Raw genomic sequence first — 90,688 nt, forward strand, 5'->3', positions numbered from 1 at the left:
GCGGATGGTTGGCGCGCGGCCACGCTGATGACGATGAGCGAGCCGGTGAGCGCCACCATGACCTTGCGAAACAAGCTCGGCATGGGGGCCTCCAACGAAGTCCTACACTTCGAGTCTGCGCCTGCGGCAGGAGCCTGTCAACTTTTCACCATGAAGCTAAAACCCTGCAGGCTAAGAAGTCGAGTCCTCCACCGCATCGGCATTCCTCGCGAAGATCAGCGACGACAGCATGAGCAGCGGCAGCGCGTATTTTTCCCACGGCATGTAACTGAACGGCATCACCACCAGAAACGATCCGACCCCGGCCCACAAAAACACCGTGGTCATCGGCCGTGCCCCGGTGCGCCAGTTACTGAGGGTTCGACGGCCGCAGTACAGCAGGGCGGCGGTGCCCAGCGTGGCCATGGCCGCGAAGAACACCATCGTTCCCCACGCCGGCAGGTAGGACGACAGCGCCCGGTGCAGGAAGCCCACGGTCATCGCCCCTTCGCGCGTCTGCGCGAGCGACGCCTGCACGGGAAACACCAGCACGAACAGGCCCGCCAGGGCGGCGGCGCCCCAGATCGACGCGTTGATCCTGATGGCGATCGGCAACGCCAGCAGAATGAGATAGGCGCCTGGCATCGCGAGGTAGAGCGCGAGCGCATGCAGGTCGAAGCGCAGGCCTTCGGTCAGGTAGGTGTCGCGTACCGCGCTGGCTGGCGCGATATGGCCCCCCCACAACGCGATGAGCGCAATCAGCGGAAGTGTTCCCACCAGAGCTGACATCGTGAACCTCCACGGCCGCACCGACCGCGGCCTCACCAGAAAGTCCGCAATCAACAGCGCCGGTATCAGGAACACCAGGTACTGCCGCGCGGTGGTGGCCACCATCAGGCCCACCGCCGAGAGCCAGGGTCTGCGCGAATCTACGCCGAGCACGACCAGCGCCATACCCAGCAGCGACAACATGTCGGTGAACACAAACACAGACAAGCCGACGAAATACGGGTTCAAGACAATTACGCCCAGCGCAAGAAGCGCCATGGGTGCCGAGCGCACGTGTCGACGAATGGCGAACCACCAGACTGTGGCCGCACCCCACGCAATGAACGGTGACAATAGGCGAAGGGCCGGCGTGGAAAAGCCCGCCACGTGGCCCCAGGCGGAGTAGGTCAGATACGTGAGCGGCGCACTCATCTCGGGGTAGGTTCGCAGCAGGTCCAGCGACACACCCTGCCCAAACAACCGCACGGTCTCGAGGAAATGCCACTCGTCGCCCCACGGGGGGCGCCCCTTGACGAAAACCCATAGCGCCACGAATCCCACAAGCAGGGAAGAGCCGACCAGGACGTTCAAGCGTTGCGGGTGCGATTCGGCCACGTCGAGCACACTTTATACACCGGCGCGCACATCGGAAACGCCGACCACTGCCGAAACTTGCGCATGGGTGTTGAGCATCCGACAGTTCCCGCGCCAGCCAAAGCGGGGTGCCTCAGCCATCCCCACGTGTCCGGGGTGCACACAACGGCATCGACCTTGCTGTACAGAATGGCGTGAAACGGTTCGCGCCCAGGGTTGATCCCGAAACGCGGCAGCGCTACATGGCGGTATACGCCCGTGGCGCGGCGGTGAAGGAGGACCCCCTCCTGAACAAGGGCACGTGTTTCACTCGCGACGAGCGGGAGCAGCTTGGCCTCCTCGGGCTGCTCCCGGCCTCCGTGCAGACCCCGGCCGAGCAATTGAAGCGCGCCTACGACAACTACCTCAAGGCGGGCGACGACGTCCGGAAGTACCTGTTTCTGGCTGCCCTGCAGGATCGCAACGAACACCTCTTTGGACGCCTGATTCTCGACCACATCGAAGAAATGGTGCCCATCATCTACACCCCGACCGTGGGCAAGGCCTGCGAGCAGTACAGCCACATCTATCGCCGCGCGCGCGGCTTGTACGTGACGCAGGCCGAGCGCGGCCGGCTGGTCAGTGTGCTGCAAAACGGCTTTTGTGATGACCCCGGTGTGATCGTCATCACCGACAACGAAGCCATCCTCGGCATCGGCGACCAGGGCGTCGGCGGGATGCCGATTGCCATCGGCAAGCTCGCGCTCTACACCGCCGGAGCCGGCATTCATCCGGCACGGTGCCTTCCGCTGGATCTCGATGTGGGCACCGACAATCCCGCACTCCTCGACGATCCGATCTATCTCGGCGCGCGCCATCGCCGCCTGCGGGGTGAACCGTACTTCGCGCTGCTTGACGAATTGGTAGACGCCATCGCCACGGTGTTCCCACGCGCTCTCGTCCAGTGGGAGGATTTTTCCAACAGGAATGCCTTCCAGGTACTCGACCGCTATCGGACGCGGCTGCTCTCGTTTAATGACGACATTCAGGGCACCGGAGCCGTCGTGGTGGCCGGCATTCGCACCGGGCTCCTCCGCGTGGGACGCCCCCTGACCGACGCCCGCGTGGTGTTTTATGGCGCCGGTGCATCGGGAGCCGGATCGGCACTGGCCGTGCGAGCCGCGATGCGTGCGGCCGGCGTGCCCGCCGCAGACCTGTCACGCCGCGTGTTGTGCCTCGACTCGCAGGGCCTGATCGTGGGTGACCGGCCGGGCCTTGAAGGCGCCAAGCGCGATCTGGCGGCAGACCCTGCGCTCGTGGCTACCTGGCGCAAAAGCACGGACGGCACGCTCCGGCTGGCCGATGTCGTGCGCGAATTTCACCCGCACGCGCTGGTTGGCGTGTCGGGCCAACCCGGAGCGTTCACCGAGGCGATCATCAACGACATGTGGGATTCCTGCCCGCGCCCCATCGTCCTGGCATTGTCGAATCCCACCAGCAAGGTGGAAGTGACGCCGGGTGAAGTGATTCGCTGGACGCGCGGTGCGGCGGTCGTCGGTACCGGCAGCCCGTTTGCCCCGGTGGAGTACGACGGGCAGACGTTCCGCATCGGTCAGGGCAACAACGTGTTCATCTTCCCCGGCGTCGGGCTCGGGGCCACGTCCGTGCAGGCGCGATGGCTGCCCGACGTGGCGTTCTCGGCAGCCGCCGACGCACTGTTTGGCTTCACCGGTGCATCGACCAGGCCCGGAGACGCCATCTACCCGCCGCTCGGGAAGTTGCGCGAGATCTCCCACGCGGTGGCGATCGCCGTCGGCCGGGCGCTGGTCAAAGAAGGCGCCGCGCCTGAAATGAGCGATGCCGACATCGAGCGCCGCGTCACCGCCAACATCTGGTCGCCCGACTATCTGCCGTATCGGCCGGCCTGAGTTCGGGCGATTCCCACTACCGCTTGGCGCGTCGCTCGAGAAATGCGCGCACTCGTGAGAGCACCTCGTCACCCTGCCAGGCGCGGGTGACGTCGGCATCAATGGCCGCCGCGTCACGCACTCGCGCCAGAATGGGCGCCAGCATCGCTCGCTTCGTGATCCCGAAGGTGACGGGTGCAATCGCTGCAAACCGAGTGGCCGCCTCCATCGCGCGTGGCAGCAGGCTGGCTGCGGGCACCACTTCGTTCACCAGACCCATCGCCATCGCCTCGGCCGGCAGCACGGTGCGCGCGCTGTAGACCAGGTCCCGGCCGTCGCGTTCAGTCACGCGGGCGCGCACAATTTCCAACGGCAGCATCGGAAACGGCACGCCCACCGCCAGTTCCGTGACACCCACCCGCCCCTGGCCGTCGGCCATCACCACGTAATCACAACACGCCGCGATGATGCAGCCGCCGGCCAGTGCATGCCCATTCAGCGCGGCCACCATCGGTTTCGGGAACGTGAGCAGCGTGTGAAACAACGTGTCCATCGCCGGCAGAAATTGCTTCACGTACTCTGGGCCCCCCTCCGAGAGCCGCACCAGATCCACACCGGCACAAAACGAATTGCCGGCGCCGGTCAGCACCACGGCCTGACACGAATCAGCTGCCAGTACGGCCAGTTGCTTCGTTAGCGCGTCGCACAGTGGCAGGTCCATCGCATTGACCTTGCCGTGTTCCAGCCGCAGGACGGCCACACCCTCTTCCCGCTCACACGAAAACATCATGCCCATGGCTGATAGCATAGGAGAGGAGTGTGTTGTGAGCGAGACTGAGGAAGATTTTGCCGCGTTGTTCGAGGCGTCCACCAAAACGAAGCGCTTCAGGAATGGCCAGACCATAGAGGGCACCATCGTGGCGATCGGCGCTGAGGTGGCGTTTGTCAACGTGGGGGGCAAGGGCGAAGCCACCATCGAACTCAACGAGCTGAAGGATGACGAGGGCGATATCGAGGTAGCGGTGGGCGACCGCATTCAGGCCACCGTGGTGTCGAACGTCGGCGAGCTCAAACTTTCGCGGAAGATGGCGCTTGGCGCCGCAAGCGCGGGTCAGCTTGAAGAGGCGTTCCGCGCGGGCCTGCCCGTTGAGGGCAAAGTGGGTGCGGCGGTGAAGGGCGGCGTCGAAGTGACGATTGCACGCCAGCGCGCCTTCTGTCCCATCTCGCAGCTCGACACCATTCGCACCGAGGACGCGTCCGTCCACGAAGGTCGCGTGTATGCATTCCGGATCATCGAGTACCGCGACGGCGGCCAGAAGTTTGTTGTCTCACGACGTGCGGTGCTCGAACAGGATCAGGCCGCGCGCGCGGTGGAACTCCGGAAGTCCATTGCGGTGGGCGACGTCAGGACCGGCCGTGTGGTGTCGGTGCGCGATTTTGGTGCGTTCGTCGATCTCGGCGCCGGCGTGCAGGGCCTGCTTCACGTCTCCGAGATGGCGTGGGCCCGGGTGTCGGACACGGCGTCGGTGGTGACGCCCGGCGAAGAGATCACCGTCAAGGTGCTGCGGATAGACGACGCGACGCAGCAGATTGCGTTGGGCCTGAAACAGCTCAGCGCGGATCCGTGGTCGATGGTCGCGTCGAACTATGAAGTGGGACAAGTGCTGACCGGCCGCGTGACTCGGGTGGCCGACTTCGGCGCGTTCGTGGAACTGGAGCCGGGCGTGGAAGGGTTGGCGCACATGTCCACGTTTGCGCCCATGCGCGGGTCCGGCGGGTGGGCGAAGTCAATCACGCCCGGTGCGACGGTGTCGATCGAGATTCTGGGGATCGACCTCGAGAAGAAGCGCATCGGCGTGGCGATGGTCGAGGAAGGGTCGGCGAAGATCGGCGCCGGCGGCGTGGCTCCGGCAAGCGGCACTGCCGCTGCGTCGCGTACCGGGATTGTGCAGGGCGCGCGCCTGACCGGCAAGGTCGAGCGTCACGAGTCATTCGGCGTTTTCGTGTTTCTCGCCCCTGGTCGGACCGGCCTCATGCCCTTCAGCGAGACGGGCCTGGACAAAGGCGCGGACGTGAAGAAGGCGCTTCCTGTGGGCGCTGATGTCGAAGTGATCGTCCTCGAGGCCGACGCGTCTGGCCGACGGATTCGCGTGAGCCACAAGGCGGTTGGTGCCGCTGAGGAAGCGGCGGAAATGCGCGAGTACACCGAACGTGTCGAGGTGGCGCAGACAGAGAGCTTTGGATCGCTCGCCGACAAACTGCGCGGCGCTCTGACAACGCGAAAGTAGCCAAAACGACCTCTGAGGTAAAAACGACCTCTGAGGTAATTACCGGTAGGTTGCCGACGGTAATTACCTCAGAGGTCGTTTTTACTCCCGAGGTCGTTTTGCCCTAATCTGCGCGAGGTAACACCCACGCCACCAGCGACGCGTTCGCGCCGCTGCCCGTGGCCATCACGATGAATTGCCGGCCTGAACGCGCGCGGTAGGTCATCGGCGTGCCGCTGGAGCGCCGCGGCAATGGGAATCGGGCGATCTCTTTGCCCGTGGTCTTGTCAAAGATGTTCAGCGCGTTGTCGCCGCCGCCGCCGATCACCAGACCCGACTTCGTCACAATGACGCCGGGCGCGCCTGCGGCGCCCAACCGCGCGGGCAGAGTGACGTTGCTCAACAACGGATGCGACCGCACTGATGCGTTGTCGCCAAACGGCACGCGCCACACAATGTCGCCGCGACCCATGTCGATAGCCACGAGTTCACCGTAGGGCGGCTTCACGAGCGGAAGGCCCCCTATCCGGCCCGTCCCCGTGTACCCGGGTGGTGGGGTGGGCGTGAACGTTCCGCCACCGAGGGCGCCGATGAAGTTGGCATCCACTTCGGCCGCGCGCGGATTCGCGGCAGTACGATCCGAGGGTCGAATTCGCGCCAGCGCCGGCTGATTGCTGGTCTTGATGTAGAGCCGTCCAGTCTCGCCGTCAAACGCCGACCCGCCCCAGTTCGCGCCGCCAATGACACCAGGGTTCATGAACGCGCCTTCAACCGACGGAGGTGTATACAGCGGGCCCATCCGGTATTTCTTCATCTCCGCCTGCGCTTGCGCCTTCAACTCCGGCGTCACATCAAAGGCATCGTCAAGCGTGAGGCCCTGCGGGGAGAAGGCCGCAGGTTTGGTCGGAAACGGCTGGGTGGGCCAGGCGGCTTCACCTGCGACGTCACTGGGCGGCACCGGCCGCTCCTCGATTGGCCAGATCGGCCGCCCCGTCACCCGATCGAACACGAACGCAAACCCCTGCTTCGTGAGTTGCACCACGGCGTCCACGCGACGCCCGTTGACCGTCATGGTCACGAGCGCCGGCGCAGAAGCCGGGTCGTAGTCCCACAAGCCGTGATGCACGATCTGGAAGTGCCACTTCCGCGCGCCAGTGGCGGCATCAAGGCACACGATCGACTCGCCGAAAAGATTGGCGCCGGGCCGGTCGCCGCCATAAAAGTCGTTGCTGGGTGTGCTGACGGGCAGATAAAGCAGTCCACGAGCCTCGTCGAGCGACATCGGCGCCCAGACATTGGTGTGGCCGGTTGCCTTCCACGACTCGTTGCCCCAGGTGTCGTTGCCAAACTCGCCGGCGCCGGGCACGGTGTTGAATCGCCACACCTGCTTGCCCGTGCGGGCGTCGAACGCTCGCACATCACCCGGCGGATCGCCCTTGTAGGTCAACCGGTCGCCTACACCGTTGCCGAGGATGACGAGGTTCTTGTAGACCACCGGCGGCGACGTATTGGTGTAGTGCTTGCGATTGACCTCGCGCCGCAGGCCCTGCGTGAGATCGACGATGCCGTTGGTGCCGAAGGAGGTGATGGGCTCGCCGGTCCTGGCGTCGAGCGCGATCAGGCGCCAGCGGCTGTTGAGGAAGATGCGCGTCTGCGCACCGTCGCGCCAGGCAGCCACACCGCGATGGACGAAGCCCGTGCCGTTTGGCGGCTGGCCATCTTCGTACGCCTTCGGATCGTACGACCAGACCTCCTTGCCTGTCTCGGCGTCGAGGGCCGCCACGCGGTTGTAGGGCGTGCTCACGTAGAGCACGTTGTCGATCATCAACGGGGTGTTCTGGAAATTGCCGGGCTGTGCGCCGAACTGTGGCATCGGTTGTTCGGCGGTCGCCCACTCCCACGCCACAGACAGGCTCGCGGCATTCGCCGCGTCGATGTCGGCCAGGGGCGAATAGTGCGTCGCGGCGTTATCGGCGGCATACGCAGGCCAGGGTTGTGCCGGCCTCGGATTCTGGGCGTGCATTGCCCCAACCCCCGCCGCAAGCAGTAGGACCAGGACCATTCGCTGGAGCATGCGGAGACTATAATTCAAGACCGCTGATGAGTTCGTCCCGCACCGCCCTCGCCGTTGCTGCTCTGACGGCGCTCACCGCCGCGTGCGGCAAGCCCACGCCAGCGCCCGTCGCGGTGACGTTCAACAAGGACATCGCGCCGATTGTGTTTGCGAACTGCGCCTCCTGCCATCGTCCGGGCGGGGTTGCGCCGTTTTCACTGTTGACGCATGCGGAGGTTGCGGAGCACGCCGATGCGATCGCGAAAGCCACCCGCGAAGGGCATATGCCACCGTGGCTGCCCGCGCCTGGGCAGTATCCGATCGTTGGTGACCGGCGGCTGCGGCCGGAGCAGATTGATGTCATTCAGCGCTGGGCCAAAGAGGGTGCGGTCGAAGGGAACGCCGCAGATCGGCCCGCCACTCCGTCTTTTCCTGACGGGTGGGAGCTGGGAACGCCAGACGTGATCCTGACCACGGACAAGCCGTACACCGTGCGCGCCGGAGCCGATGACGTGTATCGCAATCTGGTGTTTCGGACGCCGTTGACCGACGGCGTGTTCGTGCGTGCGGTGGAGTTCAAGACGAACGGCGCACCCGTGCATCACGCCGTGATTCGTGTCGATCGCACATCGGCATCGCGGCGTCGTGACGGCACCGATGGGCAGCCGGGGTTCGACGGCATGGCGCTCAGCGTGCTTGACCCAGACGGGCAATTCATCGGCTGGGCGCCGGGCCGCGGGCCTATCGTGTCGCCCACCACGATGCCCTGGCGGCTGGAGCGCGGCGCCGACGTGGTGGTGGAGTTGCACGTCATCAAGACCGACACGGGCTCCACGTTGCAGCCCACAGTCGGCCTGTTCCTGACCACGACGCCGCCGGTGCAGCGGCCGGTGACGGTGCGGTTGGGATCAAAAGCGATCGACATCCCCGCGGGCCAAAGCGACTACCTCGTCACCGACACGTATGAGCTGCCTGTGGCCGTGGACCTGCTAAGTGTCTACCCGCACGCACATTTCCTTGGCAAAGAGATGCGCGCCTTCGCGACGTTGCCGGACGGCTCCGTCAAGTCGCTGCTTCACATTGAGCACTGGGATTTTCACTGGCAGCAAGACTATCGGTACGCATCACCCATTTCGCTGCCGCGAGGCACGAAGGTGAGCATGCGGTACACCTTCGACAATTCGGCCGCGAATAAACACAACCCCAACACCCCCCCCAAACGGGTGCAAGCCGGACCGAAGGCCACCGACGAAATGGCGGAACTCGGGCTGCAGCTGCTGACGCAGTCTCCCGCTGATGCATTGAGGCTCGTCCAGGAATTTGATGCGAGGTACAAGCTGGCGAACGTCGCACTGGGTGAGATTCGCGTGCGCGCCGAACCCGACAATACCGAGTACGTCGGCTTTCTGGGAGGCGCCTACGTGGAGGTGCAACGGTTCGCCGAAGGCATCGAGCGGCTCGAGAAGGCGATTCGGCTGGGCGACCGCACCTCGGGCACGCGGAACTATCTGGGCGCGGCGATGATGGCGCAGGGCCAGGCTGCCGCTGCAGTTGAGCACTTCCGCCGGGCCGCCGCACTCGCGCCCAGCGACGAGGTGATGCACTACAACCTCGGAACGGCGCTCAGCGCCCTGAATCGCACCAGCGAGGCTGAAGCCGCGTTCCGCCGATCGATTGCGGTGAATCCCGACTACGGGGATGCGCACGTGAATCTCGCGGCGATGCTCCTGTCAAAGGGCCGGGCGAAGGAAGCCATTCCGCATTTCGAGCGAGCCGTGGCGCTCAACCCAGGCTCGGCGGGGATGCACAGCAATCTGGGTGGCGCGCTGGCCTCCATCGGGCGCTACCAGGAAGCCATGGTCGAGATCAGGCGCGCGCTCGATCTGGATCCCAATCACGCTCCAGCGCTCGATAACCTCAGGCGCCTGCAGCGGATGGGCATCCGCTGAAGCGGCGTGTTACGATCCGCCCGTTCACATCAATCAGGAGTTCTCATGCGCACTGTGCAGCGATTTGTCTTGTGTGGGGCCGTTTTCGCGTTTGTTGCCTTCGGCTTGCGTGCGGAAACGGGCGCCCGTGAGGCGGCTGACGCGGCCATGGGCTTTGGCGGCGCCGTGATTGTCGGCGACGGCGAAGTGTTCGTGGGCGAGGCGGCCAACCAGTTCCGGCCCGGACTGGTCTACGTGTACCGAAAGGCGGGCACAGGCTGGCAGGAGGCCGCGGTGCTGCGCAAGCCTGACGCCGCAGTGGGCGACCGCTTTGGATCTTCACTGGCACTGGACGGTTCCCGGCTCTTTGTCGGCGCCGGGCCTGCGGCCGTGCATCTGTTTGAAAAGCGATCGGGCGCATGGACGCACTCGGGCGTCATTGCGAACTCGGCTGTCACCGGCGCCGAAGGCGTGCAGTTTTCCGCGATCGGCGCTGCGGGCGACTGGTTGTTCGTGGGCCAGCAGGTGATGCTGGGCGGGCGCCGAGGCGGTGGTCCCGGTGCGGCCGCAACAGCGGCGCCGGCACTGCCTGCCGGGAAGGTCTTCGCCTTCAAACGCGGGGCCGACGGGCAGTACGCGTTTGTCTCCACCCTGACTGCGCCGGATCAGCCGGCCGGTGACGGCTTCGGCGCATCCATCGCCATGTCGGCGTCCTCGGCGCTGATTGGCGCAGTGGGGCAGAACAACCGCGCCGGCCTGGTGCATGAGTTTGAGCTTGATGCGGCAGGCGCGTGGACGCGCGCACGCAGCTTTACGCCTCAAGGCGCGGGACCGGCGGACATGTTCGGCACCAGCATCAACTTCAACGGCCAGCAGGCCGTGGTCACTGCGCCTGGCGATGCCGGCGGGTACGGCGCCGCCTACGTGTGGATGAAAGTGCAGCAGGCCGCTCGAGGCGGCGGTGCCGGTGCGGCCGGCCAGACGCCGCCGGCCGGCGGCAACTTCGTCTGGGCGGAACAGGCGCGCCTGACGCAGTCGGTGGGAAGCCGCGCCAATGGGTTTGCCAGCGCTGTAGCCGCTGACGATACACAGGTGTGGGTGACCGCCCCACGCGCGGGAGGCGCCGGCGCCGTGGCCGTGTTCACGCGCGACGCCGCGACAAACACCATCGCCGGGCCCAACATGCTGGTGCCCGCCAATATGGCGCCCAGTGCCAACGCCGGCCAATCGGTATCGCTTCGTGGCAGCGTGGCGGCCATCGGCGCCACTGGTGTGGGATACGGCGGCGGCGCCGTGATCATCTACGAGCGCGACGCGAGCGGGGCTTGGGCGGCGCAGCCGATGCTGTCGCCCGCGCTCGACGAATTGCCGGCGCTCCTCGGTGAGGAACGCAAGTGCAACACCCAGGGCAAGGTGGAAGTGTTTGATTGCGCCAGCACCGAACTGACGGCCTTCCTGCCGCCATCGAAGCTGACGCATGACGGCCACTACATCCAGATGAACGACATCTGGGGATGGACCGATTCCCGGACCGGCAAGGAGTGGGCTCTCGTGGGCCGTCGCGACGGTTCGACGTTCGTGGACATGAGCAACGGCACCCGGCCGATCGCGGTGGCCGATCTGCCCCTGACCGACGGTGCGCGACCCGCCGCATGGCGCGACATCAAGATCTACAAAGACCACGCCTACATCGTGTCTGACGGCGCGGGTCCCCACGGCATGCAGGTGTTCGACCTCACCCGGTTGCGCACGCTCAAGCCGCAGGCCAATGGTCAGCCGGTCAAAGTTGAGTACGACTACCTCTACAAGGAAATCGCCAGCGCCCACAACATCGTCATCAACGAAGACAGCGGTTACGCGTATTCCGTGGGCTCAAGCGCGGGCGGCACCACCTGTGGCGGTGGTCTCCACATGATCGATATCCGCGAGCCGAAGTTGCCGAAGTTCGCCGGTTGTTTCGCTGACAACCAGACCGGTCGCGCCGGTACGGGTTACTCCCACGACGCGCAGTGTGTCACCTACAAGGGCCCGGACAAGCGCTACAAGGGCCGCGAGATCTGTATCGGGTCGAACGAAAACACGATCTCGATCGCCGATGTGACCGACAAGGCGAATCCGAAGGCGCTGTCTCGCGCCGGGTATCCCAACGTGGCGTACGCCCATCAAGGCTGGTTGACCGACGACCACACGTACTACTACCTGAATGACGAGGGCGATGAGACCGGCGGGCTTGTCACAAAAACCCGGACTCTGGTCTGGAACCTGACCGACCTTGAGAATCCGAAGCTCGCAAAGGAACACATGGGCGTAGAGGCGGCGTCCGATCACAACCTCTACATCCAGGGCGACTACATGTACCAGGCCAACTACCGCTCGGGCCTGCGCATCCTCAACATCAAGGACCGCGAGAATCCCAGAGAAGTGGCGTACTTCGACACCGCACCCTACACCGATAACGGCGCGGGCTTTAACGGGGCCTGGAGCGTCTTTCCGTTCTTCAAGAGCGGCATCATCATCGTGAACAGCATCGAACAGGGGCTGTTCCTGGTGCGACCCACCGACCGTCCCGTCCGCCGTTAGGAGAGTCGTCATGCCCTCGCTTCGTGTTTTTGTGCGCATCACGTGCGCGCTTGTCCTGGCTATCACTGCCGGTGTGTCTTCACGCGCCTCGGTTCCCGATCAGACGACAGGCCCTCTCTACGTTTGTGTGCAGGACGACGCGAAAATCGCGATTGTGGATATGGCGGCAGGCAAGGTCATCCGGATGATCGACCTGCAGGCGCTCGGGTACCCGGCCACCGCCAAACCTCATTACATCGTGGTGGAGCCGGACGGCGCGCACTGGTACGTGTCGCTCATCGGCGCAAACCGAGTGGTGAAGTTCAATCGTGCGGGCACGCCGGTGGCGCACTTCGAGATGGAGACGCCGGGCATGTTGTCACTGGCCGGCACCAATCAGTTGGTGGTCAGCCGGTCGATGAGCGCGGTGAACCCTCCCAAGCGAGTAGCCGTGATCGATCGCGCCACGATGACAGGTTCGGAAATCGACATCCTCTTTCCGCGGCCGCATCCAGTGGCTGTGGCCGGAGGATATGCCTATACGGCGAGCCTGGGTGTGAATCAGCTGGCCGCAATCGCGCTGGCCGATGAGAAGGTGGGGATCGTGGACGTGACCGGTCCCACGCACGGCTTCGTGCAGTTTGCGGTGTCGCCCGATCGACGGACCCTGGTGGCATCGACGGAAGTCTCAGGCCAGTTGATGGTGTTCGACCTGGTGTCACCCGCAGCCCCTGTGCTCAAGGCGTCTGTGCCCCTCGGCAAGATGGTGTTTGATCCGGTGTTCACGCCGGACGGCAAGTTTGTGTGGGTGCCGGTCAAGATGGCCAACGAAATCGCCATCGTTGATGCCAGTACGTGGGCCGTGGTGGCGCGCGTGACCGATCCGGCGTTCATGCAGCCGCATCAGGTGGTGTTTTCCGCTGACGGGCGCACCGCGTTTGTGACCAATAACAACAAGATGGATCACATGGCCGACCCAGCCCATGCCGGCCACGTCATGCCCGGCGCCGATGGCACCGCCGCACTCGTGGTGATGGACGTGGCCACACGGAAGGTCACCAAGACCCTTCCGCTCGGCAAGAACCTGACGGGCATGGGGCGGTAGGGCCTGATGCTGGGACGCCGGCGTGTGGTGGCGACGGCGGTCGTCGTAACTGCGGTTCTGACTCCGCTCGCCGTGTGGTCGCAGTCGGCGGCGCCGGTGCCGTCCATCGCGGGCGTCCGGTTCGAGCGCGCCGTGGCGCCATTCCCGGTGGCGCGCGCCGATGGCGCAGCGCATGCGCTGCCGTTCCTGGGTGGCCTTGATGTGCCGCGGCCGCAGTTCACCGACATTGACGGCGACGGTGACGCGGACCTCTTCCTCCAGGAGTACTCGAACAGCTTGTGGTTTTTCGAGAACACCGGTTCTGCCGGCGCGCCCCGGTATGAGTGGCGGACGGATCGCTTTCAGGACATCGACACCGCCGAGTGGTTCCGTTTCATTGACCTCGATAACGATGGCGTGATCGATTTGCTGTCCGAATCGCCGGTCAGTCGCATTCGCCACTATCGCAACACAGGAACAAAGAAGGCGCCGGCGTTTACGCTTGTGGGAGAGTTGCGTGACGGCACCGGCGCGCCGATGTTCATGGATCGCCAGAACATTCCCGCACTGGCCGACATCGATTGTGACGGCCGCCTCGACATGCTGGTGGGACGCGTCGAAGGCGTGGTGGACCGGTACGAAGCCACCGGACCAGGCGTCGCACAATTTGCGCTCATCGCCGAGCGCTATGAGGGAATCGAGATCATCGGCGGCATCGGCATGCCGACGACACGCCACGGCGCCAATGCACTCGCGCTGGGCGACTTCGATGCTGACGGCGATCAGGATCTGTTCTGGGGCGACTTCTTCGAGCCGGCGATCCTGCTGATCGAAAACGTCGGCAGCACCTGCTCCAACCCGTCGTTCCAGTCGGAGCCGGTGACCCTGCCGTTTGCGGACGGCGCGCGCACCAGCGGCTACAACGCCCCCGCTCCGGTGGACATGGACGGTGACGGCGACCTCGACTTCTTTATCGGGGTCATCGGCGGGGCGTTTAATCCGATTCGTACCGGCGAAGACAACTTCTTCTTCTGGGAACGAACAGCGGCGAACGCATTCACCCTGCGCACTAAACGTTTCCTCGACGGCATCGACCATGGGTCCGACGCCGCGCCGGCATTTGCCGATATCGATGCCGACGGCGACCTCGACCTCATCGTCGGCAGCAAAATTGATGCGCAGACCGGGTCGTTCCCGTCGCTGCAGGTCTACCGGAACGACGGCACTCGCACCGCACCTCAATACCGGGCGATGGATGCCGTGCGGTTGGTCGACGCCTACAATTTCACGCCGGCGGCAGGTGATCTTGATGCCGACGGCGACATTGACCTGATCGTCGGCACCTGGAATCAGGACCTGTTGTTCGTGAGAAACGAGGGCACGCCGCAGGTGCCCAGATGGGTGCCCGATCCGGCCGGTGCCATCAAGCCACCGAGAGCCAGTCACCTCGCGCCTGCGCTCGGGGATCTCGACAACGACGGCGATCTCGATCTCATTGCCGGTCAGGCGAATGGCCTGTTGCTGTTCTACCGGAATACGGGATCCCGTCGGGCGCCCAAATTCACGCTGGTTACCGACAAATTGGACGACATCAAAGTTGGCCGGCGCAGCACGCCTGCGCTCATCGATGTGGATGGTGATGGGTTGCTCGATTTGGTGATCGGCCACGAGGATCGCGGGCCGTTGATGGTGGCGCGAAATGCCGGTTCGCGTACCTCGCCGAAGTTTGTGATGGCCGACCCGCTGCCGATGCCATTGCCGCCGATCTCGGCGCCGGCCTTCGCCGACGTTGACGGTGATGGCGTGCAGGACCTGCTCGTCGGCACCACAAGCGGCGGCATGCGCTTCTACCGCGGCACCCGCAACCGCTAAAAATGTGACCAACGGTCGCCAGTCCATGACCAGCCGCACTTCGACCGGCGGCTAGCGTGGCAGACTGAGGCCCATGTCGGCTGTTGCCCGGTGGATCTGTCCGATCGTCATCTCCGCGCTGGCGTGGCACTGCGGCGGAGATCCGCTGGCGCTGCCGCCGCTTGCGGAGGATCCCATCGCGCTGGAAGTGACGGCCATGCGATCCGCACTGGCCGCCAACGCCGCGAAATCCGAGCCGCTTTGGGAGCAGGTCAGGCCAGGCGCAACGGCCGCGCTCGATCTGGCGCAGCAAGCGCTGGCGGCGGGCCGCCGCTGGACGGCGCTCGAGAGACTCGCCGCCGCGCGCGCGAACCTGGTGGCGGCGCAGTATGTGGCTGATCGTCCTGCGGAAGCGCGCCGTGACGTGCCTGGGTTCGAGGCCGAGTGGGTGAGGATGGGTGCCGAGCTCGGGGCATCGACGGATGCGCCAACTGCCAAGGCGTTTGATCGCGTGTACCCGGCGGCTGCGCGTGCGCTGGCCGAGGCGTCAGCGTTTCAGGTGAAGGTGATGTACGACGCCGGCATCGAGTACGGCCGCGCGACCGACGCCGACAGCGGGCTCTTTTATGTGGGTTCCGCCCAGGCGCAGCAGCAGTTCGTCGCTTTCGCACGCACCGTGTTGCGAAGCGCCACACCGGCCGTGACCGTGAAAAATCTTTCTGCCGAGACCGACGCCCTGGAGACGACGCTGCTGGCGTTGTATCGGCCGCCGGTGTCGATCGACCGACACTCGGAGTTCATTGGCGCGAGTTCGGCGCTCAAAGAGGCAAGAGAGCTGGACGCCGCCGGCCTCCGCTATGGCGCGCTGCAGCGGTATTTGCTCGCCGTGTTACGCACTGCGCTGCTGCGTCCCGCACCGGCGGTGTCGGAAGGCCCGGCGATTCGCGCGCGGTTGCTCGCGGTCGCACCGCGCCTCAGCGACTTTTCGAGCGACCACACCATCGCGCTCATGTTTCTGGAGCGCGCGCTCACTGAACTCGATCGCGCCGAACCCACGCCGGCAGCGGTCGGCATCGCGCTGGCTGTGGTGGACGACGTGTTGCCGAAGTACTTCGCCGCCCTCGAAGCGGCGCCGGCCACGGCAGCGCCGCGCACGCCTCGCGTCACAGTGACATTGGTGCGCTGGCCGTTCACTTGAAACCTCTCTGACCCAGCAGGTCTGCTGGCACAAAGCGTGGTCAGGACATACGGCACCGATGCGCGGTTCGTCGTGGAGAACTACGGCGAATCGGCGCTGGCGGCCAAGTACGGCGTGAAACGCTACCCCGCGATCTTCGTCAACGACGTACTGGTGGCCACGCCGAAGGACTTCGGCTTCACCGCCAGTGGTGAAGGAGCCGAACCAGGCCGGTACGCACCGCTCCGCAAGGCCGAGAGCCACGAGCGCTTCCGGGCCGACCTGACGCGGGTCATCGACCTGCTGATGGCTGGAAAGAAGTCGGACGCATCAGCGCTCGCCGCGCCGGTGGACAGCGGCGAGCCTGCCGTGATGCCGGCGCTGAACTTCACCGATCTCAACGGACAGCTCGTCCGTCCGCGCGACCTGGCGGGCAAAGTGGTGGTCGTGGAGTTCTGGGCCACGTGGTGTCCGCCATGCCGTAGCACGCTCGCCTGGCTCGGCGAACTGCAGAAGAAACACGGTGACCGTGTGGTGGTGCTCGCGCTGGCCGTGGAGTCGGACGAACCGCTGGTCAGGCGCCTGGCATCGGAGCTGAACGTTCCCCTGCGATGGGTGATGCGATCACCGGCGATGCTCGCGGCATTTGGCGACGTCAGCGTGGTGCCCACGCTGCTGGTGTACGACCCGCGCGGGCGGCTGGCCGGCACCCACTACGGCGCCCCGCCGACGTTGCATCAGGACGCTGAAGCCACGATCGCGCGCGCACTCACAGCGCGCTGATCACGACGGACCACAGGAGACTCCGAGGCACCGAGGCCGGATCTTATGGTCTTGCAAAAACCAAGCTCCCACTCTCCGCGTCTCCTGTAATCCGTCGTGATCTAGAAGGCTCCTGAACTCCCCGCCTCCTGTGATCCGTCGTGATCACCGAAGTTTGCCGTCGAGCTCCAGGTACACCCGACGGATAGCGGTCGCAGCCTGGCTTGATCGAATCGTCCAGGCGTCCAGGTCGCCAAACTTCGCCTGCTTGACAGCGTCCTCGACAGGAACGCCTGCGGCGTGCAACCGCTTCGCTTCCGCGATGACCTGCACCAACGCCTTGCGCGCCATCTCCAGTTCCTCCTTGAGGATGGCCGGCGACTCTACGAACCCGTGACCAGGCACGTACGTGGTCACGTCCATCGCCTGAGCCTTCTCGATCGTCGCAACCCACTCCGACGGATAGGCCGACCGCATCGCGGGGAAGATGCGATTGAGATAGGCCTCGCTCATGAAGAGGATCTTCTCCTTCGGCAGATACACGCTCAGGTCCCCGCCCGTGTGCGCCCGCCCGAGAAACAGAATCTGAATCTCGATTCCGCCCAACTTCAACGTCGTTTTGTCAGGGACGGCCGTGATTGGCTGCGGCGCCACGCCCGAGGGGCCTTCAAGAATCGCCTTCGAAGAGGGATGCGCGAACGCTTTCGCCGTTGAAGGAAACGCCGCGTTGCCCGCCGTGTGGTCGCCATGATCAGAGCCGATGACGACATGGGTGATGGGTTGGCGGGTGACTTTGGCAATCTCGCGCACCATGCGCAGGGTTTCCTCCATGCTGCCCTGGCCGTCGGCCACGAGCACGCCTTCGGAGGTCACGACAAAGAGGCTGACCGTTGTGAACTTCTCACTGCCGGCCGAACGCAATTGTTCGTACGAATAGACGCCCTCGGCCAGTTTCTGCACCCGCGGGAAGTCCGCCTCGGTGTAGCCGCGCTTGACCGGGTCGCCGGTGCGGGGCACTTGTTGGGGAGCAAGCGCGGCAAAAAGTGCCACGGCCAGAACAAGTCGATGCATGTCGCGCATTGTAATCCCGGCTAGAATTCGCCGCATGCGCGCTCCCATGATTCTGGTATCTGTCGTCGTCTGCGCCCTGCTGGGTTCGGCCGGACCTGGCGCCCAAGAGACGGCTACGGCCCGAATCCAGTTGTTTCTAATCGAGCGGCCTGTCGGCGTTGAGCGCGCGACAACGGTGGTGACGCCAGAGGGTCGCACACTCACCTCCGAGATGGAGTTGGTGGACCGTGGCACCCGCCTCCAGCTGACCGCATCGCTGAGCGTGCTGCCCGACGGCACGCCGCGGCATTTCAAGGCCGCCGGCAAGAGCTATCGATTCGTGAACGTGGACGCCGAAGTCACAGTCACCGGCCAAACGGCGCGGGTGACGTCGATGGGGGAGTCCACGGATGTGGCGCTGCCGGCGACGTGGTTTCCGGCTCGCAGTTGGGCACCCGTCGCCGCGCGTGCGTCGCTGATCGACTACTGGGAGCGTCACAAGCGCCCGGCCAGCATCGTGCTGTTGCCCGGAGATGCCGACAGCCGCATCGAGGTGACGTTCCGCGGCGCCGAGGACGTGCAGGCGGGTGGCAAGACCGTGAAGCTCCGCCGCTACAGTCTGGATGGCGTCGTGTGGGGTCGCGAGACGGTCTGGGTGGACGCCCGGGGCGCGTTTGCCGCGTTAGTGTCGCGCATCCACATCCTGCCGTTTGAAGCGGTGCGCGAGGATCTGGTGGGGGCACTGCCGGCACTCCAGGCGAGTTCGGTGCGCGATCGCATGGCCGACCTCGCGGGTTTCGCGAGTGCGACCGCACCCACCGCTTCGGGTGTCTACGCCCTCTCGGGCGCTCGTGTCATCACTGGTGACGATGTGCCGGCGATCGAGGATGGCGTGGTGTGGGTGCGGAATGGACGCATCGCCGGCGTTGGGCCGCGCGATCGCATGACATTGCCGCAGGGCATTCGCGTCATTGATGTGAGCGGCGCCACGATCATCCCCGGCCTGATCGACATGCACGCGCACGCCTCACAGATCGAATGGGCGCCCGCGTATCTGGCAGCCGGCGTGACGACCATTCGTGACATGGGAGGCGAGGCGCTGTTTCTGAGTGCGTTCCGCAACGAACTTGCGTCCGGCCGAGGGCTTGGGCCGCGAGTGGAACTCGCGGGCCTTGTGGATGGTCCCGGCGATGGCGGGTTCGGCACCGTGGTGGCTTCCACTGCTGCCGAGGGCCGCGCCATCGTCGATCGCTACCACGCGCTGGGTTTCAGCCAGATGAAGCTGTATAGCCTCGTGCAGCCCGATGTGGCAGCGGCGATTGCTGTGCGTGCGCATGAGCTGAAGATGGCGGTGACCGGGCACGTGCCGACGGCACTCGGTCTTGAGGCTGCCGTCCTTGCTGGAATGGACCAGGTGGCGCATCAGCCTCTGCGAGGACAGCCTGGCTCAGCCGAAACCGACCGCATCATCGGTCTGCTGGCCGAGCGCCACACCGTGATCGATCCGACGCAGGCCTGGGGCGAATTGCTCGGCCGGCCGCGTGACGTGCGTGCCGAGACAATCGAGCCTGGCATTGCCAACGCGCCGTATGCTCTGGCGGCGAACTATCGCAGCGTCCTCAACAATCCGCGACCCGCGCAAGCGGCGCCAGCGGTACCGGCCAGAGATCCTGCACCGCGCGGTCCCTCCATGCTGAAAGCAATTCACGACAAGGGCGTGCCGGTCGTGGCCGGCACCGACGGCGCGTTGCCGGGATACAGCCTCTTGCGGGAAGTGGAACTCTACGTGCAGGCCGGGCTCACACCACTTCAGGCCATTCAGGCGGCGACCAGTGTCTCCGCACGCGCGCTCGGTCTGGGCGCGGAACTCGGAACGATTGCCCTGGGCAAGCGCGCGGATCTCGTCGTGCTCGATGCGGATCCGCTGACAGACATCTCGGCGATCAGGCGCACGCGCTTCGTCGTGACGAACGGCAGAATGTACGACCCAGCGCTGTTGTGGCGCCTGGCCGGTTTCCGGCTTTTGACTTCGGCGTCACCAGGGCGCATGCTCCACAACAGGTGATTGTCTGACGGCAACGTTCGGGCTCGTGGTACTGGTTGCCTTCACCCAGATTGCCCCAGCCTTGCTCATACGGCCTGCGTGGGTTGTGCCCGGCGTGCCCGACGTCGTCTGGATGGCCATCGAGGAGGCCATCGCCGAGACGGACAAAGAGCGCACCAAAGAACTTCTTAAAGGGGCTGAGGTCCACGCTCGAAGTGCTGTGGCCGGACACGAAGGCGACGTGGGCCGCCGGTTCGCGTTAGCGGTGGTTCTCGGGCTGCGCGCGGATCGCGAAGGCGGCAGGACCAAGGTCACCATTGCTTCGGAGCTCAAGAAGGAGCTGGATGCGACGCTGGCGCTCGATCCAGAGCACGGCCGCGCCCGCCACATGCGAGGCCGGCTCACCGCCGGCGTCCTGCGCATGAGCCGCCTCACACGATGGTTCGCGACCAGCCTTCTTGGTGGCGGAGAGCTCAAGAAGGCGAACTGGGTGGACGCCGAGCGCGACCTGGCGTTCGCTGAGCTTCAGGTACCAGAGGTCAGCGATCACCACTTGCAGCTCGCACGGCTCTATCGCGACACGAAGCGGCCCCAACTTGCGCTGGCCGAGGTCGAGCACGTCTTGACCATGCCGTTCCAGTCCGCGATGGAGCGGGTGGTTCACGCCGAAGCGCTAGCCCTCGGCAAAGCGCTCCGGTAACGCACCGCCCTGGCGTTATACCGCTGGCGGCGACTGGTGCAAGGCGAAGTACGCGCCCTGCGGATCGGACAGGACCGAAATGGTGCCGTTTTCTCCGATGTCCATCGGGCCCATGCAGACCGTGGCGCCGAGTGAACGGGCCTTCTCGGTCATCGCGGCCGCGTCGGCCACCTCGACGTAGATCATCCAGTGTGGCGGCGTGTTCGGGTCGCGCATGGTGGCGGGAGGAATGCCACCAATCATCGCTCCGCTGTTTTCAATGTGGCCGTAGTCGTTGGGCCCGGCCGCGGCACCCTTGCCGTTTGTGACTTTCCAGCCGAACACGTCGCCGTAAAACGATGCTGCGCCGGCTTCATTGGTCGTTGAGAGTTCAATCCAGCCGACGGCGTGCATCACGCCACCAACACGAACGCCGATGTTGGTCATGGCCTGCCAGATGCAGAACACCGCGCCGGCAGGATCCGCAAGAACGGCCATCCGGCCGAAGTCCATCACGTCGAACGGCGGCGCCATGACGGTTCCACCAGCGGCCGTGACTTTTTCCGCCGTGGCGTCAGCGTTGTCAACGGCAATGTAGACGGCCCAGTTCGGCGGCACGCCATGCGTGAGCTGCTCCGGCTGCAGCGTGCAGCACGCGCCCACATCAAGGCCGTCGATCTGGAACATCGTGTACACGGCATCGGGGCCCATTGGACTGTCGGCAATCGTCCAGCCGAACAAGTCGCTGTAGAATGTTTTCGCGGCGGTCTGATTGTTGGTCGAGAGTTCAAACCAGCAGGGTGAACCGGGAGCGTGTTTGTCGATGGTGGCCATAGGGCTCCACGGTATCATCCGGCCATGCGCTTGCTCACATCGGCTCTGATTGTTGTTGTCGCACTGCCCGTATTCGCACAGCAGCGAGGCGTCGAGCTGGCCAACCTGACCTGGGTCGAAGCCGAGAAAATTTTAGCCGGCGACCAGGTCGTTGTCATTCCTCTCGGAGCCGGGTCGAAGGAGCATGGTCCGCACCTGCGTCTCGACAACGACTACCAACTCGCGGAGTACTTCAAGCGCCGAGTGCTGGCCGAGAGCAACGTTGTGGTGGCGCCCACGATTACGTATCACTACTACCCGGCGTTCCTGAGTCCGGGATCCACACACCTGCGTCAGGAGACCGCTCGTGATGTGGTGGTGGACATCGTAAACAGCCTGACACCGCACGGACCGCGCCGCTTCTATGTGCTGAACACCGGCGTCTCTACGTTGGTTCCGCTGAAAGCCAGTGCGGAAGAACTGGCGAAGGCCGGTCTGCTGATGCGATACACCGATGTGCTGACGATTGCGACAGCCGAAGAGGAGAAAGTGAAACAGCAGCCCGAAGGTACGCACGCGGATGAAATCGAGACGTCGATGATGCTCTACATCGCACCCGAGCGCGTGGACATGAGCAAAGCCGCGAAAGACATCAGTCCGCGCGAGGGCGGCCGCGGCGGCCTTACGCGCGTGCCGGGCCGCGGCGTCGGGCGTTACTCACCGACGGGCATCTACGGCGACGCCACCCTGGCCACGCGCGAGAAGGGACGCGCGGTGGTGGAAGCAATGGTCGCCGGCATGTTGCGCGAGATCGAAGATCTGCGCAAAGCGCCGCTCCCGCCAAAACGTTAGCGCCTAGGCTTTCTCCATGAAGTTCCATGAAGTTCCATGACGACACACGCTATCAGGACGTGACCGGGGGTGGGCGCCGCCTTCGGCGGCGGCGGGAGTGGAGGAAGTCCGTAAACGAAGGCACCGGCTAAGTTCACGCGGAGCTTTCGTTTACGGACTTCCTTCACTCTCGCTGACCCGGCGGAAGCCGGGCACCCACCCCCGGTCACCCTTCATGGAGCTTCATGTCCTTCATGGTGAAATTCCTACGGCCTGAGCAGCCCGATTCCGGCCAGTGCCCATCGGGGATCCCGATGCCCCACTGGCTAATTGGCTCTTTTTCAGCAGAGAAATCTACTATCCTCCTGACACCATTTTCCTGAGGTGCCCATGTTTCGAACGGCTCGTTTCGTCGCGGTGTTGATCGCCCTCCTCTTCTCCTTGACCCCGCTGCCCGTAGCTCAGTCGCGCCAGGACAACGACAAGGCTGCGGCTGATGCCATCAGGACCAAGGGCCTGCCGCTCGTCACCACGCGCACCCTGTCGTTCACGACGTCCGAGGGCACCTGGATGTCGCTCGACCTCTCTCGCGACGGCCGCACCATCGTCTTTGAGTTGCTCGGCGATTTGTACACGCTGCCCGTGACCGGCGGTGAAGCCACGCGCATCACGAGTGGTCAGGCCTACGACATGCAGGCCGCCTTCTCCCCCGACGGCAAGCGCATCGTGTTTGTCAGTGACAGGAATGGGTCAGAGAACATCTGGATCGCCAACGCTGACGGAACAAAGGCGCGCGCGTTGACGACCACCGAGCGCGAGAACTACATGTCGCCAATCTGGACGCCGGATGGTGACTATGTGATCGCCGCCAAGGGCCCGCAGTTGTGGCTGTACCACGAGAGCGGCGGCTCGGGGCTGCAGATGACCGGCGCCCCGGCAACGCCCGCGGCAGCCGGTGCACCTGCGCCGGCCGCCCCGCCCCTGACCGGGCCTGTCTTCGCGAGTGACCCAAAATTCCTGTGGGTAAACGTCCGCGGCTCTGTCCCATCGGGGTTCGTCACCCGAACCCTGGGCGATGAGTCTGATTCCAACTACGACCCGCATCCGGTCGATCGCAGCTCCGCGCGTCAGATCGGCTCGTACCAAATTGCGCAACTCGACCGCGAGAGCGGCCGGCTGCAGATGCGCACACACGAGCACGAGGGCGCTTTCCGCCCAACCGCGAGTCCGGACGGCCGATGGCTCGTGTACGCCACGCGGTACGACGCGCGAGCGGCCCTCAAACTTATCGACCTGGCCACCGGCGAGGATCGTTGGTTGAAGATGGATGTGCAGCGCGACGACAGCGAGGGCGGCGGCGCGCGCGACCGCGACGTGGCGCCAGCGTCCGCCTTCACGCCCGATTCGTCCGCAGTCATCACAACCTATGGCGGCAAGTTCTGGCGGGTGGCCGTCCCCTCAGGCGAAGCGACCGAGATCCCTTTTACCGCGAAGGTCGATCAGCCGCTCGGACCGCTTGTGCGGTTCGACTATCCCATCGACGATCAAAAACTGACCGCGTCGCAGATTCGAGGCGCGCGGCCGTCTCCGAACGGCCAGCGCGTGGCGTTCACCGCACTCGATCGCCTGTATGTGGCGGACCTGCCGCAAGGCAAAGGCACAAGAAAAGAGAAGCCCGCCACGCCCGCACCAACGCCCGCAACTCCGGCCGCAGGCGGGGCTGCGGTAGCTACACCGGCGGCACCCCCTGCACCCGCCACACCTGCGGCTGCACCCACACCGGCCGAGCCTACGCAGACCGCGGCGGCGGTCATCCGCAACGCCCGGAGATTGACGACGGGCACCGATGTTGAACATGAGCCTGTCTGGTCGCCCGATGGCCAGTACATCGCGTACGTGACGTGGAATGACGAAACAGGTGGCGACATCTATCGCGTGCGCGCCGATGGGAGCGGGCAGCCTCAGAAGCTCACACCCGTGTCTGCCTTCTTCGACAAGATCACCTACTCACGCGACGGCTCGCGCATCATCGCGGTGCGCGGTTCCAAGATGCATCGGATGCGCACGCTGGAGGACTTCGGCAACCATAGCTCGGCTGCGGAACTCGAATACGTCTGGTTGCCTGCGGCCGGGGGCGCGCCGACGCGCATCACCTGGGTGGCCAGCGGCGCCACGCAGCAGGGGCGGAATGCGCCACACATTGGTCCCGACCCCGAGCGCATCTATGTGTGGGCCGGGTCCGAGGGTGTGCTCTCAGTGCGCTTCGACGGTACGGACTTCAAGCCGGTGGTGAAGGTCACCGCGCCAGCACCGCCCGGCGGCGGTGGCGGCGCGCCGGATGAGGTGGTGCTCTCTCCCGACGGCAAACGCGCGCTTGTCCGCGCGAATCGCAACGTCTTCATGGTGACCGTGCCCCCCATTGGCGGCGCGGTGCCCACGGTCTCCGCCGCGCCGCCCTCGTCTGTCCCGACGTGGCGACTGACCCGCATTGGTGGCGACTTCGTCGGCTGGACAAACGACAGCACGGCCGCTTTCTATTCGATTGGCCGCAGTTTCTTCCTGCACGATCTGGCGTTTTCAGCCGACGTGGATGCCGTCAACCGGGCCACGGCCGAGGCCGAAGCCGAACGCGCGGCCGCGCCTGCACCCACGCCGGCGCCGGCGCCAGCAACACCGCCCGCGGCGGGCCAGGCCACGACACAGAAGCCCGCAGCGCCCCCCAAGCCGCCCGTCTACGAGTACGAACCGCATCGCGTGGACGTCGAGATCATCGTGGACAAGGACAAGCCGAAGGGAACGATCGTGCTCCGCAATGCGCGGCTCATCACGATGAAGGGCGCAGAAGTCATCACGCGCGGTGACGTAGTCATTACCGACAATCGCATAACGGCCATTGGGCCGTCGGGGAAAGTGGCGATTCCCGCCGGCGCCGTGGTGCGCGACCTCAAGGGCAAGACCGTGATGCCCGGCCTGGTGGACGTGCACGCGCACACCTGGGTGGCCTGGGGCGTTCATCGCGCGCAGGTGTCGCAGTTCCTGGCGCAACTGGCGTACGGCGTCACCACCCAGCGCGATCCGCAGACGTCATCTGAAGATGCGCTCACGTACCAGGACCTGATGGAAACCGGCGAGCTGATTGGCCCCCGCCTCTATTCCACGGGCCCGGGCATCTTTGCGGTGGACAACATCCGGAGCCTTGAAGATGCGCGTGATGTGCTTCGCCGCTACTCGGACCACTACAACACCAAGACCATCAAGCAGTATCTGGCCGGCGACCGGAAGGTGCGCCAGTGGGTGATCATGGCCGCCAAGGAACTGGGCCTCACGCCCACCACCGAGGGCGGGTCCAACTTCACCATGAACCTCACGCTCATGCAGGACGGTTACGCCGGCCTCGAGCATTCACTGCCGATCAGTCCCTTCTACAGCGACGTCGTGAAACTCGGCGCCGCCAGTGGCCTGACGTATACGCCGACGATGATTGTGAGTTACGGAGGACCGACGGGGCTGCAGCACTACCTGACCAGTACAGACCTGGATGCCGACTCGCGCCTGCGCATGTTCACGCCACACGACGAACTCGACAAGTGGAAGCGCACTTCGTATAACCGGCCTGATCAGTATGTGTATCCGCTCCACGCGCAGCAGCTGCGCAAGTGGGTGGAAGGCGGCGGCAAAGCCGGCCTGGGCTCGCATGGTGAAGTGCAGGGCATCGGCACGCACTGGGAGCTGTGGATGATGGCGGCCGGTGGCATGAAGGCGCACGACGCGCTGCGGTCGGCAACCATCGACGGCGCAGAGTCCATCGGCCTGGGCCGCGATATCGGCTCGCTCGAGGTGGGCAAGATGGCAGACCTTCTTGTGCTCGACGCCAACCCGCTGGACGACCTCAAGAATACGGTGAAGATCTCAGAGGTGATGAAAAACGGCCGGCTCTACGACGCGGCCACGCTCAACGAGACGTATCCGCGCAAGAAGGCGCTGGGGCCGCAGTGGTGGTCGAAGGTGGAGCCTACAGTACGCTGACGGCAAAACTCTTCACGGCCGTCGCCTCGTCGTCGAACGATTCGAAGACGAGGAGGATCTTCATCACGCCGAAGAGCCTCGCGCTGCGGTTGGTCATGTTCAGGAGTTTGATGTCGCCGCCCTTTTCGCGCACCGTCTTGAGCTTGGCTACCAGCATGCCGACGCCGGCACTGTCGACTTTGGTGACGCCGGCGAGGTTCAGCAGCAGTTTTCGGCTGCCGGCGTCGAGGAGTGCGTGGACCTTCTTTCGGTACGCGAGGTCTCCGTCGTCGAGCGTGATTTCTCCGGTCAGGTCCAGGACGGTCACGTCGCCCGCTTGACGCTCGTCGATTCGTAGTTTTGAAGTAGTCAGATCCACGGCCGAGATTGTAGCCCGGTTGGCGCCCTTGACCTTCGACGGGCTCAGGTCACCCCGAGTGGGCCGAGGGGTGAAGTTCAGGGCGCCCTACGAGACGCCTGGACGGGCTCGAAGCGGGCGGTGAAGTGCCTGAGCACGGTGGGCGCGTGGGTCATGCGGTAACCGGGCAGCTCAGCGCGCCTTTCGCCGACAGCCGCCACTGTTTCAGCCACGAAGTCGATGTGTGATTGCGTGTAGACGCGGCGAGGGATCGCCAGCCGCACAAGGTCCATCGTGGCAGGCGTCTCTGTACCGTCGGGATGTCGGCCGAACATGACGGTACCAATCTCGACACCGCGCACGCCGCCTTCCAGATACAACGCATTGACGCACGCGATACCCGGATACTGCAACGGCGGAATGTGCGGCAGCATGGCGCGTGCATCGATGTAGATCGCGTGACCGCCCGGCGGCTGGATGATCGGCACCCCTGCGGCTGTCAGCTTCTCGCCGAGGTACGCCGTCGAACGAATGCGGTAGTGCAGGTACGGCTCCTCCACCACTTCTTCAAGCCCGCGGGCGATGGCTTCAAGATCGTAGCCAGCAAGACCGCCGTAGGTGGGGAAGCCCTCCGTGAGAATCAACAGGTTGCGTGCGGCCTCGGCCCACGCATCGTTGTTCATCGCGAGGAAGCCGCCGATGTTTGCCAGGCCGTCCTTTTTCGCCGACATGGTGCAGCCATCAGCGAGCGAAAACATCTCCTGCGCAATCGCCTTCGGCGTGCGGCTCTCCTGGCCCGCCTCGCGTGTCTTGATAAACCACGCATTTTCGGCAAATCGGCACGCGTCCAGGAACAGCGGCTTGTTGAACCGGTCGCACAGCGCGCGCACACCACGCAGGTTCTCGAGCGAGACGGGCTGGCCACCGCCGGAGTTGTTCGTCACCGTAATCATGACGAGCGGCACGCGGTCGCCCTTTTCAGTCAACAGGCGCTCGAGCGCCGCCAGATCCATGTTGCCCTTGAACGGATGCACCAATGACGGGATCCGGCCCTCGGCGATCACCAGGTCCTGCGCCTCCGCCTCTTCCACTTCGATGTTTGCGCGCGTGGTATCGAAGTGGTTGTTGTTGGGGACGATGTGGCCTGGCTTGAGGATGGTGTGAAAGAGGATGCGTTCGGCCGCCCGGCCCTGGTGGGTGGGAATGATGTGCGTGAAGCCGGTGAGGTCGGCCACCACATCCCGGAACCTGTAGAACGAACGGCTGCCGGCGTAACTTTCATCGCCCTGCATCAGCGCGCCCCACTGGGCCGACGACATGGCGCCGGTGCCCGAGTCGGTCAGCAGGTCAATCAGTACGTCCTGGGCGTGCAGCAGAAAGACGTTGTAGCCGGCCTCACGCAGGCGCGCTTCGCGCTCCTCGCGGGTGGTAAACGATATGGCTTCAACCGATTTGATCCGGAATGGTTCGATGATGGTGTGCGGCGGCATCAGTGCGCCGTGCCGGCGCCGCGCAATACGCGGACGTTGCGCACACGCGTGGTGTGCACCCCGTTGCTGAATTCAATGAACATGCCCGGCGCGGCCACCAGATCCGTGAGGATTGCGCGTCCACCCCAGGTGCATCCGGCCACGCGAACAGGGGTGGATTCAAGGCCCTCGGCGGCAAACCAGCCGCCGGCCACCTGGAACCGGCCGTCACCAAGTGCCGCAAGTGAGTAGACGGAGTTCCTGGTTCGCACCACCACCCAGTCGCCGGGCTTGATATCGGCCGCCCACACACCCTGGATGGTGCGGGAGTGGTCTGCGATGCGTTCGAGGGAGTGGGCTCCAGTCATTACCGGTCCGTGTCTTATTATGGTGCACCAACCTGGGAGGAGTTCCAATGCCGTTTTTTACCGTCCGCCGTGCAGCCTTCGCCGCAGTCCTGCTTTTTACGCCCGTTCTGACGTTCGCGGACGGGCAATCTCGCCTGGCGCCGAATGCCGCGCCTCAGGCGGAGCGGCCGTTCGGCACGCTGCGCGATCAGGCCGTGATGCAGCAGGCCTGGCTGAAGCAGCGCCTCGACACGTTTGTGCCGGCGCTGATGCGCAAACACGGCATCGACCTCTGGGTGGTGCCGATGCGCGAATACAACGAAGACCCGATCTTCTCGTCGATCGTCGCGCCCGAAACGTTCGCGGCCCGGCGCCGCACCATCTACGTGCTTTTCGACAAGTGCGCGGCGACAAAAGCGCCGGTCGCCACGGCCTGTGTGGAACGCATTGCCCTGGGTGGCACGTCACAAGGCGGGGTGTGGGAAGCGCGGACGTCCACCAAGCCCGTGGCGGCCGCTGTCGGGGGACGGCAAGCCGAACTCTGGGGTGATGAACAGTGGCAGTTGCTGAAGACCGTCATCGAAGAGCGCAAGCCGGCAGTCATCGGCATCAACCGCTCCACCGTGTTTGCGTTCACCGACGGTCTGACAAGCGGCGAACTGCAGGGCATGACCGCCGCGCTCGGCGCCACATGGGCGTCGAAGTTCAAGGACGCCGAAGGGCTGCCACTCGAGCTCATTGCATCTCGCTTGCCTGACGAGGAAGTGTTCTTCGAGAAGATGACGGCCCTCGTCTGGCAGATGACACAGACGATGTTCTCGGAAAAAGTGATTGTGCCTGGTGAGACACGCACCAGTGACCTGGTGTGGTGGTGGCGCCAGAGGGTGAACGACCAGGGTCTGGGCACGTGGTTCCAGCCAAGCGTCAGCATCCAGCGGCAGGGCGGTGTCACCGGCGACGACCCGGTCATCCAGCGAGGAGACGTGCTCCATTGCGACGTGGGCATCACCGTCGCTCGGCTCAACACCGACACACAACACAACGCCTATGTGTTGAAGGTGGGCGAGACCGACGCACCTGCCGGCCTGAAGAAGGCCCTCGCGAACGCGAACGTGATGCAGGACATCTCGATGTCCGAGATTCGACCCGGCCGCACGGGGAACGAAATTCTGAAGTCGGTGCTCGAGGGCATGACGGCGAAAGGCATCACCGGGACGATGTATTCACATCCGATTGGAGTGCATGGTCACGGCGCGGGTGCGCTGATCGGGCTGTGGGACTACCAGGACGGCGTGCCCGGTCGCGGTGACGCGAAGATCATTCCCTCGATGTGGTACTCGATCGAGTTGCAGGCCACAACGCCTGTGCCCGAGTGGGGCGGCCAGCCTGTGCGCATGGCGCAGGAAGAAGACATGATCATCGCCGCCGACGGCAAGGTGCGGTGGGCGCTCAAACGCCAGGACACCTTGTTCCTGGTGAAGTAAGCGGGTCGAGTGACTAGTCGCCGCGCAGGGCGCGAAGGGGATTGGTGCGCGAGGCACGCCGGGCTGGCAGGTAGCAGGCCAGCATGGCTGCGGCCGACAACACCGCAACGGCCGCACCCATCGTCAGCGGATCCCCTGGACTCACGTCCACAAGCAGACTGCGCATCAGGTGCGTGAGTGGAACCGCGGCGCCGAGGCCCAGTGCTGCGCCCGCGACTACAAGCGCGCCTCCCTCGCGCACAAGCGGTCGAATCACGTCCCAGCGGGTGGCGCCCAGTGCCAGGCGAATCGCGGTCTCTCGGGCGCGCTGCCGGGTGGAAAACGCCATGACGCCGTAGATGCCGAGCACCGCCAGCACGAGGGCGATTGCGCCAAACCCCGTCAGGACGCCCGCGATCAGCCGCTGAGGTGCCAGCCGCCGCAGGACCAGTGCATCCATTGAGTTGACGTCGTAAACCGGCAACGTCGGATCAAGTTCCGCGACCACGGTGCGCAACCTCGGCACAAGCGTGGCCGCATCAGCGCCCGTCCGGATGACGAGCGTCATCGAACCCCACACGCCTCCTGCCGCCGGCACGTAGTAGGTGGGTGATGGCCCCACCGCCGGGTCGTGATGACGCGTGTCGCGCACGAGTCCGACGACGGTTGCCGGGTCTCCACCGCCGCCGCCAAGGTCCAGTTGCCGGCCCACCGGATCGCGGTCGCCCCACACCATGCGCGCCAGCGTCTGATTCACGATGATCACCTTCGGCGCATCCTCATCGTCTCGCACGGAGAAATCACGTCCGGCGAGGACCGGGGTTTCCATGGCGCCGAAGTAGCCGTCGGTCACGATGCGCCAGTCGGCCTGAACTGATTCGGTGGGAGCGAGCCGCGCCGCGCCAACAGGAAACACGTGGAGGCTGAGGTTGCCACGCGTCATCGGCGCGTGGCTCGTGGCTCCAGCCATGGCCACGTCGGGTAGCGCGCGCACGCGCCGGAGCAGATCGATGAAGAACGCTTCCGGCCGTTCGCGCGGTGCGATGTGCGCGGTGACGATGCGCGTCGACGTGAAGCCGAGATCGACGCTCTGCAAATGACTCAGGGTTCGCATGGTCAAGCCCGCCGCGCTCAGCAGCACCACCGAGAGCGCCAACTGGCCGACGACCAGGGCGTTTCGTGACCAGTGGCTGCCCGCTGCCACAGACCGCCCTCCGTCGCGCAGACCGCGAGTGACGTCGAGCCTGGCCATCTGGCGTGCCGGCGCAATGCCGGCAAGGACGCCCGTGACAGCTGAAACGAGAAACGCAAACGTGAGCGCCCAGAGGTCCACGCCAATCTCACCAGCGCGTGGCAGATCTGTCGCCAGGGTGGTGCGCCATAGACGCATGCCGCTGAACGACAACGCCACGCCAAGAGCGCCGCCGACGCCTGCGAGCAGCAGACTCTCTGTGAGCAACTGACGAAGGATCCGGCCGCGCCCGCCGCCGACTGCAGCGCGAACGGCGATCTCTCGTGTCCGCGCCGAGGCGCGGACGAGCAACAGGCTCGAGAGGTTCGCGCAGGCCACCAGCAGCAGGACGCCTACGGCCGTCAGCAATAGATACAACATGCGTGGCGCACCCGGGCCAACCACCGATTCGGCGAGTGGCGTGACTGTGACGCCCCAGCCTCGGTGGTGATCAGGGTAGTCGCGGCCGAGCTGCTGGGCGATCGCCGCCATTTCGCTCGACGCCTGTGCAATGGACACACCTGGCTTCAGTCGCGCGTACACGTTCAGATCGGCGTAGCCGCGACGGTCCTCGGTGAAGGGCACCGCAGGCAGCAGGACGTGGTCTGTGGTGTTCAGGCGATCTGGCGGCGCCACGCCAATGATCGTGTGCGCGCGGCCATCAATGGTCAGCACGCGGTCTAGCACTTGCGGGTCCGCGCCAAATGCGCTCCGCCACAGGCCGTGCGACAGCATCACCACCTGCCCGCCGCCCTTCTCGTCGTCTGTTTTCTGAAACGCGCGGCCGAGCGCGGGCGACAGTCCCAATAGCGGGTACATGTCATGCGTGAGCCATGTCGCGTCGATGTGCCGCGGCTCGCCCAGTCCCAACACTGTCACGGCTCCAGTGCGTTCGGCAGCCATGGAGGCAAAACTCCGGCTGCGCACCTGCCAGTCGCGATAGAGCGGCAAAGAGACGGAGAACGCGTCCACCCCCCGCTCCTGATTCGACTGCGCGAGGCGCACCAATCGGTCCGATTCAGCGAATGGCATGGGTGCCAGGACAACGGCGTTGAGGGCGCCGAAGATGGTGGTGCTGGCGCTGATGCCGATGGCAAAGATCAGAATCGCGCCAAGGGTGAACGCCGGAGTTCGGCGCGCGACTCGAAAGGCGTATCGCAAATCCTGTCCGGCCTGCTGGAGCCAGAGCGGGAACCAGACGGTGCGTGCGTCTTCGCGGACGGCTGCGACGTTTCCAAACGCCATGGCGGCAGCGCGGCGCGCTTCGTCTGGGGAAAGTCCTTCGGATCGGCGTTCTTCGGCATCAAGTTCCAGGTGCTGGCGAATCTCGCGCTGCAGGTCGTCGTCGCCCTTGAAGCCGCGCGTTGCCATCAGGACCTCGCCTGGCCAGGCCGGAGCAGCCGTGTCATGGCCTCTGTCAGTTGCGCCCACTTTGATTCTTCGGCCCGCAGTTGCGCGCGGCCTTTGGTGGTCATCCGGTAGAGCTTCATTTCGCGGCCCGAGTCCGTGGCCTCCCAGCCGGAAGTAATGCACCCGACCTTCTCCAGGCGCTGCAGAGCCGGGTACAAGGAGCCGTGCTCGACGGTCAGCACCTCGTCCGTGACAGACTTGATGTGTTTGACGATCCCGTGTCCATGAAGCGGACCAAAGACGAGCGTTCGCAGGATCAGGAGATCCAGTGTGCCCTGGATGATGCCGGGTTTCTTCGCGGGTGTTGCCATGGTAGGTAATCTACTATACGTAGTAGATTCCCTTCCAGTTCTCACAAAGAGCCAATGAGCCAATGCCTCTGGAATTTCGTAGCGCGGCGTGGGTCTCAACGCCGCGGTACACTGGCGGCCTTCCGCCTTCGCTGAAGCTTCGGCGGACCGCCGTAGCCTTGGCGGAGGCTGGTGAGACCCAGGCCGCCCTACGAGGAGGGGAGTGCAAATGAAGAGCAAAACGATCCTGATCACCGGCGGCACAAGTGGAATCGGCTTGGAGTCCGCCGCCGTCCTGGCCGGCATGGGCGCCAGGGTGATTATTGTCGGCCGCGATGCAGGTCGCTTGGCGCAGGCGCAGGCCACCATCAAAGCCCGGTCGGGTGCGGATGCTGCGGCGTACCTTTGCGATTTTGCCTCGCTGGCGGCTGTGCGACAGCTGGCCGACCAAGTGTTGCGCGATGTCCCGAAGCTGGATGTCCTCATCAACAATGCGGGCGCTGTGTTCGCGCGTCGCACGCTCACTACCGATGGACTCGAAGCCACGTTTGCCGTCAACCACCTCGCGCCCTTCCTGTTGACGCAGCTTCTTCTGCCGCGCCTCAAGGAGAGCGCTCCGTCGCGCATTGTTACGGTGGCGTCGGGCCGGCACGCGCACGGCACCATGGACTTCGACGACCTGGGCTTCACCCGCGGCTATCAGATCCTGCGCGCCTATGCCCGGTCGAAACTGGCGAACGTGCTTTTCGCATCGGAACAGGCGCGCCGACTGGTGGGCACGAGGGTGACGTCGAACAGTGTGCACCCCGGTCGCGTGGCCACAAACATCTGGGCCGGCGCGCCGGCGTGGACGAAGCCGCTGATCCGCTTCTGGCTGAGCAGGACGTTCATTTCCGTGGAAGAGGGCGCGGCCCCCGTGATCGCGCTGGCCTCTCGGCCCGACCTTGACCAGGTGACAGGCCAATACTTCAACCGGCTCGAGGCCGCAGCTCCGTCAGGCGTGGCGCAGGATTGGGATGTGGCCTCGCGGCTCTGGCGCGAAAGCGAGCGCCTTGTGGCCGCAAACACTCGGGCTTGAGGAACAGCCCGAGGCTTGGCGATGAGCCTACATCATCAGGCGGCGGGCTTCAGGGATCTGCGTGAGCAATTGCTCGAGACGTCCGGCCCAAAGCGCGCCGGGCAAGCGCCAGGCGGCGTAGCCAGCATCCCGAACGAGGACACCGCCGTGTGGCCACGCTTCGAGCGCACGGATGCGATCGGGCGTCAACCACGCGTCTCTGACGCGCGGTTCGGCTTCGACAAGGATCCCGCCCGGCGTCGTCAATCGCAGCGTCGTCGCGTCAGGAACATCAACACCAAGGCGGCCGGCAACGCCCGCGTTCATCAGCGGAGTCACAGATGGCGCGCGCCACACAATCAGCGGCCCCGCTGATTCGCGGATCGGCCAGACCACAAGCGTGAACCATTCGCCGGTCTGACGTGAGCCCGTGCCGGTGCATTCATGTTCGGCAATCGTGCAGGGCAGCGCGTCAACAAAACCCTCGAGGCCGATGCCCCAGATGCGTGCGCCATGCACATGCAGGCGCTTCGAAAGCGTGACGGCCGCCGCGTGTGCAACCGGTGCAAACGGCACTGGGCGGGCAAATCCATGCGCCTGTGCCCAGCGTTCCACGCCAGACGCGCGCAGACGTTCACGGAAGAGTCCATAGCCAAGCGCAGCAACAATCGCGACGACGATGGGAAACCAGTTGGGCACGCGCGGTCCGTTCAGGTGACGGGCCGCTTGAACACGCCGGCGGTGACGGCCTTGCCGCGCACGTGCGTGGCCATGGCGGCCATGACCGCTGCGCGCGTTTGCGGCACCGTTGCGCCTGCTGGACCAAGAGCCGGAACATCGATCATCGAGTCGAGCGCGTAGAGTTCGAACAGGTACACATGCGCCGGGCCAGACGCGGGCGCACCGGGTCCGCGATAGTTCGGCCCGGTCACGCTGATCTGCCTTGAACCATCGGCCATCTGCGCACCCTGTGGCACTCCTTCAGGCAGCGATCGCGCGGCCGCCGGAATATTCCACACCATCCAATGCAACACATCGTCAGTCCCCTGGCCGGCGGCGGCGGAGACGTCGTGGACGATCAGGGCGAAGCTCACGGTGGTTTCGGGCACGTTGTCCCACGAGAGCGCCGGCGAAACGTCGCCGCCCGCTTGCGTGTACTTCAGCGGGATCTCCGCGCCCGGCGCCCACGGCGCGGTGAGCGTCATGATCTGCACGCCGCCGCGGCCGCGACCGCCCCCGCGCTGGCCGCCCGCGGGTGGCGTTTGGGGCGGAGGCCCGCCGGCGCGCTGCCCGGCCGCCTGGCCGACGGCGGCGGCACCAGCTGGTGGAGGCGTTTGCGCCGGCACGAGCGCCACGGCCACAAACACCAGCATCAACGCGAGAGTGATTCGTGTGGTGCGCATCGGCGTTTCCCTGCGTTGAGTCATTTGAAGGTGGCCGGTTGCGTCTTTCGCCACGCGTCGTACCGCGCGCGCAGGGTTTTGACGGGGTTGAGGTTTTCACCTTCGCGAATGGCGCCAGGCCCACGATTCTCCCCCGGCTGCGCCACGGTCAAGTACATCGAGTACTTACCGTTGTTGTGCGAGTCGCCGTTGGTGTCTTTCGGGTCCGACATCAGGATGTAGGCGACGTGCGACGTCTTGCCGTCGCAGGCGTTCACCGGGCGCGAGCCATCAGTGGGCCACGGCGGGCACGAGCACCGGCTGTCGCCGCCGGACCCGTCGGCCGCCTCCATCGCCGCCATCACGCGATCGGTCAGGGCGCCTTTAGTGGCAAGAAACGCGGCGACAGCGTTCGGCACCACCATGCCGGGCCGCAGGATGTTGCCCTGAATCGAGTAATAGATGTCGGTGCCGGGCACACGCCCCTGCACGTCCTGCGAGACGTAGCCGTTGCCCAGGCCGGAGTGTCCTGCGCTTCGACCCTCAAGGTCGAGGATACCGAACTGGCGCGACTGGAACGCCGGGTCGGCGCTCAACATCGCGATGATCTGTTTCGGGTCCGTGCCCTTCTGCAACTCGCGGAAGACCAGCATCTGATTCTGATGCGTGCCGTCCACTCCGGCCTGGCATGCGGCCACGCCCAGGCCAGGGACAATCACGGCCTGCACGCCCATCAGGAACTGGTCGTTCTGGTTCACGCACGTCGCCGAGGCAATGACGACGCGTTTGGTGGCCAGGTCGACGGCGATGACAGACCAGGTGGCCGAAGCCGTCGCAGGCAGGAGGCATGCGACTACCAGGGAGACAAGAACGAAGGCTCTGCGCATGCCGGGGATTATAGCGGCTAACCAATGAGCCATTGGCTCATTCCAGTGAAGGGGTATTCTTGCGGGTAGAGAAAAGAGGCAATCATGGCAGCACGAAAGAAAGAGACAAAGTTGAACGATGCGGCGGAAGCGGTTGGGCACGCGCTCGGTCGCGTGGCGAACGTCGCCACCCGCGCAGCCGCCGGTGCGAAGTCGGCGACCAAGGGAGCCAAGGCTTCCGTGAAGCGCGCGAAGAAGGCCGCGGGCAGAACGGTGAAGAACGTCCGCAAGTCGGCAGACCGAGCGACCAAGCGCGTCAAGAAGGCGGTCAAGGCCACCAAGAAGAGCGTGGGGCGGTTCAGGCGTCGCTGACTACTGCAGCCGCTTGGTTGCGAGCGCCCGCACGTCGGCGTCGGGGTCCGTGCGGGCGATGCGTTCCAGCACATCGCGGCTGAGGCAGCCGAGTCGGCCGGCGGCTTCCACGGCCATCCACCGTACTTCTGCGTTCGTGGCCGTGAGCTTCGGCGTGATGTCCGCGCATGTTGCCGGGTCACGGCTGGCGGCCAGGCCCGCAAGGGCTGCGACAACCTCGTCTGGATCATGCGAATCGAGCGTGCGGCGCAACACCTCGCGTGCCTCCGGGTCTGGCGATTGGCCCAGGCCGGCTGCGCCATACGTGCGCGTGCGCGGATCGGCAAACGCCCGCTGAAGCAGGGGCGTGGTTTCCGGTCGGCGCAGACGCCCCAACAGGTCTACCAGCACCACGTCCAGCGGCGCGGCCTCCGCCTGCGCGATCGCCACCGGCAGCACACGGTCAGTGTGCGCGACCAGCCAGGCCAGTGCACGATCGCGTTGCCGCAGATCCGGCGGCGATCCCGCCCGAATGTGGATCGCGGCGATCTGGCGCACCACCTCAGGATCGAGCGTCATGCCAGGATCGCCGCGGCATCGGCCGGAGGGAACACATTAACGACTGCGGTGGTGAAGGCGGCGAACGCGGCACCATTGATCGTCGGGTCTGCCTGGAACCGAAGATGTAAGCCGCGCACCAGCGCGCGCGCGACTCGGGCTTCAAACGCATCCTTGATGAGCTGCATCCGGTTCTGAATCTCCGGCGCGGGATCGTAGTTCATGGAATCGAGTGCCGAATCGGCCGGTGCGTTGGCGACGTAGTACGGCACTTCACGCATCAGCGAGTACATCTCCGTCTCGTGGTAGCCGTAATTGTCTTCCTCGCTGACCCGGGCGTCGCTGCCGGCTCGCGGACGAACATACCCTGGCATTCGTCGAGCCGACGCGTCGTACAAATCCAGTCCGTACGTGGTGCCCATCCCCTCGTACGTGTTGTGTCCCCAGACTTCATGCACGACCGTCGGCAATGCATAGGCCGGGTTGGCGGCCACCATCTGCATGAATGCGTCACCAACAGCCGCGCGCAGGTGCGGCGGGTCGGTCATGGCCACAATGCCCGCACCGCGTTCGAAGATGCCGCGCGCTTCGGCACGCAGGTGCCGGGCCGTGAGGCCGAGCTCGGGGTGGTTGGCCGCGACCCACGTCACAAACGCGGGGATCGAGACGGTATTGAGCGTGTTGTTGAGCGTTCTCTCTTCCGCGCGCGTCATGGTTGCCGTCTGTGGCGCGATTGACCCTGACGCCACTTGTGCGGCCTGCTGCGCGGCAATCTCGGCCGGCGTTGGCGGCGCCGATCCTGCCGGCAGGGCCGCCGCAGCAGCCGCCGTGTTGCGGGCGATCATTTCATCAGCTTGCGCCTGCGCCATCTCGGCCTCACTGGCCAGACCCTGCGACGCCGCGTCAGCACGTGCACCGACGCGCTGGATGCGCTCAAGGAGGTCACGCGCTTGCGTGACAAACGTGCCTCCCGCCTGCGTCGAATTCGCCGGCAGCGCCAACAGCATGTCGCCCAGATGGTTGAAGCCCGCGTAACGGGCCACCATTTCATCCCGCCTGGCCCTGGTGACGGTCATGAATGCGCGGAGGGTGGCCTCGGCCTGTGGCTGGGTCCACGTGCCGCCGTTGACCAGCAACGGCCGGATCTCAGGGTTGACCCAGGGGTCGGCCGCGTCTGGCTGATCGGGCAGCAGGAGCACCGCACCGGGCACAATGACGTGCTCGCCGGCGGCATTGACCGTGACGTCGCGCGGATTCGCACGGGCAATCGCGCCGACGTATCGTGCATCCCCGTACACCTGAACCGCGATCGCCGCCAACGTTTCGCCCGCCACCACCGTGTGGGTCATACGCGACGACCCGGCAGGAACAAAAAACAGGGGACCTGGCTCGGCTGACACCAGGCCGCGTCCGATCAGGTCTGACGCGCCAAAGCCGCGAATCACGCGCGCGGCCACCGACGCGGCATGGCGCTCGGCCCCGCCGCGATCGGTCCGCCGGCCGGTGCCACGCATCTGCAGCACGTGCGCGGCCTCGTGCGCGGCCACTTCCACGACGGGCTGCCGCGCGAAGCGCACGCCGCCATTTTCTGTCACCGCCTCGGCGCCGGTGCCACTTAACGACGGGTCGATCGTCGCAGGCGCGTCGAAATTCGGGATGCCAAACGCCGAGGCGATGGCGCCTCGATGAGGGAACGAGGCCAGCGGCTCGACCGGGTTCGCTGCACACCGCGGGCACGTGCCTCCGCACGCGCACCCCGATGGCGAGGGCCGCCGACCCGACGGGGTCGTCGCGGTCTCACGACCTCCCCCCGCACTCACACCGCGGTCATGTCCGCTGCTTGCTTTTGTCCCCGCGCTGCCGCGCGCGGCCGCCATCGAGGCACGTCTCATCGGGTCCGCCTCACTTTGGTTTTTTTGCCTTCTTCGCTCTGGCCCTGGCGACCGCCTTCTTGCGCGCCGGCTTCTTCTGGCGCCTCGGGTTCGGCGAATCAAGCAGCCGCTTCGCCGATTCAGCCAGCTTGGCGGCCGCCGCACGGTCGCCAACAATTTCCACGAGCTTCGCTGAACTGACTTCGAGGATGCCTTCCACATCCACGATCCCGGCCGCGATCAATCGCCTGCGGAGCGCGGCATCCATCTCGAGCTTGGTCAGCGGCGTCCGCGTCGTCGGAGCCGGTGCTGGTCCCGGCGTTGGATCGGGCCTCGGCTCCGGCGTGGGTGTGGGCGCTGGGCCGGGTGTAGGCGTTGGTGTCGGGTCTGGCCGTGGCGTGGGTGATGGCGCTGGCGTCGGTTTCGGCTGATCGAAGATGACCGTGCCGGTCACCGCCACCGATCGCGGGATGACGCGTACCGGCATCGTCAGCGTGATCTGGAGATCCGCGCCGGCGGCGACCACGATTGGATCTCTCTCGAGCAGTACCTCGGCACCGGCCGCATCCAGCACACGGGCCCGCAACTTGCCGAGCCGGGCCAGGCGCGTGGTTTCATCCGCATCGAAGCTGTCGCCGAACGCGCCGTACTTGTCGCTGCGTCCCAGCGCCGCAGCCTGAGCACCGGCCGCATTCACCAACTCAACAGCGAATCCTGCCTGACCCTGTCCTTTGCTGTTGACGAGCCGTCCGCTGATTGCCGCACCTGCATCGGGCACGACGGGCGCGACACTGCCAAACGCCTCGGCGCTTGTCGTCAGGAACTGTTGTGTGACGACGCCGGCCTCGGCCTGTGCCGCAAGCGACCGTGTCTTCGGATGATCGGCGCCGATCTTTTCCTCAAGGCGGAAGCTCTCCGTCTGATACGCACGCGTGACCGCCACCTGCGTGGTGTTCACCTGCAACAGCGAGGTTGAGGTGTAGCCCTTCGCAAGTGCGTTGACCTCGGCTTCCGTGAACGCATCTGCGTCGATCGTGCCGCCCAACTGCGAGGCCTGCGCAGACAGCGCAGGCGCTGCCATCGCGCCCACCTTCACCGGCGCTCCGGCGGAATCCTTGCAGAACGTGGAGTCGAAGACGTGGTTGGGCGTATCCACGGTCTTTGGCACATGAGCGCCTGTGGACACCGGCTGCGCGAGGATGCAATGGTCGGCCTGGTTTGATGCCGTCATGTTGGCGCGAAGAGCGATGGTCAGCATCGACAACGTGCGCGTCGCGTCTTCGCGCAGTCGTCCGCCGCCGGCACGAAGCGTGTCTCCGATGAGCACCGTATTGCAGAAGAACGGATCCCCCCTGTAGACCGCACTCGTGTTGCCGGAGTAACCCAGATCGTCCAGGCACACCACCGCCTGTGCCATCAGCGATCGGTTGACGGCGTCCAGACGCACATAGTTGTCGGCGAAGATCGTCTCGCCACCGGGCAATGACGCTTCGGCGAGTGTGGGGAACCGCTTGCTGTTGCCAAGTTTTCCGCCGGCCATCCGCGCGATCAGGCGATGCATGCCGCCGAGGTTGCACAGCAGCACGCCGCCAAACGCCGTGTCGATGAACCCGAACCGTCCGGTGAACTCACTGCTCAAGTGATTGTTCGCCACCGACACCGGCCCAAACGCAAACGCCGTCAGCGCGCGTCCGGCTGGCTGGTCCACGCGATTGTCATGCACACGCAGCGCCGGCTGGCGGCCACTGGACGTGGAGAGTTTGCTGACGGTCGCTCCGGCGAAGCGGACATAGATGCCGCCGCGCAGACCGGCGCGGCGCTTCTCTTCGTAGTCGGGCGTCATCGCCCCGTTGGCCGAGATCGTGTTGTCGGTGATCTCGACGTCATTCCCCCAGCCGACAAACACGCCGCACGACGGGTCGATGGCCGTGGCGCCGTTGTCGTTGATGTGATTGCCTCGCACAGCCGCCGACTCGACCATGCCGAGCGACACGCCGCCGCGGCCAATCTGCTCGGCCTCGGCCAGCATCTGCGGCGTGAACGGATTGCGCAGGTTGTGGTGCAGGCGGTTGTTCAGAATCACCAGGTCGCGCACCGGATGCGTGGCCTTCACGAGTGGCGTCAACGCGAGATTGAGCAGGGCCGCATCCACGAAGGCCAGCAGCGAACCCTTGGCGTTGTTGGTAGGGAGTGTCACCGCCTTGCCCGCCAGTTTGGTGCCGGCGCGCAGGGCGAAGCCGATGCCCGACAACCCCATCATCGAGACGTTGTTGGCCTCAATCGTGATTTCATGCAGGAACGCCTGCGCCTTGCCGATGCCCGGCCGAGGGCCGATGGTCACTGCGTTCACCAGCACGCCCTTGTCTCGTGTCTCGGTCACCTTGAGCACCTGGTACTTCGGCGCCACGTCCAGGGCGTAGGCCCCCGGCGCCGACTTCACACTCACCAGGCCGGCCGTGTCACTGCGATCGGCTGCGGTGCTGGCATCCGCCTTTGCGTCATCCAGATACACATCGATGCCCTCCTGCGCGATGCCGGCTTCGTTCTGCACCACGGCCAGGAACTGACCCGACGCATCCACGGTGACCGGCGCAGCCTTGGCCACGGCGCGATCGCGCAGGATGGGCCCAGGCGGTGGCGCGGGGTCGAGGTCACCGCCGAGGGTGATGCCGTTGCCGGCGCCGCCAACGATGTGGTTCTCGAGCAGGCGCACGCGCTCGGATCCGGCGCGCAGATGAATGCCGCCAATGGCGCGATAGGGCTGCTTGGGCACCAGCAGCGACAGGCCAAACGTCCACACCTTCGTGGCGTACGCCTTCACCAGGTCGGGGAAGCGATAGATGATCTCCGGCCGAGCGCACGGGTCCGCCGGGTCCCGCGTCGGATCGTCATCGGGCACATCGGGCTCGTCAGGAGTGGTGTCGACAAATGGCATCAGCACCAACGTGTTGCGCTCCACGAGGCTATCGTCGGCTTCGAGCGAGATGGTGGTCAGTCCTGCAACCGTGTCGAGCAGGTGCAACCGGTTGTTGGCGATGTGCAATTCGGCCGCATCGTTGGCCCGGATGCAATGCACGCGCGACACCATGCGCGTATCTTCAATCGTGACGTCGCGGCAGCTGCCTTCTTTCAGGCCCTCGATGAGCACGGACGTGCCGTCAAAGGTCAGCAGGTCAACGTCGCATACCCGAATGCCGACGCAATCGACGAAGTGCAGAATGGGATCAAAACGTGCCTCCGTACGCGGCAGCACCAGCGTGCGGTGCTCGCAGCCGTGAATGGTGATGTTCTGTTTGCCTTGCAGCGTGAGGTTCGCGCGGTGGAGCCCGGGCAACAGGCACAGCTCACCGCCGGCGGACGGCAGGTGCGACGCGGCTTCTTCAAGCGAGTTGAAGTCGCCGAAACTCGTGACGCCGTTGCCCACAAGGAACGTGCAGCACACTTTCTGGTTGATCAGCGGCCGGAAGCGCTTGCGGCAGTCTTCGATGCTTCCCGAGACGGTCGTGTCCTGCTGGGCGGTCCAGTTGATCTCCGCCAGCGGCACCCGGTGATAGACCACCCCGACTGGAGGCGCGTCATCCACCAGTACCTGCGGGTTGGCGATTTCCCCGGCCCGAACGGTAAACGTCCAGTAGTCGCCGCTGCGATAGTTACCGGCCGCGGGCGCGTCGAACGCCAGCCGGATGCCGTCGCGCAGTTCCACCGGATTCGCGGCATTGGTAAACGCCGAGATGTTGGCAATGCCGTTCCACAACCGGAAGAACACCGAGTCGGTGGTGGAGGGCAACGTTCCAAAAGTCGCCGGCGATGTCAGCGCCAGGTCGTGGTCGGTGTTGAGAGAGGCCATGGTGCCGTAGACCACGGTCCATGCGCCCAGCAGGGCGTCGTACTGCAGCGCCTCGAGATAAAACTCGGTGAGTCCGGAGTTGACGATGGCCGCGCGGCCGGCGTCGATGATCACGCGATCGGGATCGGTACCCGTGTCGAATCGCCCGCGTCCCACAAGGCCGCCGTTCCACTGGCTCCACTTGAACTTCGCCGGGGCCGCCGGCGGCGCATCCGCGATCTCAATCCGGTAGAGATGATGTTCAAAGCCCGTGTAGCCGCCGCCGCCCACGACGGGGCAATCACCGGCAACGCTCACCAACGGTGCGAGCGACGCAGTCAGCCGGCCTTTGGATGCCGGGTCATCGCGGAGCTTTCCCAGAATGGTGGTGCAGTCTTCTCCGTCGGCGAGTCGCAGCAACCGGACGCGGAAATTGACGAACGCACGTTCAGAGGTATCGGGACCACCAAGCGCCGCTTCGATCAGCCGCTGCGGATACTGGAAACCGTGGAGCGCCTCTTCCGACACCTCGAGGATCACGGCATCGCGAGTGGCATCGTTGATGCCGCCGACCACCGGGGTCGGCGCGGAGATCGGTGCGCCGAAATACGTGGCGATCCGTTCGACCGGCGCATCCGGGTTGGGTGTTTCGCCCGGCAGCCGCGTCAGGATGCCATCGGCCCACGCCCGCCCTGGCCGAAGCATCACGTGTACGCTGCCGCCGGTGACTTTCGCCGACTCGACGCGGAACCCCTCGGGCTCGGTGGCGGGCACCGCGCAGACGCCGGCGCCGATGATGTCGCGGCCGGCCTGCCCGTTCCAGCCCAACCCGATCAACTCGCCCTCAGTCATGTCGGCGTCGGTTGTCACACGCCCCTGCTGGTGCAGCACGCCGCTGATGTTCCGCAGCACGCCCTGTTCGGGCTCGTCCACGCCGCGCTTGTGCTCGTGTGGGTCGAAGTTGAGAACCGAAAAATCGCCTTTCATCGCGTCCCCTTTGTCATGTCACGGTGACCACGAGCGGTCTCACGCCGACAGGCATGAACTCACGCAGCCGCACTTGCAAGTTGGTCCATTTGTGCGCATTCAGCAAAAACCCAAACGCGCCCATCTCATCGTCATCCGGTCCCAACTCGCGTACGCGCCGGTCGGTCTCGCGCGCAAGTTGGGCATAACCCGGGTCGTTGAAACGCCCGGACGTGAAAGCAATGCGCGCGTCTGTCGCGCGCACGCAGAAGTGATTGGGCGGCAGCCGATCGGCGATGCCGCGGAAGGCGGTCCACTTGATGCAGCCGCGCTGGTTGTCGAGCACCTCGAACTGCTGCGTGAAGATGCCGCCAAGGCCGCCCACGTCGGCGACACGCACGGCGCCAAAACACGTGAGGCCGTCGAAGTTGAGCGCGGCCCCCCAGGTGGTGGCCGGGTTGGTGGCGGCGCCGATCGCCAACGGCCCCGCAGGCGCGTCGGTCACGCCCAGCCCGGCATCTACGATGCTGTCTGAGATGTCGAGGCGATAGCGCTCATCGATGGCGATGGAGCCGACGATGGAGCGCTGGATGACGATGTCGGGCGTGGGCACGAACGCGTCGACGTCGGCCGGGGCGGCGAATCCGTACCCGTCAACCAGTCGCAGCGCGGGCTGCATGGGTGCGCGGTCGCCGTTGCGCAGACTGTGGCCGCCGGGGGCCAACGTGCAGCCGATGAGTTCGAGTCGCGCCACTGCCGCGCGGTTGATGAGTGCCTGGCCTGCCGGGAACGGCGCGGCTGTGTCGGGCGCCAAGTAGAGTCCTTCAAGCCGCACCTGCGGCGTGAACGGAGTGGCCGCGCCTGCGGCGACGGGCCGCATCGAGAGCGGCTGGGCGAGCAGCACAATCGGCCGGTGATCGCCGGCGGCGCGAATCGTCAGCGACTGCGCAAGTCGGAGCGAGCGCGTGCCGTCAACGGCCGTGCCCGGCAGCGACGACAGGTCGATGCGATGCACCAGGCTGTCGTGAATCTCGATCACGACGGGAGCTGTGGCAGTGGCCAGTCCACCGAGCGCGGCCTGCAGGGTGACTCCACCGGTCACGTCGCCCACGCGCCGGAGATCCGTGCCGGTCACCGGCGCAGGAACGAACCGCGTCACAGGATGCGCACCCACCGGCCCTGCCGCACCGTAGGTGGTGCTCACGAACATTCGGGACGTGAATCCGCCGCCAGCGGAGACGATCAACTGGCCCGCTTGTGCGGCCGTGTTGAGGCCAATCACCACGCGACCGATGTCTGGGTCGATGACGATCTCGCCGCTACGCACCGGGCGACGCAGACCTGTTTCCCAGGCGCAGAGGTTGTCGCCGCGGAAGAGCCATTGCCATTCGGTTTGCGGCGCCGGTGGAACCAGCAGCGGCGCCAGCGTCTGCGGCATGAACAGGTGCAGCCCCACGTCGCCCAAATCGAATCCAGTCGGAGGTGTGGCGGCGGCGTTGTAGAAGTCCACGCGTGCGTACGCCTCTGGGTGGCCCGCCGGGGTGCCACTTGTCAGCCGCGCGTCGAGTATCGGCCCGGGCACGGCGTCGGGTTCGGTCAGCGGCGAGACCACGCCACCAGAGGTGCCGGGTCGCAGAAAGCCCGGCCGGCTCGTGTTGAACAGGCGCATCGGCATGTCGAGCGGATGCAGGTCGAAGCGCAGGACGAATCGCGCGAGTCCCGCTGGTTGTGGACCGAGGTTGGTGATGCCCTTCGCGAGCGGCAACACGCGCGGCAGACGATACGCGGCAAGCCTCCACAGGAAGATCGCCAGGTTGGGCAGGTTGATGCGACGGGCGCCGCCGGTGGCGGGCTTCACATCGGCGGTGTACGCAAAGTTGTCGAAGGGTGTGCCGAGCAGTGCCAGAGCTGCCGGATCCCTTAGTGGTGCGGTCCCTCCGCGGGGCACCGAATGTCGGGTCAGCGCGGGGTCGCCATACGGAGGCTCACCTCCGGCGTCAGGCCGCTGGTGGTTGAGGTGCTGTGACCAGCCGAGGTTCTCGCGCAGTTCCACGCCTCGGCATGCCCAGCCGGTGAGATTGACCGCGAGCCGTTCGATCGCACCGAGGGTGCCTTTACGGCGACGCAACGCGATCGTGTCGGCCACATCGGCTCGCAGCGTGCGGGGATCACCCTTCAGATGGCTGGTCCCGAGCAGATCCGCGAGGTACGCGATGACCCAGTCGTCGCAGGTATCGATAAACAGGTCGTCGTAGAGTTGCTCGATGTTCTCGTGGAGCGCTCCGAACGGCGCTTCGATGGCCGCCAGGTACGCGCGCAACTGATTGGGCGGCGTCTGCTCGGCGTCGCGCGTGCGATAAATCTCCGGCAGGCGCTCGAAGAGTGGAACGGTGGGCACACTCATGCGCATTCCCCTGAAGACGGTTCGGCCACGGCCGTGAGCGTGACGTGTGCCGCCGTGACCTGCAGCAACTCATGCGGGCTGCACGGCATCACGGCTGCGACCGGGCGCGGCGCCGGCGGCAGCGAGAGCGTGGCCGGGTCCGTCACGCCTGCTGCGAAGCGACCGAGGCCCGTGACCTTGCACCACAACACGCCCGCCACATTCTGCAGGTGACCCTCGATGCGACTCGCGTACTCGCGTTCGCCCAGGCGCCGCGAGTGAAGGTCGAACAGCCGGGCGAGGGCGGCGCGCAAATCGGCCTCGACCTGATCCTGACGGTAGCTCGCGTTGCGGGCGAAGCTGACGTCCACGAAGCCGTAACGCAACAGCGCCTGCTGCACGATCATCGGGAACCGGTCCGGGCCCTTGCAGCGCTGCGCGTGCGCGAGGGTAGCGCGCACGTCGCTGAATTCGGCTTCGCGACCAGCCTCGAGCAACACGCGCAGGATCACCGCCGGCACACCGGCATACAGATCCCACGCCGCGGCGGCGGTCACGACGCCAGGCACAGACAGTGTTTCTGTCTCGTAGTCGCGGATACTGACAAGTCGGCCCAGGCTCTGCACTTTGCCCGGCGCAGCCTCACGCGCCTTGCCGGCTTCTTCAGGCTCCGCACCGCCTGACACGATACCGGCGAGCGACACCTTGTCGAAGCCGCGCGGCCGCTCACTCGCGGTGGGCGTGGCGCCGGGTTTGATGGCGCCGTACGCACCCACGCCACTGCGGTAGCTGGCGACGACGTTCTTGAGGCCGGAGGGGAGTCGTGCGCCCGTCTCACCGTCGCCAAACTGCACGAAGCTCTGCCCGTCGGCATCTTCCCGCACGATGTAGATCTGTGCGGTGGAGCCGTGGCCGTAAAACGCATCCACGCGCGTCCAGAGGCGTCCGCCCACCCAGACTTCGAGTTCCGGCGCGTGCGGAGGCACACCGCCGCTCGACAGGAAATACGTCATCGGCTTCTTCGGCAGAGGGAAGGTCTGCCACATCTGTCGGCTGTCGCCGTTGCCGAGTACCGCGTCGCGTTCGGTCTTGCCCTGTGACGCGTCCACGAGATTGCCGAGCACTGTCACCGTGGGCGTGGCTTCGTCGAAGTCTGCGCGCACAAACGGCTTCGGCGGCCGATCGAAGCTGAGCGACCACATCTTCGGTACGTCCGGAGTTGATGTAGCGAAGTCGCCCGCCTCATTCGTGCACACAAGCTCCACCGAGCGGCCATCGGCGTGCGAGAGGTAGAGGCGCCGGCCGGCCAGCGCCTGGGCCTGAGAGACCGTGCCCCATAAGCGCAGGGCAGCCGTGCCATTCGCGAACCCGCTGCTCGCTGGGCTCGACACGGGTCGCAACGTCAGCGGGGGGCTCGTGACTTCATGGATCCGATAGTCGCGCACGTCACTGCCGGGCGAATCCGTCATCGCGTGTTTGATCAGCGGCTGGTTCAGCGTCAACAGCGTGCTTGGGCCATTGAGGTTGCCAAATCCGATCGTCCGCGCTTCGATGGCCGTGACCGTGCGGACCACGCTGACCGCGACGGTCGGCTGGCCGGTCTTGCTGACTCGCGTCTGCAGCACCAGGCGCATGCCCCGGTGCAGGTCCGGTACCTCCGTGTCGAGCGGCAGCAGTGTGGGAGTGAGCGTGATCGACGCGCTGGTGTTCGTGCAGTTGTGGTTGGCGTCCACGTGTCGCTCGAAGGAGGTATCCGACTCCTCGGCGCCAGTGATTTCGCCGCTGTTGTTCGTGGTGTTCGCCACGGTCTTTGGCGGCGCGTTGTGGCCCAGGTGCCGGAAGGTGCGATTGATGCGATACGCCTCCACCGGCTGGTTCCAGGCCGCCTGAAGCGGCGCGTCAATGTCCACAAGCACGCGACCCAGTAACGGCGTGACCTTGGTGACCTTCACCACCTGCGGCGCTTTCTGCGACGACAACGTTGATCCGCTCGACGTCCACGGGGGCTCGGGGGCCTGCAGCAGCAGTCGGTCGCCGGCCTTCAGTTCTAACGTCGTCAGGCTCGTGGCATCGCTCTCGCCGTCCACACTGGCGACTTCAAATGAAGTGGCGCCTGCGGCAATCTTCGACGCGTACGCCCGCGGGCGATACAGATGGAATCGACCCAGGTGCGGCCACGCGGTCAACTCAGCGTCGGTCTGGAACTCGGCAGGCGTGGGCGCCGTTTCGAGTTCGGCCTTCACCACGAACCCTTCGTGAATGGTCACCGGCGCGGTGCCGCGAGCCTCGAACGCGAGTGTGGCCCGGCCGCCGATGCCAGGCGCGAGCCGGTATCCGGTGAGCCGGACAAGTTCCGCCACGCTCTCACGCCACGCCGCCGTGCGCAAGTACGCTTCGTTCGCGTAGTGCTCCTGATAGAAGGTCAGGATGTCGCCAAGGATGGCCGCGCCTTCCAGAAGTGCGATGCCGGGGTCATCCGCCTCGCGATGCGTCCACGCCGAAAGCTCCGGCGCCGCATCGATCCCGCGCGTCATGACTTCGACGAAATCCGCGTAGCGCCCGATGCGGTACGCGATGCGCGGCAGCCCGGGGCGGTTGTTGGCCCGGCGCGGAAACACGAACGGGTCGGTGATGAGGGGATTGCAAGCCATGGTCAGCGCCGCCCTCCCTGCACGTCGAAACGGATGAGTCCACGTTCAAGATGGCTTGGATCATTGGCGAGCAACACGATCTCGTCGAACGCCATCTCCAGCACCTCGGTGCCGGGCACAGCCGGCAGCGGCGTGGCAAATCTCTTCATGGCAATGCGCACGATCCGATCAACGCCGGCAATCTGGTGGATGCGGCCTTCAATCGTGCTGCGATGCAACGCCTGGCCGAAACTCCACTCGTCGGGATGGAAGAACCCGCGTCGTCCATCGGACGTCCAGCCGTCGGAGAACTCCTGCTCCAGCACGAAGCGCAGGTCCTCGCGCCAATACGCCTCTCCCGCGCAGACCACCACACGGATGTCCAGCGGCACGTACCGTGGCGGCCGTAGCTCAAGGTCTTCGCCAATCAGCCGCACGGCTTCCAGATGGTTGGCGATGCGAGGACGGAGCTCATCCCACAGCGCATCCGAGCGCGGGTCGCCCAGTGCCGTGAAGCCCGCGGGGTCAATCGCGATTCGTACTGTGCGCCAACTGCCCGTCCACGCGTACCGGGCGACCGCGCGCGAAACCCCGCTCACCTCCTCAGCGCGTTTCACATAGTCGGCGATCGTCACCGCACGCAACTGGCGCGCGCGAAACGCCTCGGGCGCGTTGCGACGAATCCGTTCGGCAGGTTCCGGCTCCCGTCCGTCCGTCACGTCGAACGGGTTCGTGGCGGCCACCACCGCGCCATTCAACGCGCCCGTGAGCGCCTGCACGTTTACCAACTGGTCCGCACCGATGTTGCCGGCCGGGCCTCCGCCAAGTTGATACTCGGCGTGCACTGTGGCTCCGGGTGGCAACAGACGACCGTGCGTCCCGTTGCCGAATCGCAGCACGCTCCGCTGCCGCTCGTCGGTCTCCACCATGTAGTGGTCGCCGTTTTCGGCCGAGTCGTCGCTGTGCACCAGGCTTTCGACCTCGTCCCAGGTCTCGCGCGCACCACCCACCAGTTCCACTTCGAGCCACATCGTGGAACGCGCCGGGTCTTCGCCAGTGGGCGCCGCTCCGGTGGCCGGTGGCAGGTACGCGAGCGGTCCCTCGTCTGGCAACTCCGCGCGCACCCAATCGCGTCCGTCCGCGAACCGGTTCGCCCGCTCGTAGTAGCGATGCTTCACCGAGTCCGTCTCGGTGGGCAACACGCTGCCGGGCTCGTAGAAATGCACTTCGAGCGGCCGGCCCTCGTGCACCGGCACCAGGTTGCCGTAGAAGATCGAGACGTCCTCCACTGCGGTCGGCGGCGGCCCCGGGCAGAACGTCGTGAAGCTGTAGTCGAAACGCAGCGCATCCTCTTCGCGCCAGTGCACCCGCACGATCCACGCGCCGGTCACGGGATCAAAGATCGACTCGGCCGCACCACGGTCCGGATCAGTGCCGGCTAGCAGGCGCAGCAACTGGCGCTTCGACCGGCGACGGCCAGCCACGGCGCCCGTCAGCGGATTCAGCATTTCGGCGAGGAGCATCTCGCGCCACTGGCCACCCCGTACCAAGTCTCGAAGCGCATCGGCCTGGGCCTGCGACGCCAATCCCGACACCGGCGCGATATCCGCCGAGGTGCTGCCCGCACCAAGCGCCGGTCGTGCGTTCCGCCACGTATGCAGGCGAAGCCGGTTCAGGAGCGGATCGAGTCGCTGGCGTTGCGCCGGCTCAAGCCGTTTCTGGCGGCTCGCGAAGAACACCGTCTGGTCATCCGCTACAGCCGCGCCGGTCCACACCACCAGTTCCTGGTCCGCGAGTGTGAACGGCGCCTGACCGGCCACCACATCAACCGCGAGCCACGTGCTGGCCTGATTGCCCTCATGCAGGTGGTAGTCCACGAGCCGGGCGTGCCGCGCCAGCGACACTCGCTTTCGAGTAGTCCCGAGATAGGCCTCCGCCATCACCCGATCCTGGTAGTCGCTGAGTTCGTCAGCGGCCGCCGCGAACAGATCGATCAGCACCTGATCGTGGTCGGCTTCACTCGTGCTGGCCCAGCCTGGCACCCGCTCGGCCATCGCCACCATCAGCGTGTGGCGGAACGAGTCGTAGTCTTTCGCGAGGTAATCGATTGGCGGATTCGGCGCCGGCGGCCGACCACCCAGTACCGGCGCGCAATCGTTGGTGAAGCAGCCGGGCCTGAACTTGAAACCAATCGCACTGAAGAACGGGTCGATCAGGCTGGCGTTCCAGACAAGCTCGATGGTGTACGTGGAATAGTCGCCAACCGGCTCGATGCGCAGTCCGATGCGCGTAGCGTCGATTCCAGCGACGGCCGTCACCTGCACCTGCCCGCTCGCGCTGCCGGCGACGATGCGTGAGCCGCCGCGGATGCGGAAGATCTGCCGCGCTCGCACGGGATCGCCGGCGATGTCGGCGAGGATCGCCGGCACATGCAGGCCATTGAAGAAGCGCAGATCGATGTCTGCGTGCGCAGGGTTCGCGCCCGGCGGCAACGACACGAGCGCGAGCTTCAGCCCGTCGAGTCCGCGACTGCGCAGAACGTCTGCTCTGTCGTCGACGAGATCGGGGAAAGGAATGGCGCCCATGGTGATTCGCTATTTCGAACTGCGCTGGAACTTGACCACCCGGCTGTCCGGGCTTCCGGCCGGCCGGTACTTCACGCTGACTTCGAGAGTGGCGGCCGCGGTGTCCCACACCACATCGATGAGTTCAACCGTCAGCCGATGCCCCAACCATCGCGACAGGCCGTTGGTGATGCGCGCCTTCACGACGCCGCGCAACGCCTCGGACGCCGGCTCGAACACAAGCCGGCGCACGCCGCCGCCGAACTCCGGCAGGAACAGCCGCTCAGCCGGACTGGTCAGCAACAGCTGCAGCAGTTCGTCGCGCACATGCGCTCCATCGTCTTTTGGCGCCGCCGTGCGGCCATCGCTGCCGATGTGGAACGGAAACGCGAGATGACGTCCATTCGAGAGGGCCATGACTAGGTGCCCGTTGCTTTCTGCTGCACTTGCATCACGATGGCGGTGCCCTGAGGCACCTGAGCTGCGCTGAGGCACAGGCCCACGCTGTTTTGCAGCAGCACCGGCACGTTCTGCACCAGGGTCTGTGTGGCAGCGGTGACCCAGCGGATCGTCACACATGGGGAATAGGCCACCGGCGTGAACGGGCAGCCGACCACCGGGTGAACGTCGGTTTGCAGCAAGGCAGGCGCGCCGTCAATCAGCGCCACCGTGTTGCTGGTGAGCAACTGCGCCATCCCGCCATGCGGGCACGTCACGGTACTGGCGGACGTCAGGATCGGGATCATGGCGCCGCTCCCAGGCTCATGGCGCCGTTGACGAGGCTCACGCCCGCGGGACCCACTTTGATCATGCCGTTGTTCAGGGAGATCGATTGATTGCTGATCTTGATCTCACACGCGCCGCACTTCAGCACGATCTCTGTGCCGGTCATCGTGATCTCCGGTCCACCGGCGTGCACAAGCTTCAACTCGTCGGCCTCATCATCGAGGATCACCTTGTGGCCGTTCTCAGAGACGATCACGCGAACGCCGGCCCCTTGCGGGTCGGGCCGCTGCCCGGCGGCCCACCACGCGCCCGACCAAATCGGATGGTCCAGTTGCCCCGCCTCGAACTCGATCCACACACCCGAGCCCACTTTGGGCAACATGACCACACCGTGTTGGTCTCCCGCGAACGGCGCGGCCGGCAACGCCCATCCGCTCGTCGCTTCGCCGAGCACCGAGGCGACGGTTGCCTTGATGCGGCACTGGTTAATCGGGTCGTCCACGTCGGTGACGATGCCGCGGTATTTGCCGAAGTAGCTCGACCCGACGCGATCGACGAGGCGTTCGACGGTTTGGGCCAACAAGTCGCTCATCAGAACACTCCTCCACCAATGGCTGCGCCGGCTGCGGCCGAAACCTCGGAGACAGAGTTGGTTCTGGCTTCCAGTTCCTGCGTGTAGAGCGACGGCGTGATGCGGTGTGTGACCTTGGAAATCAGGTAGTCGCCGCTGTAGGGCGTGGCGCCGGCATCCACGCGCACTTTCTGGTACGGGGTCAGGACGCCGGCATAACAACCGGGAATCACGTGGCTGGTGAGCGCGTAGACGTAGCCGTTTCGGCGCGCGTCGGCGGTGGCCGCCGCGGCCGGATCCTCGCGCGTGTTGTCGGCGGGATTCAGCAGTCTCATCGGTGACAAGTCGGCAGGCACCGCCGGGAGCTGCCGCATCAGGCCCAACTCTTCGGCGCTGGTTGCAAAGGTGGTGACGCCGTGGTCATCCACGCGCAGCACCTGCGCCTGTGTGCGGCCGCCACCGTTGGGGTCCTGAGTCACGCTGGCGCTTGAGAGGTTCCGCCCACTGCCGAGTAACACGAGTGGTGGCAGATCCGCCACACCTTCAGGGTCGGGCAGGAAACATCCGATGCTTTTGCCCGGTTCGTCGCCAGGCAGCACATAGGCGTGCCGGTCATTCGCGCTCGCCAACTCGCGCAGGAACTGGAGCACGGTGCCTCTGCGCGTGGTGGTCTCGGGGTTGGCGTCCGTGGGTTCGACCCTGGTATCCCGGATCTGCGCGAAGCGGGCGAACAGTTCATCGACGATTTCGCTGTGGCGGCGATTCTCGAATGGCGGCTCCACTTCCTCGTCGCGATTGAGGAATGCGCTGTCGTCACGCACCACCATGGTGGCCGTGCTCTGGCCGGGCTGCGAATCAAGGTCGGCGTCGATGCTGACGAGCGGTCCGTCGATGAGCGGCGCGAAACGCCCGGTGCCGATATCGAACTCCACGCGCACACGCGAGAAGGGCGCGGTCGAGTCGCCGGGCCAGCCCGTCCACGCGCCCGCAGCATCGAGGCTCAACGCCATGCGGATGTGCGCTTCCCAGAAGGCGTCCATCTCCTGCGTGACTTCGATCTCCTCGATGCGACGCAGCTCGGCCTCGCTTGCAGCGCGGTCGCCGAACCAGACGCGGAAGCGTTGTTCGGGCATCTCAGGTCCTCGGCACGATCACGGTCTCGCCTGGTGTGTCCACCAGTTCGCGTCCGTCAAGCGCGGTGTTGGCATCGGCCACGTGCCAGAACTGCGTCGCATCGCCCGTGCGGGCCTGCGCCAGCAGGTCGAGCCGCTCTCCGGCCTGCACCATTTGCGGGTCGCCGGTCGCGGGCGTCAGGCGGCGCAACTTCAGCGCCGTCACGGTTTCTCCAGTGGACGAGGTGGTCTCGACCGTCGAGACCTTGTGGTAGCGGGAGTGTGGGAGAAACATGGCGGCTCCTACAGCGGGATCAGTTCGACAATTTGTTCAGCGGTATTGGCCAGGTTGGCGATGGCCTGGGCTTCTTTCGCGATCGTGGAGTATTCGAGCGCGCCCTTCGCCAGCACGTCGTCAGAGCAGTCGTCGAGCGCATTCACACTCAGGGTGATATCCACCTCCGCGCGAACGGGGTTGAGGATGGCGTCGTATTCGAGTTCCGAGAAACTCATGGAGTCGATGGTGACCGGCAGCACGCGCGCGAGGCCCCAGATAAAGAGAATGCGCGGGTACTTTTCGCGCGGGATGGGCTGAGCGGGAGCGTCATCAGCCCCGCCGCCGCCGACCGCATCGCCAATCGCATCGATGGCCGCACCCACCAGGCCGGCGATCTTCGAACTCGGCAGGACCATCTTCTCGAGGGCGGCGAGTTGTGGGCCGATGCCGAACATCTGCGCGAGCACCTTGCCTTCGTCGAGCATGTTGGCGGCGCTGAAGTGCGCCTTGAACGAGATCTTTTCGAACGTGCGCTCACCGGCCTGCGTGGTTTCGCGTTGGATGGCGCCGGTGGGTCGCGGCGGGATCTGGAGCGTGCGCGTGAGTGACTCCGGGTTGAACTGGAAGATCACCACGTTCGGGATGGGCCCGATGAGTGAGGTGCCGTATTCGATGAGGGCGCCGCGCAACAGACTCATGATGCGTCTCCGAGAATCCTGCCGGCGATTTGACGTGCGATGCCTGTAGCGAGATCGTGTGGCTTGCCCGCCTCGGTCGTGCCACCACGCTGCGCTGCCAGCTCACGCGCGAGGGCAGGGCCCAGCGCCCGCGCGGCCGCTTCAGCGGTGTCTGGAGCAAAGCCCCGCAGGTCCAGTTCCAGCCGGTCAATCCGCACCCGTCGGCGTCCCTGTAGAGGCGCGCTCATCGCGTGGTCCTTTGCGCGGCCACAAGCGCCGCATACGGTCCGAACTGTTCCAGGCTGGTGGCGCGCTCCAGTTTGTCGAGCTCGCGCTGTACCGCCCGCACCACCGCGGCCATCGTCAACCGCCGCTCCGCGCCAACCGAGGCGCTTTGCAGACAAGCCTGGAACACGATGCCGCGGATGTGGCCGCCGGCCAGCGCGAAGCGCTGTGCCAGGAAGTCGAAGTCCACGTCGCTGGCATCAACCCCTTCGGGGATGACGCCACGCCAGATACGCAGGCGCTCTTCGGCGCCCGGCATTGGAAACTCGACCGCAAAACGCAGCCGGCGCAAGAACGCGTCGTCCAGGTCCTTCTTGCGGTTGGTAGCGAGGATGGCGAGGCCCTTGAAGCGCTCCATGCGTTCAAGCAAGTAGCTGATTTCGAGGTTGGCGTACCGGTCGTGCGCGTCCTTGACCTCGGTGCGTTTGCCGAAGAGTGCGTCGGCTTCGTCGAAGAACAACACGACATCGGCGGAATCGGCGGCGTCGAAGAGTCGCCGCAAGTTCTTCTCCGTTTCGCCGATGTACTTGTTGACCACCTGCGACAGGTCGATGCGGTAGAGCGGCAGCGCCAGTTCCGACGCAATCGCCTCGGCCGCCATCGTCTTGCCGGTGCCGGGAGGGCCGGCAAACAACACGGCCAGTCCGCCCTCGTTCCATGCATGCGCGGTGCCCCAGTCATAGTGCACCCGCGTGAGGTTGGTCATGGCCGCGATGATTTCGGCAATCTGCGCGTCCTGCGCGGCGGGCAGCATCAATTCATCGCGGCGGAATCGCGGCGTGACGGGCTGTGCGAGTGAGCCGAGATCGAGATCGGCGCGTGCGGCGGCCAGCATTTCGTCCATGCGCGGTGGCCGGCCCAGCGTGGCCAGTTCACGGCCCACTCGCGCGATGCCCGCTTCTTCGTAGCGGAAGCGGCGCGCCAGTTCCGGCAACTCCGCCGCTGCGGTCGGCAGGGCGCGTCGCCAATGCGCCAAGCGTTCTGCGTACGTCAGTGGCGACACCGTGATGGCCGGCAACGTGGATCCGAGGCCGCGCAAGGCCGCGCCCTCGTGCGCGCCGACGAACACTGTGAGCGGAAGGCCCGGCAGCGGCGGGGCTTCGGCGACCGGGGCGGCCGGATCGTGAACGGACGTACTCGTGAGCATGGCGGCCGGCAGATAAACGGCCTGGCCACGCAACCACGCCACCGTGAGCGCCTGTGCCATCTGATCACGCGGCAGGGCCACGCTTGGTCTGACCGTGCCGATGCCGGCATGTGCTGCACAGGCAGCGGCGACTTCTGCCAGCGGCGCGCCGATGGCGCCCAGCACCGGTACCAGTCGCATTCCCGGCTGCGCGTGGGGGTCGCTGTCGGCCGCCAGTGCGGCTGCCACTCGAGCGATCGCCGCGTTGTCGAGTGTCGCCAACGCCTGCGACGGCACAACGGTTTCGAGCGCGACGGGCAATTCGGCGTCGGCAAACAGCAACTGGCCCGCAACCAGCGGAGGCACACGCAGGGGTGCCTGCCAATCGTGCGCTCCGCCCGATGCCTGCGAAGCCAGAATGCCGTAGCGCATCAGTGTGTGTGCCGGGTCGAAACACCGCAGCACTTCGTCGGGCTCGTCCCACAGGCGCTGCGCCAATGCGAGCGTTGGCACGGTACGCGAGGCGTCGTTCAGACAACTGGCGATGACCGGCCCCGCTGCGCTGTCAACCACGGGCAGCAGCGCCACCGCCAGAATGAAGCGCTCGACGGGCTGCAGTTCGAGTTCCCTGACCACCCATCCGAACGATCCGCGGATATCGCTGTCGCCCGAGTCGTCCGGTTCCTCTGCCGCCACCAGTTCGCTCAAGTGCCGCGCCGTGACGTCACTTTCGAAGAACGCACGCTTGTCGGCTTCGTAGCGCATGAGATCCAGCGCGTTGGTGGCACCCGGTTCGCGCCAGAGCCAGCAGACTTCTCGACGGAGGCGCCAGGCGACCTGGCCAAGCCAGTACTGCGCGAGCACATCGCCACCGTGCACGCCCGGCAGGAATGCGATCGTCCTCATGGCACCACCACGCGCGGGCTCGCGTTTGCCTGCTGATTGTTCACGCGAAGGATGGCGCGGTAACTCCCAGCTGGTACAGCGGTTCCCACCCCGGGGACGGTCAGTGTCTTCTGGTCCGCCGCTGTGTTTACCACGTCAAACTGGCGGACGGTCACGCCATCAGACTCGCGATACAACAACACGATCACGTCGTCTTCGTTGTCACCAAGCAGAAGCCCCTGCAGCTGAAGATTCCCGGCGACGAGGGTGGCGCCGGTCACCACCGGCAGCAGCTTTGCGGCGAGCAGATTGCTTGACCGGGTACGCGTTGGCGACAGGCGGCGTCGAACCACCAGTGGCATCTCACCTGCCGACAACGTGCCGCCCGAGGCGATCGGTGCGCCCGGACTGCCCTCGGCAACCACGACGAGCCGATCGATGCGGCGTTCGACGACCGTCAACATGACATCGCCCAGCACCACTTCCATGTCGGTGCCGGCGACGTCGGTGCCGAAGATCGTGAGCGTGGCCCCAGGCTCGAAGCGTGCAGGTTCCACACGATCGAGTTGCGCACCCATCGACGGAATGACATCGATCTGCACGCCGTCACGCCCGATCACCGTTTCAGGCGCCGTGCTGTAGTCCACGCCGACGAGCAGGGAACCGCGCGGGACGGCGCCAGGCACGATCATCACGGGTCTCACCTGGAAGGCCACCGACAACCGGTATCGTTCGCCATTGCCCTGCATCAGCTTCGAAAGCAGTTCGGAACTCGAGTCTTCGAATGTGAGTTTCAGCGGTTCGGGATTGTTCTCGAGCGCCAGGCGCACGTTGGCATCAACCAGCGAGTCGATTGGCAGGAAGGCCAGGTCCTGCAGCGCGGTCAGGCCGAGACCCAGCAGATCGTGGGCGGCGGGGGAATCGCTTCGCTCCCTTCCGTCAAACGCCGTGAGCAGGAACTTGAGCACCAGCCACAATCGGGGCGGCTCACCGGTGCCCATGGACTGGTTGCGCATATGTCCGTCGAAACTCACTTCGTACAGGAAGAGGTTGAGCTTCGCATTCGCGTCCGTATCCGCGGCTTCTTCCGGCTTGCCGATCTCAACTTCGAACCCGCGCCGGATCAGGTGATCCTGCAGCAGGCGGGTGACGGCGCCGATCGCCATGGAAGAGTCTGCGAGCGCCATGGTCAGATCCTGCGGAGGGCTCGCCGTGAAAGGGCGCTGCGCTGCGGACGAGCAGCGGTGGCGCGAGGGGCGGCAGGCGGTGCCTGCGGGCTCTGGACGGCCTGCACGGCCGGCGCATCCACCCGCACATGAATCGCGCCAATGGAGACTTCAACGATCTCGTTTCGAGCCACAGGCGCCGGCGACAACGGCGCCACCGGAATCATTGCCGGAGTGGTGGTCGCCGGGCGGGCGGTTGCGTCGGGTACCACCGATGCCGCTTCTGTGTGGCCAATCCGCTGAGAGGGCAGATCATCCCCGAGCCTCTGACGGCGAGGCGTTGCGTCAACTTCGCGAGGCGCGATCACCTCGCGGGTATGCGCCGGTGCGTGCGCGACTGACGCGCCAACTTGCTGCGCCACGGCGTCGGCCGCAACCCAACGCATCGCAGCCCTCACCATGGCCTGGCCGAGGTCGGGCGCGTCGTCGGCCGTCATGGTCTCGGCTCGCGCTGCGGCTGGCTCGACTGGCGGCTGCTGTGCGACACGCTCGACTCGGGTGGCCTGCGGAGCAGGCGCAGCAGGAGTGATCGCTGCGGCTCGCGTGATCGGTGCCTGCGGCGATGGCTCGAACTCTGACGTTCGCTCCCGGGTCGGCCGCGTCTCCAACCGGTCGGTGGTCTGCGCCGCGCGCGGCGCCATCGTTTCCGCCCGAGTCTCCTGGTCGAGTTCAACCACGCCGGGCGGCCGATGCGTCATGGCGCGCCCCGTGGCACCGGCGCCAACGCCCGTCGCTCGCAACAGTGCATCGAAGTAGCCCCTCATCGGCCGTCCTCAATCAGCGCGATGTATCGCGCACGACGCGCCGGTGGCACGGCCAGCACTTCCGATTCCGTCCAGCCGTAGTTCGATGCCAGTACGTGCACGTCATGCATCAGCGCGCGTTGTCGCGCCACCAACTTCGCGAGCGCGATGGATTCCAGATCCACGTCCACTTCGTTGGGCGCATCGCAGGCAGCGCACCGGCACGCAACCGTGAAGTGCACCAGGGGATCCGCCGCCGCGAGGGCGTCCGCCAGCGTCGCCTCGTCGTCTGGCCGCGCGTTACCGGTGAGCACCAGCGAATTGAGCATCAGGCGAACCGCGTGTTCCCTTGAGGCGGGTGGTGCCGCCAACTGCGCCTTACGCCACTCGCGCAAGTCGGTGCCGGTTGGTCTGCGCATCGCCACGGCGCGGCCGTCGGCCAGGCGCACATGCAGCGGACCCGAGTCGGATGCACCTGTGGGCAATGCGCGCCAGGGCAGTTCGAATTCAAAGGACTCGCCGCAGCCTTGCGCCACACAACGCGCGGTCAGCGGAAGGGCGTCGCCCTGTTCAGTCAACGTGACGAGTTGCAGCAGGGCGGCTGTACGCTCACCGACGGGTTGCTCCCACCAGTACGCGGGATCACCCAGCCCGGCACACTGCGAGAGAACAGTGGTGACCAGACCGGGACGGTCTGCGGCTCCGAAGTCCACGTCCAGATCCATGGCTTCGCCAAACGGACGCATGGCTACCCTCAGCCCGCAAGGACAGGTTCAGAGGGTTCAACCACATCGAGATCGCGCTCCCAGCCTTCGTTCTCAAGCTTGAGCGTCTGAATCGCGATGGCATTGGCATTGGCGTCGAGGTCGGGCAGCGCCTGGAACTCAGAGACCCAGCAGCGATAGATCTTGTACGCCAGCACCACCTGACCGGCCTCGTTATAGACCTCCAGGATCACGTCCTTGCGGAAGTCTTTCAGGCTGACCTCGGCGCCAAGACCGGCGCCGACATGCCACACCTTGTTGGCCCAGGCCTCGAACTCCAGGTCGTGCGTCACGCCGCGTTCAAGCGTGATGGCCTCGTACTTCGTGCGGCCGGGCGACTTGCGCGACGTCGAGGGGTCGCCGCCTTCGCGATGTTCCACCACCTCGGTGCTGCGCTTGAGCGCCCCGCACTTGGCGACGCCAGCCACATAGCGTCCGTCCCACTTGAGACGGAACTTGAAGTTCTTGTACGGGTCGAAGCGATGGGTGTTGACGGCAAACTGGGCCATGATTCGACTCCCTTATTGCAGATCGCCGGCGATCTGCTGAATGGTGATGACAACAAATTCAGCCGGCTTGAGCGGTGCGAAGCCGACCATGATGTTGACGATGCCGAGGTTGCGATCGGCTTGGGTGGTGGTTTCCTTGTCGCACTTGACGAAGAAGGCTTCCTGCGGCGTTTTGCCCTGAAACGCGCCCTGACGGAACAGGCCGTTCATGAACGCGCCGAGGTTCAACCGAATCTGAGCCCAGAGCGGTTCGTCGTTTGGTTCAAACACCACCCACTGCGTGCCCCGGTACAGGCTTTCTTCCAGGAAGAGTGCGAGGCGGCGGATGGGGACGTACTTATACTCGTCGGCCTGCGCGTCCGCGCCCTTCATCGTGCGCGCGCCCCAGGCGACACGCCCGTACGCGGGGAAGCTGCGCAGGGCGTTGACGCCGAGTGGATTGATCTGCCCGTTCTCGATGTCATTGATGGGGAGCGTCAGGTCGAGCACGCCGTTGAGCGTGGCGTCGGTGCCGGCCGGGGCCTTCCACACGCCCCGGGTGGCGTCCGTGCGCGCATACACACCGGCCATCGTGCCCGACGGTGCCATCGCGCGTGGCCGCAGACCGTCGAGTGGATCAACGATGCGTACCGCGGGGAAGTAGGTGGCCGCGTTTCGCGATTGTGATGCCCCGTTGGCCCAGGCGCCGATGTTCGCGAGTGTGCGGTTCGAAGGTGCGTCCACCACGTAGAAGGCGCGGCGCGCTTCGCACAGCGCCGTGGCTGCAGGAATCACCGCGGCTTCCTGCCCGGCCGTCATGTCGAACGTCTCGGGAATGAGCAGCATGTTGAACAGGTCCACGTCCAGCAGCGCGTAGATGCCGGTCTTGGCCAGTTCGTTGCCGACGAGATTGACTGCCGCGCCCCGGGTGCCGTCGGCGCCCGACGTGGGAGGGACAAGGTTGTTGACCACGGCCGGACGCCGCTGGGCCGCGCCAGAAAACTCGCGACCGCCATTGGCCAGGCCCATGTTCGCCACGGCCGCGAGACCACCGAATGCGCCACCTGCGATGACCACGCTGGACGTTTCGCCGGTGGCGAGTGACGCAATGCGCAGGTGACCGGTGCCGGCCTGACCGTCAGGACCCGTTTGCGACGCCTGAAGCCTGGCGGCAAGTCCGGCCGCAGCGATCGCATTGGTGGTGGAGGTCACCAGCGCACCAATGTTCGCCCACGGTGCACCGGCGAGCGTCAACTGAAACGCCGTGGTGCCGTCCACCGAGCCGCCGATGATGGTGTTGGTCGGATTGAGCGGAAACGTGATGGCGCCGCTGACCGCGAATCCAGCCTGGGTAAAGGTCAGTGCGGGGCGCCGCGTGACCTGCACCAGCGCTGAGTTGTTGTTGACCACCGATTCGACGAACTGCCCGGAGTTTGAATCGAGGCTCAAGTTGCGGTGCGTCTCCACGGGCACCAGCGTGCTGCCGTCGGCCTGCAACTGCGAGATGACCAGGTTGAAGTCCGTATCCGCGTTCCGCACACCGGTGGTTTGTACCGAGATGCGCAGCCCGTTGCCCCATGCCCCTGGGCTGGACGCCTTCACGTCCAGGACGATCACCGCCGACCCATCCTGCAGCGTCCACGATGAGGTGGCGTGTCCCACTGCCACACGAACGATGATGGCCTGCGTGCCACCGTTCAGGAAGAACTGCCGGACGCCATACGACACCGGGCTGTCGCGGTCGAGTCCGCCATACCCGCGCTCGAAGTCGGCAAAACTCGTGATGGCCACCGCCTTGTCGGGCACGCCCTTGCGGGTGAAGCCCACGAACGCGGCGACCGATGTGGCCACACCCGTGATGGTGCGCACCCCACTGGCTTTTTCGACAATGTAAACACCGGGATAGCTGACCTGCGCCATGGACACGTCTCCTTCTTCACTGCGATCGGACAGTCGTAGAGCGATGCCAACCTCTGACAATGTGTTAGCTGTGGCTCGGTGACGAAAGCAATTAACGTGCCTCGCGCAACCGACGGCCTGGCCGATGTCAAAGCGTAGAGGGGCAGATATTACACGGACATTTCTAGAAGTCGAGTGTAAAAACTGTCAGCACAAAATAGCGGTCGACTATTTCCGCGGGACGCGTCCATCGCTCATGGCCGCGTTGTACGCGAACGCCGCCATGATGACGGCGTTCTTCATGAGGTCTTCGGGCGGCAGTGTTTCGAGAAAATCCAGGTTGGTGTGGCCACCGGTGCCGCCCACACGATCCTGGAGGAACTGGAAGCCCGGGAGTCCCACCCGGTCGAACGAAATGTGATCGGTGCTCCCCACGCCGCGTGGTGACACGGTTGTCATACCCAAGTCGTGGAATGGCGCGGTCCAACTCGTCATCATCGTCCTGGCCCCTTCATTCCCCTGCAGGTAGATGCCCCGGTACTGTCCGGGGCCATAGTCCTGATTGAAGTAGGCCGAGAGTTTTTCGTACGCAGGTGTGACCCCTTTCGGGCTCGCGGGGTCACCGAAGTGTTTCAACACGTATTCGCGCGAGCCATGCAGGCCCTGTTCTTCGCCCGCCCACAAGGCGGCGCGAATGGTTCGGCGCGGCTTGGCCCCCACCGCGCGCAGGATGCGCATGGCCTCGAGCACAACCGCCACTCCCGAGGTGTTGTCGCTCGCGTTCGGGCTGGCGTGCCATGTGTCCAGGTGCGCGCCGATCATCACGAGTTCATCTTTCAAATCGGTACCGGGGATATCACCGACCACGTTGCTGGCTTGTTCGACCGCAGCGCCCACCCGATTGCGAATTTCGATTTCGATCATGACCGGCAGACCACGTTCGCGCAGCCGGTACATCCTGTTGTAGTGCTCCGGCGTGATCGCAACGATGGGAGGGGACGCAAGCGTTTCGGCGCGGCCCCAATTGTCGGTTCTGGTGCCGGGGCGGGCGAAGCCGCGCACGGCGCCAGGCCATCCGCTCTCGCTTTGCAGCACGGCCACGACCCCTTCGGCTTTGTAGAACGCCATCTTTTCTTCGGGCCGGACGACGGTGGGGTTGGGGGCGGTTGGCGCCGGCGCGGCTGCAGCGGCCGCGGCAGCTGGCTGGGCGGGTGGCGCAGGTGGTGCGGCCGGCGGCGGCGCTGGGGATTCCAGGACTTTCAGTTCCGCGTCGGTGTAACGAGCCACGCCCGTGCTGAATCGCGCGCGGTCCACGACGGCCGGAGCCGTAGACAACACCGAAGCGCCGCGCAACGTGCCGCGCAGTCGTTCCAGGTCGGCGCGGTTGCGGATTTCAGCGTTGACCACGCGGGTCGTCTGTTTGCCGTTGGTGCCCGGCGTGTGTGAGAGGGGGTAACCGACCATCGGCTGGTAGTCGGGTTCGATGAGGTGCAGCGAGACGTATTCGTTGTCCCAGCGCGTGCCGTAGTCCATAAACGGCTCTGCGACGACGTTTTCGAGTCCGATCTCGCGCATGTGAGACATCACCCACAGTTGTGCGCGCGCCATGTCATCCGAGAGTGTGAGCCGCGCGCCGAGCACGTCGGTGATGTAGGAGACGACGTCCATGACACGTGAGCGCTGCAGGCCCTCGTCGCGGATGCGCGCGACCATGGCCTGATCCACCGCCTGTCCGGCGTCGCGTGCGGTCACGGCCAGCGGCAGAGCCGTGGCGCCGATCAGAATGGCGGCGAGGCAGAGGGCGGGTGCGGTGCGCATGGAAGTCATCTGCGGATTCTACGCCCACCGGCCCGCGTGTATCATGTGGCGTTCGACAAAGCAGGCCACACATGTTGGAGAGTCTCGCGGCAATCGTCATCGACAGCGGTCTGCAGACCGTGGGCTGGGCGGTCATGAAGGCTGTCACCTTCGGCAGGTATCGCGGCTTTCAGCCCGAGGACATCCTCTTCGAAGGCACGCTCGGTTTTGTGACTCTTGTCGCCGTTGGCTACGGCGTCTACCGTCTGATCTTCTAGCGTGCACTACGTTTACATCCTTCGCTGCGCGGACGACACGCTCTACACCGGCTACACCATTAATCTGAAGGCGCGCGTTGAGGCCCACAACGCCGGTCGCGGCGCCAAGTACACGCGTGGCCGACGGCCCGTGGCGATGGTCTATTCGCGAGGGTTTCGATCCCTCGGCAAAGCATTGGCCCGCGAGTATGCGGTGAAGCAGTTGACGCGGTCAGAGAAGGAAGCGCTCATCGCGAGCTGGTCTGCAAGATTGCCCCGGCGTCGGGCTGGCGTTTCCGTTTCGGCAGACTAATTGTCACGAGCGTTATCGTTCTGTCACGTGGTGTTTCCATGTGACTGGTATCCATGTGTGGTCTCAGAAGGAGCCTCCATACATGTCACGTTTTGCACGCGCCACTCTTCTCGTCTTCATTCTTGCGGTTGCCACGCCCTGGGGCGCGCCGCCTCCCGTCGTCACATTAATCGGCAAAGGTGTCATTGACAGCGCGCTGCTGGACAAGTCAGGTCTGAAGGGCAGCATTTGCCAGGCCGGCGCTCCGGCAAACTGCGTGCCGAAGGCGATTCTCGGTGGGCTTGGCTCGGACATTACGTACACCGGCCACGACAATGTCTTCATCGCCGCTCCCGATCGGGGACCGTTCGACGGTCTGACGGATGTCGCCTTCCTCGATCGCGTGCACTTTCTTCACATCACGATGAATGCCGGCACCATCAACACACGGCTGCTTGATACCCGGTTTCTCAAGAATGAGTTCGGCAAGACGTTTGTCGGCGCAGCCGGGGCCTTTGACGTCAACAGTGACTTCGCCACTCTGCGGCTGGATCCGGAGGGCATCCGGGTCGGACCCAACGGACATTTCTATATTTCCGACGAGTACGGCCCCTATATCTTCGAGTTCAACCGTCAAGGTCACCTGGTCCGCCGGATCGACGTGCCCTCGACGTTCCTGATTGCCAGCCCGAGCGGCGATCCAACCACGGAGCTGCTGAGCAACACGTCGGGACGCCAGGCGAATCGAGGCATGGAGGGTCTGGCCATCAGCCCCGACGGCAACACGCTGATCGGCATCATGCAGAACGCGCTGCTTCAGGACAACGCGCTCACTCCGGGCACCGTTGATCGACAGAGCGTGAACACCCGGATCCTCACCGTGGACCTCTTCACGGGCGAGACCCATCAGTACGTGTATGTGCTGGATGCATTCAACCGCGGTCAGGGCGTGAGTGAAATCCTGGCCATCAACGACCATGAGTTCCTGGTAGTGGAACGCGACAACCGGTCCTGGCTCACGTCGGGGACGGCGCCGACGAGAAAGAACATCTACAAGATCGACGTCTCCGGCGCGACGGATGTCTCAGCAGTCGCCAGTTTGCCGGCGGGCGCCCTCCCGGCAGAGATCGTGCCGGTCGGCAAGTCGATCTTCATCAATATGCTCGACCCCATCTACGGCCTGCACCTGAACGATGCGAACGCGATTGCCGAGAAGATTGAAGGACTGGCCTGGGGTCCGAACCTCGCTGATGGCCGGCATGTGCTGTACGTGGTGAGCGATAACGATTTGAGCCCGACGATCGATACGCAACTCTTTGCCTTTGCAATTGAGGCTTCGAGCATCGACCTTCAGCCACAGGTTCTTCCTGGCCCGCTCTATCCGCCTGGGCAAGTAAAGAAGGCCTTGAAGTGAAGCAGCGGTGAAGCCGACGCCGGGGTGATGGGTCACCCCGGCGCCAACTTCCTGATGCAAGCCGCCCAGCGCGCGGCTGCCGTCAAATGGTCCGACCTGCCGGCGTCTTGGCCAGGACAAGCCTGGAGCCGGGATATGATGCCCGCGCCCCCATGCTCTCCACCGGCACCCGTCTCGGTCCCTATGAAATTGTTGCTCCGCTCGGTGCGGGCGGAATGGGCGAGGTGTATCGCGCGCGCGATACCAAGCTCAATCGCGATGTGGCGATCAAGGTGCTGCCCGAAGCTTTCGCACTCGATGCGGACCGCCTCGCGCGATTCACGCGCGAAGCGCAGGTGCTCGCGTCGCTCAACCACCCGAACATCGCGCAGATCTATGGGATAGAGGAAACGACCTCAGAGGTCGGTCGCGGGGTGAGTGGTGCCGGACCGACCTCTGAGGTCGTTTCCCGTGCCCTTGTCATGGAACTGGTCGAGGGGCGGGACCTGTCGGAGCTGATCCGATCCTCGGAGGCCGGGTCTCGCTCTTCGGAGGCCGGACCTTCAGGTCCGGCAAACACGCCGGGTCTAAAGACCCGGCCTCCATCCGGAGGATTCCCCCTCGCCGACGCGATCGCCATCGCGCGCCAAATCATCGACGCGCTCGAGGCCGCGCACGAGCAGGGCATCGTCCATCGCGACCTGAAGCCGCAGAACATCAAAGTCCGCGACGACGGCACGGTCAAGGTGCTGGACTTCGGACTGGCGAAGGCGATGGACTCCGGGACCTCGGGACCCCAGGACTCCAACAACTCGCCCACGTTGACTGCGCGGGCGACCCAGATGGGCATGATCATCGGCACCGCCGCGTACATGGCGCCGGAGCAAGCGCGTGGGCGTGCGGTCGATCGGCGCGCGGACATCTGGGCCTTTGGCGTGGTGCTCTACGAGATGCTGACGGGCTCGCGCGGGTTTGAGGGTGAAGACATCTCCGTCACGCTGGCTAACGTCATCAAGGAAGACCCGAAGTGGGATGCGCTGCCCGCGGACCTGCACCCATCGATCAAGCGGTTGCTTCGCCGCTGCCTTGAAAAGGATCCGAAGCGCCGGCTTGGCGCCATCAGCGACGCCAGGCTCGAACTCGACGAAGCGTCGTCACCATCCGAGGCGTCTCCGGCCGCAGCTTCAGTCGCCGCCCCGCGCTCAGGTGTCGCACGCTGGGAACGCGCGATCTGGGCGTCGGTGGCAGCCGTGGCGATCGTTGCGGCGGTGTGGCTGGCGTGGCCATCCAGTTCCGATGACGAAGCCACGCTGCCGATGGCGCGTTTCGAAGTCTCTCCGCCGGGAGAAGGACGTTTTATCGGGAATGCGCCGCGCATAGCGATCTCGCCGGACGGCCGATCGCTCGCGTTTTCTGCGTCGTCAAAAGCCGCCGAGGCCGATCAACTCTGGATTCGGCGCCTCGACTCGATGGAGGTGCTGCCGGTTCCGGGAACGCTGAGCACCCCTGACGCCAATCAACCTCAGTCTCCCTTCTGGTCTCCTGACAGCCGACAGCTCGCCTTCTTCGTGCAGACGGGCCTGGAGGCAGGAGGCCTGTCGCGAGCAAGCCGGCTGCTGACCGCAGACATGACCGGCGGCGGCGTTCGGAAGATTTGTGACCTGCCATCCAACAACGCCAGCGGTACCTGGAATAGCGAGGGGGTATTGCTGGTCTCCTCGCAGGGCACCAAAGGCATTCAGCGCGTCTCGGCCAACGGCGGTGCGCCGACGCAGGTGACCACGCTCGACAGCACGACAAAGGAGATCGCCCATCTGTGGCCGCAGTTTCTGCCCGACGGCCGCCACTTCCTCTATCAGGCCCAGACTGATGCGCGCGGCGACTGGGCCATCTTTGCCGGAGCCATCGATTCGGCGGCCAGACACCAGGTGGTGAAGTCCGACTACGCCAGGTTCGCTGCGCCGAACCTGCTGCTCTACGTCGTCGGTGAGAATCTGATGGCCCAGCGCATGGACATGCAGTCGCGCACGCTCACGGGCGACCCCGTGGTGCTGGCCACTGGGATGGTGAATCTGATCTCTAACGGCCGGTCTGGTTTCACGGTGTCTGACGCCGGTGTGCTGGTCTACGCCAGCAATCCTGACCAGCAGTCCGGGTTGGCCAATCGACGCCTGACGTGGCTCGATCGCCGGGGCACACCGCTGGGCCCGGTCGGGCCGCCCGTCTCGGCGTTCAACTTTCGACTCTCTCCAGATGGTGCCCGTGCGGCTCTGGTCGAGCTAGCGGGTGACCGCGCGACCGGCCGTCAGTTGTGGGTGGCCGACCTCGAGCGCAACGTCAAGGCCCCGCTGGCGTCATCCCGCGGGGGCCTGAGTCCAACCTGGTCAGATGATGGACGTCGGCTGGTGTTTTCATCGACGGCCGACGATGGGCGGGTGACGATCGGGGAGCGCGTGGCGAGCGGCGCCACACCCATGACCACGCTCCACAACGAAACCGGTCCGACCGTGCTTCTGGTGCCCCTCGACGAGTCCAGCGATGGCAAGCTGGTGGTGTTCACAAGAACCAATTCAGGCGTGCGAAGTCTGTACGTCTTGTCGAAGACCGACGGCAAGGTCGCGCCGTATCTCGAAGACGGTTTCGACCATCCCCAGGCGTCGCTCTCGCGCGATGGCCGATGGCTGGCGTACACGACGAATGAATCCAGCACGTACGAGGTCGTGGTTCAACCATTCCCGGACCCATCGCAGGGAAAATGGCCCATCTCGGCAGGCGGCGGCGCCATTCCGCGTTGGCGGCGAGACGGGCGTGAACTGTTCTACGTGAATAACGCGGCCCAACTGGTGGCCGTGCCCGTGACCACACATCAGGAACTTGTGCCTGGCAAACCGCAGCCGTTGTTCTTACTGCCAGGCAATCTGCCGACCATCAGTACCGGCGCGTACAGCTACGACGTGTCTCCAGACGGGCAGCGCATCCTCGTGTCGATCGGTCCGGGCGGTATCGGAAATGTCTCGGCGGCCCTGCCTCTCACGGTCGTCACCAACTGGACGTCGCTGCTGACGAAGAAGTAGATGGCCCCTTCAATCCCGCCGACCAGTTGACGACGACCGTGACCGGCTGGCGGACGGCTGTCGCTTCTCGCGGGCGGATGAACAGGAAGCGCTTGCCGTCTTTCGTGACGGATGCGTTCAACCGAGGTCAGGGCGTGAGTGAAATCCTGGCCATCAACGACCATGAGTTCCTGGTGGTGGAACGCGACAAGCGGTCCTGGCTCACGTCGGGGACGGCGCCCACGAGAAAGAACATCTACAAGATCGACGTCTCCGGCGCGACGGATGTCTCAGCAGTCGCCAGTTTGCCGGCTGGCGGCCTCCCGGCAGAGATCGTGCCGGTGGGCAAGTCGATCTTCATCAACATGCTCGACCCCATCTTCGGCCTGCACCTGAACGATGCGAACGCGATTGCCGAGAAGATTGAAGGACTGGCGTGGGGTCCGGACCTTGCCGATGGCCGGCATGTGCTGTACGTGGTGAGCGATAACGATTTGAGCCCAACGATCGATACCCAACTCTTCGCCTTTGCCGTTGAGGCTTCGAGCATTGACCTCCAGCCACAGGTTCTTCCTGGCCCGCTCTATCCGCCAGGGCAGGTAAAGAAGGCCTTGAAGTGAAGCAGCGATTGTCGTTTAACGTTATCCGTTATATGCTGGACGGGTGATCAAGGGCTTTGGCTCTGCCGACACGAAAGCGCTGTTCGAGACGGGGAAGTCCAAGCGTTTCGGGAGCATCGTCACCGTGGCGACGCGCAAGCTGACCGTGCTGGACGCGGCGACGACGCTGGAGTTCTTGAGGTCACCACCTGGCAATCGCCTGGAGGCCCTGAAGGGTGACCGGAAGGGCCAGGACAGTATCCGGATCAACGACCAGTGGCGCATTTGTTTTCGCTGGACAACCGCCGGGCCTGAGGATGTCGAGATTGCGGACTATCACTGACGGAGCATCGCGATGAAGATGAAGAATGGCATGAGGCCGGTGCACCCTGGCGAAGTCTTGCGTGAGGACTTCCTGCGCCCTGCGGGCCTGACCGCGAACGCGCTGGCCAAAATCCTCCATGTGCCGGCGCCGCGCATCAACGACATCGTGCGCGAACGGCGAGGCGTGTCTGCGGATACGGCGATGCGCCTGGCGCGGTACTTCGGCGGAGATGCGCACTCGTGGCTGAACCTGCAGGCCATCTATGACCTGCGGCTGGCGGAGATTGCCAATGCTCGCAAGATCGACCGCGAGATCATGCCCATTGCTGTCTGACTGATACCCCGACCTGCGGGTATACTCTCGGCACTCCGTTGGTACTGACTTCCGGCACGCGTCTCGGACCCTACGAAATCGTCGGCCCTCTCGGTGCTGGTGGCCCGCCTACGCTGGCGGCGGCCTTCGGCCGCCAGCTCCGGCGAGGTCTCGCCGTAGCCAAGGAAAGGATCTGGACGTGATTGGTCAAGTTCTTGGGCCATACCAGATCCTTTCCAAGCTTGGCGAAGGCGGAATGGGCGAGGTGTATCGCGGGCGGGACACGAAGCTCAATCGCGACGTCGCGATCAAGGTGTTGCCCGAGTCGTTCGCGCTCGATGCGGATCGTGTGGCTCGCTTCACGCGCGAAGCCCAAGTGCTCGCGTCGCTGAACCATCCGAACATCGCGGCGATTTACGGGATCGAGGAGTTCCGGGAAAAGACGTCGGGTGTCTTTTCCGGTTCCACGTCCGCGGAAAAGACACCCGACGTCTTTTCCCGCGCCCTTGTCATGGAACTGGTCGAAGGCGAGGACCTGTCGGCGCATATCGCGCGCGGCGCCATTCCGCTCGCCGAGGCCTTGCCCATCGCGAAACAAATCGCTGATGCCCTCGAAGCCGCGCACGAGCAGGGCATCGTCCATCGCGATCTCAAACCGCAGAACATCAAAGTCCGCGCCGACGGCACGGTGAAGGTGCTGGACTTCGGCTTGGCGAAAGCGACAGATCGGACCCTGGACTCTGGACCCGGGACCCAGGACCCCAACAACTCGCCGACCATGACCTCCCCCGCCATGACGGCGATGGGCATGATCCTCGGCACCGCGGCATACATGTCGCCCGAACAGGCGAAGGGCCGCGCCGTCGACAAACGCGCGGACATCTGGGCCTTCGGCGTGGTGCTGCACGAGATGCTGACAGGTGGGCACCTGTTCCTGGCCGAGACGATTCCCGAAACACTCGCGCATGTGATGACGCGGCAGATCGACCTCGGCACGATGCCGGCCTCGACGCCGCGCCGCATCCGCGACCTGCTCGCGCGGTGTCTCGAAAAGGACCCCAAGAAGCGGCTGCGCGATATCGGCGAAGCGCGGATTCGGCTCGAAGAAGTGATCAGCGGATCCGCTGAGGAACCGACGATCCTCGCTGGAGCCATCGTCGCCGCGCCGCCCCCCAAGCGCACGATGACCATCGCGTTCGCGGCCCTCGCCGGCGTCACCACGATCGCGCTGGCCACTGTGCTGTTCATGTGGGCGCCATGGCGCACAACGCTGGCGCCCTCGCCCACGCCGCGCAAGTTGCTCGCCGGCATCGGCGCGGACGCGTCGCTGTCTCTGGGCGTTGGGGCGGCGGCCATCCTGTCGCCCGACGGGACGACGCTCGCGTTTGTCGCTGTGCCGGCCAATCAGGGCCGGCCGGTGCTGTTCGTCCGGAAGCTCGAGGAACTGCAGGCCACCGCGCTTGCCGGCACCGACGAGGCGGCGAGCCCGTTCTTCTCGCCCGATGGCCAGTGGATTGCGTATTTCGCGGGTGGCCAGTTGAAGAAGGTCTCGGCTACGGGCGGCGCGTCGATCAAACTGTGTGACGCCCCCGCGGGCCGCGGTGGCACCTGGACCGACGACGACACCATCCTCTTCACGCCGGATAGCAGCCCGAACACAAGGCTCATGCGCGTCCCAGCCGGAGGCGGCGCAGCGTCGGCGTTCGGCACGCTTGGCACGGGCGCGACGACCCAGCGCTGGCCGCAGGCGCTCCCCGATGGCCGGAGCGTGCTCTACACCGAACATTCCGGCACGAGCAATTTCGACACCGCCAACCTCGTCGTCGCTCCGCTCTCTGGTGGGGCCCCGAAGATCGTCGTCCCCGGCGGCTACTACGGCCGGTACGTCTCGGGCGGGCATCTGATCTACATGAACCAGGGCACGCTCTTCGCCGTGCGCTTCGATCTCGATCGGCTCGAGACGGTCGGGCCGGCGGTGCCGGCCATTGAAGGCATCACCGTAGCCGGGAATGGCGGTGCGCAATTGGCCGTCTCCTCCGATGGCACGATCGTCTACGTGGCCGGCGCGGCCTTATCGTTGGCCACGCCCATCGACTGGCTGACGCGCGACGGCAAGACCTCGCTGCTTCGCGCGGACAACGCCAACTGGCAGAATCCGCGGTTCTCCCCTGATGGCCAGAAGCTGGCGATCGACATCTCCGACGGCAAGCGGAGTGACGTCTGGGTGTATGAGGTGGCACGCGGCACGCTGACGCAGCTCACGTTTGACGCGGCGAATGATATGAGGCCCGTGTGGACACCGGATGGCCGACGCATCGTCTTCGCGTCCGACCGCGCCAAGGCCGGCGTGTTCAACCTGTACTGGGCGAACGCCGACGGCACCGGGCAGGTGACGCGGTTGACCGACAGTCCCAATCTCCAGTGGCCTCAGTCGTGGCATCCGAGCGGCACGTTCCTCGCGTTCGCCGAGGTTCGCGGCGCCGCGACGGGGTCCGACCTGCTGCTGCTGCCGATGGAGGGCGATGCCACGCGCGGATGGACGCCCGGGACGCCTACGGTGTTCCTGGGCACGCGGGCAGCCGAGGGCGCGCCGGTGTTTTCGCCGGACGGTCGATTCATCGCGTACACTTCGACTCAAGAATCCGGCGGCAGCACCTACGACATCTACGTCCGGCCGTTTCCCGGGCCCGGCGGCCCGCGGCGCATCTCCACGACGGGCGGTATCTATTCCGAGTGGTCCGCCAGCACCCACGAGCTGCTGTTTCTGAACTACCTCGACCCGGCGCCGTCGAAGATCATGGCCGCGCCGTACGCCGTCGTTGGAGACTCGTTCCAGGCCGAGACGCCGAAGGTCTGGTCGTCGGTCAGCGTGCAGAAGGCGAACCCCAACAACAGCGCGTACGATCTGCATCCCGACGGCAAGCGGATCGCGGCGGCCGCGGTGCCGGACCAGGGCAACATCGTGCAGGACAAGGTGGTCTTCATCTTCAACTTCGCGGCACATTTGGCGAAGATTGCGCCGGGGAAGAAATGAGTCTCGCACCAGGAACGCGTCTCGGTCCCTACGAAATCGTCTCTGCGCTCGGCGCCGGCGGCATGGGCGAGGTCTATCGCGCCACCGACAGTCACCTGAAGCGATCGGTCGCGATCAAAGTGTTACCCGCCGCGATGGCCGGCGATGCCGACCGTCTTATGCGCTTTCAGCGCGAGGCGGAAGTGCTCGCCGCGCTCAATCACCCGAACATCGCGGCGATCTACGGACTGGAAAAGACACCAGACCTTACGGCGCTGGTCATGGAACTGGTCGAGGGGCAGGACCTGTCGGAGATCATTTCATATTCGCCGGGTCTAAAGACCCGGCCTCCGAAGACAGACGGGTCGTTCCGTACGGAGGCCGGGTCTTTAGACCCGGCAAATTCGCGCGGCGGCATCCCACTTTCCGACGCGCTCGCCATCGCGAAGCAGATCGCCGACGCGCTCGAGGCCGCGCATGAGCAGGGAATCGTGCATCGCGACCTGAAGCCGCAGAACATCAAGGTGCGCGCCGACGGCACGGTGAAGGTGTTGGACTTCGGATTGGCGAAAGCGATGGACCGGACCCTGGACTCTGGACCCGGGACTCTGGACCCGCGAAACTCGCCGACGATGACGTCCCCCGCTATGACGGCGATGGGCATGATCCTCGGCACGGCGGCGTACATGGCTCCCGAACAGGCCAAGGGCCGCGCCGTCGACAAACGTGCGGACATCTGGGCGTTCGGGGTGGTGCTCTACGAGATGCTCACGGGCCGGCGCGCATTTGCCGGCGACGACGTCAGTGAACTGCTCGCGTCGGTACTGCGAGACACGCCGGATCTGGCGGCGTTGCCGGCCACGATTCCTCCGGGCGTGCGCCGGCTGTTGCAGCGGTGTCTCGAGAAGGATCCGAAGAAGCGGCTGCGCGACATCGGCGAAGCGCGGCTGATGTTGGATGGCCCTCTTGATGACACCGCGCCACAGGTAGCCGCCGCGGCGCCCGCATCGGCACGCCGCTCGTCGACCGCGTGGATCATGGCGACCGCTGTCGTCCTGGTCGCGGCTGCCGCACTCGCCGTTCCCGCCGTTCGCCATCTCAGCGAAACGCCGCCGCCCGAGACACGTCTCGACATCGTCACACCACCGACGTCGCAACCGTCGGCGTTTGCCCTGTCACCCGATGGCACGCAGATCGTGTTCGCGGCCTCCAGCGCGAAGGGCACCCGTCTCTGGTTGCGTTCGCTCTCGACTACGACTGCGGAACCGCTGGAGGGCACCGAAGGCGCCACGCTCCCATTCTGGTCGCCAGATAGCCGCACGATAGGGTTTTTCGCCGACGGTTCACTGAAGCGATTGAATCTCAGCGGCGGCGCACCCCAGACGCTGGCGCCGGCCAACAACGGCAGCGGCGGGACCTGGAACGCGGATGACGTCATCGTGTTTGCCCCGACCACAACGACGCCGCTGATGCGAGTGCCGGGTTCGGGTGGCTCGGCCGTGCCGGTCACAACCCGCGGACCGCAGCAATACGGCCACCACTCGCCGCATTTCCTCGCCGATGGCCAGCGGTTTGTGTTCAGGGTCGGCGGGGTGGCAGACGAATCCGGCACGTACATCGGGGACCTCGACGGGAGCGCCCCAATCCGGTTGTTGCCAGATGCGGCAGCGGTCATTCCCACTCCTGACAATTGGCTGCTGTGGGTACGCGGCGGCGCGCTGGTCGCCCAGCGGTTGGACGTCGCGCAACGCGCGATGTCGGGGACCGTGGTGACCGTGGCCGACGGTGTGCATCTGGATAACCTCGGCAGTCGAAGTGCGGTCTCTGTCTCGGCGACCGGTCTTGTGGCCTATCGAACGACAGGGGGATCGGAGCGACAACTCACATGGTTTGATCGCGCTGGAATTCCGCGTGGCGTCGTGGGCGAACCCGACGCCAGTGTCTTGAGCCCTCGGGCATCCCCTGATGGGCGCCGCATTGCCGTCACTCGCAGGGTGCAGGACAATGAGGACATCTGGCTCTGGGACGGGGCTCGCTGGAGCCGGTTCACCTTCACCCCGGGCCGGGACCAGCATTCGGTCTGGTCACCCGACAGCACCAGAATCCTGTACCAGTCGCTCGGCAAAGGCGCCGGAGAGATGCAGTCCAAGCTCACGAGCGGCGCCGGCGGGGAGGAGCCGCTCCTGGCCAACAGCCCGCTGTTGACCCCGACGAGTTTCTCCGCGGATGGCCGCATCCTCCTCTACCAGACCATCGACCCCACGACCAACGCAGACTTGTGGGTTGTTCCGTTGAGCGAGGGCGCGAAGCCAGGAACGTCGTCTGCGTTTCTGAAGACGCCGTTTCGGGAAGCCTATGGTGTGTTCTCGCCGGATGGCCGGTGGGTGGCTTATCACTCCAACGAATCAGGCCGTCCTGAGGTGTACGTGAGGCCGTTCGTTCCGCCCGGTGCCACGGGAGCGGCTCCGGCCGCCGGAGCCCAGGCGCAGGTCTCCACGGACGGCGGGATCCACGCCATGTGGAGCCACGACGGCAAAGAGATCTACTACATCGGCCCGGAGGGCGACCTGATGGCCGTGCCGATTGCTGTGAAGGGGGCCACCGTGGAGCCGGGCGTCCCGAAGAAACTGTTCGCGACGCGCGTCTTCGGCGGTGGCGCGGACATTCAACTGGGCCGGCAGTACGATGTCACGCCCGACGGACGCTTCCTGATCAACAACGTGTTGAGCGATGCCCTTGCGCCGATCACGTTGCTCCAGCACTGGAATCCTGACGGCAAGAAGAAGTGACCACGTGACCCTCCTCCCCGGCACCCGCGTCACGCCGGGCTAATGTCGGTTTTCGAGAAGTCCTCGCCAACGAAGAGCAGAGTGTCGCGCGCCGTCTGCGCGGTGGCATACGCCAGGCAGTCGCCGTAGTTCAGTGCGGCGCTGTGGCGTCCGCGGCCGAAGCGGCGAAACGCGTCCGCGGCCACTCGCCATTCCGCTTCGCCGAAGGGGACGATGGTGACCGACAGTTCCCGAACCAGGCCCTCGACTGACTCGGCGCTCCTCGCGCCCTTGCGGCCCGCGAACACGAGACTGGTTTCCACCATGGTCGGTGCGCCCACGCGCACATGGTCCGCTTCCAGGATGCGATCCACCAGGGCCAGATAGCCTGGCTCGGCGAAGAGGATGGCGATGAGCGCCGAGGAGTCCAGCGTCATACGCCCTCAGGGCCGTAGCCCAGGATCGCGTCTTCTTCCGTACGGGAAAGCACGCGGCCCTTCTCGCTCCTGGGCACTCCTTTCCAGACTCGTTTCTTCAGGAACGACAGTACGGCGGCCCGCCGGTCGCTCACGGGCGCAGCCACAAGGCGCCGCTTCCGGTCTTCGAGTGCCTTTCGAATCGCTTCGGTTTTCGTCTCACCGGTCAGCAGCGCCACTTCGCCAGCGAGCCGCTCGACGGAAGCGTTCTTGATGTTCAGGGCCATGATTACACCATGGTATACCACCATGGTGTAATGGTGTAGTCAGCCACCGTCGCTATACTCTCCATCTCGTGACGATGCCCCCTCGGACCCCGGACCCTGGACCCTGGACTCTGGACTCTGGACTCTCAGCCCTGGACTCCGTGGACGTCCTCGTTGTCGGCGCCGGACCGGCCGGGTGCGCCGCCGCAACAGTGCTGGCGCAATGCGGCCATCGCGTTCTGCTTGTCGATCGGCCGTCGACTGGCCGGCCGGCGCTGGCCGAATCCATTCCGCCGAGCGCGAAGCGAATCCTGTCGGTCCTCGGGATGAAAGACGCGGTGGATGCCGCAGGATTTCAGCCCTGGCTGGGCAATACCGTGTGGTGGGGGAGCGATGCACCTCGTATCGAGTCGTTCGCGGCCGACGAATCGGGCTACCAGGTGGAACGCGATCGTTTCGATGCCGTGCTGCGGAATGTGGCGGTCAACGCCGGTGCGCAGGTCATTTCCGGCCTCGTCCGCGATGTCACCATCCTCGGTTTCGACCCGTCTTTTTCCGAAACGGCCGTTTCAGCCGCCATCGAGGTTGAGGGAAAGACATCCGAAGTCGCCGCGAAGCTCGTCCTCGATTGCTCGGGCCGAGTGGGCGTGGTCGCGCGTAAGGGCCTTCGAGTGGTGGAAGCCTCACATCGAACCGTGGCGCTTGTGGGCGTGTGGCACGCCGATAGGCCGTGGCCGGAGGCGCAGCACGGGCACACGCTCGTCGCGTCGCACGCCGATGGTTGGGCGTGGTCGGTGCCCACGGCTGAAGACACGCGTTGTGTCACGGTGATGGTGGACCCGGAACGCAGCCACCTCGCCCGGGGGGTGCCGGCGCTCGATGTCTATCTCGCCGAGTTGAAGAAGGTGTCGGCGTTCGCTCCTCTGCTGGCCGAGGCAACCCTGGTGAATGGCCCGTGGGGAGCAGATGCGTCGCTCTACAGCACAAAGCACTACGCAGGCCCCGGCTTCCTCCTTGTGGGTGATGCGGCTTCCTTTATCGATCCGTTGTCGTCCTTCGGGGTGAAGAAGGCTCTGGCCTCTGGATGGCTCGCCGCGATCACGGCAAACACCGTTCTCAAAACGCCGGAGATGCGCGACGCGGCGCTGGCGTTCTACGAACAGCGCGAACGCGAAGTGGTGGAGAGCTTCCGCACGCAGACCGCGCGATACGCTGCCAGCGCAGGCGGGGATTCGAGCCATCCATTCTGGGAAGCACGAGTGGATCTCGCGCTTGAAGACCAGCGCGAGCTACGTACGGCGTACGCCGCTCGGCCGGATCCGTACGTAGCTCGGCCTGATCCTCAAGGCCGAGATGACCGCGCGCTACAAGCCACCCTCGTCGATCTGCGCGCGCGCCCCGAGATTCACCTGCAGCCAGGTGCCCAGGTCCGAACAGCGCCCAAAGCCGCAATTCGCGGCCAGTTGATCGTGATGGAAGACCACGTGTTCACCCCGGCGTGGCCGGAAGGCGTCCGGTACCTGCGCAATATCGACCTGCTGCTTTTGATGCGCCTTGCGCCCGAACATCGCGACGTGGGCGCCCTGTATGACGCGTTGTCCAACGCCCAGCCAGGGGTGTCACTGCCGGACTTCCTCGGCGTCTTATCCACACTCATCGCGCGTGGCGCCCTCGAGCACAAAGTATGAGAAACTCCTACCCTCTATGAAGCGTTTGCTGCTCTCGGCACTTGGTGTCCTGATCCTCGGCAGTGCGGTAGCCGCCCGAATGCCGCAAGCTGCGGCCACACCGGCGCAGGCCCCGGCGACACCGGCCATGCCGGGCACCACATCCGACGAAGGCATCCCGATCACACACGCGAAGGTGAAGACCGTGTGCGGCGATTGCCACAAGACTGACGACAAAGGGCGGATGTCGCGCATCTCCTTCAGGCGCACCACGCCCGAAGGTTGGCAGGAAACGATTCGCCGGATGGTCACGCTCAACAAAGCCGAGATTGAACCGGCCGACGCGCGCGAAATCGTCAAGTACCTTTCAGACAACCTCGGACTGGCCCCCGAAGAGAGCAAGCCGGCGTACTTCGAGAGCGAACGAAGGCTGATCGACTTCAAGTACTCCGCCAACCGCGACACCGAACAGATCTGCTCCAGCTGCCACTCCATCGGCCGCGTGATGCTGCAGCGCCGAACCGGCAAGGAGTGGGACCTCGTGCTGGCGATGCACCGGGGTTGGTATCCGCTCATCGATGGCCAGGTCTTCCGCCGCGGTGGCCCGGCCAGCACTGAACCCGGGCCCGATGGCCGTCCACCCGACAACCGCCATCCGATGGACAAGGCGCTCGCGCACCTCAAGCCCACGTTTCCCTTCACCACGCCGGAATGGACGGCATGGTCAGCCACGATGAGAAGTGCTCGGCTGGACGGCACTTGGTTGCTCAGTGGCTACGACCCCGGCGCGGGACCGATCTTCGGCACGGTCACCATGACCGCGAATCCGTCGACGCCCGATGAGTTCACGACCGAGACGACGTTTCAGTACGCGCGCACTGGCCGCACCGTGGTGCGTCGCGGCCGTTCCGTGGTCTACACCGGCCACCAGTGGCGTGGGCGCACCACCGTGAACGGCGATGACGCCACGTCGCTGCGCGAAGTCATGGAAGTAGAACGCGACTGGCAGTCCATCTCAGGCCGCTGGTTCAACGGCGACTACGAAGAACTGGGACCGGACGTCACGCTCACCCGCATTGGCCGCGAAGCCGTGGTGGCTGGCCTCGATCGGCCGTCGGCCCGTCGTGGCGGTTCCTCTCAGACCCTGCGCATCTTCGGCGCCAACTTCCCGACGACGGTGGCAGCGCGAGATGTGGACTTCGGCCGCGGCGTCACGGTCAGCCGCGTGGTGAGCGCGACGCCAACGATGGTCACCGTGGAGTTGGACGTGGCAGCCGACGCGGCGCAGGGCGCGCGCGACCTGTTCCTGGCCGGCACACTCAAGAAAGCCGCGCTCACCGTGTACGACAAGGCGGACTTCATCAAGGTCACGCCCGGCTGGAGCATGGCCCGCGTGGGTGGCGTGGTCTTCCCGAAAATGCTGGCGCAGTTCGAGGCGTTTGCCTATGCGCACGGTCCGGACGGAAAGCCCGACACCAAAGACGACCTGCCCGTAGGGCCGGTGGACGCCACGTGGTCCGTTGAGGAATACACGGCGACGTTTGACGATGACGACCTGAAGTTTGTGGGTGAGGTGAATCCGACCACCGGCCTGTTCACCCCGGCGCTGGATGGCCCGAATCCGGCCCGCTCCGGCAACCGCAACAACATCGGCGACGTCTGGGTGGTGGCCACGCACAAACCGGCCGCCGGCGGCGCGCCGATGCGCGCGCGGTCACACCTGGTGGTGACGGTGCCGCTGTATCTGCGGTGGGACTTTTCGTCAATGGTCAGCCGATGAGCCAGGCCCTCAACGCGTTGCACCCGGGCGACTGCCACTCGTTTGAAGCGGGTGGGCAGCGGTTCCTGTATCTGGCGCCCAGTGCGGCTGTGATGGCAGTGGACGATGTGTCGGCGGCCGTGCTGGATTCAATCGCCCTCCGCGCGCGGTCGTCTGAAGAAATCGTCGCCGACCTGGCCGGTCGTTTCCCGGCTGACGCCATCGACGAAAGCCTCGACGAATTGGTGCGTGTTCGTGCACTCCGACGCTTCGACACCCCCACCCGTCGTCCTCCAGTGATCGTTCCGCTGACGCCGGTGCCGCTCAGCACGATGGTGCTCAACGTCACCAATCAATGCAACCTGAGCTGCACGTATTGTTACGAGTACGGCGAAGACAAGATCGTGCAGACCGAAAACGGCAAGCAGCCGAAGATGATGACTGAGCAGACGGCCCGCGAGAGCGTGGACTTCCTGCTGCGCGAGTCGGGCAAAGACGCGCACATGACGTTTTTCGGCGGCGAGACGCTGCTGAACTTCAGGGTGCTGAAGACCACCGTCGCCTACGCCACCGAACAGGCCGCTGCGCTGGGCAAGACCATTGACTTCAGCATGACGACGAACGCGACGCTGCTGAGTCCGGAGGTCATCGACTTCCTGGCGGAGCACAAGTTCGGCGTGACCATTTCGATGGACGGCCCGCCCGACCTGCAGAACAAGTTCCGCGTGTTCCACAACGGCACCGGCAGTTACGACGTGATGGCGCCCAAAGCGAAGGCGCTCATCGCCAAGCACCGGTCGCGTCCCATTGGCGCGCGCGTGACGCTGACCAAAGACACGCTGGATGTGCGGCGCATCTACAACCACCTCACAGAAGAGATCGGTTTCTGGGAAGTGGGCTTTGCCCCGGTGACGGCGTCACCTGAGCGGCCGCATGCGTTCGGCGATGAAGGCTTCGAGCAGGTGCTGGCTGAGTTCCGCGCGCTGGCGCAGGATTACCTGGCTGCCGCGCTCGAGGGCCGGCATCACGGGTTCAGCAACGTGCGAGAGACGCTCGGCGAAATCCACAAGGGCGCCAGCAAGGCGTGGCCGTGTGGCGCCGGGTTCGGGTTGCTGGGTGTGTCCACCGGCGGCGACGTCGGCCTGTGTCATCGCTTCGCCGGGTCGGACGATCACAAGTTCGGTACCGTGCGTGACGGCATCGATCGTGCGAAGCAGCACGACTTCCTCGAGTCGCATCACGTGAGCAACAAGACCGATTGCCAGACGTGCTGGGCGCGGCCGTTGTGCGCCGGCGGGTGTTATCACGAGGCCCACACGCGATTCGGCACCACGAACCAGCCCAACCTCCACTACTGCGACTGGATTCGCGGGTGGACGGATACGTGCCTGCAGATTTACGGACAGATTGCGCAACTCAACCCGGGATTCCTTCAGCAGTTCGAGGACGCCAATGAAGCACCTCAGCCCAGTTAACGCCAAAGCCCGTCGCCTTTCACACGCGCTCGCCGTGTCTTCGGAGGCCGAGTCTTCTTCGGAGGCCGGGTCTTCAGACCCGGCGGCTCATGACGTTGTCGCTCTGCACACGCCCCAGCAGCCGCAGGGGCCGCACATCCCGCTGGGATGCTCCACCGTGTTCGCACCCGGTTGGGAAGTGGACCGCACGGGCGGCACCGCCGGTTTGTGTCAGCCGGTGGAGCGCGACCTGTTCGACTGCCACCTCGGCTGCTTCTGGCCCGCGCAGGTGCCCGACCAGCTCAACCGCGCGCCCGACTGGACCAAGAAGTGCGCCGCCGCCCAGAAAGACTGGCGCAAGATCGACGTGATCTTTCCATGAAGACGCTGTCTCGATCCTTCGTGAAGAGCCGCGGCCTTGAAGTTCAGGCCGCGCTACGAAATGCGCACATAGTGCGACTTGGTCTGTCTGTGGTGTGTCGGGCGGGGGATTTCGTAGCGCGGCCTGGGTCTCAAGGCCGCGGCCTGCGCGTCCTCGCGCCAATCGTGATCCTCCTCGCGCTCGCGTCCGCGTCTCTCTCCGCCGCGCCCCAGATCACCACGCGCGCGCAGAGCGGCCGCACCGCCGCGCCGTCCGTGGCCGGCAATGGCACCATCTATCTTGGCAACTACAAGGGCACCATCTCGATCATCGACGAGGCGACCGAGAAAGTGGTCGGCGAGATTCCCCTCAAGGCCGGCATCCCCGGCCGCATCACGTTTTCCAACGATCGCTCGCGCCTCTACATCGCCGATATCTCATATGAGAAGGTCGAGATCGTCGATCGCGAAAAACGCGAGAGCATCGAAGTGCACACGCTCAGCGAGGGCAAGACCAAGGTCCGCATCTGGGGCATGCAGCCGGATCCGTTCGACAAGTACCTGATCCTGGTCATCAAGAAGTACACGTTGAACGAAGACCATTGGGAAATCGGGCCACCCACGCTGGTGCAGTACGACCTGGCCACCAGGAAGATTGCGCGCACGATTCCATGGCCTAAGGATGAGGAGCGCGAGCGCGCGTCGGTGATCTTCTCGCCCGACGGCAAGCTGATGTACCTGTTCGGCGACGACATCCTGATCTATGAGACCGAAGGGTTCAAGCAGGTCGACACCTGGAATCTGGCGCAGCCCCTGGAGCCCGGCGCCGGCCGCGTGACCTTCGGCGGCCTCGACCCCTTCACCGAGACGCCCGGGATCTACACGGGCCTGCTCACCATGAACGATCCGCTGAACGGCCGCCGCATGCTGGGCATCGGACGAGTCGATCTGGTGAACAAGAAGGTGGACTTCCGTCCGATTGGTCCTGCCCGGCCGCTGGGCTGGGCCATTTCGCCAGACCGCAAGCGCGCGTACGGCCTCTTCCAGGACATCGGCGAGTACGAGTTCTGGACCATCGACGTGGAGAACGGCACCGTGCTGCAACGACAGGCGTTTGCCGGCCGGCCGCGCATGGGTAACCGCGTCAGCAGCAACGGCAACATCATTTACATCTACACCGCCGGCAACACGATCGACTACTACGACGCCACCACGCTCAAGAAGCTGCGCACGCTCACGCTTGATACGGACATGACGTCGTTCACGCTGGTGCCGCCCAAGAAGTGAAAAACGACCTCAGAGATCCTGCCTCATCTCACCAAAGACCTCTGAGGTCGTTTTCCACTCGCGGAGCCCTTCGTTACCTGCGACCGTACCGGCCGCAACTGGCCGTTGTCCTGGTCATCAGTCTTGTCAGCACCGGGCTGTCGCTGTGGATGCCATATCTCACCAAGGACCTGGTGGATGAGGCGCTCATCGGACGCAACAGCGCTGCGCTCTTCCGTATCGTCATCCTTTTCGCCATCATCGGAGCGATCGGGTTCGTCCTTAACGTCGCCAGCGGCCTGATCTACACACGCGTCTCGGCCGACATCCTCTTCGACATGCGGCGTGAGCTGTACGAACACCTGCAGCGCCTCTCTCCTCGTTTCTACGCCGTGACCCGGCTGGGCGACATCGTTTCGCGCATCAACAGCGACATCAGCGAGATTCAGCGTGTGGCGGCAGAGGCTGCGCTCGCGTGGGTCGGCAATGTGCTCTTTCTCGGGGGCGGCATTGTCATCCTGCTCTGGCTCGACTGGCGACTGTTCATCGTCGGTCTGACGACGTTGCCGCTCAGCGCCTGGGCGCTGGTGATCTATCGGCGTCGTCTTGATTCGCGGGTCACCGACCTGCGAGAGCGGAGTTCGGCGATTGGCAGTTTCCTCATTGAGACGCTTCAGGCCAATCGGACCGTAGTGACTTCGGGGGCCGAGAAGCGAGAGGTCACTCGCTTCGGTCTTCTCAATTCGGCGTTCATCGACACGGTGATGGGTCTTCAGCGGGTGCACTATCTGGTGGGCGGCCTGCCATCGCTTCTCCTCGCCGGCGGCACCGCAGCGGTCTTCTTCTACGGCGGTTACCGCGTGGTGGAAGGGACGATGACGATGGGGACGTTGGCGGCGTTTATGGCGTATCAGGCGCGGGTGGTGGCACCGGTGCAGGCGCTGATGGGGTTGTACGGGAGCCTGGCTGTGGCGAAGGTGTCGTGGCGTCGAGTGGCTGAGGTGCTGGAGACACCTGTGGAAGTGGTGGAGCGCACGAACCCAATCGCGTTGCCCACGGTGCGAGGCGAGGTGGAGTTCGATCAGGTAACGCTTTCGTACGGCCGCGGCGGACCCGTGATTGAGGAGATCAGTTTTCGTGTCGCGCCTGGCGAGACGGTTGCGATTGTTGGCGCCAGCGGCAGCGGCAAGTCCACGATTGCGGATGTGTTGCTGCGACTGCTCGATCCGGACTCCGGCGTGGTTCGCCTCGACGGTCATGACCTGAAGGACGTGAAACTCTCCGACCTGCGGAAACATGTGCAGGTGGTGGAGCAGGAGCCGCTCTTGTTTCACACGTCGATTGAGGCGAACGTGCGCTACGCCAACCCGGATGCGAGTGACGATGAAGTGACGCGCGTCCTCGAGGCCGCCGGCATCGCGACGTTCGTGGCCGGCCTGCCCGACGGAGTGAAGACCGTCGTCGGCGATCGCGGCGTCGCGCTGTCAGCCGGCGAGCGTCAGCGCATAGCCCTTGCCCGCGCGCTCGTAGCGAACCCGTCGGTGTTGATCCTCGACGAGCCCAGCGCCGCGCTCGACCCCGCTTCCGAGCGTCAGGTCATCGAAGGCTATCGTCTGGCGATGAAGGGCAGAACGACCATCGTCATTTCACACAGGCTCGACGTGGTGCGCGCAGCCGATCACGTGGTGATGCTGGAAGGCGCGAGGATTGTGGAACGCGGAACACCGTCGGAACTGGTGGCGGCCGCCGGCCCATTCGCGAGGCTGTTCGGCACTTAGGAACTGGGGAACTGGGGAAGTTGGGAACTGTGGAACTGTGGAACTGAGGAACTGAGGAACTGAGGAACTGGGGTGGGGAAGGGGGGCTGGCGGTTCTCAAGGCCGCGGCGGGGTAGCTCGGCCTGTTCCTCAAGGCCGAGATCCGCGAGGCTAGCGTAAGGTGTCGATCAGATGATCTTGTCCGCCCACTCCCTCCCTCCCCGCACCGGCCGCGGCGTCCGCATCGCCGTGGTGGACAGCGGCATCCACGCCGCCCATCCACACGTGGGCGGCATCTCTGGTGGCGTGGGCATTGGCCCATTGGGCGAACTGAGCGACGACTACGTGGATCGCCTGGGGCACGGCACCGCCGTGGCCGCCGCCATTCGCGAGAAGGCCCCCCAAGGTGTGAGCTGTTGTCCGTGCGCGTGTTCGACCGCACGCTCACGACCACAGGGCTGGCGCTCGTCGCCGCGATTGAGTGGGCCGCGCTGCAGGGCGTACACCTCATCAACCTCAGCCTCGGCGCTTCGAATCAGGAGCACGCGCCCGCCCTGGCGGCCGCCGTCGCCAAGGCCGCAGCACGCGGCGCTATCGTCGTCTCCGCCGCACCGCAGGAAGGTGCCGCTTGGCTGCCCGGCGGTTTGCACGGCGTGGTCGCCGTCGATGTCGATTGGGACTGCCCGCGCGAAGAGTGTCGCGTCGTGAGCGCCGATGCTGGCGGCATTCGCCTCACCGCGTCCGGCTACCCGCGCCCCATTCCCGGCGTCGCACCCGAACGAAACTTCAGCGGCCTGAGCTTTGCCGTGGCAAACGTGACTGGCTTGTTGGCGCTGACTCTTGAAGACCGGCCGGCCCAGACAGTCGCTGCACTTGCGGACCGGCTGCGGGACTAGACTCACCCAAACTACGATGAAATGCGTTCGAGCGAGGTAATACGCTTTTCGTGGTCGGCGAGGGTCGCGGCAAATGCCCGGTCCGCCGCGTCTCCTGGAACCGTGTGGTCGTCGAGCCGTTTCATGATCATCGCGAAGCCGGCTCGCATTTCCAGTCGGAGGCTGTCGTCCTCGCGGATGCCTCGAATCCGATCAATCACGTCTTCGTGGAGTACGCCCATGTGGCGCCGCAAGTCCACGGTCTCCGTCTTCAGTCCGGCAACGTCTGTTTTTAGTACTGTGACGTCCGCCTGGAGGTGCGTGACGTCCGCCTGGAGGTTCGTGACATTGGCGGTCAATCGATCAAACCGCCGGTCGATTTCGTCAAAGCGTTCCTCAGACATCACGCCTCCAGTGCTGAACGACGACGATACCATCGTCAAGCGCCCTCAATCTGGAATCGCTTCAGAATCGTGTACACGCATCTTCGATCTGCACCGATCGCTTCTGACCCGTTTCTCTGACGGAGGGGTAGATCCTGACCCAAAAGCGCGAGTCTCGATCGTCGACGATGTTAGGATCCGAATCCGAAGGCGAAGGACGCGCAATGACGCTCACTGAATCCTGCGTGACCATTCACATGGCCGGTAGCCTCGACGGCTTCATTGCCCGCCGGGACGGTCGCGTCGACTGGATGGAGACGTCCGACGAATTCGCCGGCGGGGAGCCGATGGATCCGTCGGTCGTCGCGGCGTTCCTCAAGACAATCGATTGCTACGTCATGGGGTCGCGAACCTACGAGACCGCGCTGAAGTTTGAAGCCCAGGGGCTCGGATGGGCGCACGGAGACACACCCACCTTCGTGCTCACGAGTCGCGATCTGCCACGCACCAGAGAAACCGTCGAGTTCCACTCAGGCGACCTCACGCAGTTCGTGACTGAAGTCCTGCGGCCCCGGTTTCGCCAGATTTGGTTTGTCGGTGGCGCGGAGACCTGCGCCGCGTGCCTCCGTCCTGGCCTAGCCGACGAAGTGCGCTATTCGATCCTGCCGATCGTGACGGCGACGGCATCCCGTTGTTTGAGCACCTCGGCAAAGACGTCGCCCTTCACCTGACAGAGGTCAAGGCCTACAAGAACGGCATCGTGGCGCTTCGGCATGAGGTGCGATGAAGAGCTCCTTCCTTAGCCGTGACCGGGCGGCGATTGTCTGGCTGACGTTCGTTGCCGCGAGTGCAGCTTGCACCTCGCCGACGGGTCCCGACGAACTGTCCGGCGTGACCCTGCAGGCGGCATCCGTCAGATCGAGTGCTGTGCCTCCGGGAGCGACATTTCCGCCCACGATTCGTGTAGAGGGGCGGAACGTCGTCGTGTCGGGAATTATCACCACGCCGTGCCGGGTTACGCAATCTCCGCAGGGGCGTTGAAGTTGGGAAGCCTGGTCACTATCACACTCACGGCACGTCAGCTCGGGAACGTGTGCCTCACCTTGGTCGACGAATTCGCCTATCGGGCGACCGTGCCCCTGTGGCGTGGGGCCTACAGGATAGATGTCGTATGAGCACTGGAACTTCCTTGCCGACCGAGGTCGTCGGCAAGGCGACGATCGTCGTGAAGCAGGCGACTCGGTGCCACCCACGACCGACATCCTCACCGCGTTTGAATTGCATTCTCCAGGCCAGATCTCCGCGGCGCTGGACGAGGGCGTAGACCCGCACGCGCCGATTCGCGGAAGTCGCCCATGACCTGGCTGACCGAAATGTACAGCCGGTCCGCGAATTTCCCTCGGTGCGTGCGCATCCTGCTTGACCGCGGTGCCGTATCGATGATCCGGCGGTGGCGCCGGTACTGCTTAACGACGTGGCCGCGCTCAAGGCGGCCCTGCTGGACAACCCTCGCTTCTGCACCACCGAACCACGATGGTGTCGGCCTTTACGCCGCTGGTCGGTGCGTCACTGCTGCACGTAGCGGCTGAGTAGGGAACGCAGACGTCGCTCAGGTGCTGATCGACATGGGCGCCGACGTGCATGCTCGCGCCGACACGGACGAGTTCGACTCAACGGCCATACGCCGTTGTTCCACACCGTCAGCTCGAACCAGAACTACGCCGCGCCCATCCTGAAGATGCTGCTGAAGGCCGGCGCGCGCGCCGACATCGCGCTGCAAGGCATCACCTGGGCAAGGGGTTCGAGTGGGAAACCACGCTGTTCGACGTCACGCCCGTGTCGGGCGCGCAGTTCGGCCTGCTGCCGCAGGTGCACCGGCGCGACACCGACATCTACGACAACATCAGGCTGCTGCTCGAGGCTGGCGGCCGGGCGGTGCCGCCTCTCGACAACGTGCCGAACGCGCATCTCACCCCGAAACAAAGCTGACCCGATGCGGCACTCCCTGTCACCAGACGACCGTCGCTTCCGCGACGACCTTGAGGCGTGCGTCGTTCAGCCAGCCGCGTTCGACCACCGGTCACACATCCGGCTGGCGTACATCTACCGCCGAACACGACACCGACACGGCGCTGATGAAGATGCGAACTGCACTGCAGGCGTTCATCGCACATCACGGGATTCCCGCCACGAAATACCACGAGACACTGACGCGCATGGATACTGGCCGTGCACCACTTCATGGCCACCGCACCCGCTTCCTCATCGTCGGCGGACTTTGTCGAGGCGAACCCCGCGATGCTCGACACAAAGATCATGCTGACCCACTATTCAGCCGAGGTCCTGTTCTCGCCAGAGGCGCGCGCGCGGTTTGTTGAGCCGGATCTCGGTGTGATTCCGAGACACGGCGAGTAGGGCGGGCGCCTCGGCCTTGAGGAACAGGCCGAGCTACTTCCGGGAGGCCGAGCTACGTGCCGGATCGATATCCTCCTGCGTAGCTTGGCCTCTCCGAACGTAGCTCGGCCTGTTCTTCAAGGCCGAGGCCCACCCACGTGGTAGGATTCGCGCGGGAGTTTCACACATGCACGCAGTCGTCAGAACGTATTCAGGCCCGGGCGCGAAAGAACTGTTCGATGTCATCGAGGCCAACCTCGCAGAGATCAAAACCTCCTACACGCCGTCAAGGGTTTTGTCAGCTACACGCTGGTTCGCACCGAGACAGGGCGGCTTCGCCGTCACGGTCTGCCAGGATCGCACCGGCGTAGACGAGAGCCTCCGCCTGGCGCGCGAGTGGATCGCGAAGAACGCCGCTCATACCGGCGCCGCCGCGCCTCTGGTGGGCGAAGGCACCGTGATCCTCTCGTAGAACGGATTTCATCGGTGTCGCCGGACCTGAAGGTCCGGCCTCCGAAGACAACCGCTATCGCACCCGGCGGCCATCCATCACCCCATGCCACGCCCGTAGGTGGCAATGACGATGAAGTGGTCGCGCGGGTGGATTTGCAGGTCTGAGACCTGCACGGACGCAGGTTTCCCCCAGCACGTGCCAGGTCAGGCCGGCATCCTTCGACACATAGGCGCCGAAGTCGTTGCCCGCGGACAGCAGACCCTCTACGGACGGGTCCTCGCGAATCACGTTGATGGAACCCGACGGGACATTGCCCACCACGCTGGTCCACGTCGCGCCGTAGTCGGTGGACTTCACAGGTACGGCGCGAAATCGTCGTCTTCGCGGCCTATAGCTGCGCGACCAGCACACGTGCCTGCCGCGCATTTCGACGGCACAATGCGCGACACCCACTTCTTCAGCGCCATCGGCAGATTCCGGCCGATGTTGGTCCACGCGCCCGTCGTCCCGTGACATGCAAAATTGCCGTCGTCAGTGCCCGCGTAGATGAGGCCTCGGGTCAGTGGCGACTCGGCAATGTGCGTGAGCGTCTGGTAGGCTGATAGCCGGCGTAGACGGTGTTGGCATCGAACGGTGAGAGCACAATTGGCGCCATCCACTGGGCCCGCTGAGGCGCCTCGCCATCAGCAGCCTTCGGCCGGATATCGGTATGTGCCGGAGCCGCCGAAGGGGCCGGCGCCGCGCCCCGCCCGCCGCGGCTGGCAGGTGCCGGAGTCACGTCTGCGCGCGAAGTTGCCGTAAGCCGTGGGAATACACAAGGTTCGGGTTGGTGGGGTCGATGGCGCGTTGACTGCCTTCGCCGCCGGGGGCGCCCTGCCAGGCTTTTGGCGTGAAAACGCCCTCGCCGGCTCCGGGGACGACGGCCACGCGGAAGCCGCCGGCGTCCTGCACCGATCCGTAACGCGAAACGGCTTCGCCATGTCGAGTTCCACGTTGTAGAACTGCGTGCCACGGATGCCCCCCGCTTCGCGCTTCGTCCGGCCGCCGTCTTCGGTCATCGTGAAACCCTGATCGTGGGCGGTCTAGACCACTCTTGGCCGGTTAACCGGATCGATCCACATGCGATGGTTGTCGCCACCGCCGGCCGCAAACGGCTTGAACGTGGCCCCGCGTCGTCCGACACGCTTACACTGAGCGCCAAAACGTAGACGCGGTTCTCGTTTTCGTATCGACGCGAACTGCGTAAACACCCAGTTGTAGGTGTTGCCCAATCCCATCATCTGCGCGGCGGTTTCTGGCGTCTGACCGCTGGTGCGTCGCCACGTCGCGCCCTTGTCGTCGCTGCGATGAGATCTCCATCCCGCGGATGATGTTGCTGTTGGCGGGCAACAGACGCCCGTAGGCAGCATCGTTCTCACCTGACGGCGGCGGACGGCCAGCGTCGTAGTTGTCGATCACGGCGTAGACCACGTTCGGATTCGATCGCGAGACGTCGAGGCCAATGCGCCCGCGGAAACCGCGGCTCGGGCAACCCCGTGTTGGCCGGCACCCAGGAGGTGCCACCATCCGTGGTCTTCCAGATACCGCCCTCGGTGTGTTCGGCTCCACGCGCGGGTCGCTCCACTTACGACGCACCCGCTGCCACATGCCCGCATACAACGTGTTCGGGTCCCTCCGGGTCCATCACCGGGTCCACC

General features: G+C 65.2%; 73 protein-coding genes and 3 pseudogenes (1 of these 76 cut by a window edge). 36 read left to right on the forward strand and 40 right to left on the reverse strand.

Going from position 1 to position 90,688, the window contains the following annotated elements; all coding sequences use genetic code 11:
* Positions 1-83: the 5' end (the start) of a hypothetical protein gene (locus IPL75_23535; GenBank protein MBK9243165.1), read on the reverse strand. 400 nt of this gene lie to the left of the window's left edge; the window shows 83 of its 483 coding nt (coding positions 1-83); the start codon lies at positions 81-83; its stop codon lies beyond the left edge, outside the window.
* Positions 84-171: 88 nt separating this feature from the next.
* Positions 172-1,362: a hypothetical protein gene (locus tag IPL75_23540; protein MBK9243166.1), complete on the reverse strand. Its 1,191-nt coding sequence runs from the start codon at positions 1,360-1,362 to the stop codon at positions 172-174.
* Between the two features lie 173 nt (positions 1,363-1,535).
* Between IPL75_23540 and IPL75_23545 the strand changes: the two genes are divergently transcribed.
* Positions 1,536-3,248 (forward strand): NAD-dependent malic enzyme, encoded by a 1,713-nt coding sequence (locus tag IPL75_23545; GenBank protein ID MBK9243167.1) that lies wholly within the window; start codon positions 1,536-1,538, stop codon positions 3,246-3,248.
* 16 nt (positions 3,249-3,264) lie between these two features.
* Here the strand turns inward: IPL75_23545 and IPL75_23550 are convergent, their stop codons facing one another.
* Positions 3,265-4,023, reverse strand: coding sequence for an enoyl-CoA hydratase/isomerase family protein (locus IPL75_23550; GenBank protein ID MBK9243168.1), 759 nt, complete (start codon positions 4,021-4,023; stop codon positions 3,265-3,267).
* A 28-nt stretch (positions 4,024-4,051) separates the two neighbouring features.
* Here IPL75_23550 and IPL75_23555 point away from each other — a divergent pair, with 28 nt between their 5' ends.
* The gene (locus IPL75_23555) at positions 4,052-5,515 is read left to right on the forward strand and encodes a S1 RNA-binding domain-containing protein (GenBank protein MBK9243169.1); all 1,464 of its coding nucleotides are present in this window, start codon (positions 4,052-4,054) and stop codon (positions 5,513-5,515) included.
* A gap of 103 nt (positions 5,516-5,618) precedes the next feature.
* On the opposite strand, the gene IPL75_23560 is transcribed toward IPL75_23555, so the two are convergent.
* Complete coding sequence (locus IPL75_23560; protein ID MBK9243170.1) at positions 5,619-7,568, reverse strand: pyrroloquinoline quinone-dependent dehydrogenase; 1,950 nt, start codon at positions 7,566-7,568, stop codon at positions 5,619-5,621.
* Between the two features lie 26 nt (positions 7,569-7,594).
* On the opposite strand from IPL75_23560, the gene IPL75_23565 reads away from it, so the two are divergent.
* The 6 genes from IPL75_23565 to IPL75_23590 all read left to right on the forward strand — a co-directional run bounded on the left by IPL75_23565 (position 7,595) and on the right by IPL75_23590 (position 16,929).
* Positions 7,595-9,496: a tetratricopeptide repeat protein gene (locus tag IPL75_23565; protein ID MBK9243171.1), complete on the forward strand. Its 1,902-nt coding sequence runs from the start codon at positions 7,595-7,597 to the stop codon at positions 9,494-9,496.
* 45 nt (positions 9,497-9,541) lie between these two features.
* Entirely contained in the window at positions 9,542-12,055 is a 2,514-nt protein-coding gene (locus IPL75_23570; GenBank protein MBK9243172.1) for a choice-of-anchor B family protein, read from the forward strand.
* 10 nt (positions 12,056-12,065) lie between these two features.
* Positions 12,066-13,139, forward strand: a complete 1,074-nt coding sequence (locus IPL75_23575; GenBank protein MBK9243173.1) for a hypothetical protein — start codon at positions 12,066-12,068, stop codon at positions 13,137-13,139.
* Between the two features lie 6 nt (positions 13,140-13,145).
* The gene (locus tag IPL75_23580; GenBank protein ID MBK9243174.1) at positions 13,146-14,990 is read left to right on the forward strand and encodes a VCBS repeat-containing protein; all 1,845 of its coding nucleotides are present in this window, start codon (positions 13,146-13,148) and stop codon (positions 14,988-14,990) included.
* A gap of 73 nt (positions 14,991-15,063) precedes the next feature.
* On the forward strand, positions 15,064-16,167 hold the full coding sequence (locus IPL75_23585; protein ID MBK9243175.1) for a hypothetical protein: 1,104 nt from the start codon (positions 15,064-15,066) through the stop codon (positions 16,165-16,167).
* 36 nt (positions 16,168-16,203) lie between these two features.
* Positions 16,204-16,929 (forward strand): TlpA family protein disulfide reductase, encoded by a 726-nt coding sequence (locus tag IPL75_23590; protein MBK9243176.1) that lies wholly within the window; start codon positions 16,204-16,206, stop codon positions 16,927-16,929.
* 144 nt (positions 16,930-17,073) lie between these two features.
* On the opposite strand, the gene IPL75_23595 is transcribed toward IPL75_23590, so the two are convergent.
* Positions 17,074-17,979 (reverse strand): MBL fold metallo-hydrolase, encoded by a 906-nt coding sequence (locus tag IPL75_23595; protein ID MBK9243177.1) that lies wholly within the window; start codon positions 17,977-17,979, stop codon positions 17,074-17,076.
* Positions 17,980-18,013: 34 nt separating this feature from the next.
* Between IPL75_23595 and IPL75_23600 the strand changes: the two genes are divergently transcribed.
* Positions 18,014-20,023, forward strand: a complete 2,010-nt coding sequence (locus tag IPL75_23600; protein ID MBK9243178.1) for an amidohydrolase family protein — start codon at positions 18,014-18,016, stop codon at positions 20,021-20,023.
* A 25-nt stretch (positions 20,024-20,048) separates the two neighbouring features.
* Positions 20,049-20,702 (forward strand): hypothetical protein, encoded by a 654-nt coding sequence (locus IPL75_23605; protein ID MBK9243179.1) that lies wholly within the window; start codon positions 20,049-20,051, stop codon positions 20,700-20,702.
* A 15-nt stretch (positions 20,703-20,717) separates the two neighbouring features.
* Here the strand turns inward: IPL75_23605 and IPL75_23610 are convergent, their stop codons facing one another.
* Positions 20,718-21,515, reverse strand: a complete 798-nt coding sequence (locus tag IPL75_23610) for a VOC family protein (protein MBK9243180.1) — start codon at positions 21,513-21,515, stop codon at positions 20,718-20,720.
* 24 nt (positions 21,516-21,539) lie between these two features.
* Here IPL75_23610 and IPL75_23615 point away from each other — a divergent pair, with 24 nt between their 5' ends.
* Together IPL75_23615 and IPL75_23620 are read left to right on the forward strand one after the other, a co-directional pair.
* Entirely contained in the window at positions 21,540-22,346 is an 807-nt protein-coding gene (locus tag IPL75_23615; protein ID MBK9243181.1) for a creatininase family protein, read from the forward strand.
* A 369-nt stretch (positions 22,347-22,715) separates the two neighbouring features.
* Entirely contained in the window at positions 22,716-26,351 is a 3,636-nt protein-coding gene (locus IPL75_23620) for a PD40 domain-containing protein (GenBank protein ID MBK9243182.1), read from the forward strand.
* On the opposite strand, the gene IPL75_23625 is transcribed toward IPL75_23620, so the two are convergent.
* The 3 genes from IPL75_23625 to IPL75_23635 form a co-directional block, all read right to left on the reverse strand.
* On the reverse strand, positions 26,338-26,709 hold the full coding sequence (locus tag IPL75_23625; GenBank protein MBK9243183.1) for an STAS domain-containing protein: 372 nt from the start codon (positions 26,707-26,709) through the stop codon (positions 26,338-26,340). The genes IPL75_23620 and IPL75_23625 overlap by 14 nt on opposite strands.
* Before the next feature lie 77 nt (positions 26,710-26,786).
* Complete coding sequence (locus IPL75_23630; protein ID MBK9243184.1) at positions 26,787-28,178, reverse strand: tryptophanase; 1,392 nt, start codon at positions 28,176-28,178, stop codon at positions 26,787-26,789.
* The gene (locus IPL75_23635; protein MBK9243185.1) at positions 28,178-28,525 is read right to left on the reverse strand and encodes a hypothetical protein; all 348 of its coding nucleotides are present in this window, start codon (positions 28,523-28,525) and stop codon (positions 28,178-28,180) included. Before IPL75_23635 ends, IPL75_23630 begins: the two co-directional genes overlap by 1 nt.
* A 47-nt stretch (positions 28,526-28,572) precedes the next feature.
* Between IPL75_23635 and IPL75_23640 the strand changes: the two genes are divergently transcribed.
* A complete protein-coding gene (locus tag IPL75_23640) occupies positions 28,573-29,988 on the forward strand; it encodes an aminopeptidase P family protein (GenBank protein MBK9243186.1) in 1,416 nt (471 codons plus the stop codon).
* Between the two features lie 13 nt (positions 29,989-30,001).
* Here the strand turns inward: IPL75_23640 and IPL75_23645 are convergent, their stop codons facing one another.
* A complete protein-coding gene (locus tag IPL75_23645; protein MBK9243187.1) occupies positions 30,002-32,569 on the reverse strand; it encodes an ABC transporter permease in 2,568 nt (855 codons plus the stop codon).
* On the reverse strand, positions 32,569-32,919 hold the full coding sequence (locus tag IPL75_23650; protein MBK9243188.1) for a PadR family transcriptional regulator: 351 nt from the start codon (positions 32,917-32,919) through the stop codon (positions 32,569-32,571). Before IPL75_23650 ends, IPL75_23645 begins: the two co-directional genes overlap by 1 nt.
* Before the next feature lie 208 nt (positions 32,920-33,127).
* Here IPL75_23650 and IPL75_23655 point away from each other — a divergent pair, with 208 nt between their 5' ends.
* On the forward strand, positions 33,128-33,976 hold the full coding sequence (locus IPL75_23655; GenBank protein MBK9243189.1) for an SDR family oxidoreductase: 849 nt from the start codon (positions 33,128-33,130) through the stop codon (positions 33,974-33,976).
* A 27-nt stretch (positions 33,977-34,003) separates the two neighbouring features.
* Here the strand turns inward: IPL75_23655 and IPL75_23660 are convergent, their stop codons facing one another.
* The 3 genes from IPL75_23660 to IPL75_23670 are packed head-to-tail and all read right to left on the reverse strand — an operon-like array spanning position 34,004 to position 36,224.
* Positions 34,004-34,654, reverse strand: coding sequence for a hypothetical protein (locus IPL75_23660; GenBank protein ID MBK9243190.1), 651 nt, complete (start codon positions 34,652-34,654; stop codon positions 34,004-34,006).
* Between the two features lie 11 nt (positions 34,655-34,665).
* Positions 34,666-35,358, reverse strand: coding sequence for a YbhB/YbcL family Raf kinase inhibitor-like protein (locus IPL75_23665; GenBank protein ID MBK9243191.1), 693 nt, complete (start codon positions 35,356-35,358; stop codon positions 34,666-34,668).
* 20 nt (positions 35,359-35,378) lie between these two features.
* Positions 35,379-36,224 carry a DUF1028 domain-containing protein gene (locus IPL75_23670; protein MBK9243192.1) on the reverse strand — a complete coding sequence of 282 codons (846 nt, stop codon included), beginning with the start codon at positions 36,222-36,224 and terminating at the stop codon, positions 35,379-35,381.
* Positions 36,225-36,308: 84 nt separating this feature from the next.
* On the opposite strand from IPL75_23670, the gene IPL75_23675 reads away from it, so the two are divergent.
* Positions 36,309-36,575, forward strand: coding sequence for a hypothetical protein (locus IPL75_23675; GenBank protein MBK9243193.1), 267 nt, complete (start codon positions 36,309-36,311; stop codon positions 36,573-36,575).
* Here the strand turns inward: IPL75_23675 and IPL75_23680 are convergent, their stop codons facing one another.
* From IPL75_23680 to IPL75_23775, 20 genes are all read right to left on the reverse strand, one after another.
* The gene (locus IPL75_23680; protein MBK9243194.1) at positions 36,576-37,133 is read right to left on the reverse strand and encodes a HEAT repeat domain-containing protein; all 558 of its coding nucleotides are present in this window, start codon (positions 37,131-37,133) and stop codon (positions 36,576-36,578) included.
* The gene (locus tag IPL75_23685; protein MBK9243195.1) at positions 37,130-39,004 is read right to left on the reverse strand and encodes a hypothetical protein; all 1,875 of its coding nucleotides are present in this window, start codon (positions 39,002-39,004) and stop codon (positions 37,130-37,132) included. The genes IPL75_23680 and IPL75_23685 overlap by 4 nt, the downstream gene beginning before the upstream one ends.
* Positions 39,005-39,014: 10 nt before the next feature.
* Entirely contained in the window at positions 39,015-43,796 is a 4,782-nt protein-coding gene (locus tag IPL75_23690) for a right-handed parallel beta-helix repeat-containing protein (GenBank protein ID MBK9243196.1), read from the reverse strand.
* 13 nt (positions 43,797-43,809) lie between these two features.
* Entirely contained in the window at positions 43,810-46,179 is a 2,370-nt protein-coding gene (locus IPL75_23695) for a hypothetical protein (GenBank protein ID MBK9243197.1), read from the reverse strand.
* A complete protein-coding gene (locus tag IPL75_23700; GenBank protein ID MBK9243198.1) occupies positions 46,176-48,809 on the reverse strand; it encodes a hypothetical protein in 2,634 nt (877 codons plus the stop codon). The genes IPL75_23695 and IPL75_23700 overlap by 4 nt, the downstream gene beginning before the upstream one ends.
* Positions 48,810-48,811: 2 nt before the next feature.
* Entirely contained in the window at positions 48,812-51,373 is a 2,562-nt protein-coding gene (locus IPL75_23705) for a baseplate J/gp47 family protein (protein ID MBK9243199.1), read from the reverse strand.
* A gap of 9 nt (positions 51,374-51,382) precedes the next feature.
* Positions 51,383-51,769: a GPW/gp25 family protein gene (locus IPL75_23710; protein MBK9243200.1), complete on the reverse strand. Its 387-nt coding sequence runs from the start codon at positions 51,767-51,769 to the stop codon at positions 51,383-51,385.
* A gap of 2 nt (positions 51,770-51,771) precedes the next feature.
* Entirely contained in the window at positions 51,772-52,098 is a 327-nt protein-coding gene (locus IPL75_23715) for a hypothetical protein (protein MBK9243201.1), read from the reverse strand.
* Positions 52,095-52,670 (reverse strand): hypothetical protein, encoded by a 576-nt coding sequence (locus tag IPL75_23720; GenBank protein ID MBK9243202.1) that lies wholly within the window; start codon positions 52,668-52,670, stop codon positions 52,095-52,097. Before IPL75_23720 ends, IPL75_23715 begins: the two co-directional genes overlap by 4 nt.
* On the reverse strand, positions 52,670-53,782 hold the full coding sequence (locus IPL75_23725; protein MBK9243203.1) for a hypothetical protein: 1,113 nt from the start codon (positions 53,780-53,782) through the stop codon (positions 52,670-52,672). Before IPL75_23725 ends, IPL75_23720 begins: the two co-directional genes overlap by 1 nt.
* A gap of 1 nt (position 53,783) precedes the next feature.
* On the reverse strand, positions 53,784-54,056 hold the full coding sequence (locus IPL75_23730; GenBank protein MBK9243204.1) for a hypothetical protein: 273 nt from the start codon (positions 54,054-54,056) through the stop codon (positions 53,784-53,786).
* A gap of 8 nt (positions 54,057-54,064) precedes the next feature.
* Positions 54,065-54,736: a hypothetical protein gene (locus tag IPL75_23735; GenBank protein ID MBK9243205.1), complete on the reverse strand. Its 672-nt coding sequence runs from the start codon at positions 54,734-54,736 to the stop codon at positions 54,065-54,067.
* Positions 54,733-54,963 (reverse strand): hypothetical protein, encoded by a 231-nt coding sequence (locus IPL75_23740; GenBank protein ID MBK9243206.1) that lies wholly within the window; start codon positions 54,961-54,963, stop codon positions 54,733-54,735. Before IPL75_23740 ends, IPL75_23735 begins: the two co-directional genes overlap by 4 nt.
* Positions 54,960-57,032, reverse strand: coding sequence for an ATP-binding protein (locus IPL75_23745; protein MBK9243207.1), 2,073 nt, complete (start codon positions 57,030-57,032; stop codon positions 54,960-54,962). Before IPL75_23745 ends, IPL75_23740 begins: the two co-directional genes overlap by 4 nt.
* Positions 57,029-58,198, reverse strand: coding sequence for a DUF4255 domain-containing protein (locus tag IPL75_23750; protein ID MBK9243208.1), 1,170 nt, complete (start codon positions 58,196-58,198; stop codon positions 57,029-57,031). The genes IPL75_23745 and IPL75_23750 overlap by 4 nt, the downstream gene beginning before the upstream one ends.
* A 2-nt stretch (positions 58,199-58,200) precedes the next feature.
* The gene (locus IPL75_23755; GenBank protein MBK9243209.1) at positions 58,201-59,001 is read right to left on the reverse strand and encodes a hypothetical protein; all 801 of its coding nucleotides are present in this window, start codon (positions 58,999-59,001) and stop codon (positions 58,201-58,203) included.
* A complete protein-coding gene (locus IPL75_23760; GenBank protein MBK9243210.1) occupies positions 58,998-59,726 on the reverse strand; it encodes a hypothetical protein in 729 nt (242 codons plus the stop codon). Before IPL75_23760 ends, IPL75_23755 begins: the two co-directional genes overlap by 4 nt.
* 8 nt (positions 59,727-59,734) lie before the next feature.
* A complete protein-coding gene (locus IPL75_23765; protein MBK9243211.1) occupies positions 59,735-60,253 on the reverse strand; it encodes a phage tail protein in 519 nt (172 codons plus the stop codon).
* 12 nt (positions 60,254-60,265) lie between these two features.
* The gene (locus tag IPL75_23770) at positions 60,266-62,152 is read right to left on the reverse strand and encodes a phage tail sheath subtilisin-like domain-containing protein (protein ID MBK9243212.1); all 1,887 of its coding nucleotides are present in this window, start codon (positions 62,150-62,152) and stop codon (positions 60,266-60,268) included.
* Between the two features lie 207 nt (positions 62,153-62,359).
* The gene (locus tag IPL75_23775; protein MBK9243213.1) at positions 62,360-63,958 is read right to left on the reverse strand and encodes a M20/M25/M40 family metallo-hydrolase; all 1,599 of its coding nucleotides are present in this window, start codon (positions 63,956-63,958) and stop codon (positions 62,360-62,362) included.
* A 62-nt stretch (positions 63,959-64,020) separates the two neighbouring features.
* Here IPL75_23775 and IPL75_23780 point away from each other — a divergent pair, with 62 nt between their 5' ends.
* The 9 genes from IPL75_23780 (at position 64,021) to IPL75_23820 (ending at position 75,961) form a co-directional block, all read left to right on the forward strand.
* Positions 64,021-64,206: a hypothetical protein gene (locus IPL75_23780; GenBank protein ID MBK9243214.1), complete on the forward strand. Its 186-nt coding sequence runs from the start codon at positions 64,021-64,023 to the stop codon at positions 64,204-64,206.
* 1 nt (position 64,207) lies between these two features.
* The gene (locus IPL75_23785) at positions 64,208-64,498 is read left to right on the forward strand and encodes a GIY-YIG nuclease family protein (protein ID MBK9243215.1); all 291 of its coding nucleotides are present in this window, start codon (positions 64,208-64,210) and stop codon (positions 64,496-64,498) included.
* A gap of 82 nt (positions 64,499-64,580) precedes the next feature.
* Positions 64,581-65,891, forward strand: a complete 1,311-nt coding sequence (locus IPL75_23790) for an esterase-like activity of phytase family protein (protein MBK9243216.1) — start codon at positions 64,581-64,583, stop codon at positions 65,889-65,891.
* Positions 65,892-66,043: 152 nt separating this feature from the next.
* Positions 66,044-68,944: a serine/threonine-protein kinase gene (locus IPL75_23795; protein MBK9243217.1), complete on the forward strand. Its 2,901-nt coding sequence runs from the start codon at positions 66,044-66,046 to the stop codon at positions 68,942-68,944.
* Positions 68,945-69,078: 134 nt separating this feature from the next.
* The gene (locus IPL75_23800; GenBank protein ID MBK9243218.1) at positions 69,079-69,543 is read left to right on the forward strand and encodes an esterase-like activity of phytase family protein; all 465 of its coding nucleotides are present in this window, start codon (positions 69,079-69,081) and stop codon (positions 69,541-69,543) included.
* 43 nt (positions 69,544-69,586) lie between these two features.
* Positions 69,587-69,865 (forward strand): type II toxin-antitoxin system RelE/ParE family toxin, encoded by a 279-nt coding sequence (locus tag IPL75_23805; protein MBK9243219.1) that lies wholly within the window; start codon positions 69,587-69,589, stop codon positions 69,863-69,865.
* A gap of 12 nt (positions 69,866-69,877) precedes the next feature.
* A complete protein-coding gene (locus tag IPL75_23810; protein MBK9243220.1) occupies positions 69,878-70,180 on the forward strand; it encodes a HigA family addiction module antidote protein in 303 nt (100 codons plus the stop codon).
* Between the two features lie 178 nt (positions 70,181-70,358).
* A complete protein-coding gene (locus tag IPL75_23815; protein ID MBK9243221.1) occupies positions 70,359-73,193 on the forward strand; it encodes a serine/threonine-protein kinase in 2,835 nt (944 codons plus the stop codon).
* A complete protein-coding gene (locus tag IPL75_23820) occupies positions 73,190-75,961 on the forward strand; it encodes a serine/threonine-protein kinase (protein ID MBK9243222.1) in 2,772 nt (923 codons plus the stop codon). The genes IPL75_23815 and IPL75_23820 overlap by 4 nt, the downstream gene beginning before the upstream one ends.
* 29 nt (positions 75,962-75,990) lie before the next feature.
* Here the strand turns inward: IPL75_23820 and IPL75_23825 are convergent, their stop codons facing one another.
* Together IPL75_23825 and IPL75_23830 are read right to left on the reverse strand one after the other, a co-directional pair.
* Positions 75,991-76,377 carry a type II toxin-antitoxin system VapC family toxin gene (locus tag IPL75_23825; GenBank protein ID MBK9243223.1) on the reverse strand — a complete coding sequence of 129 codons (387 nt, stop codon included), beginning with the start codon at positions 76,375-76,377 and terminating at the stop codon, positions 75,991-75,993.
* A complete protein-coding gene (locus IPL75_23830; protein ID MBK9243224.1) occupies positions 76,374-76,643 on the reverse strand; it encodes a type II toxin-antitoxin system VapB family antitoxin in 270 nt (89 codons plus the stop codon). Before IPL75_23830 ends, IPL75_23825 begins: the two co-directional genes overlap by 4 nt.
* Positions 76,644-76,711: 68 nt before the next feature.
* Here IPL75_23830 and IPL75_23835 point away from each other — a divergent pair, with 68 nt between their 5' ends.
* The 7 genes from IPL75_23835 to IPL75_23865 all read left to right on the forward strand — a co-directional run bounded on the left by IPL75_23835 (position 76,712) and on the right by IPL75_23865 (position 85,781).
* Positions 76,712-78,310, forward strand: a complete 1,599-nt coding sequence (locus IPL75_23835) for a tryptophan 7-halogenase (protein MBK9243225.1) — start codon at positions 76,712-76,714, stop codon at positions 78,308-78,310.
* Between the two features lie 16 nt (positions 78,311-78,326).
* Entirely contained in the window at positions 78,327-80,069 is a 1,743-nt protein-coding gene (gene peaA, locus IPL75_23840) for a quinohemoprotein amine dehydrogenase subunit alpha (protein MBK9243226.1), read from the forward strand.
* Positions 80,066-81,523 (forward strand): quinohemoprotein amine dehydrogenase maturation protein, encoded by a 1,458-nt coding sequence (gene peaB / locus IPL75_23845; GenBank protein ID MBK9243227.1) that lies wholly within the window; start codon positions 80,066-80,068, stop codon positions 81,521-81,523. The genes peaA and peaB overlap by 4 nt, the downstream gene beginning before the upstream one ends.
* Positions 81,501-81,884: a quinohemoprotein amine dehydrogenase subunit gamma gene (gene qhpC, locus IPL75_23850; protein ID MBK9243228.1), complete on the forward strand. Its 384-nt coding sequence runs from the start codon at positions 81,501-81,503 to the stop codon at positions 81,882-81,884. Before peaB ends, qhpC begins: the two co-directional genes overlap by 23 nt.
* A complete protein-coding gene (locus IPL75_23855; protein MBK9243229.1) occupies positions 81,881-83,149 on the forward strand; it encodes a hypothetical protein in 1,269 nt (422 codons plus the stop codon). Before qhpC ends, IPL75_23855 begins: the two co-directional genes overlap by 4 nt.
* Positions 83,146-84,906, forward strand: coding sequence for an ABC transporter ATP-binding protein (locus IPL75_23860; GenBank protein ID MBK9243230.1), 1,761 nt, complete (start codon positions 83,146-83,148; stop codon positions 84,904-84,906). Before IPL75_23855 ends, IPL75_23860 begins: the two co-directional genes overlap by 4 nt.
* A gap of 401 nt (positions 84,907-85,307) precedes the next feature.
* The gene (locus tag IPL75_23865) at positions 85,308-85,781 is read left to right on the forward strand and encodes a S8 family serine peptidase (GenBank protein MBK9243231.1); all 474 of its coding nucleotides are present in this window, start codon (positions 85,308-85,310) and stop codon (positions 85,779-85,781) included.
* A gap of 11 nt (positions 85,782-85,792) precedes the next feature.
* On the opposite strand, the gene IPL75_23870 is transcribed toward IPL75_23865, so the two are convergent.
* Entirely contained in the window at positions 85,793-86,203 is a 411-nt protein-coding gene (locus IPL75_23870; GenBank protein MBK9243232.1) for a hypothetical protein, read from the reverse strand.
* Between the two features lie 164 nt (positions 86,204-86,367).
* Here IPL75_23870 and IPL75_23875 point away from each other — a divergent pair.
* The 5 genes and pseudogenes from IPL75_23875 (at position 86,368) to IPL75_23895 (ending at position 89,009) form a co-directional block, all read left to right on the forward strand.
* A pseudogene (locus IPL75_23875) lies at positions 86,368-86,930 on the forward strand (dihydrofolate reductase family protein).
* Between the two features lie 377 nt (positions 86,931-87,307).
* Positions 87,308-87,502, forward strand: coding sequence for a hypothetical protein (locus tag IPL75_23880; GenBank protein ID MBK9243233.1), 195 nt, complete (start codon positions 87,308-87,310; stop codon positions 87,500-87,502).
* Between the two features lie 282 nt (positions 87,503-87,784).
* On the forward strand, positions 87,785-88,132 hold the full coding sequence (locus IPL75_23885; protein MBK9243234.1) for a hypothetical protein: 348 nt from the start codon (positions 87,785-87,787) through the stop codon (positions 88,130-88,132).
* Between the two features lie 4 nt (positions 88,133-88,136).
* Positions 88,137-88,558: pseudogene (locus IPL75_23890) on the forward strand (hypothetical protein).
* Between the two features lie 166 nt (positions 88,559-88,724).
* Positions 88,725-89,009 (forward strand): annotated as a pseudogene (locus tag IPL75_23895) (hypothetical protein).
* Between the two features lie 54 nt (positions 89,010-89,063).
* On the opposite strand, the gene IPL75_23900 reads toward IPL75_23895, so the two are convergent.
* From IPL75_23900 to IPL75_23910, 3 genes are all read right to left on the reverse strand, one after another.
* The gene (locus IPL75_23900) at positions 89,064-89,348 is read right to left on the reverse strand and encodes a hypothetical protein (GenBank protein ID MBK9243235.1); all 285 of its coding nucleotides are present in this window, start codon (positions 89,346-89,348) and stop codon (positions 89,064-89,066) included.
* A complete protein-coding gene (locus IPL75_23905) occupies positions 89,345-89,650 on the reverse strand; it encodes a hypothetical protein (protein MBK9243236.1) in 306 nt (101 codons plus the stop codon). Before IPL75_23905 ends, IPL75_23900 begins: the two co-directional genes overlap by 4 nt.
* Positions 89,651-89,765: 115 nt before the next feature.
* The gene (locus IPL75_23910; protein ID MBK9243237.1) at positions 89,766-89,942 is read right to left on the reverse strand and encodes a hypothetical protein; all 177 of its coding nucleotides are present in this window, start codon (positions 89,940-89,942) and stop codon (positions 89,766-89,768) included.
* Between the last annotated feature and the right edge of the window lie 746 nt (positions 89,943-90,688).

The organism is Acidobacteriota bacterium, from assembly GCA_016716905.1.
Taxonomy (GTDB): Bacteria; Acidobacteriota; Vicinamibacteria; order Vicinamibacterales; family SCN-69-37; genus SYFT01.

Excerpts from the sequence above, each read along its gene's own strand:
- IPL75_23550 (MBK9243168.1), bottom strand. The coding sequence starts at position 4,023 with ATGGGCATGATGTTTTCGTGTGAGCGGGAAGAGGGTGTGGCCGTCCTG.
- IPL75_23560 (MBK9243170.1), bottom strand. The coding sequence starts at position 7,568 with ATGCTCCAGCGAATGGTCCTGGTCCTACTGCTTGCGGCGGGGGTTGGG.
- IPL75_23565 (MBK9243171.1), top strand. The coding sequence starts at position 7,595 with ATGAGTTCGTCCCGCACCGCCCTCGCCGTTGCTGCTCTGACGGCGCTC.
- IPL75_23570 (MBK9243172.1), top strand. The coding sequence starts at position 9,542 with ATGCGCACTGTGCAGCGATTTGTCTTGTGTGGGGCCGTTTTCGCGTTT.
- IPL75_23575 (MBK9243173.1), top strand. The coding sequence starts at position 12,066 with ATGCCCTCGCTTCGTGTTTTTGTGCGCATCACGTGCGCGCTTGTCCTG.
- IPL75_23580 (MBK9243174.1), top strand. The coding sequence starts at position 13,146 with ATGCTGGGACGCCGGCGTGTGGTGGCGACGGCGGTCGTCGTAACTGCG.
- IPL75_23585 (MBK9243175.1), top strand. The coding sequence starts at position 15,064 with ATGTCGGCTGTTGCCCGGTGGATCTGTCCGATCGTCATCTCCGCGCTG.
- IPL75_23595 (MBK9243177.1), bottom strand. The coding sequence starts at position 17,979 with ATGCATCGACTTGTTCTGGCCGTGGCACTTTTTGCCGCGCTTGCTCCC.
- IPL75_23600 (MBK9243178.1), top strand. The coding sequence starts at position 18,014 with ATGCGCGCTCCCATGATTCTGGTATCTGTCGTCGTCTGCGCCCTGCTG.
- IPL75_23610 (MBK9243180.1), bottom strand. The coding sequence starts at position 21,515 with ATGGCCACCATCGACAAACACGCTCCCGGTTCACCCTGCTGGTTTGAA.
- IPL75_23615 (MBK9243181.1), top strand. The coding sequence starts at position 21,540 with ATGCGCTTGCTCACATCGGCTCTGATTGTTGTTGTCGCACTGCCCGTA.
- IPL75_23620 (MBK9243182.1), top strand. The coding sequence starts at position 22,716 with ATGTTTCGAACGGCTCGTTTCGTCGCGGTGTTGATCGCCCTCCTCTTC.
- IPL75_23630 (MBK9243184.1), bottom strand. The coding sequence starts at position 28,178 with ATGCCGCCGCACACCATCATCGAACCATTCCGGATCAAATCGGTTGAA.
- IPL75_23635 (MBK9243185.1), bottom strand. The coding sequence starts at position 28,525 with ATGACTGGAGCCCACTCCCTCGAACGCATCGCAGACCACTCCCGCACC.
- IPL75_23640 (MBK9243186.1), top strand. The coding sequence starts at position 28,573 with ATGCCGTTTTTTACCGTCCGCCGTGCAGCCTTCGCCGCAGTCCTGCTT.
- IPL75_23645 (MBK9243187.1), bottom strand. The coding sequence starts at position 32,569 with ATGGCAACGCGCGGCTTCAAGGGCGACGACGACCTGCAGCGCGAGATT.
- IPL75_23650 (MBK9243188.1), bottom strand. The coding sequence starts at position 32,919 with ATGGCAACACCCGCGAAGAAACCCGGCATCATCCAGGGCACACTGGAT.
- IPL75_23655 (MBK9243189.1), top strand. The coding sequence starts at position 33,128 with ATGAAGAGCAAAACGATCCTGATCACCGGCGGCACAAGTGGAATCGGC.
- IPL75_23665 (MBK9243191.1), bottom strand. The coding sequence starts at position 35,358 with ATGCGCACCACACGAATCACTCTCGCGTTGATGCTGGTGTTTGTGGCC.
- IPL75_23670 (MBK9243192.1), bottom strand. The coding sequence starts at position 36,224 with ATGCGCAGAGCCTTCGTTCTTGTCTCCCTGGTAGTCGCATGCCTCCTG.
- IPL75_23675 (MBK9243193.1), top strand. The coding sequence starts at position 36,309 with ATGGCAGCACGAAAGAAAGAGACAAAGTTGAACGATGCGGCGGAAGCG.
- IPL75_23680 (MBK9243194.1), bottom strand. The coding sequence starts at position 37,133 with ATGACGCTCGATCCTGAGGTGGTGCGCCAGATCGCCGCGATCCACATT.
- IPL75_23685 (MBK9243195.1), bottom strand. The coding sequence starts at position 39,004 with ATGAGACGTGCCTCGATGGCGGCCGCGCGCGGCAGCGCGGGGACAAAA.
- IPL75_23690 (MBK9243196.1), bottom strand. The coding sequence starts at position 43,796 with ATGAAAGGCGATTTTTCGGTTCTCAACTTCGACCCACACGAGCACAAG.
- IPL75_23695 (MBK9243197.1), bottom strand. The coding sequence starts at position 46,179 with ATGAGTGTGCCCACCGTTCCACTCTTCGAGCGCCTGCCGGAGATTTAT.
- IPL75_23700 (MBK9243198.1), bottom strand. The coding sequence starts at position 48,809 with ATGGCTTGCAATCCCCTCATCACCGACCCGTTCGTGTTTCCGCGCCGG.
- IPL75_23705 (MBK9243199.1), bottom strand. The coding sequence starts at position 51,373 with ATGGGCGCCATTCCTTTCCCCGATCTCGTCGACGACAGAGCAGACGTT.
- IPL75_23710 (MBK9243200.1), bottom strand. The coding sequence starts at position 51,769 with ATGGCCCTCTCGAATGGACGTCATCTCGCGTTTCCGTTCCACATCGGC.
- IPL75_23715 (MBK9243201.1), bottom strand. The coding sequence starts at position 52,098 with ATGATCCCGATCCTGACGTCCGCCAGTACCGTGACGTGCCCGCATGGC.
- IPL75_23720 (MBK9243202.1), bottom strand. The coding sequence starts at position 52,670 with ATGAGCGACTTGTTGGCCCAAACCGTCGAACGCCTCGTCGATCGCGTC.
- IPL75_23725 (MBK9243203.1), bottom strand. The coding sequence starts at position 53,782 with ATGCCCGAACAACGCTTCCGCGTCTGGTTCGGCGACCGCGCTGCAAGC.
- IPL75_23730 (MBK9243204.1), bottom strand. The coding sequence starts at position 54,056 with ATGTTTCTCCCACACTCCCGCTACCACAAGGTCTCGACGGTCGAGACC.
- IPL75_23735 (MBK9243205.1), bottom strand. The coding sequence starts at position 54,736 with ATGAGTCTGTTGCGCGGCGCCCTCATCGAATACGGCACCTCACTCATC.
- IPL75_23740 (MBK9243206.1), bottom strand. The coding sequence starts at position 54,963 with ATGAGCGCGCCTCTACAGGGACGCCGACGGGTGCGGATTGACCGGCTG.
- IPL75_23745 (MBK9243207.1), bottom strand. The coding sequence starts at position 57,032 with ATGAGGACGATCGCATTCCTGCCGGGCGTGCACGGTGGCGATGTGCTC.
- IPL75_23750 (MBK9243208.1), bottom strand. The coding sequence starts at position 58,198 with ATGGCGCTCGCAGACTCTTCCATGGCGATCGGCGCCGTCACCCGCCTG.
- IPL75_23755 (MBK9243209.1), bottom strand. The coding sequence starts at position 59,001 with ATGAGGGGCTACTTCGATGCACTGTTGCGAGCGACGGGCGTTGGCGCC.
- IPL75_23760 (MBK9243210.1), bottom strand. The coding sequence starts at position 59,726 with ATGCGTCCGTTTGGCGAAGCCATGGATCTGGACGTGGACTTCGGAGCC.
- IPL75_23765 (MBK9243211.1), bottom strand. The coding sequence starts at position 60,253 with ATGGCCCAGTTTGCCGTCAACACCCATCGCTTCGACCCGTACAAGAAC.
- IPL75_23770 (MBK9243212.1), bottom strand. The coding sequence starts at position 62,152 with ATGGCGCAGGTCAGCTATCCCGGTGTTTACATTGTCGAAAAAGCCAGT.
- IPL75_23775 (MBK9243213.1), bottom strand. The coding sequence starts at position 63,958 with ATGACTTCCATGCGCACCGCACCCGCCCTCTGCCTCGCCGCCATTCTG.
- IPL75_23780 (MBK9243214.1), top strand. The coding sequence starts at position 64,021 with ATGTTGGAGAGTCTCGCGGCAATCGTCATCGACAGCGGTCTGCAGACC.
- IPL75_23790 (MBK9243216.1), top strand. The coding sequence starts at position 64,581 with ATGTCACGTTTTGCACGCGCCACTCTTCTCGTCTTCATTCTTGCGGTT.
- IPL75_23795 (MBK9243217.1), top strand. The coding sequence starts at position 66,044 with ATGCTCTCCACCGGCACCCGTCTCGGTCCCTATGAAATTGTTGCTCCG.
- IPL75_23810 (MBK9243220.1), top strand. The coding sequence starts at position 69,878 with ATGAAGATGAAGAATGGCATGAGGCCGGTGCACCCTGGCGAAGTCTTG.
- IPL75_23820 (MBK9243222.1), top strand. The coding sequence starts at position 73,190 with ATGAGTCTCGCACCAGGAACGCGTCTCGGTCCCTACGAAATCGTCTCT.
- IPL75_23825 (MBK9243223.1), bottom strand. The coding sequence starts at position 76,377 with ATGACGCTGGACTCCTCGGCGCTCATCGCCATCCTCTTCGCCGAGCCA.
- IPL75_23830 (MBK9243224.1), bottom strand. The coding sequence starts at position 76,643 with ATGGCCCTGAACATCAAGAACGCTTCCGTCGAGCGGCTCGCTGGCGAA.
- peaA (MBK9243226.1), top strand. The coding sequence starts at position 78,327 with ATGAAGCGTTTGCTGCTCTCGGCACTTGGTGTCCTGATCCTCGGCAGT.
- peaB (MBK9243227.1), top strand. The coding sequence starts at position 80,066 with ATGAGCCAGGCCCTCAACGCGTTGCACCCGGGCGACTGCCACTCGTTT.
- qhpC (MBK9243228.1), top strand. The coding sequence starts at position 81,501 with ATGAAGCACCTCAGCCCAGTTAACGCCAAAGCCCGTCGCCTTTCACAC.
- IPL75_23855 (MBK9243229.1), top strand. The coding sequence starts at position 81,881 with ATGAAGACGCTGTCTCGATCCTTCGTGAAGAGCCGCGGCCTTGAAGTT.
- IPL75_23880 (MBK9243233.1), top strand. The coding sequence starts at position 87,308 with ATGTCGTATGAGCACTGGAACTTCCTTGCCGACCGAGGTCGTCGGCAA.
- IPL75_23885 (MBK9243234.1), top strand. The coding sequence starts at position 87,785 with ATGCTCGCGCCGACACGGACGAGTTCGACTCAACGGCCATACGCCGTT.